Origin of the sequence: Brevibacillus sp. FSL L8-0520 (assembly GCF_037963895.1) — a bacterium.
Taxonomy (GTDB): Bacteria; Bacillota; Bacilli; order Brevibacillales; family Brevibacillaceae; genus Brevibacillus; species Brevibacillus borstelensis.
In genome coordinates this window covers 2,490,861-2,606,203 of record NZ_CP150171.1, presented here as the reverse complement: position 1 = coordinate 2,606,203, position 115,343 = coordinate 2,490,861, and the positions used below count along the sequence as shown (strand labels likewise).

105 protein-coding genes and 4 tRNA genes (2 of these 109 cut by a window edge) are annotated in these 115,343 nt (G+C 52.1%); 17 read left to right on the top strand and 92 right to left on the bottom strand.

Annotation, left to right across the window (positions count from 1 at the left end; all coding sequences use genetic code 11):
- The 6 genes from NSQ24_RS13005 to fdhF all read right to left on the bottom strand — a co-directional run.
- A protein-coding gene (locus NSQ24_RS13005) for a response regulator transcription factor (RefSeq protein ID WP_122958586.1) crosses the window boundary here: on the bottom strand, positions 1-450 show its 5' portion. It extends 252 nt beyond the left edge of the window; only the first 450 of its 702 coding nucleotides appear in the window; its start codon is at positions 448-450; the stop codon falls past the left edge of the window.
- Between the two features lie 63 nt (positions 451-513).
- A complete protein-coding gene (locus tag NSQ24_RS13000) occupies positions 514-2,166 on the bottom strand; it encodes a multicopper oxidase family protein (RefSeq protein WP_122958585.1) in 1,653 nt (550 codons plus the stop codon).
- A 58-nt stretch (positions 2,167-2,224) separates the two neighbouring features.
- A complete protein-coding gene (locus NSQ24_RS12995; protein WP_003386915.1) occupies positions 2,225-2,803 on the bottom strand; it encodes a VTT domain-containing protein in 579 nt (192 codons plus the stop codon).
- A 453-nt stretch (positions 2,804-3,256) separates the two neighbouring features.
- Positions 3,257-3,652 (bottom strand): DUF2294 domain-containing protein, encoded by a 396-nt coding sequence (locus NSQ24_RS12990; RefSeq protein WP_024984341.1) that lies wholly within the window; start codon positions 3,650-3,652, stop codon positions 3,257-3,259.
- Between the two features lie 28 nt (positions 3,653-3,680).
- On the bottom strand, positions 3,681-4,160 hold the full coding sequence (locus NSQ24_RS12985) for a DUF1641 domain-containing protein (protein ID WP_003386917.1): 480 nt from the start codon (positions 4,158-4,160) through the stop codon (positions 3,681-3,683).
- Complete coding sequence (gene fdhF, locus NSQ24_RS12980; RefSeq protein ID WP_039071126.1) at positions 4,160-7,117, bottom strand: formate dehydrogenase subunit alpha; 2,958 nt, start codon at positions 7,115-7,117, stop codon at positions 4,160-4,162. Before fdhF ends, NSQ24_RS12985 begins: the two co-directional genes overlap by 1 nt.
- 499 nt (positions 7,118-7,616) lie before the next feature.
- Between fdhF and NSQ24_RS12975 the strand changes: the two genes are divergently transcribed.
- Entirely contained in the window at positions 7,617-7,955 is a 339-nt protein-coding gene (locus NSQ24_RS12975; protein ID WP_024984339.1) for a histidine triad nucleotide-binding protein, read from the top strand.
- Between the two features lie 51 nt (positions 7,956-8,006).
- Here NSQ24_RS12975 and NSQ24_RS12970 read toward each other — a convergent pair whose 3' ends face one another.
- Complete coding sequence (locus tag NSQ24_RS12970; protein WP_039071144.1) at positions 8,007-8,996, bottom strand: YpdA family putative bacillithiol disulfide reductase; 990 nt, start codon at positions 8,994-8,996, stop codon at positions 8,007-8,009.
- Between the two features lie 248 nt (positions 8,997-9,244).
- Here NSQ24_RS12970 and NSQ24_RS12965 point away from each other — a divergent pair, with 248 nt between their 5' ends.
- Positions 9,245-10,837: an S-layer homology domain-containing protein gene (locus tag NSQ24_RS12965; protein ID WP_024984337.1), complete on the top strand. Its 1,593-nt coding sequence runs from the start codon at positions 9,245-9,247 to the stop codon at positions 10,835-10,837.
- 75 nt (positions 10,838-10,912) lie between these two features.
- On the opposite strand, the gene NSQ24_RS12960 is transcribed toward NSQ24_RS12965, so the two are convergent.
- The 4 genes from NSQ24_RS12960 to NSQ24_RS12945 form a co-directional block, all read right to left on the bottom strand.
- On the bottom strand, positions 10,913-11,875 hold the full coding sequence (locus NSQ24_RS12960; protein ID WP_003386922.1) for an L-threonine 3-dehydrogenase: 963 nt from the start codon (positions 11,873-11,875) through the stop codon (positions 10,913-10,915).
- Positions 11,872-13,065 carry a glycine C-acetyltransferase gene (locus NSQ24_RS12955; RefSeq protein ID WP_339167959.1) on the bottom strand — a complete coding sequence of 398 codons (1,194 nt, stop codon included), beginning with the start codon at positions 13,063-13,065 and terminating at the stop codon, positions 11,872-11,874. The genes NSQ24_RS12960 and NSQ24_RS12955 overlap by 4 nt, the downstream gene beginning before the upstream one ends.
- A 361-nt stretch (positions 13,066-13,426) precedes the next feature.
- The gene (locus NSQ24_RS12950; RefSeq protein ID WP_339167957.1) at positions 13,427-13,804 is read right to left on the bottom strand and encodes a (2Fe-2S) ferredoxin domain-containing protein; all 378 of its coding nucleotides are present in this window, start codon (positions 13,802-13,804) and stop codon (positions 13,427-13,429) included.
- Between the two features lie 44 nt (positions 13,805-13,848).
- Complete coding sequence (locus NSQ24_RS12945; RefSeq protein WP_339167954.1) at positions 13,849-15,195, bottom strand: ATP-binding protein; 1,347 nt, start codon at positions 15,193-15,195, stop codon at positions 13,849-13,851.
- Positions 15,196-15,425: 230 nt separating this feature from the next.
- On the opposite strand from NSQ24_RS12945, the gene NSQ24_RS12940 reads away from it, so the two are divergent.
- The 4 genes from NSQ24_RS12940 (at position 15,426) to NSQ24_RS12925 (ending at position 17,171) form a co-directional block, all read left to right on the top strand.
- Complete coding sequence (locus NSQ24_RS12940) at positions 15,426-15,632, top strand: helix-turn-helix transcriptional regulator (protein ID WP_024984333.1); 207 nt, start codon at positions 15,426-15,428, stop codon at positions 15,630-15,632.
- Positions 15,629-15,928, top strand: a complete 300-nt coding sequence (locus NSQ24_RS12935) for a hypothetical protein (protein WP_051567398.1) — start codon at positions 15,629-15,631, stop codon at positions 15,926-15,928. Before NSQ24_RS12940 ends, NSQ24_RS12935 begins: the two co-directional genes overlap by 4 nt.
- Positions 15,929-16,040: 112 nt before the next feature.
- Complete coding sequence (locus NSQ24_RS12930; protein ID WP_051925611.1) at positions 16,041-16,811, top strand: aminoglycoside adenylyltransferase domain-containing protein; 771 nt, start codon at positions 16,041-16,043, stop codon at positions 16,809-16,811.
- Positions 16,812-16,844: 33 nt separating this feature from the next.
- Positions 16,845-17,171: a hypothetical protein gene (locus tag NSQ24_RS12925; protein ID WP_003386930.1), complete on the top strand. Its 327-nt coding sequence runs from the start codon at positions 16,845-16,847 to the stop codon at positions 17,169-17,171.
- Between the two features lie 29 nt (positions 17,172-17,200).
- Here NSQ24_RS12925 and NSQ24_RS12920 read toward each other — a convergent pair whose 3' ends face one another.
- Complete coding sequence (locus tag NSQ24_RS12920; protein WP_255320301.1) at positions 17,201-17,332, bottom strand: hypothetical protein; 132 nt, start codon at positions 17,330-17,332, stop codon at positions 17,201-17,203.
- A gap of 193 nt (positions 17,333-17,525) precedes the next feature.
- Here NSQ24_RS12920 and xerS point away from each other — a divergent pair, with 193 nt between their 5' ends.
- Positions 17,526-18,638 (top strand): tyrosine recombinase XerS, encoded by a 1,113-nt coding sequence (xerS, locus tag NSQ24_RS12915; protein ID WP_003386931.1) that lies wholly within the window; start codon positions 17,526-17,528, stop codon positions 18,636-18,638.
- 150 nt (positions 18,639-18,788) lie between these two features.
- Here the strand turns inward: xerS and NSQ24_RS12910 are convergent, their stop codons facing one another.
- The 12 genes from NSQ24_RS12910 to NSQ24_RS12855 form a co-directional block, all read right to left on the bottom strand.
- Complete coding sequence (locus NSQ24_RS12910) at positions 18,789-19,577, bottom strand: transglycosylase domain-containing protein (protein WP_003386932.1); 789 nt, start codon at positions 19,575-19,577, stop codon at positions 18,789-18,791.
- A gap of 162 nt (positions 19,578-19,739) precedes the next feature.
- Positions 19,740-21,326, bottom strand: a complete 1,587-nt coding sequence (locus tag NSQ24_RS12905; RefSeq protein WP_339167950.1) for an acyl--CoA ligase — start codon at positions 21,324-21,326, stop codon at positions 19,740-19,742.
- An 81-nt stretch (positions 21,327-21,407) separates the two neighbouring features.
- Positions 21,408-22,121 carry a hypothetical protein gene (locus tag NSQ24_RS12900; protein ID WP_039071131.1) on the bottom strand — a complete coding sequence of 238 codons (714 nt, stop codon included), beginning with the start codon at positions 22,119-22,121 and terminating at the stop codon, positions 21,408-21,410.
- A complete protein-coding gene (locus NSQ24_RS12895) occupies positions 22,121-22,660 on the bottom strand; it encodes a TlpA disulfide reductase family protein (protein WP_003386935.1) in 540 nt (179 codons plus the stop codon). Before NSQ24_RS12895 ends, NSQ24_RS12900 begins: the two co-directional genes overlap by 1 nt.
- Before the next feature lie 195 nt (positions 22,661-22,855).
- A complete protein-coding gene (locus NSQ24_RS12890) occupies positions 22,856-23,770 on the bottom strand; it encodes a C40 family peptidase (RefSeq protein WP_003386936.1) in 915 nt (304 codons plus the stop codon).
- Positions 23,771-24,030: 260 nt separating this feature from the next.
- Positions 24,031-24,657: a fumarylacetoacetate hydrolase family protein gene (locus NSQ24_RS12885; protein ID WP_003386938.1), complete on the bottom strand. Its 627-nt coding sequence runs from the start codon at positions 24,655-24,657 to the stop codon at positions 24,031-24,033.
- A 58-nt stretch (positions 24,658-24,715) separates the two neighbouring features.
- Entirely contained in the window at positions 24,716-25,258 is a 543-nt protein-coding gene (locus tag NSQ24_RS12880) for a hypothetical protein (RefSeq protein ID WP_003386939.1), read from the bottom strand.
- A 191-nt stretch (positions 25,259-25,449) separates the two neighbouring features.
- Positions 25,450-26,046 (bottom strand): VanW family protein, encoded by a 597-nt coding sequence (locus tag NSQ24_RS12875; protein ID WP_024985058.1) that lies wholly within the window; start codon positions 26,044-26,046, stop codon positions 25,450-25,452.
- A gap of 226 nt (positions 26,047-26,272) precedes the next feature.
- Positions 26,273-26,899 (bottom strand): DsbA family oxidoreductase, encoded by a 627-nt coding sequence (locus tag NSQ24_RS12870; RefSeq protein ID WP_024985057.1) that lies wholly within the window; start codon positions 26,897-26,899, stop codon positions 26,273-26,275.
- A 119-nt stretch (positions 26,900-27,018) separates the two neighbouring features.
- Positions 27,019-27,747: an ABC transporter permease gene (locus NSQ24_RS12865; protein ID WP_024985056.1), complete on the bottom strand. Its 729-nt coding sequence runs from the start codon at positions 27,745-27,747 to the stop codon at positions 27,019-27,021.
- 14 nt (positions 27,748-27,761) lie between these two features.
- A complete protein-coding gene (locus tag NSQ24_RS12860) occupies positions 27,762-28,511 on the bottom strand; it encodes an ABC transporter permease (protein ID WP_339167947.1) in 750 nt (249 codons plus the stop codon).
- Positions 28,511-29,422 carry an ABC transporter ATP-binding protein gene (locus NSQ24_RS12855; RefSeq protein WP_039071133.1) on the bottom strand — a complete coding sequence of 304 codons (912 nt, stop codon included), beginning with the start codon at positions 29,420-29,422 and terminating at the stop codon, positions 28,511-28,513. Before NSQ24_RS12855 ends, NSQ24_RS12860 begins: the two co-directional genes overlap by 1 nt.
- A gap of 175 nt (positions 29,423-29,597) precedes the next feature.
- Here NSQ24_RS12855 and NSQ24_RS12850 point away from each other — a divergent pair, with 175 nt between their 5' ends.
- Complete coding sequence (locus NSQ24_RS12850; RefSeq protein WP_339167944.1) at positions 29,598-30,314, top strand: response regulator transcription factor; 717 nt, start codon at positions 29,598-29,600, stop codon at positions 30,312-30,314.
- Positions 30,311-31,702 carry a HAMP domain-containing sensor histidine kinase gene (locus NSQ24_RS12845; RefSeq protein WP_339167942.1) on the top strand — a complete coding sequence of 464 codons (1,392 nt, stop codon included), beginning with the start codon at positions 30,311-30,313 and terminating at the stop codon, positions 31,700-31,702. The genes NSQ24_RS12850 and NSQ24_RS12845 overlap by 4 nt, the downstream gene beginning before the upstream one ends.
- Positions 31,703-31,957: 255 nt before the next feature.
- Here NSQ24_RS12845 and NSQ24_RS12840 read toward each other — a convergent pair whose 3' ends face one another.
- The 6 genes from NSQ24_RS12840 to NSQ24_RS12815 all read right to left on the bottom strand — a co-directional run bounded on the left by NSQ24_RS12840 (position 31,958) and on the right by NSQ24_RS12815 (position 35,485).
- On the bottom strand, positions 31,958-32,899 hold the full coding sequence (locus tag NSQ24_RS12840; RefSeq protein ID WP_339167940.1) for an aminoglycoside phosphotransferase family protein: 942 nt from the start codon (positions 32,897-32,899) through the stop codon (positions 31,958-31,960).
- 227 nt (positions 32,900-33,126) lie between these two features.
- A tRNA-Leu gene (locus NSQ24_RS12835) sits at positions 33,127-33,213 on the bottom strand.
- 715 nt (positions 33,214-33,928) lie between these two features.
- Complete coding sequence (locus NSQ24_RS12830; RefSeq protein ID WP_039071136.1) at positions 33,929-34,846, bottom strand: NAD(P)/FAD-dependent oxidoreductase; 918 nt, start codon at positions 34,844-34,846, stop codon at positions 33,929-33,931.
- 321 nt (positions 34,847-35,167) lie between these two features.
- Positions 35,168-35,251: transfer RNA gene (locus NSQ24_RS12825), tRNA-Leu, on the bottom strand.
- A gap of 19 nt (positions 35,252-35,270) precedes the next feature.
- Positions 35,271-35,346: transfer RNA gene (locus NSQ24_RS12820), tRNA-Thr, on the bottom strand.
- Between the two features lie 62 nt (positions 35,347-35,408).
- A tRNA-Asp gene (locus NSQ24_RS12815) sits at positions 35,409-35,485 on the bottom strand.
- Positions 35,486-35,666: 181 nt separating this feature from the next.
- Here NSQ24_RS12815 and NSQ24_RS12810 point away from each other — a divergent pair.
- Complete coding sequence (locus tag NSQ24_RS12810; protein WP_243014010.1) at positions 35,667-36,590, top strand: C40 family peptidase; 924 nt, start codon at positions 35,667-35,669, stop codon at positions 36,588-36,590.
- Between the two features lie 137 nt (positions 36,591-36,727).
- Here the strand turns inward: NSQ24_RS12810 and NSQ24_RS12805 are convergent, their stop codons facing one another.
- Positions 36,728-37,309: a LysE family transporter gene (locus NSQ24_RS12805; RefSeq protein WP_003386953.1), complete on the bottom strand. Its 582-nt coding sequence runs from the start codon at positions 37,307-37,309 to the stop codon at positions 36,728-36,730.
- Positions 37,310-37,417: 108 nt separating this feature from the next.
- Here NSQ24_RS12805 and NSQ24_RS12800 point away from each other — a divergent pair, with 108 nt between their 5' ends.
- The gene (locus NSQ24_RS12800) at positions 37,418-37,972 is read left to right on the top strand and encodes an XRE family transcriptional regulator (RefSeq protein WP_003386954.1); all 555 of its coding nucleotides are present in this window, start codon (positions 37,418-37,420) and stop codon (positions 37,970-37,972) included.
- Positions 37,973-38,195: 223 nt separating this feature from the next.
- Here the strand turns inward: NSQ24_RS12800 and NSQ24_RS12795 are convergent, their stop codons facing one another.
- The 25 genes from NSQ24_RS12795 to NSQ24_RS12675 all read right to left on the bottom strand — a co-directional run bounded on the left by NSQ24_RS12795 (position 38,196) and on the right by NSQ24_RS12675 (position 65,718).
- Positions 38,196-39,554 (bottom strand): nucleotide sugar dehydrogenase, encoded by a 1,359-nt coding sequence (locus tag NSQ24_RS12795; RefSeq protein WP_003386956.1) that lies wholly within the window; start codon positions 39,552-39,554, stop codon positions 38,196-38,198.
- A 25-nt stretch (positions 39,555-39,579) separates the two neighbouring features.
- A complete protein-coding gene (locus tag NSQ24_RS12790) occupies positions 39,580-40,404 on the bottom strand; it encodes a response regulator (RefSeq protein WP_003386957.1) in 825 nt (274 codons plus the stop codon).
- A gap of 24 nt (positions 40,405-40,428) precedes the next feature.
- Positions 40,429-41,844 (bottom strand): glycosyltransferase, encoded by a 1,416-nt coding sequence (locus NSQ24_RS12785; RefSeq protein WP_024985047.1) that lies wholly within the window; start codon positions 41,842-41,844, stop codon positions 40,429-40,431.
- Positions 41,845-41,863: 19 nt separating this feature from the next.
- Positions 41,864-43,027 (bottom strand): HEAT repeat domain-containing protein, encoded by a 1,164-nt coding sequence (locus tag NSQ24_RS12780; protein ID WP_024985046.1) that lies wholly within the window; start codon positions 43,025-43,027, stop codon positions 41,864-41,866.
- A 26-nt stretch (positions 43,028-43,053) separates the two neighbouring features.
- Positions 43,054-45,273, bottom strand: coding sequence for a hypothetical protein (locus tag NSQ24_RS12775; protein WP_327985841.1), 2,220 nt, complete (start codon positions 45,271-45,273; stop codon positions 43,054-43,056).
- 319 nt (positions 45,274-45,592) lie between these two features.
- Positions 45,593-45,832, bottom strand: a complete 240-nt coding sequence (locus tag NSQ24_RS12770) for a hypothetical protein (RefSeq protein WP_003386963.1) — start codon at positions 45,830-45,832, stop codon at positions 45,593-45,595.
- A gap of 127 nt (positions 45,833-45,959) precedes the next feature.
- Positions 45,960-47,741, bottom strand: coding sequence for a M3 family oligoendopeptidase (locus NSQ24_RS12765; protein ID WP_339167936.1), 1,782 nt, complete (start codon positions 47,739-47,741; stop codon positions 45,960-45,962).
- 165 nt (positions 47,742-47,906) lie between these two features.
- The gene (locus NSQ24_RS12760) at positions 47,907-49,124 is read right to left on the bottom strand and encodes a M20 family metallopeptidase (protein WP_035989219.1); all 1,218 of its coding nucleotides are present in this window, start codon (positions 49,122-49,124) and stop codon (positions 47,907-47,909) included.
- A gap of 23 nt (positions 49,125-49,147) precedes the next feature.
- Complete coding sequence (locus NSQ24_RS12755; protein WP_024985044.1) at positions 49,148-50,107, bottom strand: P1 family peptidase; 960 nt, start codon at positions 50,105-50,107, stop codon at positions 49,148-49,150.
- Positions 50,107-50,667, bottom strand: coding sequence for an ECF transporter S component (locus tag NSQ24_RS12750; protein WP_003386967.1), 561 nt, complete (start codon positions 50,665-50,667; stop codon positions 50,107-50,109). Before NSQ24_RS12750 ends, NSQ24_RS12755 begins: the two co-directional genes overlap by 1 nt.
- A gap of 125 nt (positions 50,668-50,792) precedes the next feature.
- Complete coding sequence (locus NSQ24_RS12745) at positions 50,793-51,629, bottom strand: energy-coupling factor transporter transmembrane component T (protein WP_003386968.1); 837 nt, start codon at positions 51,627-51,629, stop codon at positions 50,793-50,795.
- 15 nt (positions 51,630-51,644) lie between these two features.
- Positions 51,645-52,505 (bottom strand): energy-coupling factor transporter ATPase, encoded by an 861-nt coding sequence (locus tag NSQ24_RS12740; protein ID WP_031933289.1) that lies wholly within the window; start codon positions 52,503-52,505, stop codon positions 51,645-51,647.
- On the bottom strand, positions 52,502-53,371 hold the full coding sequence (locus NSQ24_RS12735) for an energy-coupling factor transporter ATPase (protein ID WP_031933288.1): 870 nt from the start codon (positions 53,369-53,371) through the stop codon (positions 52,502-52,504). The genes NSQ24_RS12740 and NSQ24_RS12735 overlap by 4 nt, the downstream gene beginning before the upstream one ends.
- A 20-nt stretch (positions 53,372-53,391) precedes the next feature.
- Entirely contained in the window at positions 53,392-54,150 is a 759-nt protein-coding gene (locus NSQ24_RS12730) for an SDR family oxidoreductase (RefSeq protein ID WP_039071141.1), read from the bottom strand.
- Positions 54,151-54,163: 13 nt separating this feature from the next.
- Entirely contained in the window at positions 54,164-55,609 is a 1,446-nt protein-coding gene (locus NSQ24_RS12725) for an aldehyde dehydrogenase family protein (protein ID WP_003386974.1), read from the bottom strand.
- Between the two features lie 3 nt (positions 55,610-55,612).
- Positions 55,613-56,689 carry a tartrate dehydrogenase gene (locus NSQ24_RS12720; RefSeq protein ID WP_339167931.1) on the bottom strand — a complete coding sequence of 359 codons (1,077 nt, stop codon included), beginning with the start codon at positions 56,687-56,689 and terminating at the stop codon, positions 55,613-55,615.
- A 208-nt stretch (positions 56,690-56,897) separates the two neighbouring features.
- Positions 56,898-58,208, bottom strand: a complete 1,311-nt coding sequence (locus tag NSQ24_RS12715; RefSeq protein ID WP_003386976.1) for a sigma-54-dependent Fis family transcriptional regulator — start codon at positions 58,206-58,208, stop codon at positions 56,898-56,900.
- A complete protein-coding gene (locus tag NSQ24_RS12710) occupies positions 58,205-58,450 on the bottom strand; it encodes a hypothetical protein (protein WP_003386977.1) in 246 nt (81 codons plus the stop codon). Before NSQ24_RS12710 ends, NSQ24_RS12715 begins: the two co-directional genes overlap by 4 nt.
- Before the next feature lie 96 nt (positions 58,451-58,546).
- The gene (locus NSQ24_RS12705; RefSeq protein ID WP_024985039.1) at positions 58,547-59,218 is read right to left on the bottom strand and encodes a hypothetical protein; all 672 of its coding nucleotides are present in this window, start codon (positions 59,216-59,218) and stop codon (positions 58,547-58,549) included.
- 24 nt (positions 59,219-59,242) lie between these two features.
- Positions 59,243-59,932: a GNAT family N-acetyltransferase gene (locus NSQ24_RS12700; protein ID WP_327956084.1), complete on the bottom strand. Its 690-nt coding sequence runs from the start codon at positions 59,930-59,932 to the stop codon at positions 59,243-59,245.
- Between the two features lie 10 nt (positions 59,933-59,942).
- Positions 59,943-60,800 carry a carbon-nitrogen hydrolase family protein gene (locus tag NSQ24_RS12695; protein ID WP_003386980.1) on the bottom strand — a complete coding sequence of 286 codons (858 nt, stop codon included), beginning with the start codon at positions 60,798-60,800 and terminating at the stop codon, positions 59,943-59,945.
- 250 nt (positions 60,801-61,050) lie between these two features.
- Positions 61,051-62,310, bottom strand: coding sequence for a M20 family metallo-hydrolase (locus NSQ24_RS12690; protein WP_339167928.1), 1,260 nt, complete (start codon positions 62,308-62,310; stop codon positions 61,051-61,053).
- Positions 62,311-62,385: 75 nt separating this feature from the next.
- Positions 62,386-64,002, bottom strand: a complete 1,617-nt coding sequence (locus NSQ24_RS12685) for an amidohydrolase (protein ID WP_339167926.1) — start codon at positions 64,000-64,002, stop codon at positions 62,386-62,388.
- A gap of 22 nt (positions 64,003-64,024) precedes the next feature.
- The gene (locus NSQ24_RS12680; protein ID WP_003386983.1) at positions 64,025-65,521 is read right to left on the bottom strand and encodes a sodium:solute symporter; all 1,497 of its coding nucleotides are present in this window, start codon (positions 65,519-65,521) and stop codon (positions 64,025-64,027) included.
- On the bottom strand, positions 65,518-65,718 hold the full coding sequence (locus NSQ24_RS12675) for a DUF3311 domain-containing protein (protein ID WP_003386984.1): 201 nt from the start codon (positions 65,716-65,718) through the stop codon (positions 65,518-65,520). The genes NSQ24_RS12680 and NSQ24_RS12675 overlap by 4 nt, the downstream gene beginning before the upstream one ends.
- Positions 65,719-65,876: 158 nt before the next feature.
- Between NSQ24_RS12675 and NSQ24_RS12670 the strand changes: the two genes are divergently transcribed.
- Positions 65,877-67,514, top strand: a complete 1,638-nt coding sequence (locus NSQ24_RS12670) for a PucR family transcriptional regulator ligand-binding domain-containing protein (RefSeq protein WP_003386985.1) — start codon at positions 65,877-65,879, stop codon at positions 67,512-67,514.
- A gap of 140 nt (positions 67,515-67,654) precedes the next feature.
- Here NSQ24_RS12670 and NSQ24_RS12665 read toward each other — a convergent pair whose 3' ends face one another.
- The 6 genes from NSQ24_RS12665 to NSQ24_RS12640 all read right to left on the bottom strand — a co-directional run bounded on the left by NSQ24_RS12665 (position 67,655) and on the right by NSQ24_RS12640 (position 74,605).
- Positions 67,655-69,268 carry an ATP-binding cassette domain-containing protein gene (locus NSQ24_RS12665; protein ID WP_003386987.1) on the bottom strand — a complete coding sequence of 538 codons (1,614 nt, stop codon included), beginning with the start codon at positions 69,266-69,268 and terminating at the stop codon, positions 67,655-67,657.
- A 509-nt stretch (positions 69,269-69,777) separates the two neighbouring features.
- Positions 69,778-70,854, bottom strand: coding sequence for a sulfate ABC transporter ATP-binding protein (locus NSQ24_RS12660; RefSeq protein WP_003386989.1), 1,077 nt, complete (start codon positions 70,852-70,854; stop codon positions 69,778-69,780).
- A complete protein-coding gene (cysW, locus tag NSQ24_RS12655) occupies positions 70,851-71,714 on the bottom strand; it encodes a sulfate ABC transporter permease subunit CysW (protein WP_031933284.1) in 864 nt (287 codons plus the stop codon). The genes NSQ24_RS12660 and cysW overlap by 4 nt, the downstream gene beginning before the upstream one ends.
- Before the next feature lie 12 nt (positions 71,715-71,726).
- Entirely contained in the window at positions 71,727-72,563 is an 837-nt protein-coding gene (gene cysT, locus NSQ24_RS12650; protein WP_003386991.1) for a sulfate ABC transporter permease subunit CysT, read from the bottom strand.
- 88 nt (positions 72,564-72,651) lie between these two features.
- Positions 72,652-73,710 (bottom strand): sulfate ABC transporter substrate-binding protein, encoded by a 1,059-nt coding sequence (locus NSQ24_RS12645; RefSeq protein WP_039071325.1) that lies wholly within the window; start codon positions 73,708-73,710, stop codon positions 72,652-72,654.
- A 259-nt stretch (positions 73,711-73,969) separates the two neighbouring features.
- Positions 73,970-74,605 carry an MOSC domain-containing protein gene (locus NSQ24_RS12640; protein ID WP_003386993.1) on the bottom strand — a complete coding sequence of 212 codons (636 nt, stop codon included), beginning with the start codon at positions 74,603-74,605 and terminating at the stop codon, positions 73,970-73,972.
- A 143-nt stretch (positions 74,606-74,748) separates the two neighbouring features.
- Between NSQ24_RS12640 and NSQ24_RS12635 the strand changes: the two genes are divergently transcribed.
- On the top strand, positions 74,749-75,051 hold the full coding sequence (locus tag NSQ24_RS12635) for a hypothetical protein (RefSeq protein ID WP_003386994.1): 303 nt from the start codon (positions 74,749-74,751) through the stop codon (positions 75,049-75,051).
- A 101-nt stretch (positions 75,052-75,152) separates the two neighbouring features.
- Here the strand turns inward: NSQ24_RS12635 and NSQ24_RS12630 are convergent, their stop codons facing one another.
- From NSQ24_RS12630 to NSQ24_RS12615, 4 genes are all read right to left on the bottom strand, one after another.
- A complete protein-coding gene (locus NSQ24_RS12630; RefSeq protein WP_003386995.1) occupies positions 75,153-75,686 on the bottom strand; it encodes a deoxyuridine 5'-triphosphate nucleotidohydrolase in 534 nt (177 codons plus the stop codon).
- A gap of 31 nt (positions 75,687-75,717) precedes the next feature.
- Entirely contained in the window at positions 75,718-76,749 is a 1,032-nt protein-coding gene (locus tag NSQ24_RS12625; RefSeq protein ID WP_003386996.1) for a ribonucleotide-diphosphate reductase subunit beta, read from the bottom strand.
- Positions 76,750-76,830: 81 nt separating this feature from the next.
- Entirely contained in the window at positions 76,831-79,080 is a 2,250-nt protein-coding gene (locus NSQ24_RS12620; RefSeq protein ID WP_172921110.1) for a ribonucleoside-diphosphate reductase subunit alpha, read from the bottom strand.
- 329 nt (positions 79,081-79,409) lie between these two features.
- A complete protein-coding gene (locus NSQ24_RS12615; RefSeq protein WP_003386999.1) occupies positions 79,410-80,051 on the bottom strand; it encodes a hypothetical protein in 642 nt (213 codons plus the stop codon).
- Positions 80,052-80,327: 276 nt separating this feature from the next.
- Between NSQ24_RS12615 and NSQ24_RS12610 the strand changes: the two genes are divergently transcribed.
- Complete coding sequence (locus NSQ24_RS12610; RefSeq protein WP_339167924.1) at positions 80,328-81,269, top strand: rhodanese-related sulfurtransferase; 942 nt, start codon at positions 80,328-80,330, stop codon at positions 81,267-81,269.
- A gap of 145 nt (positions 81,270-81,414) precedes the next feature.
- The gene (locus tag NSQ24_RS12605; RefSeq protein ID WP_031933281.1) at positions 81,415-82,863 is read left to right on the top strand and encodes an amidase family protein; all 1,449 of its coding nucleotides are present in this window, start codon (positions 81,415-81,417) and stop codon (positions 82,861-82,863) included.
- A 101-nt stretch (positions 82,864-82,964) separates the two neighbouring features.
- Here NSQ24_RS12605 and NSQ24_RS12600 read toward each other — a convergent pair whose 3' ends face one another.
- The 5 genes from NSQ24_RS12600 to NSQ24_RS12580 all read right to left on the bottom strand — a co-directional run bounded on the left by NSQ24_RS12600 (position 82,965) and on the right by NSQ24_RS12580 (position 87,116).
- Entirely contained in the window at positions 82,965-83,414 is a 450-nt protein-coding gene (locus NSQ24_RS12600) for a hypothetical protein (RefSeq protein WP_024985026.1), read from the bottom strand.
- A gap of 289 nt (positions 83,415-83,703) precedes the next feature.
- Positions 83,704-84,795, bottom strand: coding sequence for a YheC/YheD family protein (locus NSQ24_RS12595; RefSeq protein WP_003387003.1), 1,092 nt, complete (start codon positions 84,793-84,795; stop codon positions 83,704-83,706).
- 41 nt (positions 84,796-84,836) lie between these two features.
- Positions 84,837-85,763: an RluA family pseudouridine synthase gene (locus NSQ24_RS12590; protein WP_251255726.1), complete on the bottom strand. Its 927-nt coding sequence runs from the start codon at positions 85,761-85,763 to the stop codon at positions 84,837-84,839.
- A gap of 37 nt (positions 85,764-85,800) precedes the next feature.
- Positions 85,801-86,142: a thioredoxin family protein gene (locus tag NSQ24_RS12585; protein WP_003387005.1), complete on the bottom strand. Its 342-nt coding sequence runs from the start codon at positions 86,140-86,142 to the stop codon at positions 85,801-85,803.
- A gap of 86 nt (positions 86,143-86,228) precedes the next feature.
- Positions 86,229-87,116, bottom strand: coding sequence for a LysR family transcriptional regulator (locus tag NSQ24_RS12580; RefSeq protein ID WP_003387006.1), 888 nt, complete (start codon positions 87,114-87,116; stop codon positions 86,229-86,231).
- Positions 87,117-87,230: 114 nt separating this feature from the next.
- Between NSQ24_RS12580 and leuC the strand changes: the two genes are divergently transcribed.
- Both leuC and leuD read left to right on the top strand, forming a co-directional pair.
- Complete coding sequence (gene leuC / locus NSQ24_RS12575) at positions 87,231-88,661, top strand: 3-isopropylmalate dehydratase large subunit (protein ID WP_003387007.1); 1,431 nt, start codon at positions 87,231-87,233, stop codon at positions 88,659-88,661.
- Positions 88,658-89,248 (top strand): 3-isopropylmalate dehydratase small subunit, encoded by a 591-nt coding sequence (gene leuD / locus NSQ24_RS12570; protein ID WP_003387008.1) that lies wholly within the window; start codon positions 88,658-88,660, stop codon positions 89,246-89,248. Before leuC ends, leuD begins: the two co-directional genes overlap by 4 nt.
- A 111-nt stretch (positions 89,249-89,359) precedes the next feature.
- Here the strand turns inward: leuD and NSQ24_RS12565 are convergent, their stop codons facing one another.
- From NSQ24_RS12565 to NSQ24_RS12465, 21 genes are all read right to left on the bottom strand, one after another.
- Positions 89,360-91,018 carry an AMP-binding protein gene (locus NSQ24_RS12565; RefSeq protein WP_003387009.1) on the bottom strand — a complete coding sequence of 553 codons (1,659 nt, stop codon included), beginning with the start codon at positions 91,016-91,018 and terminating at the stop codon, positions 89,360-89,362.
- 120 nt (positions 91,019-91,138) lie between these two features.
- Positions 91,139-91,612 (bottom strand): hypothetical protein, encoded by a 474-nt coding sequence (locus tag NSQ24_RS12560; protein WP_339167917.1) that lies wholly within the window; start codon positions 91,610-91,612, stop codon positions 91,139-91,141.
- Positions 91,613-91,696: 84 nt separating this feature from the next.
- The gene (locus NSQ24_RS12555; protein ID WP_003387012.1) at positions 91,697-92,188 is read right to left on the bottom strand and encodes a YajQ family cyclic di-GMP-binding protein; all 492 of its coding nucleotides are present in this window, start codon (positions 92,186-92,188) and stop codon (positions 91,697-91,699) included.
- 43 nt (positions 92,189-92,231) lie between these two features.
- A complete protein-coding gene (locus NSQ24_RS12550) occupies positions 92,232-93,020 on the bottom strand; it encodes an SDR family oxidoreductase (RefSeq protein WP_003387013.1) in 789 nt (262 codons plus the stop codon).
- A gap of 199 nt (positions 93,021-93,219) precedes the next feature.
- Positions 93,220-96,303 carry an efflux RND transporter permease subunit gene (locus NSQ24_RS12545; protein ID WP_339167913.1) on the bottom strand — a complete coding sequence of 1,028 codons (3,084 nt, stop codon included), beginning with the start codon at positions 96,301-96,303 and terminating at the stop codon, positions 93,220-93,222.
- Between the two features lie 2 nt (positions 96,304-96,305).
- The gene (locus NSQ24_RS12540; RefSeq protein ID WP_003387015.1) at positions 96,306-97,529 is read right to left on the bottom strand and encodes an efflux RND transporter periplasmic adaptor subunit; all 1,224 of its coding nucleotides are present in this window, start codon (positions 97,527-97,529) and stop codon (positions 96,306-96,308) included.
- Between the two features lie 276 nt (positions 97,530-97,805).
- Positions 97,806-99,617, bottom strand: a complete 1,812-nt coding sequence (pepF, locus tag NSQ24_RS12535) for an oligoendopeptidase F (protein ID WP_172921107.1) — start codon at positions 99,615-99,617, stop codon at positions 97,806-97,808.
- Positions 99,618-99,740: 123 nt separating this feature from the next.
- Complete coding sequence (locus NSQ24_RS12530) at positions 99,741-101,030, bottom strand: UDP-glucose/GDP-mannose dehydrogenase family protein (protein ID WP_003387017.1); 1,290 nt, start codon at positions 101,028-101,030, stop codon at positions 99,741-99,743.
- A 9-nt stretch (positions 101,031-101,039) separates the two neighbouring features.
- Positions 101,040-102,116, bottom strand: a complete 1,077-nt coding sequence (locus NSQ24_RS12525; RefSeq protein ID WP_003387018.1) for a glycosyltransferase — start codon at positions 102,114-102,116, stop codon at positions 101,040-101,042.
- Positions 102,117-102,131: 15 nt separating this feature from the next.
- On the bottom strand, positions 102,132-103,082 hold the full coding sequence (locus NSQ24_RS12520; protein ID WP_003387020.1) for an NAD-dependent epimerase/dehydratase family protein: 951 nt from the start codon (positions 103,080-103,082) through the stop codon (positions 102,132-102,134).
- On the bottom strand, positions 103,079-103,903 hold the full coding sequence (locus NSQ24_RS12515; protein WP_003387022.1) for a glycosyltransferase family 2 protein: 825 nt from the start codon (positions 103,901-103,903) through the stop codon (positions 103,079-103,081). The genes NSQ24_RS12520 and NSQ24_RS12515 overlap by 4 nt, the downstream gene beginning before the upstream one ends.
- Positions 103,900-104,946 (bottom strand): glucose-1-phosphate thymidylyltransferase, encoded by a 1,047-nt coding sequence (locus NSQ24_RS12510; protein WP_003387024.1) that lies wholly within the window; start codon positions 104,944-104,946, stop codon positions 103,900-103,902. The genes NSQ24_RS12515 and NSQ24_RS12510 overlap by 4 nt, the downstream gene beginning before the upstream one ends.
- A 125-nt stretch (positions 104,947-105,071) precedes the next feature.
- The gene (locus tag NSQ24_RS12505) at positions 105,072-106,250 is read right to left on the bottom strand and encodes a glycosyltransferase family 4 protein (RefSeq protein ID WP_003387026.1); all 1,179 of its coding nucleotides are present in this window, start codon (positions 106,248-106,250) and stop codon (positions 105,072-105,074) included.
- The gene (locus NSQ24_RS12500) at positions 106,231-106,554 is read right to left on the bottom strand and encodes a hypothetical protein (protein WP_003387028.1); all 324 of its coding nucleotides are present in this window, start codon (positions 106,552-106,554) and stop codon (positions 106,231-106,233) included. Before NSQ24_RS12500 ends, NSQ24_RS12505 begins: the two co-directional genes overlap by 20 nt.
- A 147-nt stretch (positions 106,555-106,701) precedes the next feature.
- Positions 106,702-107,397 carry a DnaD domain protein gene (locus NSQ24_RS12495; RefSeq protein ID WP_024985018.1) on the bottom strand — a complete coding sequence of 232 codons (696 nt, stop codon included), beginning with the start codon at positions 107,395-107,397 and terminating at the stop codon, positions 106,702-106,704.
- Between the two features lie 135 nt (positions 107,398-107,532).
- Positions 107,533-108,822: an asparagine--tRNA ligase gene (asnS, locus tag NSQ24_RS12490; RefSeq protein WP_003387030.1), complete on the bottom strand. Its 1,290-nt coding sequence runs from the start codon at positions 108,820-108,822 to the stop codon at positions 107,533-107,535.
- 307 nt (positions 108,823-109,129) lie between these two features.
- On the bottom strand, positions 109,130-111,928 hold the full coding sequence (locus NSQ24_RS12485) for a WIAG-tail domain (protein WP_172921105.1): 2,799 nt from the start codon (positions 111,926-111,928) through the stop codon (positions 109,130-109,132).
- A 111-nt stretch (positions 111,929-112,039) separates the two neighbouring features.
- Positions 112,040-113,551: an AAA family ATPase gene (locus NSQ24_RS12480; RefSeq protein ID WP_024985016.1), complete on the bottom strand. Its 1,512-nt coding sequence runs from the start codon at positions 113,549-113,551 to the stop codon at positions 112,040-112,042.
- Entirely contained in the window at positions 113,544-114,065 is a 522-nt protein-coding gene (locus NSQ24_RS12475) for a hypothetical protein (RefSeq protein ID WP_003387033.1), read from the bottom strand. Before NSQ24_RS12475 ends, NSQ24_RS12480 begins: the two co-directional genes overlap by 8 nt.
- Positions 114,066-114,218: 153 nt before the next feature.
- The gene (locus tag NSQ24_RS12470; RefSeq protein WP_003387034.1) at positions 114,219-114,707 is read right to left on the bottom strand and encodes a DUF5590 domain-containing protein; all 489 of its coding nucleotides are present in this window, start codon (positions 114,705-114,707) and stop codon (positions 114,219-114,221) included.
- A 26-nt stretch (positions 114,708-114,733) separates the two neighbouring features.
- Positions 114,734-115,343: the 3' portion of a hypothetical protein gene (locus NSQ24_RS12465; protein ID WP_171506298.1), read on the bottom strand. Its footprint extends 83 nt past the window's final position; the window shows 610 of its 693 coding nt (coding positions 84-693); the start codon falls outside the window, past its right edge; the stop codon is at positions 114,734-114,736.

Genomic DNA, 115,343 nt, shown 5'->3' with positions numbered 1-115,343 from the left:
CACCATCTGGCCCTTTTTCCAGACGCTTTTGTCGCCATGTGAAATCGTCAAATCGCCGAATTGCACACGGTCACAGAGGGATTGGTAATCGCCGGCTCTCCTCAGAATCGCCCGTATGCGGGCCACGAGTTCGCGGGGGCTAAACGGCTTCACCAGGTAATCATCCGCTCCCAGCTCCAGTCCAGTGATCCGGTCTGGCTCTCCGCTTTTTGCCGTAAGCATCAAAATCGGAACCCGTGATTCCCGGCGAATTCGCTCGAACACCTCTTCTCCGCTCATGTCCGGAAGCATCAAATCCAGCAAAACCAGATCGATTCCGGTGGAATGTGTCCACTCCAGCGCCTCTGTTCCCGACGCCGCCGTGACGACATGATAACCTTCCTTTTGCAAGTAGGAAGAGAGGATTTCGACAATTTGCGGTTCATCATCCACGATCAGTATGGTTGACACGCCAACTCATCTCCGTCTTCAAAAATAGAAAAAAGATCCCAGGGGACACCTGGGACACATCTGTTAATGCGCTTTGTTGCCGACAGTCGGGTCCTCCACGAACTTCTGATGTCCTTCGTACAGGACGGAGTTGACCATTCCCGCTGCGGCATGATGCAGATCATGGCAGTGGAACATCCATTCCCCCGGGTTATCCGCTTCAAACGCCACGACATAGCTTTCGCCCGGCTTGACGTTGAGCGTATCTTTCACCAGGGGAGAGCCTGTGAGGGCTTTGCCATCCTTGCTCAGCACCTGGAAAAAATGGCCATGCAGATGCATCGGGTGATCTGAGGAGCCTTTGTTCACCATAGTGACTTTCACTTTGTCCCCTTTTTTGACGTTTAGCGGCTTGATATCCGGATACGTCTCTCCATTAATCGTAAAGACCGGATCCATCCCGTCTTTCCCCATTTTTTCGCCCAGGTCCATCTGGTATTCCTGGTCGTATTTCATGTCGAGGCTGAAAACCCCTTTGCCGCCTTGGCCGTACGCCGTCAAATCGACAGGTGCCGCCTCTGCCTGGGCGACGCTGTTTTCCTTTGCTCCGGCTCCCTGTACTTTTACGGGGATCCGCATTCCTTTGGCCGCTTCGGTCTTGTTCAGGCTCTCGATGACCCAGTCCCCATCACGGCTTTCTACAAACTCGATATCGTAGCGTTCTCCCGGTGCGATCGTGAACGGCTGGTCCTTGATCACGGCCGGGTCCTTGATCGGTTGACCATCTGCGCTTGCAATTTTGTACTCCTGTCCTGGCAGACGAAGCGTGTGGCTTTGGAAGCCCGCATTGACGAAGCGGAGCCGCACGCGCTCTCCTTTTGCTACCTCGAGCGGTTCGATAGCGTCTCCCGTTTTTCCGTTCACCGAAAACGTCGTGTACATCGCTTGCATCATCTGGTCGTGCATGGCTCCCGGCGGCACCTGTGAATTGCTGTGCTCCATGCCAGGCATGCTCGTGTTTCCGTGGCTTCCGTGATCCATCCCGCCCATATTCATGCTTCCATGATTCATGGTCTCAGAATTCGTCTTGCCGTGATCCATACGCTCGGAACCCATCTTGCCATGATCCATTTCTCCCATGTTCATGCCCGCATGCCCTTGGGAGCCCGTATTCCACTCGTCGAGAACCAGTGTATAGTCTCGTTGAATCTGAGCCTGGTCTGGTCCCTCAACGACAAGCGTTCCGTAAAGGCCGAGGTCCTCCTGATTGGCGCTGTCCTGATGGGAGTGGTACCAATACGTCCCGGGGACTGTTGCGGGAAACTCATAAGTAAAGGTCTCTCCCGGCCGTACTGCATTCTGCGTCGTTCCCGGGATTCCGTCCATATTGTTGGGGACGGGGTAGCCGTGCCAGTGAATCGTCGTTGGCACCTTCAACTCGTTCTTCAGTGTGACGCGGATAACCTCGCCCACTTTCGCCCGGATTTGGCTGCCGGGAACAACACCGTTGTACGTCCATACAGGTACGTTTTTATCCTTGGACAGTGCCCATTCCGCTTCCTTGGCCACCAGTTCAAAGCTGCGGACTGTTTGTCCATTCTCCTGCAGTATTTCGGGCTTTGCCATATATTGAGCATGTGCTTTTGTTTCACCGCCCGCTCCGTAGAAAAAAGCGCCGGCCGCTGCTATCGCTACAATTCCGGCACTGGCTGCGCCTATGAAGACCTTCTTTTTCATCGACCTGCCTCCTCCTGTTTGTTCTACGGTGCCAGCGTATCAAAATCTCGTGAAGAAATTATGGAGACTTCTCTTTTTCTGTCCATTTAAACAGCAGAAAAACGGAAGCTGCGAGTATGACCGCGATTATCAGACGAAATTTGTTCTCGGAGAAAAAGACAAGATCGTGACCGATAAATGTTTCCATGACGAGCGACGGCGTCTTTCCGATCATCGTAGCGAGAAAGAAATCGGCAAAAGCAATCGTGGAGAAAGCCGCTCCTACATTGACCACCCCGGAAGGCAATAAGGGATTTACACGCAACAGTATTAGCGTCAGCAATCTGCGCCCGCGCGACATGCCGGAAAGACTTTTCAGCCACCTGGCTTCCCTTACCTTTTGCAGCTTGGCCGAACGGGATATTCCCCAGCGGTACAGAACAAACGAAACGGTCGCTCCCAGGATTTCTCCCGCAAGCGAAATGAAAAACCCGCCCCATAACCCGAACACGACCGCATTTGCAGCAGACAGGAACAATGAGGGCAAAACACCAGCGACACTAATCAGCACATTGATAAGCAAGCTGGCGATAATTGCAAATACTCCCCACGAGCGAATCCAATCCGCTGTGGTTACGACCAACTCAGACCACTCCACGAAGGCAATCCTCCTCTTTCTATTTTGGACAAAACATTCTTCCGCAATCTTCTACATCCGAAAAACCAAGACCGTCATAGTCTATCCGAGCACGTATCTCCTAATCTTTCATGTCGGAATCATCAGAATACCATATCTATCTTTCTTACGAAAATGGCTGCCACGAGATTCATTTTCTCTACTCCCCGCCACTGGAACCCGATACAACCGGGGACTCCCCCGGACAATGCGGACGCATCCACTCATTCACGGAACTCCATTCTTCGCCTTTTGAAGGAAGAGATTCTCACCGAATGAAGGCAAAAAGCATGGCTCCACTCAACGTAGGACCGACTCTCGTCGGCTACAGTAATCCTCAGAAGCCGGTCAGCGAAAATAAAAAAGCCGCCCTTCGCACTTTTTTCATGCGAAGGGCGGCGTAGTACACCTGTCAACTTGCCAACTTCAAGGCCGCTACATGCACGTACGCTTTGCTGGCTGCAGCGGGCTTGGTTTACCGCCTTCTATCTTCCGGTCGAACACGTAAACGGTGATGGCCAAGTCTGCATCCATATTGATATCGCTGAAGAGTGTGATCAGCTTGGCACCAACCAAATTTTCGAGCTTCTCGACTACTTCAGCCCTCTTGTAGATGTCTTTCACCAGCTTTGTGCGGGTTTCCTGTATCATCTTTCTGCCCTCGTCGGAGTCGATCATCCATTTTTCTACCTCGGTCAGATTGCCTTTCATCTCGATAATCGCCCATGACCCGACAAATCTGGTCCGAATCTTTTCAGGACCATTTCCGACGTATTGCTTGCGAATCTCGCGAACAAGCCTGCTGAATTGATGTTCGACCTGATTGGACACAGATATTTCACCACACTCTAGGAATCCACTACTCTTTTAATCCTTGACCCATGCCCTTCAGGAGGTTCATGCCAAAGGAGACGGCACGGTTGATGTCAGGGTCCTGCAGCGCCTTGATCAGGTCGAATATCCCGACCTTTTCGTCCTGACGCAGGCCCTCTTCCGCTTTTTTCAAGCCCTTTGCCAGACTTCCCGCCAGCTTTTTGGTCATCTCAGGCTCAAGCTCTGTGAGCGATTCCGCTACTGCCATGGCATTGTTGATCGCTTTGGTTACCGGCGGACGGACCAGTTGGCCAACAGCGATCTTGGCTACCTCTTCTTTTGCTTCCACGAGGGAAACGACAGCTCCGAGAATGCCGCTCTGATGGAGCTCCTGCAGCAGCTTGATCGTTTCGCGAATGCCATCTGCGTTCAGGGCTGTGTCGCTTAAAACCTGCTCGAGCGCTTTGGCTCGCTTCTCTTCCTCGGTCAGTACGGGTTGAACGATCTTGGTCGTCGGCTTCGCCATTATTTCACCCCTCCCGGCTGGTTCACATCTGCGATTGGCGCATAATCGCCTCTCGCCCATTTGCGTTCCACCTGTACTCCCAGCTGCGGATTTCGCTTCGCATAGCGCGGGTTATACAACGGCAGAGGATTCTTGCCGGTCGCCTCCAGGATTTCCATGCGAACCTTCGTCTGTTTGTAAGCTGGTGTCTGGGTCCGAACGTCTACGGCATTCCCGGTTAACACGTTGATCGCATTTTCATGGCTGACCGAGTTCATCGGAACGTACAGCTCTTTCCCCTGTACGCGGTCTGTCACGACAGCGCGCAGCTTGATCGCTCCGTATGGAGATACCAAACGGACAAGTGTGCCATCCTGTACGCCCCGCTCTTTTGCGAGCTCAGGCGACACCTCTACGAACACATCCGGCACTTTGTACTGAATGCCTTTTGACTTGTTCGTCATATTGCCCTCGTGGAAATGCTCCAACAGACGGCCGTTGTTGACGATCAGATCGAATTCTGCCGGATACTCGACGGGCGGAACGTAATCGACCAGCGAGAAGCGGGCGCGTCCGTCCGGGAAGTTGAACCTCTCCAAATACAGGAGCGGCTCGTCTGTGCCGTCCGGCTGTACCGGCCAAACCAGACTGTTCCATCCTTCCAGGCGCTTGTAGGAAACGCCGGAGAATACCGGGCTCAGAGACGCAATCTCGTCCATGATTTCGCTTGGATGCTGGTAGCCCCAGTTGAAGCCCATGCGAGCGGCGACTTCAGTGAGAATCTGCCAGTCCGGCTTGGAGCCTTCCAGCGGCTCAAATACTTTGTACAGGCGCTGAATACGGCGCTCCGTATTGATGAACGTACCGTCCTTTTCCAGAGACGGCGCAGCAGGCAGGATCACATCTGCGAACTGGGCTGTCTTTGTAAAGAAGACGTCTTGGACGACGAAGAATTCGAGCTGGCTGAGCATCTCCTGCACATGGTTGGCGTTGGAATCGATCCATGCCATGTCTTCGCCCATCAGGTACATCGCTTTCAGCTCGCCTCTGCCGACCGCTTCCAGCATCTGAATGTTCGTATAGCCTGGCTTTGGAGAGATCGATACGCCGTAAGCCTCTTCGAACTTCTTCCGGATGTTGTCATCGGCAATGCTCTGATAGCCGGGGAACCAGTTCGGCAGGGACCCCATGTCGCAGGCACCCTGCACGTTGTTGTGACCGCGCAGCGGGTATGCCCCAGCGCCCGGACGTCCAAAGTTTCCGGTAACGAGCAGCAGATTGGAAATAGCTGCGGAAGTGTGCGAGCCGCCGACGTTCTGGGTCACGCCCATGCCCCACAAGATGCATGTGCCATCTGCTTCGTGTATCATCGTGGCTGCTTTGATCATTTGCTCGCGCGGAATGCCGGTAATTTCTTCAGCGTACTCCAGCGTGTATTTTTCGAGCAGGGCCACGAATTCATCGTAATGATTGGTACGCGCCTTGATAAAGGCTTCATCATGCCAGCCCTGGTCGATGATGTATTTCGCGACAGCAGAGAGCCAGACGAAATCGGTTCCCTGGCGCGGGTGAAGATACAGATCAGAACGTTCGGCCATTTCATGCTTGCGCAAATCGGAGACGATCAATTTTTGGCCAAACAGCTTTTTCGCACGCTTTACACGAGTCGCCAGAACCGGATGGCCCTCGGTCGGATTGGCCCCGACGATAATGACCAGGCCAGCGGAAGCGATGTCCTTGATCGTACCGGAGTCAGCGCCAAAACCTACGGTCGACATCAAGCCATCCGAAGCAGGCGATTGGCAGTAGCGGGAGCAGTTGTCCACGTTGTTTGTTTCAAATACTTGCCGGGCCATTTTCTGCATCAGATACGCTTCTTCGTTTGTCGTCTTCGAGGAGCTGACAAAGCCAAGCGCATTGCCGCCATATTGTTTTTTGATCGCCGACATTCTCTCGGTCATGTAGCTCAGTGCTTCGTCCCATGTAGCAGGTACGAATTCATCCCCTCTGCGGATCAGCGGAGTGGTCAAGCGCTGGTCGCTATTGACGAAATCCCAGCCGAATTTCCCTTTTACACAAGTGGAAACGCTGTTTACCGGCGCATTTTCCGATGGCTCGATCTTCAAAATTTTGCGGTCGCGGGTCCACACTTCAAACGAGCAGCCTACGCCGCAGAACGTACAAACGGTCTTCGTCTTTTTCGTGCGCGTATCGCGCATTGCCGCCTCGATCTCGGAAATGGCCAAAATGCTGCTGTATCCCGGCTCTACTTCCTTCACCAGGTCGATCATCGGGGTCAAGAGCTCCTGATCCATCGAGGTCATGAAGCCCGCTTCGCCCAGCATCGATTTTTCCATCAAGGCGTTGCACGGACACACGGTCACGCATTGACCGCAGGAAACGCACGAAGAGTTGTTGATAGAGCGATCGTCATCCCAAATTACGCGAGGCATTTCACGCTCCCAGTCGATTGTCAGGGTCTCGTTCACCTGCAGATCCTGGCAAACCTCGACACAGCGTCCGCAGAGGATGCATTGGTTCGGATCGTAACGGTAAAACGGGTGGGACATGTCAACCTCGTACCCTTTTTCCCGGAACGGACGGCTTTGGTGCTCCACTTGCAAAAGCTCCGTCGTGTTGTGCACCCGGCAGTTGCCGTTGTTGTTGTCACAGACTGTACAGTACAGCATGTGATTTTCCAGGACGCGATCCATCGCTTCCTTCTGGGCTGACCGAGCCTTCTCGGAAGCGCTCAGGATTTGCATGCCTTCCGCAACAGTCGTCGAACAGGCGCGCATGATCTTCCCGTCGATTTCGCACATACAAGTATCACAAGTCTGTATCGGTCCAAGAACGGGCGAATAGCAGATATGCGGGTGCTCGATTTCCCGCTCAAGCATGTAGTCGAGAAGGCGCGTGCCTTCAGCCGCTTCGTGTTCTTCCCCATTTAATTGAAAACGCACTTTTTTCTGTTCCATGGTTCCTCCTCTGTGCCAATGCGATCAAAACTTTTTTAGAAAACATGGTCTGGCCTAGCCTTTTGGCGGCGATTTGCACCCAAAGGAGCACTAGTTTCGCTGCTATCCATGATGTCGACAGATGAATGACAAGCATCCGCTCGACCATAAAAAAACCCACCATAAACCAACTTGTACAAACCAGGTTTGCGCAAGTCGCTTTATGGTGGGTTAACACTTAGCATCTTTCATACCAGTTATCAATCCAACCATTTGGGTCGCGGAAGCCAGAATGTGCCAGGAATAATCCATTCCCGCAGCATCGATGCACTTCCCTTTCCCATTATAATCAAACAGGTGGATTTTGCAACAGAAAACCCTTTCATGGAACTGGCTGAGCCGCCGTTTTTTGCTGACTGGTGCTTGTAATGCGGCAAAACGGATCAGCGGCAGAACAGGAAAATGGAAGGAAGCGACGAATAGTGCTAAAGAGAAGCTATGGAAAGGAAGGATACGCCAGATGGATTGCATTTTCTGTAAGATCGTTAAAGGAGAGCTCCCTGCCAAAAAAGTTTACGAGGACGAACACGTGGTGGCTTTCCATGACATCAACCCCGTCGCCCCTGTACACGTACTTGTCATCCCCAAAAAGCACATCACTTCTCTCCTGGACATTCAACCGGAGGACAAGGAATTGATCGGCCATCTGCACCTGTCTTTGCAAAAGGTAGCGGCAGAAATGGGTGTACAAGAATCCGGATTCCGTGTCATCACCAACACGGGCCAGCACGGTCAGCAAACCGTATTTCACATCCACTACCACTTGATCGGCGGCCGTCAGCTCGAGTGGAAGATGTAAAAAAGACAACGCCAGCGTCACGATTCAGACGCGGCGTTGTCTTTTCTTTTTTTACCCTTGCTCCTTGCTTTTTTCAAGCGAAGCGATATGCTCGGCGATCAGCTTTCCGTGGTGCCTGCCGTTTTCAATAAAAATCGCGTTTGCATGCTCGCCGGAGGCAATCACACCAGCGATGTACAAACCGGGTACATTGGTCTCCATCGTGTCCGGATTGTGGACGGGCTCGCCTGTCTGCGGATTCGTCGCTGCTCCGAGTGAACGCAGGACGCTGCGGTCAGGTCGAAAGCCGATCAAGGAAAAGACGAAGTCATTTTCGAGAGTGACTTCTCTCCCCTCTGTCACGACCACCAGATTGCGCTCGGTAATTTCTTTTACAGTAGTGGAATAGAGCACCTGTATGCGTCCTTTTGCGGCCAAGCTTTCAAAAACAGGCCTCGTCCATGCTTTTACCCGATCGGAAAGCTGCGGCTTGCGGCAAATGACCGTCACTTCGGCACCGGCGCGCTCAAGTTCCATGGCAGCATCGACCGCGGAGTTGTTGCCGCCGATGATCGCCACCTTCATCCCCGCATACGGATGCGCTTCCGTAAAAAAGGAGCTCACTTTATCAAGGTTTTCGCCAGGCACATCAAGCCTGTTCGGATTGTCAAAGTATCCCGTCGCAATCACCAGGTACCGGCATGTATATGTGTGCTTTGTCTGAAAACGGTCTACAGACTGCACAGAAAAACCGCCGTTCACCTTCTCTACATGAACGACCGTCTCATAGCTGTTGATCCGCAGCTGATTGCGGGCTGCCACCAAACGGTAGTATTGAAGAGCTTCCAGCCGTGTCGGCTTTTCGTTCGGCGTCGAAAACGGAATGTCTCCGATCTCGAGAAGCTCTGGCGTACTGTGAAAAATCATGTAGGTCGGATAGCGATAAATTGAGTTGACCAACGTTCCTTTCTCGATGACCAGCGGGTCGATTCCCTGTCTTTTCAATTCGACAGCGGCGGCAAGCCCGCACGGTCCCGCTCCAATAATCAGTACCTGCTCCATGGTTCCCATCCATCCTCCCATGTCTTCCCGTCTCTATTTTTCTTGGAGCCAGCTTTCCGTGCACGTTCACACGCAAGCGCGGCCAGAAGTTTATCTGTTTCCATCATATCATACCCGCAAGCGGCGATTGACACTCCCTTCCATAGCCATACCTGTTTTCTATTTCCAGAAAATGATGAATGAAAGAGGTTTTTCTATTCTTTACACTAGAAGAGACATAGAAAAATTACAGACGAAAGAGTAGAGCCATGCGAAAACGTAACGTACATATCATGCTTAGCTTCGTATTGTGGGCAACGTCACTGTTGTCCGTCTCTGTAGGTGTCTCTGCATCGACCGCTGCTGCGCTCAAGGATATTTCGGCAAGCTATGCAAAAGAAGAGATCCGCTCGCTTTATCAAGCCGGTATCGTCCTGGGCGATGCCGATGGTTACTACCGGCCGAAAAAGGCCGTAACCCGCGCAGAGTTCGTCGCCATGCTGACCCGCACGTGGAAGCTCAAGACGGTATCAAGCCAGTTTCCTGCCTATTCCGATGTGCCAAAGAGCTCCTGGGCTTATGGCGCCGTCCAGGCCGCGGTCTCCCTCGGTATCGTAAACGGCACGACGCCAACCGCCTTCTCGCCTAATCGCACCATTTCCCGTCAGGAGGCAGCGGCACTGCTCATTCGAGCGATGGGAATGCAACCGTCCCAGCCAGCCTCCCTGCCTCTCAGTGATGCCTACAGCGTCGCCTACTGGGCAAGACCGTATGTGGCAGAGGCAATCCGCCAAAAGCTCCTGGTTGGCTACCAGGGATATTTCCGTCCAAACGCTCCGCTATCCCGTGAAGAGACGGCGGTACTTCTCAGCAGGGTGAAGAAGAAAATCGATCAGCAAGCGAAAGGCAAGACTCCCGTCATCCTAGGCTGGCAGTACCGGTCTACCGTGCAGGAGTTCATTGATCTGGTCAAAGACACTCCGGTCAATACGCTGTCTCCCCGCTGGTTTTACTTGCAAGCCGACAGCTCGATCGCCGATCACACCGATGCCACTCTTGTCAGGTGGGCTCACCAGAATGGCAGAAAAGTATGGGCGATGTTTGGCAACCGCTTCGATGCCAACGCAACCCACAACGCGCTCTCTGTACCGGCAAACCGCGCAGCCGTCGTCAATAAGCTGGCTCAACTGAGCGACAAGTACCAGATTGATGGAATCAATATCGACTTTGAAAATATCAAGCCCGGTGACCGCGAAGCCTTTACAGCTTTTGTCAAAGAGCTGGCGCAGGCCATGCATGCGAAAGGCCGAACGGTCTCCGTCGATGTTCCGCCTGATACACAGACGGATTGGAGTGCACCGTACGATTACGCCAATCTGGCACGGTATGCTGATTATATCGTTTTAATGGGCTATGAAGAGCATTGGAGCGGAGGCCCTTCTGCCGGTTCCGTCTCATCGCTGCCCTGGCTCGTCAAAAGCTCAAACAACCTTTTGACGCAGATCCCGGCCGACAAGTACATCGTCGGTCTGCCGCTCTACACTCGCGACTGGTCTAAAGTGAATGGCGCTTGGCAATCAACCGATTTGCTGATCCTGGAGTCCTACCGGCTCATCTCGCAAAACAAACCTGCTATCAACTGGAATCCGGCAACCTCGCAGTACAAGGCGACGTACTGGAAAAACGGGACTGCTCATTCGATCTGGCTGGAAGAGAGCCGATCGCTTGGACTGAAAATGCAGGCGAGCATGGAACGGCCTATCGCCGGATTTGCCTACTGGTACGTGGGAGAAAAACTGCCCGATGTATGGAACGTCATCTCCAATGTCATCACCATGCAAAAGCTGAAAAACAGAAAGTAGTGAAGCTGCAGCTTGCAATCAAGCTTTGCTCAAAGAAAAACAAGCCTGGCGCATCAGGCTTGTTTTTCTTTGATCTCAACCGATTTTTTGAAGCAGCCGCCCTTTTAACTGGGCTAGCATATCCTTTGTCATTTTTTCCAGATCGTACTCTGCCGTAAATCCCCACTCTTCCCGTGCGGCGCTGGCGTCGATCGAGTTCGGCCAACTGTCGGCAATCGCCTGACGCACAGGGTCTACCTCGTATTTCAGCGTAAACGAAGGAATCAGCTTTTGAATCGAACGGGCGACGTCTTCCGGCTCAATGCTCATCGCCGTGACATTGAACGCATTCCGATGCTTCAATTTGCTCGGATCGGCCTCCATCAGGGTGATAATCGCCTTTAAAGCGTCCGGCATGTACATCATGTCCATGTACGTCCCTTTTGCGATATAGGAAGTATAGGTACCGTCGGTGATTGCTTTGTAATAAATCTCCACCGCATAATCCGTCGTTCCCCCGCCTGGAGGTGTCACATAGGAAATCAGGCCAGGAAAACGTACCCCCCTCGTATCTACGCCGAACTTGTGGAAGTAGTAGTCACATAAAAGCTCGCCGGACACTTTATTGACCCCGTACATCGTGGTCGGCCGCTGAATCGTGTCCTGCGGTGTCTGATCCTTCGGCGTGCTCGGTCCAAAGGCTCCGATCGAACTGGGGGTAAAGAATTGGCAGCCAAGCTCGCGTGCCACTTCCAAAGCGTTGACCAGACCGCCCATGTTCAAATTCCAGGCCAACAACGGTTTGGCCTCAGCGGTCGCGGAGAGCAGAGCGGCCAGGTGCATAATGGTGTCGACCTGATGCTTTTTTGCGATATCGAACATGGCTTTTGCATCCGTTACGTCCAGCTTTTCAAACGGCCCAGCCTGCAGTACGTCACTGTCTTGCGGCATTTTGATGTCAGTGGCAATGACGTTATTCGCACCGTATTCGTCGCGAAGTCTGGCAGTCAGCTCGGAACCGATTTGTCCCAAAGCTCCGGTGATCAGAATCTTTTTCATTGCAGAATCCCCATTTCTTTGCCCACTTTTTCATAGATGTCCAATGCCCGGTCCAGCATCTCTTTGGTATGGGCTGCTGTCGGCATATTGCGTACGCGGCCGGTGCCGCGCGGAACGGTCGGGAATACGATCGCTTTCGCATACACGCCCGCTTCGTACAAGCGCTTGCTGAATTCCTGCGTTTTTTGCTCATCGCCAATCACGCATGGAGTAATCGGGGTCTCGCTATGCCCGATGTCGAAGCCCAGCTCCTTTAGACCCTTTTTCAGATAGTTGCCGTTTTCCCAGAGGCGATCGTGCAATTCGGTGCTGCTCTGCAAAATATCGATCGCCGTTATGCTGGCAGCCACATCAGCTGGCGTGAGAGCAGTGGAAAACAGGAACGGTCTGCTGCGTACCTTGAGCCAGTCGATCAGCTTCTGTTTGCCTGCCACGTATCCACCGATGACACCGATCGCTTTGGAAAGCGTTCCGATTTGGAAATCGATTTTATCGGACAAGCCAAAGTGCTTGACAGTACCTGCCCCTTTGCCGAGCACGCCAGAGCCATGTGCATCGTCCACATACGTGATCAAGTCAAATTCCTCAGCCACTTCAACGATTTCCGGAAGCTTGGCAATATCCCCATCCATGGAGAATACCCCATCGGTAATGACCATCACTTTTTTATACTTGCCGGACTCGACAGCTTCCTTGGCTTTTGCCCGCAGGTCGTCAATGTCGGAGTGTTTCACCCGAATGATCTGCGCTCGGGAAAGGCGGCAGCCGTCGATGATGGATGCGTGATTCAGCTCGTCAGAGAGAATGGCATCGTCCTTGTCCATTACAGCGGAAATTGCCGCCATGTTGCAATTGAAGCCCGACTGGTAGGCAATCGCCGCTTCGGTATGCTTGAAAGCGGCCAGCTTCTCTTCCAGTTGAACGTGCAGCTCCAGCGTACCGTTAATCGTCCGAACGGCCCCTGCCCCTACGCCGTACTTTTGCGCCGCTTTGACGGCAGCATCGATCAGGCGCTGATCAGTGGCCAAACCCAAATAGTTGTTCGAGGAAAGATTGATCAGCTCTTTGCCTGAGATGGTGATTACCGGACCATTTGCACTTTGCAGAGGATCAATGACGCTATACAATCCTTTGCTTTTCAGATCCGCCAGATTTTCTTCCAAGAAAGCGTCCAAAATCTTGCTTGACATATACATGCCTCCCTGCCAGGATATTTTCCGGAAAACCAGCATTTGTTGAAAAAGAATACATGCGACGAAAACAGATGTCTCCGTGGTATGTACAGTAAAATATAGCACAAACCTTTGTATAATAGCGTTTCTTTACTCATATTATCATTTTATTTCAAAAACGTCCATATGACATAGACATATTGTAAGCGGTCACATTCTCTTCGCCCTTGTCTCGGCTTTTTCTTTACACTCCCCTTTTTTCAGGTCATTTAGCCCTTTTCCTGTGGTTCTACAGGTATCTATAGCCTAGCCTTTTTGTTCTCATTCTTTGCAAAAACAAAAAAGCCGCAGCATCTTATGCTGTGGCCTGTACTCGGTCCTACTCTGCATTCTTTTCCGATTTGAATCGTCCCACGGGAGCATCGGCTGACCGTTCAAATCCGTCAGGGCTCCATTGGTGCGAGATGCTTGCCTCAAGCGGCTGGCCATTGGCCATATGCTTTTGAACAATTTCTTCGGCAAGCTGCGGGGTTACATTCCGGTACCACGTTCCTTCCGGATATACGATCAGAACGCATGAATCTTCACATCGCCCATTGCAGTACGTTTTTGTCGTATGTACCAGATCATCCAGTCCCGCTTCCTTGATCGCTGAGCGGAATGCCTTCGTTACTTCTTCTGCACCTGCCCGGGTGCAGCTTCCCCCATTGCACAAGAGTACGTGCTTCCGGGTACTCGATAAGTTCCAAGTAGCCATTTTATCTTCTCCTTCTTCCCTTTTTCTCTCTGCTGCTCGTCGCCTCAATCCACCGAATTCCGTTGCCCGGCTGCCGGGAAAAGCATCGTGACGGACGTTCCGATTCCTTCTGCACTCCGGATACTGATCTGGCCATCATGGGCTTCCACCAGCCCTTTGGCAATCGTGAGTCCAAGACCCGCCCCGCCGCGTTCCCGGTTTCGGGAGCGATCCCCCCGGTAAAAACGGTCAAAGATATGGGGAAGGTCTTCGGCAGCGATGCCGCTTCCATTGTCCGATACAACCGCAACGATTCGATCCCGTTCCTTTTTTACAGTCAACCGGATCTCTCCATGAGGGGCTGTATGCTTCCAGGCATTGGATAGCAGATTGGTGAACACTTGGGCAAGCCGATGGCGGTCCCCAAGCACAATCGCTTCACCTTCTAGCTGCTTTTTGAGCACGATGTTTTTTTGCGCCAGGGCGGCACTCATGGCGTCCGCAGTCAGCTCTGCAATCTTGCTTATGTCCACCATGTCCTGATTGATTTTGAGCGTTCCTGATTCTGCCTGAATGACTTCATCCAGATCGCTGACCAACCGGATTAAACGCAGCACCTCTGCTCGCGTCGCCTCCAGATGCTCCGGCGACGCTTCCCATACCCCGTCAATCATTCCCTCTGTCTGTGCGAGCAAAGTGTTAAGGGGCGTCCGCAATTCGTGAGAAATATCTGACGTCAAACGCTTGCGCAGCTGCTCTTGATGTTCAAGGCTCTCAATCAGATGATTGAATCTGTCGACCAACCCGGCTAGCTCATCCTTGCCGGACGTGCCCGGTACGCGCACTGACCGGTCTCCTCTCGATACAGCTATCGAGGCATCACTAATCCGTACGATCGGCTTTACCATGTTTTTGGCAATACCAATGCTGACCACGATAACGACGACAATCAGGATCAGCATCGTCCACAACAACGCGTTCGTATGGGCCCTTTGAAAATGTGTCTCAACAGAATGAGACGGAGCTTTTTCATGATGACTGATGGTCAAGTAACCGACCGTTTGGCCATCGACAGCAACCGGCAGCTTGGTGTATCCAGAGCCACGCACCGCAGACTCATCGCCGAATTGTCCAATCCGACTCTGATTCTGGTCCTGTAGCACGATTCGCAGGCCGAGCACTTTGGCAATCGCATCCATCTGGGAAAACGCACGCTCTCCCCAACGATTTTCGGCCTCATATGCCCTGCGGGCCACCTCCAGAACGTCCTGACGTTCCAGTTGTCTTGCTTCGTTCACATACATGGAAAAATGAATATCCATTTCTTTGATCGAGAGCAAGGCAGAGATGAGAATACCGCTCGCCCCTACGGCCATGAAGGCTAGAGCGAGCTTCATCCAGATGCGTTTCATCCCGATTCCTCCGCTGCGCAAGAGATAATCACCCTGTTTGAAAGCTCCAATGACTTATTTTAACAGAGAACGCCCATGCTTTCACATGAAAGAGCACATTTGAGTGCGCGCATCCTGAAAATCCAATTATTCCTCCTCTCTTCTATCCACCATGTAAAGCGAACTTGACACAAAGAAAATATGTAAAGTACACCTTACGTAAAGCTTGCTTTACAGAAAGGATGTGAACCATGAAAAACCGGATACGGGAAAGACGGTTGGCCAAAGGCTGGTCGCAGGAATACTTGTCGGAAATCGTTGGTGTCTCAAGACAAACCATTATTTCTTTGGAAAACGGCAAGTACAATGCCTCTCTGGTCCTCGGACACAAGCTGGCGCAAGCGTTTGAATGCGCCATTGAAGATTTATTCATTTTTGAGAGAGATGAAAACATATGACTGAAACAATCTGTACGTATGCAGGGCTGTTTGGCGGGATGCTATTGGGGCTGTTGAGCTTGTATTTGGGGAACCACTTCGCAAAGAAAAAACGGGCACTGGATGAGCGCCACCACTTGATCCGAACGAAGGCGAGAGCTGCTTCCTGGTTCGTCACCCTGGCTGCGATTTACCTCTTCTTTGTGCTGGTCCTGCTGAACGCCGTTAGCTCGATCACCTTCATTCTGGCAATGCTGATCATGGTCCATATCGGAAGCTGGGGATGCTTCGTCTTTTATTATCAGCACAAGCTTTGATGTAGAAGTCTTGTGAACAAAAGGCAAATTATGGTACGTTTAAAACAATAAGCAGCAAGGCGGTGATCTGCACATGCAGTCGGTGAGTGTTCCAGATGAGGTCCAACTGCTAATGGAAAGCTATAAAGAGCAGGCCCAGTCTGCATTTTCAGATCACCTGTCCGGAATATATGTCTATGGCTCCATTGCCTTGGGAGCCTTTGCTTCCGGAAAAAGCGATATTGATTTTCTGACGGTTTTTCAAAATGAACCGACGCGTGAGGATCTCACAAGCATACAAAATATCCATAAAAGACTGCAAAGAACCAATCCGCTGGCGAAAAGGATGGACGGCATGTACTTGTCGGCAGAGCATCTGGGCAAAACCAACCAGCAAATCCCTTCATATATTTACGTCGCCGACGGAAAAGTCCGGCAGGGCTATTGGGATATAAACGCTGTAACCTGGTGGACCGTCAAGCATCATGGCATCCCCGTTTACGGCCCTGAACCTGCCGAGCTTGAACTGTCCATCGGCTGGGATAACGTCGTGGATGCGATGAACATTAATTTGAACGTTTACTGGAACAAACGCGCAGAGTACGCAGCCCTTTATCTTGTCGATGAATTGCTGGCGGATGCGGTATGTACGCTCAGCAGGATTTTGTATACATTGGAGTGCAAAGAAATCGGTTCAAAAGTGCAGGCAACCCAATACGCCCTTCACACTCTGCCTGCCCATTGGCATTCCATACTGACGGATGCACTCCAGATCAGACAAGGGGAAAAGAGGAAAATCGGCCTTGTCTCCCGTTGGCGTCGAGCGAAAGAAACGCAAGCTTTTATCCGTTTTATCATTCAACATTGCAATAATCGCCATATGTTGACATCAATCAAAGCGTAAAGCGGATTCCTATTTCCGAAGGAGTAGATTCACATGTTGAACAACTGGTGGTCTGCCGGCGGGCTTTTGACCGGAATAGCCGGGTCAGCGACAGCTTTGGCAATTTCTTGCCAGTTCATCTTTGGCGATGCCTTCAGAGGCCTTGATTTCTTGCTCTTTCTATTGATTTTGCTGCCCGCTTGTTTTGCCTTGATCACATCATTTGTGCCGGCGCCGCTGATCCTGATTGCTTTTGTTTGGTCCCTGCCGTTAAGCGTTTACCTCTGGGTCGCATCCAATGTGGAGTGGTTTGCGCTCACCTGTGCCGTTTATCTTCTCTCTGCCGTCCTTAAATTCAAGGGTTCACGAGTCGCTTTTTAACCGCGCTCAAGTCCTCGCCACTCCTTCCGTCATCCCTCCTTCAGATACAATTTCGGAAACCCGTACGCGCCTCGCCCGGTCTCTTTCCTCCCTGCCATCTGTCTCGGCATCCGCAAATCGTTTTGCTCTTCTTCCATCAGCCGCTTCCGCTCGTCGTTCATCTACTCCTCTCTTTTTTTACAATCAACCAACTTCTTGATTCCGTTACTATCTCACAGCAGCATCTATTCGTCATTTCTTTATGCTCCTGCTCGAAATAGGAACAAAAATTCCCATCAACCTGCTTTTTTGATAGAATGTATGTTCGGGAACGATCCTGTTTTATTCATTGCGACATAAAGGGAGGATGGTTTGATGTCTGTCATAAAAAAACGAGATTCCATACAATTGCTGCAGCTGATTCCCGAGTTCCCCTGGTACGTGGAAAAATTCGTCGAGCATAAAAAGAGCAAGAAAAGTTCTCCGTCCACCTTGGTTGGATACCTGCGGGATTTTTCCTTTTTCTTTCGCTGGTTGATGGCTGAAGGCTTGACGACTGCCAAAGAAATGAAAGACATCCCCTTGGAGACCTTGAACGATTTAAAGAAGGAAACTGTGGAAAGCTATATGCTCTATCTGCAGGAATCGCATTTGTTTGAGCGGGCTGGCCTTTTGCAGAAGCCGACGCGCAGCGCCAAGCGTGAATACAGCGACCGGACCATCCACCGTAAAATCTCGAGTCTCAAGTCCCTGTTTACGTATCTGTCCGCACTCGCGGAGGACGAGAATGGAGAGTCTTACCTTTCCCGCAATGTCATGGCCAAAATCGAATTGGACTTTGTCGAAGCGACACCGCTTGCGCGCGCCCATGCCATCCGTGCAAAAATCCTGATTGACGATGAGATTCACCAGTTTGTCGATTTCGTCCAGAACGGGTACCAAGCCCACTGCGACACCACAAAAAAACTGCAGTACTACCGCCAAAACCGTGATCGGGATACGGCCTTGATCGCATTGATACTCTCCGGCGGCTTCCGCGTCTCAGAAATCGTCAATCTGGATTTGTCTGACGTCGTACTGGAGAAAAACCAATTAAAGATGGTGCGAAAAGGAAAAAAAGAGGATGCCCCTTTCTTCAGTGACTGGGGAAAAGCGTATTTGCAGCGGTATCTGGCAGTACGCCATACCTATAAACCGGACGAGAAGGAACAAGCCCTTTTTTTGGCTGTCTCTCCTGCCAAGCCCCATGGACATCGGATTGAGGTCCGTACTGTGCAGAAGCTGGTGAAAAAATATGCGCAGGCATTTGGCATTCCCGATCTGTCTGTCCATAAGCTGCGCCACAGCTTTGCGACCCAATTTTTGCGGCTCAATCCTGACGCCCACCAGCTTCAAGCTCAACTGGGTCATTCCAAGATCGAGACGACCATGCAGTACGCCCATGTGCTGGAGGACGCTCTGAGCAAAGCAGTCAATCGAACGACGTAATGACCAGTCAATAATGAAGGATCGGACCAGTTTGCAAAAAAGCCGATCGGCTCTTTAAAAAACCGATCGGCTGCATGTGATTCTTATCAATTAGAATGTCGCAAGCCGACAGACTCGCCTTTTGACGTCTTTTAGAGTACTCTGGCTTTTTTAAGGCTGCCTCACCTGAATCTTTTCCGCGAGGGCTTTTTCCTTTTCCTGCTGTGACAGAATCTTCAACTCTGTCATTCTCTCCAGCACCAGATGCTGTCTTGCCATCGCCTTTTCGCTGTGCTTGACAGGCGAGTAAGCCTCGGGCGCTTTCGGCAGCGATGCGAGTATGGCGGATTCGCCGACCGTCAACGTATCGATCGCTTGCGAATTTCCTTTCCCAAAGTAAAACTGTGCCGCATTTCCGATTCCGTACTGGCCGTGTCCAAAGTAGATGACATTCAAATACATCTCCAAAATCTCTTGCTTTGTGTAACGGCGCTCCAGCTCCATCGCGATCGCCATCTCTTTCATTTTGCGCCACATCGTTTTATCCTGGGTCAAAAACAGGTTGCGGGCCAGTTGCATGGTAATAGTGCTCCCGCCTTGGACATAGGCCCCCTCCTGGAGATCAATCCATACAGCCCGGGCCAATGCAGCCGGGTCTACCCCGCCGTGCTGCATAAACCGATGATCCTCGATGGCGACGAATGCCTTCCACAGATGTTCCGGCATTTCTTCTATCGGAATGTACCCGGACGAGCTGTCTTTCAAAGCTTGCAATCGGCTGTCATCGATCCAGGCGCTGCCTGCAGTCGTCATGAGGGACGGGACCAGGTAAGTCAAGCAAATAATGCATAGCGACAGAACCGCTATCCATTTTTTCCAATTGCCCACTGGGCGAATTCGCTTAGTTTCAACGCGTGGAAGCGGATTGATCTCGTTGGTCGTGAGGGTAACATGGTTCATCTGGAATCACCCCTTCTATCGTATCTATCCTTATCATACGAATGAAGAGGGGTTCTTCCCATCGAATCCACTTACACATTCCTTACATTTCCGTAATGTTTCAACGGACGGTGTCACTAAACAAAAAAAGCCCCGGCTTCATGCAGCCGGGTTTGATCGAATTTATGAGCGGTGTTGCTCTTTTTGTCTTTCCTTAAGCCGCAGCTCCACCCGTCGGATCTTTCCTGAGGTTGTCTTCGGCAGGTCGGTGACAAATTCTATTTTTCGCGGGTATTTGTAGGGAGCGGTCATTTTTTTCACATGATCCTGAAGCTCTTTCACCAAGTCATCGGAAGGCTCGATTCCTTTTTTCAGGACGACAAAGGCTTTGACCACTTGTCCGCGCTCAGGATCAGGGCTGGCTACGGCCGCACATTCCGCGACTGCCGCGTGCTTGACCAGCGCATCCTCCACCTCAAATGGACCGATCGTGTAGCCGCCGGAAATGATAATATCGTCTGCACGTCCCTCAAACCAGATGTATCCCTCTTCATCCATCCGCCCTTGGTCGCCGGTAACATACCAGTTGCCGCGGAAGGCCCTGGCCGTACGCTCCGGATCGTTCAGGTAGCCGCGGAACAGCGCAATCATCTCACGGTCAATCGCGATGTCGCCTACCTCGCCCTGCGGCAGCTCGTTGCCCTCTTCGTCGATAATTGCGACACGGACGACAGGAGATGGTCTGCCCATCGAACCCGGCTTTGGCTCCATGCCTACGAATGTTCCGACCAAAAGCGTATTTTCCGTCTGTCCGTATCCATCTCGCACGGTGAGGCCGAACACACGGCGGAACGTATCGATCACTTCCCGGTTCAGCGGCTCGCCAGCGGAACACGCACTGCGAAGCGCTTGCAGGGAGTAGTTCTCCAGGCCCGATACTTTGGCCATCAGGCGGTACTCCGTCGGGGTCGCACACAGTACCGTGATCGGGTACGCTTGGAGGTGGGCCAGATACACCTCGGGATCAAAACGTCCCTTGTAAACGAACGCTGTCGCTCCCATTCCCAGTGTTGCCACAAAGGGGCTCCACACCCACTTTGCCCAACCAGGTCCCGCTGTTGCCCAGACGAGATCGCCTTCCCGTACGTCCAGCCAAAGCTTGGCTGCTACAGCCAGATGTGCAAAAGGCCAACCGTGAACATGCATGACTCCCTTCGGTCCGCCGGTCGTACCGGATGTGTAAGAGAGAAAGGCCAGATCATCCGAACGAGTATCCGCACAGGAAAATTCGTCAGATTGTTCAGCCAACAGCTCCTGCAAGGCGATCCAGCCCTCGCAGCTCTGACCAATTGTGACAAAGCGCGAAAGCGACGGACAGTTTTGACGGATCATGTCTACTTCGGACAGGACGGCATCGAAACTGATAATCGCCTTTGCTTCGGCATGAATCGCACGGTACTCAATATCTTTGCTGCGAAGCATCTCTGATCCTGGCATGACGACTGCTCCCAGCTTCATCAGACCCAAGTAAATGGCATAAGCTTCGATCCCTCTCGGAACCAGCACGAGCACTTTATCTCCTGCTTCAATCCCCAATGATTGAAGACCATTGGCAACGCGATTGGAATAGCGGCGCAGTTCTTGGTACGTGAGAATTCTTTCTGTCCCATCGTCACTTAATTCCCAGACAGCCCGTCTTTCGGGATCATGATCGGCCCATTGGTCTACCTGTGCGGCAAAATTGTAGCGCTCCGGCATCTGTAGCTGCATGTACATTCCCCCATTTTCATCAGGTATAATAGGAAGATTCTCCAAATTTTCAATTTTTCCTTTTTCAGAAATTTTGGATTCCTAGCTCCTGCGTCTGAGCAGGATCCAGGCGCCTGCATAAACAGACGCAAGCCCCATTTCCTCACGATATGACCGCCAGCCTGTCTGTATGCTTTCGCTTGGGGTGAGCGCAACGTATAGGATAGCCCACAACCCTATGCCCATCAGCAGCAGACCGATCCGTTCTCTGCGGACAAAATGCGCTCGCGAACGCGAAAAGGTTAGCATGGCAATCAGGAGCACCATCACTCCTGCATGCAGGGCATTAACAGGGAGGTAGTAGCTTCCATTCAGTACCCATCCCCAGCCTTCGGTCTCCACCCCGTACTGCTTGACAACAATCGAATACACCGCAGCCAGAAAGGCAAAAGCACTGAGTGTCCATTCGATCGTTCTCTCTAATGGCCATTTTCCTCGAAAGGCTTGCAGAGCGAAAACCAGCAACCCGCCGACTGCGGCAGCTTCCAGACCGTACGCTCCGCCACTGTACAGCAGCCATCGGGAGGGCTGCAGCCACACCGCTTTTCCGGCTTCCAACACTGGCCACAGCTTGTACAAAAGAAGCCCAGCCAATAATGCGTTGCTGCCTGCCTGCAAAAACGACTGAACCCCTTCCAGCTTCTCTTCGACTCGTTTGATCCAAAATCCATAGAGAAGGAGTGCTAGGACGACAGACAGGACGCTGGCTGAGAAGTGCAACGGACCGATTGACAGCATTGCCCCCGGTTCCAGCATTACGGATTTCCTTTCTTCAGCAGGGGTTGTACAACCCGTTCAAATTCTTCGATCGTCACCGGACCCATTTTTTTGTACACAATCCTGCCGTCCGCATCTAGGACAAAACTCGTAGGCATGGCGATGATCTGGTACTCTTTGCTGATTTCTCCCTTGGGATCTGTGACGATGGGATAGTCTACCTGGTATAGCTTAACAAAATCCCGTGCCGCCTCCTCCGAATCATTGTAGGTCGTGTTGATCCCTATAAAGGAAACTTGATCCCCATACGTTTTATGCAAGGAAGTCAAATCGGGCATCTCTGCTTGGCAAGGCGGGCACCAGCTGGCCCAGAAATTCAGAAAAACAGGTTTGCCCCTCTGCTCTGCAAGCGACATCTCTTCTCCATGCAAGGACATCCCTTGAAAATCCGGGGCCAGATACCGGACCTCCGGTTTGGCTATCATCTCGTTTACGTTCTCCTTTTGACTGCCTGTCCCTACTGCTAAATAAGTAGACAAAGCGACAATCGCCAGAACCAGCATGTAACGAATCTTCATCGCTAATACACACCTCCTGTTCTTGCAAACAAAAACCTTCCATCATTTGTCAACCTATCTATTGTAACAAAAGCACTCCGCTTTCGTCCTAGTTAATATAGAAACAACATGGAGAGAAAGTCTGCAAAAGCGAAGAAAAAAAGACTCCCACGCATAAAGCATGAGAGCCTGTATCTTTGCGGATACGCGGATTTTTTATTCAGGAATGACGCGCTTTACTTTTACCACACGGCGTTCCCAGTTCGTACCATCGAACTTCGAGTATGTAACCCCAGGCTTACCGTACGTATGCAAAATTTTTCCGTTCCCTGCATAAATGGCGACATGCGTGATCCGGTCAGACGATGTGTTGACGGATGCTTTCATGAAAATCAGATCGCCTTTTTTCACGTTTTTCAAAGATACGCTTTTCCCTACTGTGGATTGCTGGCGAGAATCGCGTGGCAGCGTAATTCCCGCTTCTTTAAACACACGTTGGGTAAACGACGAGCAGTCAAACGTTTTGGTCGTGTTTTTGCTAGAGCCGAATTTGTACGGTGTACCCATGTATTTCTCACCGTTTTTAATTACCTGGTTGGCAATAGCGGTAGCTTCCGAGCCATTGTCGGGCGTACTTGGCTTTGAAGCAGACTCTTCTTTTACATACCGTCTGGCGCCCAAGAATTTCTTTTCATATGCGGAGTATTTTTTCACCACTACTTCATCTTGGCTCTGCGAAGAGTAGATAAATTGATCGTTCCCCACATAAATCCCCATGAAGGAAGGATTGCCTTTCCCATTGGAGGAGAAGAATACGAGATCCCCGGCTTTAACGCTTGTCCGGCTTACTTTGGTCCCGCCGCGATACAATTCAGAGATCGTATCATCAATTTTGATTCCTGCTTTGCCGTATACATACGTGGCCAATCCCGCTGAACCGAAGCTGTTCGGCCCTTCGGCACCAAATTTGTAATCTTTGCCCAGCAGCGATTTGGTCAAGCTCACGATTTGTTCAGACTTCCCGGAATCTTGCGAATAAGCGGCCGCTTGTCCAACTTGACCACCCATTAACAGGGACGTACTCAGCATGACGGCGATAGTCGATTTCATCACCCAATCTCTTTTCGTCACTCTCTTTTCCTCCTTGTCATGTTGTGATCCCTCAATCGGGTACAAGCACAGGTTACCGCAGGAGGAAACGGGAGGATAAGACCGTAAAATTTACCAATGCGTTTTTTGGTAACTTGGCCCTACACGAAAAAAGAGTCTCAAACATTGCCATGAATGCCTTTTAGTTCCCTGGGCCTAGATAGCAAAAAATACGCGAGGCCAAGCGCAAAAAAGCCATCTTCTGCCTGATAGTGTCAGAAGATGGCTTTCATTATGCGGAGTTAGACGAGTCTTGCAGTAAATTCTCCCCAGTTTTCCGATCCCCACAGGAAGCTAAAATGATCGCCGTTTTTCGTAGCTGCGACACCGGCAGGAGTGCCTGTATAAATAATATCTCCCTGGTCCAAGCCGAAGTGTTCATTTGTATAGCGGATAATGGTCATCAAATCGAAGATGACATCGCCGATATTCCCCCGCTGTGCCTGTTCGCCGTTCTTGACGAGTGTGAAATCCGTTTCCAGGCACGCTTGCAAACCTGGGAACGGCCGAAAAGCAGTGACGACAGCAGAATTCGGAAAGCCTTTTGCCAGCATCCAGGGATATCCCTTTTTCTTCAGCTCGCTCTGAACATCGCGCAGTGTAAAATCGATGCCCAATGCCATTTTGTCGACGATGTCCTCCAGCTTCGCCCCTTCGGCAAAAGGTCTGGCAATATGGATCACGAGCTCGGCTTCGTAATGCAGTTCACCGCGATTCCCCGGAAGCTCGATCTCTTGTCCATTCGCCTCAACCAGGGCATGAGTCGGCTTGCCGAAAAGCATCGGGGCCGTTGGGACCTCGTTTCCCAGCTCTGCCGCATGAAGCTTGTAGTTGCGTCCTACACAGTAAATATTCCGGATCGTTTGCATAACTTCTTCTCTCCCTCTTGCCCAATTTTCCCTCTTTTACTATATCACTGTTTGTTTTTCACGGACAGAAATCATTGCCGCCGTTTTCATCTCTTCCGCCGTACCATAAGCGCTCGTTGCCTCTGTTCTCCAGCGTCCCGATCGCTACGCAAACGGCCAACAGCATGCTGTCCAGATCTTCCTCCTCCAGTGCCTGCCAGTGCAGACGGTAAGAAAGAAGAAAGGCCTTCTCATCCAGGCAGACTGCACTTATATCGATATCCCGAATGGTTTTCAGCACGTGATATCGCGCACGCAGGGTGTCTCCAAGCGGAAACAATCCGTCCCACGTTTCGGGATCATAGCTGGAGGTGACATCGACTTGAAACGCAAGTGACTTTTCTTCCCGGCGAAACACTACATGATCTTCCTGATAAAACCCTGCCCCGCATGGAAGCGTATCTTCGAGAGAAAAGGAGACCCCCTCCGGCAGGTCTTCCGGTTTCAGTGCATGGATCAGGCGCCCGGGCAAAAGAAAGGCGCCATCTTTTCCAAGAGCAAGCTTTTCTCCCATTACGTGCACAAGAACTCCCTCTGTTTCCTCTCGAACGACAACGTACATGCAAATCCCTCCTTACCAAACAGTATGTTCGCTCGGAAGGAGTCCAAAACGAGCAAGCCGCCTTTCTTTTATCATAGAGGGTGGAATTCCACTTCTGCTTGAAAGGCAAAAAAAAAGACGTGTAACAGACCTATCATCTGTCTACACGCCATAGCCATCCCTGTCAGTTATGTGTTTATGCTGGTACCGTTTTACTTCTTTAAGATGGCAATTACCACCTCTGTATCATCGTAAGTCTTGGCCTTGATCTTCAAGGTGTAGTCGTATGGATTGGAAAATCTGAAGTCAAGAAGTCCATATGCGACGGTAGCATCCTGTCCGACGGGTACATAGCCGACGGTCTTGCTGTGAGAGTGCCGTTCTACAATCGACAGCTGCGCTTCCATCACTGCATTGAACAGCGTCGAGGAGACTTGACAGATTCCTCCGCCGTATCCTTCGGTCAACTGGCCGTTTTGGATGACATGCGCTTCCTTCCAGCCATCTTCGGCCAGGTTGGAGTTGCCTACTTCCTTATTATAGGAAAACTCTTCTCCGGGCTTTATCTTTTCCCCGTTGATTTTTCTCATCGCTTTTTTGATGTTATGAATGCGACTCTCAGAGCTGCCAGCCATAGAGGTGTAGTACAGTCCCACGACATCTTCCTCATCTACTCCAAGACGTTCGATCAGCTTCTCGCGGTCAAAACCGGGCACGGCGGCAGTTGCTCCACTCGTTACCGATTGACCCGGTGCAGATGGATCAGGAGTGCCCGCTGCGCTTGCCGCCGGAACATGGATTACAGTCATCACAAGCCCTGCCAGTAGAGCGAATAGACAGGAACGAGATCGATTCTTCACTAACTCTCCCCCGCTTTTCTTCGATAAATTGAGAAAGCCGGCTTTGGTCAACGATTCACCGGTTCCTCTACCACTTTAGCAAGGTTATTGTCAAGACTCAATCTGTAAATCTTGGAGAGCGGATTCATGGGGAGGCATGAAAAAACCGCCCTCACAACGGGCGGCAATCGCTATGCTATGGGGTTTCCGACACCTGGCGGAAGGCTTTGAGAAAGTTCTCGACCGGATGCGCTCCAGATAGAGCCAATTTCCCATCAACCACGAAAAAGGGCACACCGGTAATTTGCAGTTGCTTCGCATACTCGAGGTCTTCGCGTATTTCATCCAGTTTCTCGCCCTTTTCGATGAGCAGGCGCGTTTCGATCTCGTCCATGCCGAGAAGACCCGCTATATTTACGAGCGTATCCAATTGACCGATATCCTGCCCATTTTCGAAATAAGCCCGGTATATAGCGTCTACCATTTCGGTCTGCAATTCTGGAGGAGCCAGCTTGATCAACTGATGGGAAGCAAGCGTATTGGGCCAAACGGAAACCTGATCAAACTGAAAAGGGATCCCTGCTGCTTCACCCGCATTGGCGGCATGCTGCACCATTTGTTTAGCCCCTTCGATTCCGCCTTTCATCGCCCCCATGTACTCCCAGAAGGGAACGCCTTCCTTGGGCGTGTCCGGGTTGAGCTGATAAGCCCGGTAGCGGATGGTGATCGGTTCTCCTTCCCACTGTTTGATAGCGTCAAATACATTCTTTTTACCGATCCGGCACCACGGACAAACCGTGTCCTGGAAAATTTCGATGATCATTTTGAAAGCTCCTTCCATATGTACGGTACCCTTATTGTAGCGCAGAGCTTCAGAGAATGTAAGTTAATAATCTTTTGTAAGCATTTTTTGTCTTTCTTCTATATATCATGCGACAAATATCATGCGACAACATCTCTTTTTGAAAGATACCTGATCGCAATAGCCGAGACAATGACAATGAACAAGCTGTTCATCGCCAAAAAGAGACCGTTCTCCGCGATTGTCAAACTTTCTTGGCTCAATGCGCCCATCCCGATCGTCAAGAGAGAATACGGGTAAAACATGCCGAGTTTCATCACATACATCCCCAGACCGATAAACGCTGCACAAATGCTGATGCCGATTGGGACTGCGAAGCTGCGGATGCGTATCGATAGAGCAAGCTGTACCGCACTGATCGCGATGGATGCATACAAGCCGCGGCTCATCCAGCCAACGGTTTCTATTGGAAATGGCGATGCCAATCCCAGCGCCTTCCCTGCGCAAAAATACAGCAGCAGGAAAAATGCCTGGACAATGAGCATCATTATCCCGGCGATAGCCAGTTTCGAAATGAAAATCGCAGACCGGGAAACCGGGGCCGTCATCACCTGGTACCAGTTTTTGTTGAAATGCTCGAGACGGCATAGATATGCACAGCAGATGGCAATGAGAACGGGAAGGAAAAACTCCCCGTAAAACAGGCTTACTTGTGTCCATAGGCTGTACCATCCATTGGTGAGCACGCTTTTGTTTGCGTAATAATTGGCGGTGCCAATCAAGATGCTGACAGCAGGCAGTGCCGCCAGAATGCTCCAAATGTACGACTTGCGCATTTTCAACCATTCGGCAGCCAAACTTTTTATCAACATGGTTCCCCCCCTTATTCTTCCTTGCGGGACATATGGATACTCCCGATGAGATAAACGGCTCCTCCCATCAAAACCACAGCGAGAGGCAAAGCCGGCTCGACGCTGCGGGTGACAAACTCCATCGTTCCGTTCTCGTATTTGTACGTGACACAAGACAGCCCCGTATAATAAGACCAGACAAAGATGCGCCGGACCGCTTCCGGAAAAAGATCGGCCGTCATCCCGATAAAGCCGCCAACCATCCCCAAACCGAGTCCAAAGGCTTGATTTTTGACAGCAGATGAAATCCATTGCTGCAAGGCGATGACTGCCATATTTGCCAGCATGGTGCCTGACATAAATCGGAGCAGCAAAGAAAGCGGCAGCGGCTGCGCAAAGCCGTTTGCCAATCCAAATGTTGCAATCGCTATGCTGAGCAGGATCATGGCCAACAACATCAGCAGGCAGGCACAAGCATATTTTGCGGCATAAATCCTGCTGCGTGGAAGCGATGCCGCCATTAGCAGCTTCCACGTGTTTCCTGTATGCTCCATATCGGAGATGCGAGACACAACCACTGCCGAAAGGATCGGAAGAAACAGCCCATTCATGGAGGCAATCGTGACAACTATCCCCTCCCATCCCGCTTTATCCGGATTCCGGGACATGGCCATGCTGACAGACAGGAAGGCCCAGCTTATTTCTACCAACAGAAACAGTACGATCATGAGAAATACCCGCTTGCGGCGCAGCTTATAGAACTCCAGTAGAACTGCTTTCATCAAAGGCTTTTCTCCTTTCCTGTAAGCTCAAGAAAGATGCGCTCCAAGCTTTTCCTTCGCTCTTCAATCCGAATCACATCGATGCCCGCCTGGACAAGCATTCGGTTTGCGAAAGCGGTCTGCTCGTCATTCATTTCTTTCACTATCAAGGCATCATCCTCGATAACTGAATGGAAGCCTTGCCTGTAGAGCAGGACATGCGCCGTTTCGTTATCCACCGTTTTTATCGCAATACGAGGCTGGCTCTTGCTTTGCAAAGCTTCCATGCTGCCCTGAAACAGCAGTTTCCCATCGCTGATGATGCCGACTGAAGTAGCAATTTGCTCAATTTCTGACAGCAAATGGCTGGAAAGCAATACGGTGATGCCGTAGCGCTGCGGCAATGATTTGATCAGCTCGCGAATTTCACCAATACCCGCAGGGTCAAGTCCATTCGTCGGTTCGTCAAGGATCAGGAGCTTCGGAAAAGCGATCAAAGCCATTGCAATGCCAAGCCTCTGCTTCATTCCAAGGGAATACAGTCCAGCCTTTTTGTCCTTGTGGTTTTCCAGCCGCACAATTTTGAGTGCCTCGCATACATTTTTGTCCGGGACATCGTGCAGGCGCTGCATGATCCGCATGTTCTCCAGACCGGTCAAATGTCCGTAGTACGAAGGAGACTCGATGAGCGAACCGGTCTGGCGCAAAATGGACAGCCGGTTTTTGTCAAACTCCCCTCCAAATACAACAACCTTTCCGCTTGATGGCTTGACCAGCCCCAAGAGCATTTTGAGCGTTGTCGACTTTCCTGCTCCGTTGGGCCCCAAAAAGCCGTACACCTCCCCTTCATGCACCTCGAGATTCACCTCGTTCACCCGATAAGCGTCGCCATATCGTTTGGAAAGATTATGCGTTGAGACGATTGCTTTCATCTTTTTTCACTCCACTCTGTTTGCTGCTGATTTTAGTATCGCAATTTGAGCATAACAGCGGCATCTTTCTGGATACTGACGGCAACCTTACAGCGACCTTAAATCACGGGAAACACTTCGAGTTATCGCGAAATCGCCGGAATTTTGCTGTATATTTGTAAACAGGTGATGACGAATGGACCAGATCAAGCAAAAGAAAGTGCTCATCGTGGATGATGAGCATGAAATACGCGAGATGATCGACAGTTTTTTGCGAAAGGAAGGCTTTTTTCGGATATTCCATGCGGCAAGCTGCAGCGAGGCGATCGAGGTCTGCCTGTCGGACAAGCCGGACATTGCCATTTTGGATGTCATGCTGCCGGATGGGGACGGCTTTTCCCTGTTTTCTTCCCTGCGCAGAATTTCAGACATACCTGTGCTCTTTCTTTCGGCCAGAAACAAGGATGAAGACCGGATCCTCGGGCTTGGCCTCGGCGCCGACGATTACATTGTCAAGCCGTTTTTGCCTCGCGAGCTTATGCTGCGCCTGGGAGCCATATTGCGGCGCGTGTACGCTCCGCCAAAGCAGGAGCGGCTGCCTGTTTTTGCGCTGGGGAGCTTTACTGTCGATTTGGAAGGGGGCGTGGTACGCAGCGCGAGCGGAGAACAGCCGTTGACCGCCAAGGAGCATGCCCTGCTGAAAAAGCTGTATGAAAACTGCGGGCGCATCGTCACAAGCGACGCTTTGTGCAACGCGGTATGGGGTGACGACAGCTTTGGATACGAAAATACCCTCATGGTTCACATCCGGCGCATCCGGGAAAAAATCGAGTCGGATCCCTCCTCCCCTGAACACCTGCTGACTGTAAGAGGGCTGGGCTACAAGCTGATGGCAAGCGAGGATCGGGCATGAACGGGGCCATTCATATTTTGCGGCGTTTCGTAATCTCAACCATCCTTATTTCGGTGTTTCTGCTCATCCTGAATTACGTAGTGCTCGGGACATGGTTTTTTAATGGAATGAACGTTGGAAAAACGCCTGAGGATGTCGTACGCGGGGCTTCAGAGGGACTTCATGGAAGCAGCGGCAGCTATGCGCTCGCTGAAAGGGCGGAAAAATTGCTTGTGCAGCACAATGCTTGGGCCATGCTCATCGACAAGCAGGGACAGGTGGCATGGGGCTTTAAGCTGCCGGATGAATTGCCCCGTGCCTATTCGCTAACGGATGTGGCAAAGCTCTCCCGGCATTACGTTATGGATTATCCCGTTTTCATCTGGGAGCATCCCGATGGCCTTGTCGTTGTCGGGTATCCAAAGGACAGCGTGGCAAAATACCAATTCAGTTTTCCGCTTGACTGGATCAGCAGCGTTCCCCTCCGGCTGGTCGGCATGATCTTCGGGAACATTGCGCTCGCCCTGCTGCTGTCGCTTGTCATCGGCACCCTCCTGATTAAATCCATAACCCCGCTGATCGACGGCATTCACGGTCTCGCCCACGAGCAGCCTGCCCATGTCGAGCCGAAGGGATTGCTGCGCAGCCTGGCAAAGAGCATCAATCACACTTCGGCGCTGCTGCAAGAAAAGAACGCAAAGCTGAAAGCAAGAGATGAGGCGCGATTCAACTGGATTGCCGGTATCTCTCATGACATCCGGACACCGCTTTCCATGGTGCTTGGGTATGCCAGTCAACTGGAGGAAAGCGAGACCTTGCCGGATGAACAACGGAAAAAAGCCGCGATTATCCGGCGGCAGGGGGAAAAGCTTCGTTCCCTTGTCAGCGATCTCCATTTGGTCTCCATGCTTGAGTACGAGATGCAGCCGGTAAGCTGGAAGGCTGTAAGGCTGCCGGTGCTTGCCCGGCAGGCCGTATCAGACTTTCTCAACAACAATGATGTCGGTGAGAGATTCTCCCTGCAACTGGCTGTCGAGGATGAGAACATCAAGGTCAATGGTGATGAAAGACTGCTGCAGCGGGCGATTGCCAACCTTCTGCAAAATAGCATGCTTCACAATCGAGAGGGCTGCCAGATTCTTTTGCAAATCATGCGTTCCCCCGACAAAAAAACGTGCCGCTTCACCGTCACGGATAACGGAAAAGGAATACCGCAAAGCGAGCTTGCCGATTTGCTGGAGCTGCCGTACTCGACCAAGAGAAAGAGCCCTGTACAGAACGGCCACGGACTCGGCCTCCCGATGGTCGCGCGGATTGCCAAAGCCCATCAGGGAAGGCTGATCCTGACGAGCGATACGGGGAAAGGGCTGCTAGCCGAGATCGAGCTTCCGGTCATGGCAGACTCTTGATTTTTTTGCCCCGTGCATGTCCTTTCACGCTAACAAAAGAACAGAGCGGCTGCTTTCACCCTGCTGCAGCCGCTCTGTTTCCGTTATTCCAGTGCGCTATATCGTGTGCTTCAGTCTTAAAACAGGTTTATAGGCATGCTTCAAGCCCATGGAAACGGCCAGTCTCAACACAAAAGCACTCAAATTGCCAAAGTCCCTCACAGTTCCTTCCTGCTCCTTCTACCACCGAAACGGCTATCGCAGCACTTATATGATCTAAACGAGCGTTTTTAACTCTTTCGCCAACAAGCTGATCGTTTCGGCTCTCTCCCCGGCATCCTGCTCATCGAATAAAAGCTGCTGAACAAATTCCCACATGTCTTCCAATTTCCGTTTCTCCTGATAAAACTGGAGGGCATCGGGGTTAAAGGAATAGTCTTTATGGCGTTTCCGATAGATGCTTAAAAATGTGTCGAAATGCGGATGATCAACCAGGAACATCAGATCGGCTTCTACGGGAGCCACTGTAAGCCCTTCCCAGTCAATCAGAATCAGCTTCTCTTCGGCCAGCATCAAATTCCAATTGTGGATATCGGTATGGCATAGAGCCAGTTTGGGATGACTGTTTTTCAACCTTGCAGACAGCCTGCGAATGCTATCGGACAGGCTCTTGATACGTTCCATCTTTGGTTCGATCATTTTCACAACATCCGTTGACAGCTTGTTCCAATCGTGATCCAATGCGTTCCTCAGCTCCTGCAAAAACGGAACCTCAAAAACTTCCCGGAGTCCTTCTGTTTGAACAGGGATTTCTCCCCCATACCAATGGAGCTCCGCAACGATTTCCGCGAGCTGACAAACCTGCTCCCTGCTTAACTCACGATTGCCAATCGTTTCTCCGTCAATATATTGAAAAAGAAGATAGATGGCATCTTTACTTTCGTATTTATAATCGCCATTTGTTGTGAATAGCGGCACAGGAATTTTCCCCTTCAAGCCGCTATTTTGCTGGAGCCAAACGGTGACAGGCATGTACGTATCAATGAGAGCTGTCCACTTGGAGGTAGATGCTCTGTTTTTTTCATAAACCTTCAGGAAATAAGTACACCGGTCATCAAGCACTTTGTAGGCCAGCGCTGACCATCCCCCCTGCTGCGGCGAAACATTTTTGCAATCGATACCATACTGCTCTCTTAGGATTATTTTTATCTCGTCCATAGTAGCCCTCTATTCATTTGTAGTTTCCAGTGGATGGGTCCACCAAGCTGAGTCTTGTGCAATAGATCTACAGCTTATCGATAATCAATGACAAATGGTTTATTTTAAGCCTCCGGTTACGATATCTACAATTGTTATTTTATCGTATATTTCCCTTTCCCTCTCAGCAATATATTCAGACAAAAAAAAACCCTTCAGAAGAATCTGAAGGGCCCTATGTTTACATATGGTGCGGTCGAGAGGACTTGAACCTCCACGGTGTTGCCACCACTAGAACCTGAATCTAGCGCGTCTGCCAATTCCGCCACGACCGCAAGCGACAAGAATTATTATATTCGCAGACGATGGAGATGTAAAGCGGACTTTGGGAAAATGGGAAAGGCACCCCGTTGCCGCTTTGCAGGGGGACTGTTCCATCCAGGTCATATGGAGGACTCCGGCTCGTTAGTCTTCACCTTTGTTTGATGTGAAAGGAAATCGCAAAGCACAAGAGAACAAAAAGCAATTGCAAAGACAATGCCAGCAATATTCCTGTCAACAAACCCAATGCAACGTTACTTTCAGTGGCATGATAGCAAGCGACAAACAACCCACTTGAGCCAATGGTCGCGGGCATGCCTCTCCTTGCACGGAAAGTACCCTCGGGGAGCAGCTTTCGCAAGGGCTGTATCATGATCAGCACTCCCACTTGCTGCAAGCGCCATCCCTCTCCAATCGGTTATAAAACCGCGTCCAGTCAACAGCAAACACGTTCCATCGGCCAGGAGCACCACATATCCTTCTTTGCGGCCGTTGTTGGAGGCCGCTTTCTTCTCTCACCGAAAATTTGCGAAATGCGGGAATCGTCAGCACTTCAGACAAGCCAATGAAAGAAAGCACCAGCCAAAAAACGAATCGCCAAGACAGAAACTCATCTAAAAGCCCGGCAAAATAAGGACCATTTAACGCAGGTAAAATATCTACCGTCAACTTTTTCTTTGGAAACTCCCCTCGTACCTGAATACCTGACGAAATCTGCCGCAAGAAACTTCAGCCGTTTCTCCTCCAAGCCTCCATATTCAATTCATTATTGATGGCCGCAGCGACAAATGCGCCCATAGAAGCTGCAGCAATCGCCTGATAGAGCCGCGATGCCGCATCTCCGGCGCTATAGACGCCCGGGACATTCGTTTTCCCGAACTCGTCGACAACGACCGAACCCGCTTCCGTGATGCGGCATCCGATCGTTCGCGGCAGCTCCGATCCCGCGACCAGCACCGGTTTAAAAAAGATCCCCCTGCACGGAATGGTTGTCCCGTCTTCGAGAACCACTTGACGGACGATTCCTTCGCTGGAGTCAATGGATTGAATCGGCGAGTCAAATAGGGGGACTTGATGTCGCTTTAGCTCTTCGCGCTGTGCATCCGTCAGCTCATCGGGGCCGTTCGTGCAGATGGCAAAACGATTCGTCCATCCGGAAATCAATGGAGCGAAGTGCATAAGCTCTGCCCCCTTGTTAATGATGACTAGCGGCTGGTCGCTTAATTCCCAGCCATCGCAATACGGGCAAACGAAGGCGCTTTTTCCGTAAACTTCCGCTAGTCCAGGAATGTCCAGCGGCCGATCCTTCATTCCTATGGCAAACAGCACCTTTCTGCTTTCAAAAGTCTTACCTTGCTCTGTCATAATTTGAAAATGTCCATCTGATCCCGTGATCGAAACGGCCGTATCCGCCACGAAAGACACGGACGGATAGGCGCTTATCTCCTCCTTCGCAATTCGCCGAAATTCACCTGGACTTATTCCGTCACGGGTAAGAAACCCGTGGGTCTCGCGAGTCACCGCATTGCGGGGATGGCCTTCATCGATCACCGCCACATTTTTTCTCGCTCTCCCAAGCATGAGGGCAGCATTCAACCCAGCCGGACCTCCGCCAATAATCGCTACATCAAGCAGTTGTTTTCCCACCATTAACACTCCTTTATGGATTTGTAATATCCGTAATTAAGATGCAAAAAGCTTATCGCTTCTTGTCTGCATCGAGATTGCAATGCTTATTTGCAACTGCATGTTTCCCCTCCTCCCTACTTCATATAATAACTATTACAGACCCGCAATATCCATAATATACAGTTCGACTCCAATTTGCAATAACATACTTGGTCCGTACTCTGCTAGTAGTCTCTGCGAGGAGCAGGGCAAAACGGGTTCCCGTATCAGTCCCGCATATGCAAAAAGCTCCTGAATCGTCCATAGGACAAATTCAAGAGCTCTTCATTACTTGGTTGATGCGGTCGAGAGGACTTGAACCTCCACGGTGTTGCCACCACTAGAACCTGAATCTAGCGCGTCTGCCAATTCCGCCACGACCGCAAGCTATTAAGTTGTAAAGTGGTGCCGGCGATAGGACTTGAACCCACAACCCCCTGATTACAAGTCAGGTGCTCTACCAATTGAGCTACACCGGCACGTCCATGCTGAAAGGGTGAACCCGTTTACGGGCGAGAGACTCGTTGCTTCTTCGTAAAAATGGCGGAGCTGACGGGACTCGAACCCGCGACCTCCGGTGTGACAGACCGGCGTGAACTCCAACTTCACCACAGCTCCATTTTCCGATGGCACCGCGCTTTCTAGCGGCGACTCTTGTAATATAGCATGTCCTCAAAAAGAAAACAAGAACTATTTCTATGATTTTTCAAAAAAAGTTTTCATAGATTTACCAGCCATTTTTCGCTACAATTTAATGTAGCACAATGCGGAATCATGTAGAAAATGGAGACGATCTTCTATGAAAAAAACGACACGAATACTCGCCATCCTCTCCGTTTGCGCATTCATGCCAGTGACTGCCCACGCTTCTTCCCCTGTGTATGTGGTTCAAGCGGGCGACACACTGATGAAAATCGCCAGGGAGAATCAGACAACGGTTCAAGAGTTGATGCAAGTAAATCAGTTGTCATCTGATCGGCTGTCGATCGGTCAAAGCCTTTCCTTGCCGGGTACAGCGACTCCCCCTGTTTATGCGGCTGCTGAGTCGGCGGTAAACGAAGCTCCTGCCGATATCGTTTCCCAAGGGAAGTCATCTAGCATTGGGGCCGGGATAAAAGCACGGATTACCGGTGACATCGTAAATGTCCGCAAGTCCCCTACACTCGATTCAGAAGTGATCGGAAAGCTTCCAATGGGCGCGGTCGTAGATGTCCTGGACCCTGGAGCGGAATGGACCAAGATTTCGTTTGGTCAAGACGAATCATTTGTTGCGACCGATTATTTGGATGAGGTGTCCTCCTCTTCCGAATCCTCTTCTAAAGAAGAATCGAAAAAGCGCAAGAAAAGCTCATTCTCAACCAAAGAGTTGTATCGAGCATTCGAACCGCTGTTGAACACCCCTTACGTATTGGGCGGAACGACGACGAGCGGATTTGACTGCAGCGGATTTACTTCCTATGTATTCAAAGAGCTGGGAATCACCCTGCCTCGCACCTCCGAAGAACAATTTCAAGGCGGACAGGCAGTCTCACTGGATGATGCTCTACCTGGTGACCTCGTCTTCTACGACACCATGGGAAGAGGCCGCGTATCCCACGTAGCCATTTATCTCGGCGACGATCTGATCGTTCATGCCAATGGCGACGACGTCCGCTACGAAAAGCTGTCGAATATGCATAAGCTCTATCCGTTCTTCGGGGTCAAACGTTACTCTGATGAGTAGAAGGATAGCTGCCCGCCTGGAAGAATCGAAAAGCTTCCAAGCGTGCTAGGCATCGTTCGTGGGCCAACTGTAAGTCACCTTTTGGGATAGCTGAAGAGCTGTCCCTTTTTCTTTGGAATCAATTCTCTTTCTTTTCTTTAATGCACAAGAATCGAAATAGCGGTAAATACCAATAACAATGCCATAACTACCTGAAACTGATTCCTGTACTTGGATAAGAACCTTTGAAAAACGGAACCAAACACACTCCAACTGATCGTACCCATAAAACCAATGACCGCCAGAAAAAAGGAATACCCGATCAAGCTGAGATTCGAAGTGTGATACGGGAGAATGAAGGTTGAAACGATCGTAATGCCGTACAAGATAGCTTTTGGATTGACGAATTGCAAGAGCATGCCTGTTATGAAGCTGTTTTGGTCCCCATTATTGTCATTTTCATGCTGTTTGCTGATAATCAATTTAATAGCCAAATACACCATGTAGATTGCGCCTAAAACCGTCATGATCCATTCCATTTTCGGAATGAAGCTTTTCAGCAGGAGATCAAAGTAACTGCACAGTAACATAATGATGAAAAAGCCTGAACCAACTCCGAAACAAAACCGCAGCGTCTTCTTAAAACCGTACTTATTGGCAAATACCATTGCCATAATGTTATTGGGTCCTGGCGTAAAGCTGGAAACAAAAGCGTAGAGCAATAATGAAAAGAAAGGCATCTGGGAACCTCCTTTACCGAATGTGTTATAACGACGACAGCGACCGTTATAACGGTTTACTTTATATTGTACAAATTGGACGTCATATTGTAAATAAGGAGTGTGTGTATGGAAGAGATCAATCTGATCATTGCCAAAAACTTAAAAGCCATCCGAGAAAGCAAGAAACTGACTCTTGAAAAGGTCGGAGAACTGACTGGAGTCAGCAAAACAATGATCGGTCAAATTGAAAGAGGCGAATCGAGCCCCACGATTACAACGATCTGGAAAATCGCAAATGGCTTGAAGATCTCCTTCACTTCCCTCATCAATCATCCGCAACCCGATACGAAAGTGGTCTTGCGGAGCGAGGTTCAAACATTATCTGAAGACGATGGGAAGTATCGCGTTTACCCCTACTTTCCCTTCCAGGAGGATAAACGCTTTGAAGTTTATTCTGTTGAAATCGAAAAAGGCGGTTCCTTTCAATCGGATTCGCACGGAGACGGGACTGAGGAATTTATAACGGTTTTTGACGGGGAAGTAACTGTATGTGTAAACAACATCGAATATACGGTGAAAAACGGTGATTCGATCCGATTCAAGGCCGATCGACCGCATTCCTACCGCAATACCGGAGAAACGATGACACGGATGAGTATGATCATCTATTACCCTGCTTAAAAAACCGCTTCAAATGAGCGGTCGTTTTCACCATTTGTATAATCTTGTCGTACCGGGGCCGACTCCCAAGCAGGTGTGGTCCGACTACCGCCACGCAGCGCCGTGCCGTGTGCAGGGAGAGGCAGACGGTGCGTGCCGCTCATGCCCCTGCTGCCTCCCAACGAAAAAGGTCTTCCGCAACCTTCAGCTTGCTAGCCGAAAGTCACGAAAGACCTTCCTATTATTAAATCGCTAATGAGGCCTCAGGCGCTTGCATGGTTTTTACGGAAGTGCCCAGCTTGTAGAGATGCGGAGCTTGTATGCCGTCAAACGCATTGCGCGTATCCAGTATCGCGACTCCCATCTCCGCCAATTCCCGGTAGTTAAAGACACTGTGATTGGTCAACAGGACCATGCAGTCATAGCTTCTCCACGCTTTCGCGTCGTATGCTACACTCCTCACCTCTTTCCCGCTCTGATCCACGAATGTCTTGGCATAAGGATCATAGTAGTCAACGAGTGCCCCGGCTTCTTTGAACAACTCATACACCTGCAGCGATGGCGACTCGCGCAAATCGTCGATATCAGGCTTATAAGCCATGCCGAGCAGCAATACCTTTGAGTTGCGGATCGACTTTGCGTACATGTTGAGAATCACGGATGTCTTGTAGACCACATGATCTGGCATGCTGTTGTTGATCGACTGGGCAAGATCGATGAATTTGCTAAAGAAGCGGTATCCTTTCGCCTTCCAAGACAAATACATCGGGTCGAGCGGGATGCAGTGGCCGCCGATTCCCGGTCCGGGGTAAAACGGCATAAATCCGAACGGCTTGGTGGAAGACGCCTTGATCACTTCCCATACATCGATGCCCATTCGCTCGCACATCAAGGCCATTTCATTTATAAACGCGATGTTGATACTGCGGAAGGTGTTTTCCAACAGCTTGGACATTTCCGCTACTTTGGTCGATGATACCGGGACGATTTGATGAATGAAGTTGCCATATAGTTGAACACCGAGTGCGAGGCATCTTTCCGTCGTCCCGCCAATGACCTTGGGCGTATTCTTGGTAGAGAAACGACTGTTCCCCGGGTCTACACGCTCCGGCGAGAAGCAAAGGAAAAAGTCATTCCCTACCTGATAGCCCATCCTTTCCAGTTCCCACTGGATCAATTCTTCGGTAGTGCCCGGATAAGTCGTGCTCTCCAGCGTGATCAACGGCCCATTTTGGATATGATGCTTGATTTGATCGACGACGCGGGAAATGTACGAGGTATCCGGATCTTGGTTTTCACTAAGCGGGGTGGGAACGCAGATGCTGATGGCATCCAGCTCCTTCAGTACCCGATAATCGGTCGTGGGGATGAATTTTCCTTCCTTGACCAATTGGTCGACAGGATCATTTGGCACATCGCGTATGTAGGACTCCCCTCGCTGCAAGGTTTCAATCTTTTTCAGGTCCAGATCAATTCCGAAGACGGTAAATCCGTTTCGGGCCATCTCAATTGCCAATGGAAGTCCCACATACCCCAGTCCAATGACTCCTACCTTCGCTGTCTTTGCTTCGATTTTTTGTTGAAGTGCTGTAAATCGATCCATCTGGCATCCCTCCGGTTGTTTGTATCTAGGAAACGAGCAAACGCCTGATTCTCCAGTCCAGTTCGACAGGGGAAAACGGTTTGGTCAAAAAGTCCGCAACCCCTCGGCGAAAACACTGGGACATATCCTCTTCCAGGCGTCTGTCCGTCAATACCATGATTTTGCAACGTTCCGTCGTTTCATGCTGTTGTTGCAGCCAGTCAATCAGTTGATAGCCATTCATGACAGGAAGTGTCAGTTCGGTAATTACCAGGTCCGGCTGCACCTGCTCGACTTTTTCCTTCCCTTCCATACCGTTTTCGGCGAGATGGATTTCATAGCCGTGCCGAGCCAGACGAACGGACAAGATTTGCTGGATCACAGGGTCATTTTCGACCAAGAGAAGGCGGGGACGACGTTCCCATTTGTGATCATGGCCTTTCACTACCTGGATAGCGGAAGGCATGGCAGCCGTCTGGTACAAGCGCTCTGTCATTTCCCATAAAATGGCTTCCATAGAATCACCGCTTTCCGGATAGGAAGCTACGCATATGCCCTCGGCCAATTGTTCATTGCTTTGCAAATATTCCTTTATCGCCAGCGCGGTGTAATGCGTTTGAGCCAAACTCACATCGTCCAGCAAAATGACGAGGCGTCCGGAGCTCTGTTCGTAAAACAGCTCCGCCGCTTGTTTCGGCTCTTTCGTTGCCAGAAACTGCTGCAACTCTTTCCACTCCAAATCTCCACTGTGTCGGCATCGAATCGCAATCATCCCGCAGGACAGATCGCTTGCCTCATAATACCGGATAAAATACGCCAGTTTTTCCGGTATGCCAGGTGGCCGCATATAACGTCTGTCTTTCTTTTCCATCGGATCCACTCCTCTCTTCGGACGTCAGGATTGGCGAGTCTCTACCTGCCAGCTTTGGCGTGTCATGACGCCCCAGGTGTTGTTGTTCCGCAGAAAATCAATGTGCCCCAGCACACGCCATATGGCCCCCAACTGGTAGTACCCGAAAAACATCAGGAACCCGTACCCGAGAAGCTTCATCAGATCGCTTGGCTTTGTATATCGGCGAAAAGCAAACTCCTCCAGCAAAATCCCGCTGATCGTCAGCAAATAACCGTACAAGAGGTTGATCGCCAGGAATATCAAAACGATATGGGCGTGTGTCATATCGTATAAGCTGTACCCGACAAGGGCGAGAAATCCGGTCAGTTTAAAGTACGGGTTCAGCGTCTCGAAAAGGACGTTGTAAGGCATGGTCAACAGGCCCATGATCTTGTACTTCGGATTAAACAGCATATGCCGGTACTCAATCATGTTTTTCAGATTTCCGCGCCCCCATCTTTTACGCTGGCTCGCCAATATGTGGAGGCTATCGGGAGCCTGCGTCCAGCAGACGGCATCCGGGCAAAACGCGATGCGATATTTCTTTTTGTTTTCCAGCATGTATTTGTGAAGCTTGATGATGATGTTCATATCTTCGCCGGGGTACCCCTCCCGGTAGCCCCCGACAGCAATCACGCAGTCTTTGCGAAAGAGCCCGAAAGCCCCGGAGACAATGATCAATCCATTAATCGAGCTCCAGCCAATGCGACCGCCGAGAAAGGCTTTCATGTACTCGATTGTTTGGAACATCGGGAGGATTTTGTCTGGAAGACGCACTTCCTTGACCATTCCGTCTTCGATCCGGCAGCCGTTGGCAATCCGGACATTCCCTCCGATCGCTACCGTCTCTTCCGGATTTTCCATGTACACCTGCGCCAGCCTGATCAAAGCGTCCCGCTCCAAAAGAGAGTCCGCATCGATCGAGGCAATCAGCGGATAATGAGAAAGATTGATCCCTGCATTCAGCGAATCGGCCTTTCCGCCATTTTCTTTGTCAATCACATACAACTGCGGGTATTGCGGATTGTGGTAAATACCGGATGGCGCTGATGAAGGAACCACGCTTCGGACAGATACATGGCTTTGCCGCTTCAATCCAAACTCGCGAATCAAGACGTTCAGCGTGTCATCTTTGGAGCCGTCGTTGATGACGATGACTTCATACTCCGGATATTGCAAAGCCAACAGAGAGCGAACATTCTCGATAATCGTCAGCTCTTCGTTGTAGGCCGGCACCAAAATCGAGACCGGCGGTACTCTTTTGGAGCCAGCAAGTGATTGAAACCTCGAAAAGCGAGCACGTTTAATAATCGTGGAAATATTCAAGTGTGAAAAGATGTTGATGACAAGATAGATCGAATTGACCACGATGACGTAGTACATCGCAAACAATCCGTATCCAAGCAATAACTCGCGCATAGTTCCTCCTTTTCCATCATCAGATGGCTCGCTCCTTTTGGCGATTGAAATAGGAGTGATAGATCGTCAGCTTGTGATCCCGTTCATAAGAGCCGGGCATTCCTTGCCCTGCAGTCCTATCCTCATGCAGGGCTTCCTGAAGCTGCTGCATCGCCAGATCTGCTGTTTCCTTATGGGGGGTTCGGGAAGCGACTTCGCACAACGCTTGGAAGCCTTCCGCTCCCATTTTGACCAGGCTGCGAGCGGCATGGTATTTCACCCACCAACTCTGATCATCCATCGCCTGCTGGAGGACGGGGATATCATCCGCTTCCCGCCAAGCCCCCATCGCTTTCGCTACAATCGCACGAACTTCCCAGTCAGGGCTTGCCATGAGCACGTTGATCTGATCGGCTGAAACTCTTTCACCTGATACAATCAGTCGGACTGCCTGGATCCTCACCTCTTTCTCCTCCGCCTCGAGCAGCTTCCAGAGGCTGTCAACCAGCGGATCATCGAGATTCGCTGCCGGCAAGCCCGCCATTGCGACAAGCGCCAAACGGGAGTCACCGCTGTTTATCCACTCGCGCAGCAAAGGCAAAACATCAAGCGGCGAATCCCCCAGCACCTCCGCCAGCAGCCGTGGAGAGTCCGGAGAAGACTCCACCATTTTCTCCACCATCACGCGCAGGTCGGAAACACTCCGGGTACAACGGGCGATGGCCCTTGCGATGATGTACCGGCCAGCCTCGTCACTCTCTGCCTCAAGGATGGAAAACAGCGCCGGTGTCGCTTTCTCATATCCCATCGCTCCCAGCTTGTATGCAGCATCGGTCCGCATCGGCCCGGGAAGCTGTTTCAAGCGTCCCAATTCCAGCTCGGGCAGTCCCAGCTTTTCAAAAAGCGCTGTCAGTTGCTCGCGGTGCTTGCCTTTTACGCGCTCGGCGATTTCAATCAGTTTTTCCTCCAGAACCTGCAAATCCCGTTTTCCCAGTGGAACGGCAGGCACTTCCAACGGCTGTTTCTCATCCAAATGGGAAAGGACATAGGCAATATAGTCCTGGTGCTTTGCTGCCAATCGCTGCTTTTCCCGGGTCACGTACAAATGTCTGTATTTCAGGCAAAGCAGTACAATGATCCCTGCAACGATCAACGCCGATGAAACGATCAGAAACAAATACGCTGCTTGCAAATGCTGAAACATCCCTCTGCCAACTCTCCTTCCTCTTGCTAGCGGTAAGTAGGAATCGATTGCAAGGCTTTCTGATAGATGGAAAAGCTCTCTTTCTTCCGTTCCGAGTACCGGGGCAAGCTCCATTCGGACCATGTATAGCGCCCGATTTCGGTCAGCTTGATCATCTGCTCCGCTGAAAGCCCCTGAATCTTTCCGCTTGTTTTGTCCTGGCGCATCGCAATCGCGCGGATACCGGCAGATTTCGTCGAAGTCAAGGTTTTCCCCTTATCCTCGTAACTCATCACCTGCTTGGTGCTGGGATCGGTATATCCGAGCAGCATCCAGGGGACACGAACTTCCACCCATTCGCCACTCGCCTCCCAGTTTGCGAGCGAACTGTACCCTTCTTTTCCCGGGACGTTGGTTCCCCGCTTCATCTGGCCGACGTCAACATCCTCGAAAGGATGCGTTCCTTTCGTATCAGGCGGACTCATTTCCAGTCCGACGGCCAGCTTCCACACTGCAAACAAACCCGAATCGTCTTTTCGCTCGGCGTCTGTGTACGGAATCATGCCGTAGCGCTTCCCGTACAGCCGTTTGTGAAAGTCGTAGTTCGATGCGATTTTGACCTCGCTTTCTTCGGCTGTCCCCAAACGGATGAAAGCTTCCAACCCTTCATCCAGATGCAGTCCTGGCAGCTCTGCTGTTTTTCTGTTGCCGCCCGGCAGCGTATCGATTCCGATGACCAAGCTTTCGCGCTCCGGCTGCAGCGCCTGCTCAAGATGGATCAGAAAGTAGACATATGCTTCATCATGTGCAGCCCATATCTCCTGAACGCCGTCCAAACCTCCATTCAGCTTTGCCTTTTCTCCTTCCTTCAGCTTGTCCCAATCGTCCGGGTTCCCGTCGATCTTGATCACATTCTCCAACCCGGCATCCATTGCCAATAAGCCAAAGAACGATTCATTCGTCAGTTCATTTTTCCAATAGGCGCGGCTGTCTTCCGGGATCTCAAAGCGCATCGTATTCCACGTCCGTTTAAACCATTCATCCTGCCACGTAAACAAGATCGCTCCCGAATATCCTTCTGCGGATATTTCGTGCAGCAGCTCTCCATTGATCCGGCCCTGCTCTCGTTCATCATGTCCGCCTTGGTCTCGGCCAAGTGTTCCCAGATGTGCGACTCCCACTGAAGAGGGGACGCCAAACTCGGTTACCATCACCGGTATATTCGGATGATGTGCCTTCAGCTTTCGCAGATACGCTTTGTATGTATCGATCTCTCCTTTTTCATTGCGAACATTTTTCAAAGTGTCATCGTACCGGAAGAGATCAGGATAGTACGGATAGACATGATAGGCTGCGAAATACCCGGCTTCCCACCCTACGGACTCGATATGTGTCGGATCAACACTTACCATGTCTTCGTGAATCATCGGCTCTCCCGGATGCTCCAGCGGATCTGTCGTCACCCAATTGGTGAAGGTTACCGGATGCTGCCAGCCGTGTCTGGATTCAAGTTCGGCTGTATAGTCGAGCATTTCTGCCAGCCAGTATTCAAAGGGAGCTGCTTTCTCTGTCGCTTGAAAATGCTTTCCTTGATAGCGCGGCTCTTCCTTTCGAATCCGGTTGGTGTTCTTTACCATTTCGGGGTCCCACTCTGTTCCGATATGCCAGGCCAATAGATACTGACCCGCATTCGCTGTATAGGTCCCGCTCGCCTTCCCCTTTCGCTCTGGTATCGTCGCATCTCCGTATACAGCACCAACAGCCGCTTCGATTTCATCGCGAAATTCCTTGCGTATTTCCGGCAAAAACGCGTCTTTTTTTTCAATCAGCGCTTCTTCGGGAGACCAGATCCCCTGGATTAAATAGAGGGGGTCTTCCGCATGCTTTTGATTAAATTCGACAAGCGCTTCATAAAAGACAGGCTGATGGATCGTGTAAATACGGACCGCCTTCACACCCAGTTCGTGTATCATTCCGAACCAACGAAGGTAATCTGCTTTCTGGATCGGCAGCTCTCCCGGGTAATGACCGGGCAGCGATGCTCCCATATTGATCCCTTTTACAAAGTAAGGCTTCCATGTTCCTTTCTCGTACACCTGAAACTGATCTTGGTTCGTACGGAATTTCAGGCTGTAGCCTTCCTCTGTTTTCAATGTTTCGACACGGGCGAGGGTCGGATTCCCATAAATAAAGTACGCGCATAACAAGCCCGCAAAAACCGTGAGAAAGAGCCACCCGATCCGTTTGCGAATCACTGTCTTCCCCATTTCGATTGCTCCATTCCTGTTATTGTCAGACACGCTTGTCGGTCATTATAAGCAAGAATATCGCCACCGACCATAGTCACTGGGTACCTGCTTCCTTTTGCTGACCTTTGTCATGAAAATGTAATCAAACGGCATATTTGTACCCATCTTCCCACGTTTTTTATGTGGAGAGTCCTGCAACATGATCAGAAGAGTTCGGAAAAAACGCACAGCTTTCCATACCAGCGGATGAAAAAATGGGTCCTGATCCCTTCAAAAAAATGGTAGGTTGCTCCCAAAAAAAAATGCCTCCCATATCCGATTGGAAGGCATTTCATATCTAGTGCTGCGTGTTTTCATGCTGTCCGTTTTGATTTTGTTGATGGCTGATTTCAATGTTGCGCAGCGCATGCTTCATTTTGTCCAGCTGCATCTGATAATCGCGCACTACAACCGTCAACACACTGACCGTCTCTTTAAAGTCCGGTTCGCTGCTTACTCGGTCGATTGCTCTATGTAAATGCAGCATTTTGTTTTCCGTTTCCCGTAACATGTCCAACAACTGCAATCCGTTCAACACAGTATCACCTCGTCGCCAATTCTTTGATGATTCCCGTTGCTTCTCTTATGCTCTCCTGACAGCGCCAACCCTATACAAAAAAAGAAGAACCCGATCCATCAGGCTCTTCTTTGTCTATCGTACATATTTAACGCCGGGATGCAGCCAGGCTGACAAAGTGGTCAATATCCTCGGCAATCAATTGCAGCGAACCGCGCCAAAAATCAACGGAACGCACATCGACATCCATGATCGCTGCCACATCCGCGATTTTCTTTTTGCCGGTAACGGCCAAAAGCTCGTCGTACTGTTGGACGAACGACTGCCCGCGCTTGCGATACTCGGCGTACAGCCCTTTCGCAAACAAGAGGCCGAATGCGTATGGGAAGTTGTAGAAATTGTAGTCGCCATAGTAATAGTGAGGCTTGCACACCCACATATACGGATGCAGCACTTCGTGGTCCAACCCGTCCCCATAAGCGTCTTTTTGCGCTTGAAGCATTATTGCCTTCAGCTCGTTTACAGAGAGGGAACCGTCCTCGCGCCGTTTAAACAGTTCGGACTCAAACAGGTACCGGCTGTAAATGTCGACGATGACCTGACCTGCTCCGGAAAGGTCGTTTTCCAGGATCGCAAATGCTTCTTCCTCGGATGCCTGTTCCAATGCGGCCTTGGCGATAATCGTTTCGCAGAAGATGGATGCCGTCTCTGCAATCGGCATCGGATAATCACTGTTGAGGAAGGCCTCGCCAACGAGACATTCCCCGTGATAGCCGTGGCCCAGCTCATGGGCGAGCGTGCTGACGTCGTTGTAGCTTCCCGTAAAATTGGACATGATACGGCTCTCTTTGACGACGTGAAGGTTGTAGCAGAATGCTCCGCCGCGCTTTCCTTCTCTTGTCTCTGCATCAATCCAGCGGTTGTCAAAGGCCCTCGCCGCGTACTGTGCCAGCTTTTCGCTGAAACTGCCAAAATGCTTAACGATGAAGTCGCGCGCTTCCTGATACGTAAATCGCATGTCAGCTTCTCCTACCGGCGCGAACATATCATAAAACGGAAGTCCGTTTTCATGCCCCAGCAGCTTGGCTTTTGCCCGATAGTATTTGTGAAACGCAGGCAAACTTTCGCGCATCGCCGTCAGCATCGCATCCAGCGTTTCTTTGTCCATGCGGGAGTCCTGCAGCGTCTTATCCAGCGCAGACTCATAGCCGCGCAGCTTGGTTATGGTGATCACTTCTCCTTTGATTCCGTTCAAGCTGGCAGCGGATGATTCCTCAATTTTTTTATAAGCGGCAAGCTCCGCCTCGTAAGCCTTTTTCCGCAGCTCCGGATCTTTTTCAAAGGCCATATTGCGGACGACTGGCAGAGGCAGCTGTTTTTGTTCGCCATCGACCGTAATCTCGACCAAAAGGGTAGAGGTGAGCATCTCCTGCAGTTTTGCCCAGGCATTGGAGCCTGTGTTTTTCATTTTGGCCAGAATGATTTCTTCTTTTTCACTTAGCAAATATTTGCTCTTCTCTACCGTTTCAGTAAGGAAATAACGATGGGTTTCAAGCAGAGGTGATTTCGCGATCAACATATCCAACTGTTCGAGTCCACCCAGCCACTTTTGAAAGAGAACGCCAGGCTCCACGAGCTCGACAGCTTGATCCTGAATCCGTTCCACGAGCTGCAACGCCTTTTCATTTTTCGCATCTACGCTTGCCGTCAGCTCGGCGAAGCCGTAAAGACGGGACTGTGTCTGCAGGATTGAGGTCAGCTTGGTTATGTACGCTTCCATTTTCTCGACTGCGTCGGCCTGCGATTGCAGGTTTTGCTTTGCCCATTTCTGCAGCTCTTCGATGGCCGCAGAAAGCTTCTCCCAGTCTTGTTTTAATTCAGGTGCTTCGAAAGACGTATACAATACGTCCAGATTCCAACGCATATCCATGCGGACGTGCCCCCTTTATCTTGGTCAGCCTTCTTTCTATTGTAAAAAAAATCTTATGGAGAGAGCAAGTTTTACCAATATATTTTTTCGATCCGCTCCTTCTGCAGTCGCAAGAAAACCTTGCTCTTGAAAAGAAGCAAGGTTCGTGTCCCGCTGTATCGCCATTCACGCATTGACGGGCTGTTTTAGAAACATTAGCGCGGACAAGGCGAATAACTGTGTCGATTCGACCAGCTGATCAATATCCACGTATTCATCGGCATGATGCGGGATGTGGCGATCCCCAGCACCGGTAGTCAGGATCGGAATTCCCGCCTGGTGCAGAAAGGTGCCATCGGTCGCGCCGGGAACGCCGTTGTACACCGGCTCCTTTCGCGTTAGCTCCCGATATGCCTCGCTGACCGCTGTCACGACCTCGGCATCCATCGGAGTCAGCGTCCATGGCCTTTCTTCGATGACCTCCAACGTCGCTTTGAAGCGGTCGTCCTCACGGGCAAGCTGCTCCAGTATTTGATTCATTTCCTGCCGCAGGGCTTGATGGTCCTGTCCCGGGACGGTACGGATATCCAGTGTCGTCATGCATTGGTCCGGGACGACGTTGATCTGCGCTTCTCCCCTGACGGGAGCCTGCAGAATCGTCGGCGTGATGCTGGGCCATCCTAACATTGGATGATTTCCCAACCGAGCCATTTCCTTTCTTTCCAGCTCCTCCAGAGCCACGATGGCTCTGGCCATCCGCGTGTTCGGATTGATGCCAGTCAGCGGCATAGCACCGTGAGCCATTTTCCCATAGGTACGGAGGATCGCTCGCATGGCGCCCTTCTGGGTAATGCACAACTGATTTTCCTCCGGCTCGCAAATGATCGCGGCATCTACGCCCTTGGCCCATCCCCTGCGAATGAAATCCTTGATGCCGATCATCATTCCTTCTTCGTCACAAGGAATGCAGAGCAGGATTTTTCCGTAAAACGGCAGCTCCGATCGCTGGATGGCCTTTACGGCGCAAATGGCCGCCGCCAGATTGCCTTTTGTATCACATGAGCCCCGGCCGTAGATGCGGTTGCCCGAAATATGGCCCCCAAACGGATCATAGCTCCAGGCATCGCGGTCTCCTTCGGTAACGACATCCGTGTGAGCTTCAAAGAGGAGCGTTTTGCCCGGACGGCCGGAGTCATAAAAGGCAATGACATTGGGCCGTCCCGGCACCACTTCCTCATAAAAAACCTGAAGTCCCATCTGCCGCAAATAATCAGCCACAAACTGGGCGACCCGCTCTTCATTGCCATCTGCCTGCCCGGGTCGATAGACGCTGGGGATGCGGATCAAATCCTGTGTCAAGCGCACCACTTCTTTTTCATCGACACTCGATATGACTTGATTCATCATGATTACGCCCCTTTCCGATGTTAGCTTTTGATCGAATCGCATGAAGGCAGTCCGCCTGCAGGCTTTGCCGCTCTGACAGCACGAATGACTGCCTCAGCCAGTATCTCGGCCGAAAGAGCTCCGATCACATCTGCAGATGCTTCTATTTGACCGGTCCCCATCGCGAACAGCGTATCCCCGTCGTACATGGTGTGGATGGGACAAATGGTGCGGGCCAGCCCGTCATGTGCCATTTGCGCGATTTTGTTTGCTTCCGCTTTCGTAAGGATGGCATTGCTGGCGACGACCCCGATCGTCGTATTCGTGCCCGGGGGTATGAGGGAAAAAGCTTGTTTCTGCATGACATCGAGGCTGCTCAGAATCGTTCCGTCCTCATCCCGAGGTCCGGCCAGAATACGTCCTGTATCCGGCTCTTGGACATGGCCAACTGCATTTACAGCGACTATCGCACCGATCAAAAGTCCCCCTGGATATTTGCGAGAAGCAGAGCCGATTCCGCTTTTCATCGCATGGGCAAAGCCATTCAGCTTGCCGACAGTGGCCCCTGTTCCAGCACCGACGTTTCCTTCCGGGACAAGCTGCCGGCTCGCCCGAGAAGCAGCCAAATATCCCATCTCCCGTGTTGGCCTGATCCGCGGGTTTCCGACAGAGAGATCAAACAAGACGGCCGCAGGGACAATCGGCACAAGCCCAAAGCCTGTGTCCAGTCCCACTCCCTTCTCCTCCAGGTACTGCATCACACCGCTTGCCGCATCCAGACCGTAGGCGCTTCCTCCTGACAGACAAATCGCATGCACGCTGTTTACGAGGTTAATCGGGTCAAGCAAATCGGTTTCGCGGGTGCCCGGAGCTGAGCCCCGGACATCCACCCCGCAAACGGCAGGACGTTCTGCCAAAATAACCGTGCAGCCTGTCAATGCTTCGGTATCTTCCGCGTGCCCGACGAGAATGCCGGGGACATCTGTAATCGTTCCGTTCATCACTTGAAATCTCCAGAAATTTTTGACTTCTGTTTGCCCGAGGAGCCAATCTTTTTCCATGCAACTACGACGGCCAATGTCACGATAACGGAAACAATGGCCTCTGGAATCCCGCTGGTCACGGCGACAGTCGCTGCCACCCCCGCCGGCATGTAGCCGCGGATGACCGCCATGACCAGGACGAGGATCGTATTGGTCATGGAACCGACAAAGCCGGCGACGCCAATCGCTGCATACTGGTTGAATTGCCGCAAGCCCACGTAGGTGAAGTACGCGACCACGCCGATGAACAGGCGAGGCAGTATCGCTACCAGCGGATCTTTGAACAGAGGGACAGTTGCGTTTAAAAATGAAGAGACACCAAAAATAAGGCCAATGATGAGACCAACGCCCCAGCCCTCCATGATTCCGCCGATAATCGCCGGAATGTGCAGGATCGTCGCATTCCCGGCTGCCGTGGGCACAGGGATAAAGCCGAGACGGGTGACTCCGAGCAGAATTGCGATGGCTCCGAGCACACCAGCGATGACAATCTTTCGCACCGTCAACCCTTTTTCCATGCTTTCTCCTCCTTCGTTCGCTTTTTTATTGGATTCCCCGGTAGGGAGGACTCCCGTCGCAGCAGACCGAAACCCGATCCCCCGCGCACTTTACCCGCAGAAGACGGGCCAGCCCGATTTGTTCCTCACCACGGAATGATGAGCATGACAATAGCGAGAATCATACAGATCCCGACCGCCGCAAAGTCCTTTGGTGTCGCTCGGTAATGGGCATAGCGAGTACGAGCGGCACCAGGCGTATAGCAACGCGCTTCCATAGCGAGAATCAGGTCTTCTGCCCGGGAAAGAGCGACGTTAAAGAGCGGGATGATAATCGGAAACATATCTTTTGTCCGTTTCACGATCCTCCACCACTCGCCTGTGCCAAAATCGGCTCCTCTGGAGGCTTGCGCTTTCATCATCTTTTCCATTTCCATCGCAAAGGTAGGGACGAAGCGGATCGCGATGGTGATGATCAAAGCGAACGCATGCACGGGGAATTTCACCTTCTCCAGCGGCCCCAAAAGCCGCTCCATCCCATGGGTCAGCTCAGTCGTCGAGGTGCTCAGTGTAAGCACGCTGGACAGAAAAATGACTTCCACAAAGCGCATCGCGGAAACGACGACCAGCCGGATGACCTCGCTGGATATGGTGACAAAGCCGTATTGGAAGTAAATGGTCCCTCCACGGGCTATTTCACCGTAAAACAGCAGCTGCATGATCGCCAGAATAATGATGAATGGCACCGCTGGCTTGACCCCGGAGATCCCGTAGTGAAGCGGAATATGGGAAAGCCGAAACATGACCAGGCAAACCGCAAGCGCAAACAGGTTGCCGAGATACGTATTGCACACCGCGATCGCCAAGATCATGATGACAAACGCTGTCACTTTGTATCTGGGATCGAGACGATGGATGACTGAACCCGTGGGAAGGTACTGGCCGATCGTTATATTGCGCGTCAGTTCAAATTCTGCTGACATCCTGCTCCCCTCCTCTCATCGCCCGATCAGATGGGCGATCTGGTCTGCTGCCTCGTCCACCGAGTATGCTCCCGGGTCGACCTGATAGCCTTCTGCACGAAGCCGATACAAAATATCGACACTCTCGGGTGTCCCGATATGATGCGTGTGGAGAAGCTCCTGATTGCTGAAAATAGACCGCGGGGTGCCTTCGCAGACCGCTCGCCCATTTGCCATCACATAGACACGATCCGCCAGATGGGCCACTTCCTCCATATTGTGGGAAACAAAAATAACCGTAAGGCGCTCCTCTGTGTTCAGCCGTTTGATCCTCTCCAGCAGCTCATTTCGGGAACGCGGGTCCAAGCCTGCAGTCGGTTCATCCAGCACGAGTATTTTGGGCTGGAGAGACAGTACGCCGGCCAAAGCGACCTTTCTCTTCTGACCGCCGCTGAGGGCAAAGGTCGGGCGGTCTTTCATCTCTTCAAAAGAGAGGCCTACCAGCTCCATCGCCCACTCGACGCGCCGCCGGACCTCTTCGATCGGCAGCCCCATTTTAAACGGACCGTAGGCAACATCGTCGCCGACCAGCTTTTCGAAAATTTGGTCTTCCGGATTTTGAAAGACGAGTCCGACTTGCCTGCGCAGAGCTTTTACGTCCAGTTTTGGATCGGAGACGTTCATGCCGTTTATGACCACCGACCCTGACTGAGGACGCATCAAACCGTTGAAGTGCTGAATCAATGTCGATTTGCCGGACCCGGTATGCCCGATGATCGCGATGCATTCCCCTCGATCAATCTGAATGCTGACGTCATCCAGAGCCCGGTGTTCCATCGGCGTTCCCTGCATGTACACATGTGACAGATGTTCGGTAACCAGGATGGGCTGTTTCAAGATCCGCTCGCCTCCGCCGTTCTGATGTGCAACCGCTTTACTTCCTCGACGATCTCATGGTTGTGGATGAGCGAAGAGGAAAAAGCGGGATGCTGCCTATGGACCAGATGGGCGATTCTGCTGGCATCCGGGACGTCCAGATGAAGCTCCTGCAGCCGCTCCTGATGGGCGAATACCTCACGGGGAGTGCCTTCCATCACGATCTGCCCGCCCTCCATGACGAGCACTCGATCCGCTTCCGCTACCTCTGACATATGGTGAGTAACCGTTACGATCGTCATTCCTTGCCTGTGCAGCTTGCGGACAACCCCCAGAATTTCCTGTCTTCCGTAGCTGTCGAGCATGCTCGTCGCCTCATCCATGACGAGGCACTGCGGCTTCATCGCCAATATGCCGGCAATGGCCACCCGCTGCTTCTGGCCCCCTGACAAATGATGGGGAGGGCGGTGTCGAAACGCACTCATCCCAACCGCTTCCAGAGCAAAATCAACCCGTTCCTTCATCTCAGCCGGAGCGACGCCGATATTTTCCAGGCCGAACGCCACATCATCCTCCACAATCGTCGCGACGATCTGGTTGTCAGGGTGCTGAAAAACCATTCCGACCCGGCTGCGAATCTCGTGAATGCGTGCTTTTTCCCGCGTATTGATCCCGTGTACCCAGACATCTCCCTCACTCGGTGTCAAAATGCCGTTCAAATGCTTGGAAATCGTGGATTTGCCCGACCCGTTATGGCCGATGATCGCCAAATACTCCCCCGAATACACCTCAAAAGAGACGCCATGCAATACAGGGATGGCCTGTTCCTGATTCATTTGATAGGAAAACGAGACGTTCTCTACACGAATGATTGCTTCCTTCGACACGCCGTCCCCTCCTTTACCCGTTAGATTCCGCGTCCTCCATCGATGTTGACGATCTCGCCGGTAACGATTTTGGCCAGATCACTGCATAAATAGAGAGCCGCCTGTGCAATGTCGTCCGGTTGAATCAATGCGCCCAGAGGAACGCTGCTCAAAAAGATATCCTTGGTATCCTTCTCGATCTGTTCCGCATCGCCGTGCATAAATTTGCTCAGCATGGGAGTCTCGGCAGGCCCCGGGTTGATCCCGTTCACGCGAATCCGATAAGGCGCAAGCTCGATCGCCAATGCTTTCGTCAGCATGATCGCCGCCCCTTTGGAAGCACAGTACGCATTCAGTCCCGGACGAGCGCGTACCCCTGCAATCGAGCAAATATTCAGAATAGAACCGCTCCCCTGCTGCTTCATTCTAGGCACAGCGTACTTTGACGTGAGATAGATCGATTTTACGTTTACATCCATTGTCCGCTGCCACTGTTCCTCCGATACTTCCTCAACCGGCGTGAACGCCATCGGAACGCCAGCGCAGTTGACGACAATATCGAGAGAACCGAATTGTTCCACCGTTCGGTTAACGGCGGACTCAACTGAACCGGCATCGGCTGCGTTTGTCTGAAGAGCCAGAGCCAGAGGACCGCATTCACCGGCTGTAGCCCCGGCAGATTCTCCGTTCAAGTCGACGACCGCTACCTGTGCTCCCTCTTTTGCAAAAAGCCGGCATATCGCCTTTCCCATCCCCGATCCGCCGCCGGTGACAAATGCCGTTTTTCCTTTCAGCAACATCTGCTCCCCTCCTTTACGGCTTCAGATTCATGACGACCATCTTCAGATCGGTCATCTCTTCGATGGCGTAATGGGGCCCTTCCTTGCCAAGACCGCTGTTTTTGATTCCCCCGTAGGGCATTACATCGTTGCGGTACGTGGAAACATCATTGATAATGACGCCGCCGTACTCCAGCACCTTGGCCGCCCGCATCGCCAAATTGAGATCATTCGTGAAAATGCCCGCCTGCAAGCCGTATGAAGAATCGTTGGCTGCAGCAAACGCTTCCTCAATCGTCTGGTAGGGAATGATTGTGACCACGGGTGCGAACACCTCCAGACAGTTTACTTTCATCTCTGGCCTCGTTCTTGTCAGGACAGTCGGATAAACGAGCGAGCCTTCCCGAACTCCGCCGTGCAAAAGCTCGGCGCCCTGCTCGACAGCTTCCTTTACCCAGCTCTCGGCCCGAATCGCTTCCGCCTCGCTGATCATCGGGCCGACGTCTGTTTCGGCGTCCTCTGGATCGCCGACGCGCAGGGCCCGCACCTCTTCCAGGAATTTTTGCGTAAACGCTTCGCGGATCGCTTCTGCTACAAATATGCGCTGCACCGCGATACATGCCTGCCCCGCATTGTGAAAACTGCGCTGAGCGATCTGTCTTGCCGCCAGCTTAAGATCGGCATCTTCGTGGACGATGTTGGGCGAATTGTTTCCCAGCTCCAGAGAGACTGGGCGCAATCCGCTGCGCTGCTTGATATACGTGCCGACCTCAGCCGAGCCGGTAAAGGTGTACATGGCGATCCGGGGATCGTCGAGCATCCAGTCGCCTACCTGGCTGCCTGAGCCTGTTACGATATTGACGTGTCCCTTTGGCAGGCCCGCTTGCTCCAGAATTTCCACCAGCAAAAAGGCAGAGATCGGGGTTGAAGTGGCCGGCTTCAGGACAACGGTATTGCCCCCTGCTAGTGCGGGTGCTACCTTGTGTGTACTGAGCAGCAGCGGATAGTTGAAGGGAGTAATGGCGCCGATCACGCCTTTGGGTACGCGAATGGCGAAGCCCAGCCGATTTTCTGAACCCGGTGTGGCAGCCAGCGGGACCATCTCGCCGGAAAGCCGTTTGACTTCTTCAGACGACAGACGGAGCGTGTTGATGACCCGATCCAGCTCCCCACGGGCGTCCTTTCTCGTTTTTCCGACCTCCCAGACGAGGGAAAGCTCCAGCTCTTCCCTTCTCTTCTCGGCGATCTGACTTGCCGCGAGCAATATATCGCTGCGTTCGGAAGGTGTCAGCGTACTGGTACGGAACGTCTGCAGCGCGTGGGTGACGGCATCCTCCACGTGCTGCTTGCCCGCTTTCGCAATCGTGGCGATCACCTTGCCGGTGTACTTATGGGTGACGGGAATGCTCTCCTCTGTCTCGATCCACTCGCCGTTGATATACAAACGATAATGCTGCACTTGAGCTGTCGTCCCTTCCATCTGTCATCCTCCCCTTCTGTACAATTGTTCACGGATCGCGTCGCCAAGCTCTCTCGTGGTGGCCTTCCCCCCAATGTCCGGGGTTCGGACCTCTCCGGCGATCAGGACATCCTCGATGCTGTCCAGCACCAGTTTGCCCAGCTCCCGCTCTCCCAGGTGATCAAGCATCATGCTGATGCTCCACAGCGTCGCGATCGGATTGGCGATGCCTTTTCCGGCGATGTCAGGCGCAGACCCGTGAATCGGTTCAAACATGGACGGATACTGCTTTTCCGGATTGATATTGCCGGAAGGTGCCAGCCCCAATCCGCCGACTACCGCTGCCCCCAGGTCTGTCAGTATATCGCCGAACAGATTGCTGGCGACTACGACATCAAAGGATTCAGGCCTGCTGACAAAAAACGCAGACAGGGCATCAATATGTGTGAGCTGGGTTTCGATATCCGGATAGTCGCTGCTGATCTCTTTGACGATCTCATCCCAAAACGGCATGGAGTGATTGATTCCATTTGATTTGGTGGCCGCCGTGAGCCTCGTCTTTCCGGACGCTTTGGCAAGCTCAAACGAAAAGCGGACGATCCTCTCGATCCCGTAGCGGGTAAAGACGTTGTTTTGCACTGCCAGTTCATACGGCGTACCGACATGGAGACGTCCTCCCATGTTCGAATATTCGCCTTCCGTATTTTCCCTGACTACGACAAAATCCAGATCGTCGTGCTGCTTGTAGCGCAGCGGGCTTTCCAAACCGCGCAGCAGCTTGATCGGGCGAAGATTGACGTACTGTTGAAAGCTCCGGCGTATCGGCAGGATCAGCTCCCAGACAGAAATATGGTCGGGTACGCCCGGTGCCCCGATCGCTCCCAGCAGGATCACGTCAAACGGCCGCAATCTCTGCAAGCCATCCTCAGGCATCATCCGGCCGTGCTCCCGATAGTACTGGCAATTCCACGGAAAAGATTCCGTTTGAAACGAGATGCCGCCATGAATGTCAGCGATGGATTGCAGCAGCGACAATCCTACCTCCATTACTTCAGGTCCAATTCCGTCTCCTGGAATGACCGCAGCCGAGTAATGTTTCATGAAAGCGACTCCTTTGCAATGAAGTTTTGTTACACGAACTTCTTGCAAGGCTCATGCCAAATCAGTATGTTTCAAATATTCCGTCAATTATTGGCCGGATATCGGCCGTAATGTTTCATCGCTGTTTCATACCATCGATTTTTGTTGCAAGCTTGTTGCAAGTGCAACAGCCAAATTCCATAAACTGGTTTCCCTCATTCCCCATCCACTAAGGCAGCATCACCCCGTATTTTTTTAGCTTCCGCCAAAGCGTTGTCCGATCCATCCCCAGTATTTTCGCCGCCTCCGCTCGATTTCCTTTTGTCTCTTGCAAAACGCGGCGGATCAAATCTGCTTCGTCAATGGCTGGCTGAATATCCTGCACCTTCCTGCCGCGCTGCACTTTCTTCGCAAAAAAAGCAGCATCGGATAAATCCAGGCGGCCTCCCTTGCAGAGCAGCACCATTCTCTCCACTACATTGCGCAACTCCCGGACGTTTCCAGGCCAATCGTGTTTGGCAAACAGCTCAAACACCTGCTCGCTCACTTCTACGATGCATCTGTCATCTCTCTCTTCGATCTCGCGGATCATCGACCAGACAAGGGCGGGAATGTCATCGGGCCTCTGGCGCAGGGCCGGGAGCTCCAAGGTCAGGACATTGAGCCGGTAGTACAGGTCAGAGCGAAATTCCATCCTGCCGATCAGCTCCTCCAGGTCGCGGTTTGTCGCTGCAATGATCCGGACATCTACGGGAAAAATTCGCTCTCCCCCAATCCGGCGCACTTTTTTCTCCTGCAGTACGCGCAATAGCAGCGCCTGGATAGGCAGGGACATCTCGCCGATTTCGTCCAAAAAGAGCGTTCCTCCGTGAGCCAGCTCAAACAGTCCCGGCTTGCCGCCTTTGCGGGCCCCTGTAAAGGCCCCATCCTCATAGCCGAAGAGCTCGCTCTCCAGGAGGTTCCCCGGCAGCGCCGCACAGTTGACAGCGACGAACGGCCCCGTTGCCCGCTGGCTGCAGAGATGCATTCCTTGTGCAAACAGCTCCTTCCCGGTTCCGGTCTCACCGAGTATCAGAACGGTCGCATCGGTCATTCCGAAGGTCTCCGCCAGCTCCCTCGCTTCTCGGATCGCGCTGGACTGGCCGACGATGTCTTCGAGTCGGTATTTTGCTTCCAGACCGCTTTCCATGCTCTGCTTGCGGATGCGGAGCTCCATTTTCTGAATATCGGTGATTTCTTTAAACGTACTGACAGCCCCGACAATGTCACCGTCTATGGAAATGGGCAAACGGTTGATGATGATTTGGCGGTTCAACACGGTTGCGATATCGCCGATCTCCCGCTTTCCTGTAGCCAGAATGCGGAGCATGTCGGAATGGGGAATGTACCGCGTGATCTTTTCCCCGACGATATGCGGCGGCAGGCCGAGAATTTCCAGGGCGTTCTTGTTCACCCAGATGACCGTCGAGTTTTGGTCTACCGCGATAATTCCGTCATGAGAAGCGTCCAGAATCGCCTGTATGAGCGTGTGATCCTTCATTTTTCGATGCCTCCTTCCTGCGCCCGATCCAGCATCAGGTCTACTTCCGCAGGAGGCTTCCCGGCAGCTTTTTTGCGCTTCCGTTTCTTTTTGCGCAAAGTCAGGATCGCGGTCAGCATGAGAACGAGCGTGGCGAGCTGTACAGGCTGTGTCAGCGAAGCGTCCAGCCACCCGCTCATATCGAGCAATTGGAAAAGGACCGCCAGATAAAGTATAATCGATGCCCAATTTTGCTTTTTCACCGTTTTTCCCCTTCTATCCGCTAGAATCCCGCATGTTTATGGAAAAAGACTCCCGGGAAGCATGATCGCTTTCCAGGAGTCGATGCAGCGCGTTGGCTAAATCGGACGAAGCGCCAGGGTTTCGCGTCCGGCCAGGTCTTCCACCATATCATGCCACGCTTTCGGTTTTTGCGGCAGCACAGCGTAGTACCTCGTCAAAAAGGTCTTCACGAGAGACGCTTCCAGCTCCTGCTGGTCCTCATTTGTCGGCATGAAGCACAAGTCCAGGCCTGCAACGGCTTCGCCATCGTTTTGCCAGGACGGGTGAACATAAGGGAAATCAATCCGCTTGTAGCCTAGGTGGGAGAGCACCTCCCGGCGTACGAACGGGTCCATCGGCTTGATCCCGCCAAACGCATGCTCTTGTACCCGATACGGGTCGTAAATTTCGGCAAACATGCCGTACAGCTCTTTTCCGTTTTCCTTAGCCAGATTCATCAAATCCTTCTGGCGCTCGCGGGCGAGGAAACGGCCAATTCCCAAACCTTCACGGCCGATGATCGTGAAGTCGGTCATTGCTACGTTCAGGTCCGTATAGTAACGATATTCGGTGGCGCCAACCACTTCTCCGTTCACTACAGCGACAAACACACGGATGCCCGGGTCCTCAAGCGGCTCCTTCCACAGGTCAAAGTCCAGCACTTCCTCTGGCGGAAATACTTCCTGCATGAGCCGGTGCATGCTTGCAAATAGCGGGTCCGAAATGTTTTGAATGCGAACATACTGCATGTGTGCTTCCTCCCAATTTCTCTCCTATTTTATGAACGGGTCCGCTGGCCGAGAACGAAATGGATTTTTCCATTCCATCAACGCGGCATAGTTATGCGATTCCTCGTCTTCCAAATAATTGGCCACTACTTTTACAGGCGTACGGCCGCAGCGCATCAAAAAGCTGATCACGGGGTCCTTTAGCTCGCCCTTCACTACTTTTTCCAGGTACGCTTCCGCCGACATCCCAGACGCATGCCGCCCATATCCGGGCATGCGGCCACCCCCGAGCAGCCGCTCCAATCCTCTGTGTACGACCAATTCATACATCGCCTGCATCATGCTCATCCCAAGCCGCCAGTTGCGGTAAGCCGGGCGGATGCAAATATCCACGACATACAGCGTATTTCCGTCAGGATCGTGATTGCGGATGTACCCGGAGTCGGTTACTTCCTCCCAGGTGTGGTCCGGATGCTCCGGATCGTAGGAAACGAGCAGACTCGTCATCGAGCCTGCCAGTACGCCCTCCACCTCGATGCAGATCGCACCTTCCGGAAACAGTGTGACATGATTGGTCAGCTGCTCTTCGTTCCACCACAGCTCGGAGGGAAACGGCGGAGGAAAGCTCTCCTGCTGGATGCGGATCAGCTCCGCATAATCCTCTCGTGTGTAGTTGCGAATCACGGCTTTGGCCGGCTTGTCCTCGTGAAACACAAAAAGTTCTTTCCGATACACGGCTGCACCTCTATTTCCAATCGGGATACAAATCGATCCTGCGATCGCGCCAGGTCGTGACAGAGCCTTTTTCCCTTACGTCATACAACAGCTGCAGGTCCAAATCCGCCGTCACCAGCATATCGTTGTTGAGCTCGCCCTCGACAAGGACGCCCCGCGGCGGGAACGGAATGTCGTTTGGCGTGAGCACTGCCGCCTGGCCAAAATTCGCCCGCATGAAGTCGACTGTCGGGAGAGATCCTACGGTTCCCGTCACAACCACGTACACCTGGTTCTCGATGGTGCGGGCATGGCTGGTGTAACGGACGCGGTGAAATGCGTGGCGGTCGTCCGTGCAGGATGGACAGAAGATGACGTCGGCACCGCGGGCTTTCGCCATCCGCACCAGCTCGGGAAACTCGATGTCATAGCAGATGATCATCGCCACTTTGCCCTTGTCTGTCTCAAAAATGTGCAGGTCGTCGCCGGCGCCCATATTCCAGCCTTTGATCTCCCAAGGCGTGATGTGAACCTTTTTTTGCTGGCCGACGCGGCCATCGGGGTAAAACAGGAACGCCGTATTGTACAGACGTCCGTTTTCCCGGATAATGTGCGTGCCTCCGATGATGTGCATCTGATGACGCTGTGCCAGCGTGGTAAACAATTGTATGTACGCCTCCGTAAACGACGGGAGGTCATTGATCGTCAGCGCGTTTCCTTGCGCGTCTCCGATGGACATCAACTGGGTCGTAAACAGCTCGGGAAACAGCAAAAACTCGGTTTCGTACTCCTCGGCCGTCTTTACGTAATGCTCAACCTGTTTGGCAAACTCCTCAAAGCTATGAATGGTATGCAGATGATACTGCACGGCAGAAACGCGCATCTTCATGGGAAACCTCCTTGCAGCACGCAGCTAAGTACGTAGATATACGGTAAATGATAGCAAAAAAAGCGGGTAAAGTCTCTCTTATTTGCAGGAAAAATGCAAGTCGATGCCTTCGCTCACATCTTGGCTCACAACTCTCTTCCGGATCGGTTCTCTCGTACCAAATTTTCAGGTTCACACAAATAAACCAGACTTCTTTTCTGGCAGCAGAAACGGCCTTCTCTTTTGTCAGAAGGCCGTTTGAACCGGGTCGTTATTTCTTTGCCGCCATTCGAACAACGGTCCGGTACAGCAGCTCGGTGCCAAGCGCAATATCTTCATACGTCGAAAACTCCTGCGGATTGTGGCTGATACCGTCTTTGCAGCGGACGAAAATCATGCCGTAATCACAGACGTACGAAAGCGCCAGGGCATCGTGGAAGGGGCCGCTCATCAGCTCGGGAGGATTGAGTCCCAGCGCGCTGCTCTCTTCCCGCATGATCGATTTGATCCAGTCGGCGCAGTACCGGGGTTCGCTGTTGGTATCCTCCGTAATCGTATAACCAAGTCCACCTTCTTGTGCGGCCTGCTCGATCGCGGCCCGCAATTCCCGCTCCCGCTGATTGCGTCTCAAAAGGTCGATATCCCTGAGATCGATGGAAAAGCGAACGCGCTCCGGGATGATATTGCGCGAGTCGGGAAATACCTCCAGATGGCCGACGGTGCCCACTGTTGGAGCATCCGGGTCGGATTTGGCAATTTCATGCAAGGCCGTGATGACTTTGGCCGCCCCTACCAATGCGTCCTTTCTCATCCGCATCGGTACCGAACCGGCGTGACCGGCAAAGCCCTCAAACTCGACCGTCCACCAGAGCGGACCGGAGATGCCGCTGACGATGCCTACCGGCTCCTCAAGCTGATCGAGGATCGGTCCTTGTTCAATATGAAGCTCCAAGAAAGCGCCGATGCTGCCTTCGGGATAGACAGACTCCTGCAGGCGCTCCGGGTCACAGCCGAATTCCTGCAGCGCCTGGCGCCGGGACACTCCGTTTTTGTCCGTACGCCCAAGCTCGCCTTCCTCCAGCTTTCCGAGTATGCCCCTCGACCCGAACAAGCCCTTTTGAAAACGACAGCCCTCCTCATCGCAGAAGGCGACGACCTCAATCGCCTGCTCTGGCCGCAGTCCCTGTTCCTTGAGCGTCTGAACAGCTTCCAGCCCGCCCAATACGCCGATCGTCCCGTCGAACCGCCCCCCGTACGGCTGCGAATCGATATGGGAGCCGATCATCAGCACGGGAGCAGCCGGGTTTTGTCCCTCAAGCCGACCGATCAGGTTGCCGAACTGGTCGATTCGGGCGGAAAGTCCTGCTTCCTCCATCCAGCTTTTGACCAATTCGACTCCCGCCCGGTCCTCCGGGGAAAGGGCCAGACGGCATACTCCTGTTTCCCCGATCTTGCCGATCCGCGCCAACGCCTCAATCCTTTGCTTCAAGCGCTCCTGATTGATTTGGAGCTGTCTGGTCTCCACGCTCATTTTCCGCGACCTCCTTTTCATTCTCGCAAAAGAACGGTTTGCCTTTTTTACGAAAGGAATGGACGACAGAGGTGCTTACTTCGCCATGGCTTCCTGACTGGCATACACGACCTCTCCGTCGATCATCGTAAGGCTCACTTGCAAATCCTTGATGGCTTCCTTCGGCACATCCAGCATTCTCCCGTTGACGACGACGAGATCGGCCAGCTTTCCCGCTTCGATGCTCCCTTTCAGCCCTTCTTCAAAGCTGGCGTACGCACCGTGAATGGTAAACATTTTGATGGCGTCCATGACGCTGACTGCTTGCTGCTCTCCTACCGTTGCCCCGTTTCTGCTCTTGCGATTGACAGCGGCATGGATGCCGACGAGAGGAGAATAGCCTGTTACCGGACAATCGGATGCACCCGCGGCGATGATGCCATTCCGGAAGAAATCACCGACCGGATACATGTATGCCGAGCGCTCTCCGAGATTTTTCAGGTAGCTCTCCCCGTACTCGTACAAAAAGGCCGGATTCGGTGTCGGAATGACACCCAGCTTTGCCATCCGCTGCACCAGATCAGGGGCGGATACGCCAGCATGCTCGATCCGATGGCGATGGTTCTGGCGAGGATGCTTTTCGAGCGCTTCTTCAAAGCAGGCGAGCAGCAGCTCAATGGCCCGGTCTCCCTGAGCGTGGGCTGTAATCTGGAATCCCTTTTCATGTGCTTCTATTAAAATCCTATTCAATTCGTCCTGGGAATAGTAGAGGATTCCACTGTCCCCCGGCCTGCTGGCAAACGGCTCGCGCATCGCCATTGTCGGCGCGATGCTGGCACCGTCGACGAACACTTTTGCCGGTCCGATTCGGAAGCGCTCGTCCCCAAGACCGGTGACAATCCCGGCATCGATGACTTTGCGGACAAAGGCGTCCGATTGATTTAGCGCGCAAATCATCGCATAGATGCGCACCTTGACATCGCCGGCCTGTACGGCCTTTTGCATGGCCCGCAAATTGTCCGGCCCGTACCCGCCTGCATCGTGCACGCTCGTGATTCCCGCGGCGACAAAGTCTTCGGAGGCGAGTCGAAGCCCTTCCCGGTACTCCTCCTCCGAAAAGGCAGCAGCCTCAAACATTTGCATATGCGCCGTCTCCACAAGCAGCCCTGTTAGTACTCCTTGTTCATCACGGTCCAATCTGCCCCCCTGCGGATCGGGCGTATGCTCGTCAAACCCTGCCCTGCGCAGTGCTTCCGTATTGACGATGGAGTGATGGGCACAGGTCCGCATGACAAAGACCGGATGCTTTTCCGAAACGCTGTCCAGCTCCTGGCGAGTCGGGAACCGCTTTTCGCGCATACGGTTCTCGTCAAAACCGCAGGCCCGCACCCACTTTCCTTCCGGTGTGCGGGATGCTTGCTCCCGCAAGGCTTCCAGCAGGTCTTCGATCGAGTCGATTCCTCTTGCCTTGCAGTCGACGCCCAGCTTGTTGGTCCCGTAAATGGTGATGTGCAGATGGGAATCAATAAAACCGGGCAGCAAGCTTTTGCCTTCCAAATCGATTACCCGTGTCAGCGGGCCTATGTATTTGCTGACTTCTTCATTCGTGCCCACTGCCGAAATACGGTTGCCGCTGACAGCAACCGCCTCCACAATGCGTTCGTACCGATCTACCGTGATCACTTGTCCGTTGAGAAATACTGTATCTGCCATAAAAAAGTCTCCTCCTTTTTGCTTATACCGGCTGGTGTGTTTCGTCTCCGGCGATGGCATCTTTCTCTCTCGCCTGAACGATACGCTGCGTAATGACATGCACCGCGAACATGACAACCAGGTTGATAAAAAGAGCGATTACTCCGACGTTCAGGTCTTTGACAACAGAGGGCAGCGAGGGAAACAGCGTCCCGACACTGACCTGGGCGATGGTCACATAAGCGACGGTCAACACCCCGCTCGCGATTCCGGCGAAAGCGCCGTATTTGTTGACGAGCGGACGTGCAGGCACGCAGAACAGCAGAGCGGGAAATAGCTGTGTAACGAGGCTGTACCCCATCAGCAGCAGGGTGACGAGCGTATCTCCTCCGCTGAGCGTAAAGTACAGGCTGATCAGCGATAAAACCGGCACCAGGCTTTTGGCAAGCCAGGGAAGCTGCTTGTCGCCCACACTTGGCAGCAGAACCTTGATCACGTTTTTCGAAAGAAGGGTCGCCGCCGTCATCAGCAGCATCGAGCCCGGAACGAGCGCTGTCAGCAAACCGGCAGCGCCGATCAGTCCGACGATCCACGGGTCAAAGGTCTGGATCGACAGCCGGAGAAGCGACAAATCGCCGTCTGCTCCTTTCAGGCCTGGCACCTGCAGGATTGCGGTAAAGCCGACGAAAAAGACGAACAGCAGCATCAGCGTATAGAGCGGAAGCATGACGGTGTTTTTTCGGAATACACGGGCGCTTTTCGCCGAAAAAATGGAACCGAACGTATGCGGCCACATGTAAAAGCCCAGCACCGTCAACAGGACGGTCGAGATAAACCAGGAAATGCTCATTCCTTCTTTGGGAAAGGTCAGGAAACCGGGATTGGCAGCGTGAACGGCTTCGAACATCGGCCTGATGCCTCCATAGTAATGATACGGCAGGTACAGACCGAGAAAGACCACGACAAAGAAGATCATGATGTCCTTGATGGCCGCAGTCCAGGCCGAGCCGTGTATGCCCGAGATCATGACGTAGGCGGTCACGGCGAGCACGCCGATCCATACAGCCGCAGAGGGAGAGATGGAGCCGTATGATGCTTCCGAGACGATGATTCCCAGCCCTTTAAACTGGAGGACCAGATAAGGAATGATCGCGAGTACGCCGACAGTCGCAACGAGGATGCCGAGAACCGGGCTTTTGTATTTGCTTACAAAAAAATCGGACTGGGAAACAAGCTTGTGTTCCTTGGCGTACCGCCAGATGGGAGGAAGCAGCCAATAGGAGAGGACGTATGCGAGCGAGATGTAGGCAAGCACATAGTAAGCCGGAGCTCCCTTGGAATAGGCCCATCCGCTGCCCCCGAGGAAGGTGAAGGTCGTATAGATTTCGCCTGCCACCAGCAAAAAGATGAAGATCGTGCCAAAGCCGCGTCCGCCTACGGTCCACTGCTCCATGTTCATGTCTTTTCCCTTTTGGGCGCGAATGCCGAAATAAAGAGCGGCAAGCAGGGATGCGAAGATGATTAACAGCGCATGGTTCATCCTTCTTCCTCCTCTCTGTTGACCGGGTCCAGCTTGTTGACAAGGGCCATGATGCCCGAGGTCAAAACGACCCACATCACGATCCAGAAAAGAACGAAAGGCATCCCCAAAACATAAGGCTCGACGCGGTTCACAAACGGGATTCCGCCGAGCATCCCAACGAACGGTACGAACCCCAACCAATCCTTCGCTTTCACTCACCCTACCCCCAATCAAATGGATGTTGGTTGCTTGCCGATCGGCCGATCGAACATGTATGGTATTATTATCGAAAGATTCAATCTTTTCCTTTGTCCACGTTTCCAGAAAGCGGATGGTTTTTTTGTTCCATTTACTAAACATGTGGAGGGATCGCATGATAACCGTACGTGAACTCATCTCTGTCGTCGGCTGGGGACCCAATGCCGTGCTGGCAGGCGAATCCTTTTTGGACAAAGAGCTTATCGCCGTTACGTCGTTTGATTCCCCCGACGGATACAAGTGGCTTCACAAAGGCGAATTTGTCCTGACAACCGGCTATCCGTTTGTCACAGACAGGCAGACGCGCGAAGCAAGGCTGCTGCGGCTAATTGACGAGCTGGCCGAGATCGGCACCCCCGGCTTTGCCATCAAGCTGGGCCGATACATCGACGAGCTCCCCGCCCGCGTCATAGAGCGGGCCAACGAAAGGCAGATGCCGATCCTCTCCTTTCCGATGGACAAGGCCTGGTCGGACATCATTATCCCTGTCGCGCACTACATAAACGCCAAGCAGCGGGAGGAGCTGGATCGGACCCATGCCATCTACGAGGTGTTTCACCGCCATCTCACCAGAAACGGCAGTGTCGAAAATTTGGCCGAGCTGCTCCACGATATCCTGCAAACGCCTGTCAGTATTTACGCCAGAACCCCCAAATGGAATTGGCATGTGCCTGCCCCTATCGAACATTCGCCCGGACTGGAAGAATTGCTGACATCGACCCGAAACGCCCGGATGCACTCGCAACTGTCCCGTTATCGCGACCAGCATCTCATTCGCTGGCTTGTACATAACAATCGCCGGGAGGGAGCTGTTGTCCTGTGGAACGTCACACGCGAGCTGTTTCCCTGGGAAAACGTTGCGCTGGAACAGACAGCTGCCCTGCTTTCGCTGGAAATCGAGCGTCACTACACCGTCGTATCGACGTACCAGCGTTTTCGCAATGATTTTCTCCAGCTTCTTGTATCCGGAAAAGAGCAATCGACTGACCTGCTCATACGCAAGGCGGAGGAGCTCGACTGGGAGCTGGCGGACCGCTATGTAGCTGCTGTCATGCAGGCTACAGCCGGTTCCGCCAGCGACATGAAGGCCTGGAGTGAGCATGAAGCTGTGCTTGAGACAATTCGGAACCACTGGGAAACCCATCGGCCCCCGATCTTGTGCGGGCTGGATCGCGAGCATCGGATATTGCTGCTCTTTCCGGTGCAGGCTGATACGGTGGTTCAGCCTTCCGAAGAGCTGCTCGCCAGCCTGGAGATGTTGATACAGAAAAACAGGCAGCGCTCCATGTCCATCGGTATTGGCCGTTCCTATCCCGGCTTGGGTGGCATTGCCCAGAGCTACCATGAAGCGGTGATCAGCTGTCGGGCTGCGAGAGAAGGTGCCCCGCCCAATTCCGTCGCGGGTGCAAAATCTGCCCTGACGATCCGCCAATTTTCGTCACTCGGCATCGAGCGTATTTTGTTTGCCGAGTCCCCCGATCAAGAAGCCCGCCAGTTGGCTGATGAGTGCCTGTCCGCGCTGGCCGAATACGACCGGGAGCGCAAGGGCCAGCTGATCGACACCCTCCGTATGTTTTTGGCCTGCGATGGCAATCACGCCGAAGCTGCCAAGAAATTGTACGTCCATAAAAACACAGTCAAATACAGGCTGCAGATCATCCGGGATTTGACTGGACTTCACCCCGAGAAAGGTCATGATCAACTGTTATTTCGTATCGCTTTGACCGCTTACAAAGACAGCCCGGTGGTGTAAAGATGCCGTCCGTTTCGCGTTCTGGAATAACTGACAGGTTCACACGATGAAATGACAAGGCTCTGCAATGAAACCTTCCGGAAAATCAAAAAACCTCTGGCCTAACTCAGACCAGAGGTTTTTGCATTTGCTCAATCGTCTTACGCGTAGTGTTGCTCGCGAAGCCGCTGGATTTCTTCGCTTTCCAGGTATTCATCGTACGTAATCATCTTGTCGATGATGCCTTTTGGCGTAAATTCGATAATCCGGTTTGCAATCGTCTGTACGAATTGATGGTCATGGGAAACGAACAGAAGTGTTCCGTCGTATTCGATCAAGCCATTGTTCAAAGCCGTAATCGACTCCAGATCCAAGTGGTTGGTCGGCTCATCCATGATCAACACGTTGGCCTGGGCCAGCATCATTTTCGCCAGCATGCAGCGGACTTTTTCTCCACCGGACAGGACGTTCGCTTTCTTCAGCGACTCGTCGCCGGAGAAGAGCATCCGGCCCAAATAGCTGCGGATAAACGTTTCATCCTGCTCTTTGGAGTACTGGCGCAGCCAATCGACCAAGGACAGGTCCGTATTGAAATACTCCGAGTTGTCTTTCGGGAAGTACGCCTGGGAGGTCGTCACTCCCCACTCAAACGTACCGCTGTCTGCTTCGACCTCTCCCATCAGGATGCGGAACAAGGTCGTTTTGGCCAGCTCATTCGGTCCGACGAACGCGACTTTGTCCCCTTTGTTGATGGTCAAATTCAGATTTTCAAACAGCTTCTCGCCTTCGAGCGTTTTGCTGAGGCCTTCGATCATCAGGAGATTCTTGCCCGCCTCCCGCTCCGGCTTGAAATTGATGTACGGATAACGGCGGCTGGACGGCTTGATGTCTTCCAAAGAAATTTTCTCCAGCAGCTTTTTCCGCGAGGTCGCCTGCTTCGACTTGGACGCATTGGCGCTGAAGCGTGCAATAAACTCTTGCAGCTCCTTGATTTTCTCTTCTTTTTTCTTGTTCTGTTCGCGGGCCATTTTCAGCGCCAGCTGGCTGGATTCGTACCAGAAGTCGTAGTTGCCGACGTACAGCTGGATTTTGCCAAAGTCGATATCCGCGATGTGCGTACAAACCTTGTTCAGGAAGTGGCGGTCATGGGATACGACGATGACGGTGTTCTCGTAATCGGCCAGAAAGTTTTCCAGCCAGCGGATCGATTCGATGTCCAGGTGGTTCGTCGGCTCGTCCAGGAGCAGGACGTGCGGATTGCCAAACAGGGCTTGTGCGAGCAAAACCCGTACTTTCTCGTTGCCCTGCAGGTCCTTCATCTGCTTGTCGTGCAGTTCTGCAGGAATTCCGAGACCTGTCAGCAACTCAGCCGCATCCGCTTCGGCCATCCACCCGTTCAGCTCTTCAAACTCGCCTTCCAACTGGGATGCGCGCATGCCGTCCGCTTCAGAAAAATCCTCTTTCATGTACAGCGCGTTCTTTTCTTCCATGATTTCGTACAGACGGCGGTGACCCATAATCACTGTTTTGAGTACTTCAAATTCATCGAATTCAAAGTGGTTTTGCTTCAAAACGGCGATCCGCTCTCCCGGCGTGATCGAAACATGTCCGCTGGTAGGCTCGATTTCACCGGAGAGGATTTTTAAAAAGGTTGATTTGCCGGCACCGTTGGCACCGATCAAACCATAACAGTTGCCGGGCGTAAACTTGATGGTTACATCTTCAAACAATGCGCGTTTTCCGTAGCGCAATGTAACATTCTGAGTACTTATCATCGCAATACCTGCCTTTTTTCACTCATTCAAACACTAATCATATCAGAAAAGAAGACTTTTCGCAAAATATCGCAAGTTGAGAAGGGACCGCCTCTCCCCGTTTGTTTTACAGCTTTTCAAGACAGTCCGGAAAAGGAGGTTTCCGTTGATAGAGATGGCCTTTCTCGGGAAAGCTATGCATGGACCCACAACGGTTTTTCGAAAGGAGGACCTAAGTCATGTCAAAGAAAAACGGCGTAAAAAATGAAATGGGAAACAAGGAAAATCCTTCTCAGACACGAGCTTCGAATACGATCAGCAAAGAAGAGACTCGTTCCAAGCAGCGCGGAGAGTAGCAATCTCTGCTGCCTGGCCTAGCAACGCTCTGCAAGCAGAACAGGAAAAGCCGGTCTATCAAAAAAAGACCGGCTGACTTTTGTTCGGGTGTCATTTTTTCTAATCGTCGCTACCGTTCGTTTGTTGCCCATTTCTTCATGGCTTGTGTCATTGTCTGTCCCTTCATTTCATGTCTACGCATGGATCAGATGTCCGCCCACGTAAAAGGCAACATGCTTCAGGTGTACATACAGCAAATCGCCGGACTGGAGGGAAAGTTCTGCAAAGCGGCGCCGGCTTACTTCGGCTTCGAAGATTTCCCCTGTATCCAACCTTCTCAGCTCAAGCCGGACTACAGAGCCCAGATTGTAAACATAGATCAGCTCCGCCGCCACGGACTGCGGATATTGCGGAGACCGGCTTACATCTACATCGTGCGGCCTTACGTAGCCGACCGCCGGCACATCGTCATCCTCGACTGCCCAATCGACGGCAAATTCCGCCTCTCCCAGCTTCACCTTGCCGTCTGCAATCCGCCCGCGAAAGAAGTTGACGCGCCCGAGGAAGCTGTACACAAACGGATTTGAGGGATTATTGTAGACCTCCTGGGGCGAACCGGTCTGCTCGACTCTCCCCTCGTTCATCACCACGACCCGGTCCGCGAGCTCCAACGCCTCTTCCTGATCGTGCGTGACAAAGACAATCGTCAGTCCCAGCTTTTCGTGCAGCCGTCTCAGCCAACGTCTGAGCTCCTGTCGCACTTTTGCATCGAGGGCACCGAACGGCTCATCCAGCAGCAAAAATTTTGGCTCCACGGCCAGCGCTCTCGCCAGCGCCACTCGTTGTCTCTGCCCCCCGGACAATTGCGAAGGGTACCGATGCGCAAGCCCTTCCAACTGCACCAGACGCAGCAATGAGTGAACCCGTTCTTTGATCTCCGCCTTGGTCGGCCTCTGCTTGCGCGGCCGGACAGTCAGTCCAAAGGCGATATTGTCAAAAATATCCATTTGCCGAAACAGGGCGTAGTGCTGAAAGACAAATCCCACTCCCCGTTCCCGCACGTCACGATGTGTATGGTCCTCTCCGTTGAAAAACACCTGGCCTGAATCGGCTGGCTCCAGCCCCGCGATCAATCGCAGTAGCGTTGTTTTGCCGGAACCAGAAGGCCCCAAGAGAGCGACCAGCTGTCCTGTCGGAATCTCCAGCTGAACGTCGCGCAGTGCAGTAAAGCTTCCATATGACTTGCTGATGCCGCAAATTTCAATACTCATGCGCTGGCCTCCCTTATGATTTCCGGCAACGCCTCGTTTTCTCGCTGCTGTCCTTCCGTTTTCCACTCGATCAGGCTTTTCAAGACGAGCGTGACCAACGCCAGGACAGCGAGCAAGGTAGCGGCAGCAAACGCGGCGACAAACTGATATTCGTTGTACAAAATCTCCACGTGGAGCGGCAGTGTATTGGTCATGCCCCTGATGTGCCCCGAGACGACGGATACCGCTCCAAATTCCCCCATCGCCCGGGCATTGCACAAAATGACTCCGTATAACAGCCCCCACTTGATATTGGGCAGGGTGATCCGCCAAAAGGTCTGCCAACCACTTGCTCCAAGCGAGATCGCCGCTTCCTCCTCATCCTTCCCTTGCGCTTCCATCACCGGTATCAACTCTCTCGCCACAAAGGGAAAGGTCACAAAGGTTGTCGCCAAAACAATTCCCGGAACAGCGAAAATAATCTTGATATCATGCGCTGCAAGCCAAGGGCCGAGAACTCCTTGCGTGCCGAACAGCAGAACAAATATCAGGCCGGAAATGACTGGAGACACGGCAAAAGGCAGATCGATCAGCGTCAAAAGCAGGTTTTTGCCTCGAAAGGAAAACTTCGCAATGGCCCAAGCCGCGGCCACGCCGAAAACAACATTGGCAGGGACACTGATCGCCGCAGTCAGCAGCGTAAGCTTGACGGCAGAAAGGGTATCCGGCTCTTTTACAGCCTGGAGAAACAAGCCGATTCCCTCGCTGAAAGCTTCGGAAAAGACGGCAATCAGCGGAACGACCAGAAACAATCCCATGAAGATCAAGGCTACTGCAATCAAGAGCCAGCGAACATACCCGGGTTCGCTCGTATCAGTCAATCCATATCCCTCCTATCGTGCAGCATCCAATTTGTTCGTCTTCCACTGAAAAAAGTTGATCACCAGCAGCATGAAAAAGGACGCGACGAGCATGACCGAAGCGATCGCCGTCGCTCCTGTATAGTCGAATTGCTCCAGCTTTGTCATGATCAAAAGCGGAACGATTTCGGTCTGGAACGGCATGTTGCCCGAGATGAAGACGACGGAGCCGTATTCGCCCAAGGCGCGGGCAAAGGCCAGGGCAAAGCCGGTCAGGATCGCCGGGAGCAAATGAGGAAGAATCACGCGCAGGAACGTTTGCAGCCGGGATGCTCCCAAGGTGGCAGCGGCTTCCTCTACCTGGCGGTCCCAATCCTGAAGAACAGGCTGTACCGTCCGGACGACAAAGGGGAGTCCGATAAAGGTCAAAGCGACAAATATCCCGACAGGCGTATACGCGATTTTCATCCCCCACGCCGCAAACAACTGACCGATCCAGCCGTTCTCCGAATATATCGAGGCAAGGGCGATACCGGCTACTGCTGTCGGCAGGGCAAACGGCAGATCGACGATACCGTCAATGAACCGTTTTCCCGGGAAGTGGTACCGTACCAGCACCCATGCGACCAGCACCCCAAATACTGCATTCATGCAAGCTGCAAAAAAGGCGGTCAAAAAGCTGACCTGAAAGGAAGCGAGGACGCGCTGGTCCGTCACCGTCAGCCAAAACTGCTCCCAGGTCATGCTGGCTGTCTGGAGAAAAAGGATCGAAAGAGGGATCAAGACAAGCAGGCTCAGGTAGACCAGCGTGTACCCAATGGTAAGCCCAAAGCCCGGTAAGATTCCTTTTGATTTCATACGTTTTCCCATGGTTGACTCTCCCGCAGGTTGACAGTTTGTTTTCTTTGCAAAGCAGCCCCCTTGCAGCAACGGAAGTGAAGGATCAATAGCTGTTCCGTCACTTTTTTTGGGCCTGATAAATCTGATCAAAAACGCCTCCGTCTGCGAAATGAACCTGCTGCGCTTTGGCCCAGCCTCCGAATACTTCCTGGATGGTAAACAGCTCAATTTCGGGGAACGGCGGCTGGTGGGCCGCTTTCACTTCGGCTAAGCGGGGCCTGTAGTAATGCTTGGCGGCAATTTCCTGTGCTTCTTTTGTATACAGAAACTGAAGGTATTCCGTCGCCAGCTCACGAGTTTGACGCTTGTCGACGTTCTTGTCGACTATGGCGACAGGAGGTTCGGCCAGTATGCTGAGCGAAGGATTGACGATGTCAAACTTGTCTTTCCCCAGTTCATTGATGGCCAGATAGGCTTCGTTTTCCCAGGCGATGAGGACATCTCCGATACCCCGCTCGACAAAAGTGGTGGTCGAGCCGCGTGCGCCGGAATCCAGGACGGGAACGTTTTTGAACAGGCGGTTCACGAAGTCCTTGGCCTTCCCTTCATCCCCATTGTTTTTCTTCAAGGCATAGCCCCATGCTGCCAGGTAGTTCCAACGGGCCCCGCCTGAGGTCTTGGGATTGGGTGTGATGACGGACACGTCCTGCTTGACCAGATCATCCCAATCCTTGATCTGCTTGGGATTCCCTTTTCGCACAAGAAACACGATCGTGGAGGTGTATGGAGAGCTGTTATCCGGCAGCCTGCTCTGCCACTCCTTGGGCATGTATCCCCGCTCAGCGATGGCATCGATATCATAGGCCAGCGCGAGAGTGACCACATCCGCTTCCAATCCGTCGATAACAGACCTCGACTGCTTGCCGGAGCCGCCATGCGACTGTTTGATGGTGACGGTTTGCCCTGTCTTTGTCTTCCAGTACTCGGCGAATCGCTGGTTGACCTCCTGATACAGCTCACGCGTCGGATCATAGGACACATTGAGCAGCTCCACCTGTGTCTGTTGTTTGCTGTCTGTTGCCGAATTCGAGGCTGTGCATCCAATCAGACCAAGACACAAAACAATGGCTACTGCATACACAGAAACGGGTCGCAAAAACCAATAACGTCCACTCATCTGACTTTCTCCTTTTCTAATTCTCAGTAAATGCATCGGAATATAATTCATTGTATTGTGGCTACTGCCTACTTTGTGTCAACTTGTTTTGGTCCAATCGCCCAATCTTTGTGCTCTCAGCCCGCCAATGTGTTCGCAGCCCGCCAATGTGTTCGCAGCCCGCCAATTTTACCGTATGTCTGACGCTTGGGCGCCGTTCATCGGACCTAGCCCGAAAATAAAAAAAAGCCGGCAAATGCCAGCTTTGTTCATGAACCGCTTATGTTGTTAAACGCTTTTCCAGCGAAGGCCGCCAGCTGTCAGCCAGCTCTTTCACCGCCAAAATCCGCCGAATGGCCTCCAGATTGTCCTTTTTGTGGTACTTGATCTGATTGATAAAAGCGACCGTCACATTATGACTGCTTTTCTCCAGCAGACGAAACTCCATATCCTGGCCGATCATTCCCGTCTCGAGCACGCGCATATAAAAGCCGCTGTACCCTGTCTGTTGAATGAGCGAGACCATGTCGCTGCGCTGCAGCCGTACATCCAGTTTGAAACAGGGCTGCCTCGGCTGGCTTACCTGCACGACTGCCTCACCCAATTGAAAAATGTCGCCGATAGACACGGTGGACTCGTCCAACCCGCGAACTGTCACATTTTCACCAAATGCACCGGGAGCCAGCTCCTGACCAAGCTTCTCCTCCCAGAACGAATAATGATCGTAGCTGTACACCATCAATGCTTTGTCCTTGCCGCCGTGAAAGCGGCGATCGGCTTGTCCGTCCCCGTCGAGCTGTTCCCAATCCAGAAATCTGCGATCCGTGACGGGGTATTTCCAAATTGCCGTACTTACTTCTTTGCCATTATGCATGACCGTTTGCGGCTTGCCCACATTGATGGATACCAGTTGCATCTCTCTCGCTCGTCCTTCCAGTTTTTTCATTATTGTACCACAGATGACGGTTCGGGCCCTTTGTCTGAATCTACCGATAATTACTCACTCTCGCTTCCGTCAGCCGCATCGTTTATGATGATAGAAAGAAGGAGTTGATTGGTGTGATTACCGTTTTGATCAAACATCCCCACGAGGATGTCGCCCCGATACAAATCAAGGATACCGACGATGTCACCCGGCTCGTCGGCGGCGACTTCGAGGTGCTTGCGGATGATCGTCTGGACGGAGTATCTCTGCTCGTAAACGAGGACTTGCGCGGAGTGGCAGCGAACAATTTTCCGGTCACGACAGACGGTTTCCTCGACTGGGTGTATGGTCCCTGCGTATTTGTAAAAGCGGATGGCACCTCTCTGACGGACGAGGACATGGAGAAGATCCGGAAGTACCTTGCCTCGCACGTATAAAGAACAACACCCCGAGGGAGAAAAAGACCCTGGAGCAGGCAGTGATGTCCAATAGGCATCCTGCCGTCTTCAGGGTCTTTTCATCTATCTATTCTTTCCTCCTACTGTACGCCGCTGCTGCCGAAGCCGCCCGCTCCGCGTTCAGTTTCGTCCAGCTCCTCCACTACCTCGAAGTCAGCTATCGGCACAATCGCCAGCACTCCCTGCGCGATCCGGTCTCCCTTGCGGATGAGATAGGCGTGGCGGTCCACTTCCCGATCTACTTCAACCGGCTTGTCGCTGACGTCCATACACGTTTTGCCGCTCTCGCCAGACGGTGTGCGGATATTGTCGATCAGGACGCATACTTCCCCGCGGTAGCCGGCATCAACAGTACCTGGAGCGTTGCTGATCCGCAGCTTTGACTTTGCGCTGATTCCGGAACGCGGGCGAACCTGCAGCTCATATCCATCGGGCAGGGCAAAGGCCAGCCCGGTCGGAATTTTGGCTGTCTCCCCTGGCAGAATAATCACATCTTCGACTGCTACAAGATCAAATCCCGCGTCGAAGGCACGGGCGTATCTCGGAATGACGGCATCTGCATGCAGTTGTTTGATCTTCACAGGAGCCACAGGCCGTTTAAACGTGTTTGTCATTTCTCGTCTCTCCTTTGCTGACTGGTGCGGATTAGAGGTCGCCCAGGTTCAATCCGCTCGATTTAGTATAATTGGTCACCTTTTGCTCGAAGAAGTCGGTCTTGGTTTGATTCAGGTTGGCGAAGCTGTCTACCCATTTCATCGGGTGCTCCAGGTGATCAGGGTACAGAATCTCCAAATCGAGTCCTTTTAGACGCTGGTTGGCCAAATATTTGATATAGCGCTCCAAAATGTCGTTGTTGATTCCGAGAATTTCATTGTTGGTCACATACTGTCCCCAGCGGATTTCGTGAGAGGCAGCCGTATGGAACATGCCGCGCAGCTCTTCGATCAATTCAGGCGTAAAGATATCCGGGTTCTCTGCCCGCAGCTCGCGGAACATGTTCTGGAACAACACCACGTGTGTAAGCTCGTCCCGCTGGATGTATTTGATCATCGTCGCGGTTCCCGTCATTTTTCCTTGACGCGCCAGCGTGTAAAAGAAAGAGAAGCCGGAGTAAAAATAGAGCGATTCCAGCAAGTAGTTGGCGATTACGGTTTTGACGAAGTTCACGTCATTCGGATTGTCGACGAACTGCTGGTACAAATCGGCGATGAACTTGTTTCGCTCCATCAGGTGAACGTCATTGCGCCATTCGTCGTAAATATTGTCTCGCGTTTGCGGGGAACATACCGAATCCAGTACGTAGCTGTACGACTGCGCGTGAATCTCCTCCTGGAATGTCTGGATATTCAATAGGGAGCAGACCTCCGGCGCCGTCACATAGTCGGAGATGTTCGGCAAATTGACCGATTGGAGCGAGTCCAAAAAGTTCAGGAACGAGATCGTCTTGTCAAAAGCCCTTCGCTCGGCCGGAGAGAGCGAGTCGAATTGCTTGGCGTCGTTTGCGAGCGGCACCTCTTCCGGAATCCAGAAGTTGTTGAGCATCGTCCGATACAGCTTGGCAGCCCACGGATACTTGATCCGGTTCCACTCTCTTAGGTTGGTGGTGTTTCCGCCGATCATGCGCTGCGTGCCGCGCTGGCCTTCTTCATTGAATAAACGCTTTTTTTCCAGTTGCATGCGTGTTCACACTCCTATGAGCAAGTAACGTCCCCGGCCTGTCGGACCGGGGAGTCAGGTTTGCTCTTTTGATTTTGTTTGTTATGCCGAGCAGCTTACACAGTCCTCTACTTCAACAGATTGATTGCGGACGTAGTAAATCGTCTTCAATCCGTTTTCCCACGCCTGTATGTACAGGTCGAGAAATTCGGGCGCTGTGATTTGCGGCGTGATGTACAGGTTGAACGATTGGGCCTGGTCAATGTGGACCTGTCTCGCTCCGGCTGCACGGATCGACCACTGCTGATCGATGCGATGGGCCTCCTTGTAGTAAAAGAATGTGTTTTCATTCAGATTCGGCGCCGTTTGCGGGATGTTTCCGCTGCGCTTTTCCTCTACGAAAAACTTTGCGTAAACCGGATCGGTAGACGCTGTGGAGCCAGCGATCAGGCTGGTCGTGCCCGTCGGCGCCACGGCAAAGGTCCAGGCATTGCGCATGCCGTACCGGGCGACATCCTCTTTCAACGAAGCCCACCGTTCATCCGTGTAGCCTCTCCGTTCGAAGTACTCTCCGGTCTGCCATTCGCTGCCTTCAAATACGCGATACGTTCCCTTTTCGCGTGCCAGCTCCATCGATGTTTTAATCGCTTGATAAGCAATTTCCTCGTACAGCTTGTCGGCCGCCTCTATGTGCTCTTCGCTCTCCCACTTGATTCCGTTTTGTGCCAGGTACTGATGGTAGCCGCTCGTTCCGAGACCCACCGCACGGTATTTCTGGTTGGTGGCTTCCGCCTGCTTTACCGGATAGTAGTTCAAATCAATCACATTGTCCAGCATCCGCATCTGGATCGGGACGATTCGGGCAATGTCCTCTGTTGATTGCAAGCGTCCCAGATTCAGCGAGGAAAGGTTGCAGACGACGAAATCGCCCGGTCTGTAACGGTATACGACCTCTCCGTCCTCCAGCTCTTCGCTGACGAACACGGTCGGGCTCATGTTCTGCATGATCTCCGTGCAGAGGTTGGAGGAGTACACCATGCCTGCATGCTTGTTTGGATTTGCTCTGTTTACCGTATCGCGGAAAAAGATGAACGGCGTTCCCGTTTCAAAAGCGCTGGCCATGATGCGCTTCATGATCTCAATGGCCGGTATCTCCGTCTTGATCGTCAGCTTCTCTTCCTGGACGCACAGCTCGTAGCGGCGGGCGAACTCTTCACCGTAGGAGTCCTCCAGAGAGAAACCCATCACCTCGCGAACCTCATGCGGATCGAACAAATACCACATGCCCCGCTCTTTTACGCGCTCCATGAACAGGTCGGGAATGCACACGCCCGGGAAAATATCATGGGCTTTCATCCGGTCGTCTCCGTTGTTTGTTTTAAGCAAGAGGAAGTCGAGGATGTCTGCATGCCATACATCCAGGTAGATAGCGAATGCTCCTGCCCGTGTACCGAGCTGATCGACGCTGATCGCAATCTGGTTGTAGAGCCTTGTCCACGGCACAATGCCGCCGGAAGCTCCCTTGTGTCCGCGAATGGACGAGCCGCGGCTGCGCACTTTCCCCAGATAAATGCCGACACCGCCGCCGAATTTGGAGACCATGGAGGTCGCACCGGCCGTATTCATAATTCCTGAGAGAGAGTCATCTACCGTGTCGATGAAGCATGACGACAGCTGGTGATGTGGCGTTCCCGCGTTGGCGAGCGTCGGCGTGGCGACGGTGATCTCCAGCTTGGACAAGATGTCGTAGAAGTCCTTGGCGTGTTTCAGCTTGTCCTGCTCCTTCATCGCCAGGTGCATCGCAATGATCATGAACCGCTCCTGGGGCAGCTCCATGACCCCTTTGTCGTAGTCTTTGATCAAATAGCGGTCAGCCAGCAGGCGAAGTCCGGCGTAGTTGAACAGCTCGTCCCTCTCCGGCTTTAGATAAGCCTGCAGCTCTTGAATCTCTTCATCACTGTACGTTTCCAGCAAATACGAACCGTACAGTCCTTTTTCAGTCAATGTATGTACCAACTCAGTAAAGTCGCCGTAGCCAAAATGGCCGCGGTATCCGCGATTGATCGCTGCGTCCTTGTACAAATCGTAAGCGAGCAGTCTGGCTGCCACGAATTGCCATTCCGGAGTTTCCACGCTGGTCTTTTCCACAGCGGTCTGCATCACGATCCGCTGAATCTCTTTGGTGGTCATCCCATCGCGAAATTGAATGCAAGCATCCATCTCCAGCTCAAGCGGATCGCATGCCGGATAGTCCTTGCAAGCATAGCCGATCACTTTTTTCAGCTTGTCGATGCGCAGGTCTTCCTGCTCTCCGTTTCGTTTCACTATTTGAATGGTGGTAACAGCGTTCATGCCGCAACTCCTTACTCCCCCGTAATTTTCTCTCTGGTAGAATTGGGTATAATGACGGGATCAATATTTGGTAGATTTTGAGTCTCAAAACCTTTTATCAGTGTACAAGAGACCACTATATATAGCAAGGGATTAAATTTTTCGACAAATCAAATACTATATATTGATTACATCCATCTCTGCGTGTATGTACCACAAGACGAAGAAAAAAGATACAGGACAAGAGTCTCATTTCTGGTTGACTTGTCATCGCTATGCTTGAATGTCCCTTTCGTTTCAGGAGCAGACAATAAAACCGCCTCTACCAAAAATGTAGAAGCGGGTTCGATTTACTCACTGATATACTTACGCGATCCGTATTTCTGTGTCCACTTTTCCCTCCACTCCGGGAACGAAAGCCCGGTCACTTCCTCCAGCGTCTTCCCGTCGAGGCTGTAGGGACCGCCTGCCAATGGTTCTTTTGAGTCCGGCATAGAGGTGCCGCCGATTACTTCAGTGCCGCTGGTCATCAAGACGATGACTGTCTTGTCGTATTCGTCATTCGGAAGCTCCAGATCGAGCGGATGGTTGGATACGATGAACCTGTACAGGCTGATTTCTTTTCCCAGATAATCATCGGGGTTTACTGCCTGATAAGCCCATGCGTGGCTCCCGTCATTAGCCAGATAATCCTTTGTTAAGGTGTACGAGGAGACCAAGCCTTGGCTGGCTTCGATCTTGTATCCTTTGGCGTTGAGAAAGTCGACGGCAAACGTCGGAGCATCCGCTAGAGGAGCATTTGTCGCTTGCGCTTCGTCCTCCTTGTTTGCGATCGATGAAAAAGCGAGATTCGCCAGTGCCAGCAGGACGATGATTGCGAGCGCATAGAGGATCGGCTTTATCGTCCTCTGCCGCTTTGCCGTTACTTCCGGCTCATCCTGACCAAGTCTCCCTCTCTTATTTTCCGTGTTTTCCTTTTTGTCTGACTTCATGTGCGCTATCCCCCCACATGTACGAAAAAGTATCGCCGGCTTATATTTCTAAGCTTTCCAATGGCTTGCAATTGCCTTCATAGGCTTAGACGCAAGCCACCCTCCTTTTCGTTTCCACATGCTGCCAAGTTTTCCTCTCCACTTTCACAATCAGAGTCGATTGTCAAAAAAAAAATCATTTCCATCCAGCCTTTTTCTCAGCAAAATCTTTTTACCTGTGCTATAATCACGGTTGCACCATTAAAATCAAATAGACTGGAAAGGGTGAATTGTACATTGCAAGTACAAAAACCGTATCGCGTTTTGCTTTACTACAAGTATGTCCATCTCGACAATTACGAGGAGTATGCAGCTGAGCATCTCGCTTTTTGCAAAGAACTCGGCCTGAAGGGACGCATCATCGTTGCCCCTGAAGGATTGAACGGAACTGTTTCCGGAACCGTGGAACAAACCGACGCTTACATGGAATTTGTCCGAAAAGATCCGCGTTTTGCGGACATCTGGTTTAAAATAGATGAAGCCGACGGACACGCTTTCAAAAAGATGTTCGTTCGTGCGAAAAAAGAATTGGTAACCTGGCGTCTCAAGGATGATTTCCATCCGACTGAACTGACCGGAAAATACTTGAGCCCGAAAGAATTTTATGAAATGCTCCAGCGTGACGACGTCGTCGTACTGGACGGCCGCAATGAATTCGAATACGAGCTTGGCCACTTCCGCGGAGCGATTCGTCCGAAAGTCGAATCTTCCCGCGAGTTTCCCGAGTGGATTCGCGAGAACATGAGCCAATTCAAGGACAAAAAGGTTCTCACCTACTGCACAGGCGGTATCCGCTGTGAAAAATTGACCGGTGTTCTGATGAAGGAAGGCTTTGAAGAGGTGTACCAGCTTCATGGCGGCATTGTCACTTACGGAAAAGACCCTGAGGTGAAGGGACGTCTGTGGGACGGCAAGTGCTACGTATTCGACGAGCGCATCTCCGTCAAGATCAACCAGACAGAAGAAGATGTCGTGATCAGTTCCTGCTACTACTGCGGGAAGCCGGAAGACCGCTATGTCAACTGTGCCAACCCGTTCTGCAACAAGCAGCACTTCTGCTGCACCGAGTGTGAAGTCAAATACAAGCGCTCCTGCTCCGACGAGTGCCGCGAGCATCCGCGCAACCGATACGTCGAAGAAGAAAAAGCCAACCTGCAAGCGGCTGGCGCAAAGGAATAAATATGTGAGGCTGATCGTCGAAAAGATGATCAGCCTTTTCGTTTTTTACAGACCTGCCCTCTTTCCTCTCTCTCAAAAAGGTTTTCTGACCTTCCGTCCCGAAGATTTACATAATACAAATGACCTTATGAAAGGGGGAGTTCCAATGAATGATCTGCTGGAAGCCGGTATTCGAACACTGCAAAAGGCGCTTGCCGGCGGCTTCACGACAAGCAGAGAACTCACTCTTGCCTATTTGGAGCGCATAGCAGCCCATGATAAACGAGGAGCGGGCCTGAATGCCATTTCTGAGCTTAATCCCGATGCCTTGCATATCGCCGACGCTTTGGACAGAGAGCGGCTGATCCGCGGACCACGCAGCCCGTTGCATGGCATTCCCGTCTTGATCAAAGACAATATTGCGACAGCCGATCAGATGCATACGTCAGCAGGCTCGCTTGCCCTCGCAGACTCCTACGCCGGACGCGATGCATTCGTCGTGCAGCAGTTGCGATCAGCCGGAGCGATTATTCTCGGCAAGACAAACATGACCGAGTGGGCCAATTTCATCTCGACTGCCATGCCCAACGGCTACAGCTCGCGCGGTGGACAGGTACGCAACCCATACGGCCCCGGTCGATTTGACACGGGAGGCTCCAGCTCCGGTTCGGGAGCCGCCATCGCAGCAGGCTTTGCTGCCGCTGCAGTCGGGACAGAAACGTCAGGCTCGATCCTCAATCCATCTGCCAACCACTCGCTTGTCGGAATCAAACCAACATTGGGTCTTGTCAGCCGAACAGGAATCATCCCGATCGCCACGAGCCAGGATACGGCTGGACCGATGGCCCTTTGCGTTGAAGATGCAGCGATTCTGCTTGGTGCATTGACAGGAGTAGACAGCGAGGATCCTGCTACGGGAGCAAGCGCGGGACGCTCATATACGGACTACACCCCGTTTTTGGACAAAAGCGGCTTGCGCGGCGCTCGCATCGGCGTCGTCCGTACTTTTGCCGACGACGTGATGACAGATGACCAAAGGCCATTATTTGAAGCGGTCCTTCGCATTCTTCAGGAGCAGGGAGCAATATTGGTCGAGAATATCCGCATTCCCTCCGAACAGGAAACATGGGACTCTAGTGTTCTCTACTACGAGTTTAAATCAGGCGTAAACGCTTATTTGTCCCGACTTCCCGCCTCTTTTTCCATACGAACGCTTGGCGACATAATCGAATGGAACAAGGAAAACGCTGATGCAGCCTTGCGCTACGGCCAAGACATCCTGGAAAAAGCGGATCAAACGGGCGGCAGCTTGACTGAAGCGGAATACTTGGACAGTCGCCTCCGGGATCTGAGGCAATCCCGCACGGAAGGATTGGACGCTGCTTTTGACCAGCACCAATTGGACTGCCTGCTCTTCCCCCATGATTTTGGCGCGGATATCGCTGCCAAGGCCGGATACCCCTCCATCTCCCTGCCTGCCGGCTATGAACCATCAGGGAATCCATTCGGCATCATGTTTACGGGCAGAGCGTACAGCGAGCCTCTTCTGATCCGCATCGGGTACTCGTTTGAACAGGCGAGCTTGCTGCGGGTTCCGCCTCAATTACAAGGGTAGCCAGCAACTGCCTAAAAAACAAACAGGGCTTGTCTGGACGGTCTTATGACCCTGTCCAAACCAGCCCCGTTTTGTTACTCACAAGAACAGTCCTATCTGTTCTACATCGTTTTTAGCGAGGATTCCGCCTTGTTCAGCTTGTCCTGGAACAATTCCCCCAGAATGCTGACATCCGCTTCCCAGCTGTTGTCACCGTATTGGATCGTCGCCTTCGAATCTCCCTTTTTCCCCGTAATCTGGATGCTCTTTGTCTTCATTACATAGCTGCCGTCCTCGTGGAACGTGATCGCCGCATCCTTCAGCTCCTTCTCCAGCAACGGAACGACGGTCTTCTCCAAGGCGCCCTGCGTCGTCTGAACGGCAGACCGCCCCATATCGATCACCTGTTCGGGGGAAAACTCAAAAACGAGTACGAGTATGACACCGATCGCGACCACGACTGAGACGATCCGAAACAAACTCTTCACAATCATTTGCAGGATCACAATAACCAGTACAGCGCCTACCGCGATCGGCCAGTAATCTGTTGCCAATTGGATCAGCTGCTCCATGTCGATCAACTCCTTCTTTCCCATTCTGTCCAAAAGGGAGCGCGGCTAAATCATCTTTTCGAAAGCTTGCTGGTCAAAAGCGAATCTAAGCTGCACGTTCTGTTATCAATTACGAATAAGAGGCCTGTTTGTTACAAAAATACGATTCCACGCCCCATTTTTTGCGAGAAACAGAAGCAAGCACCGGACAGTCGTTCTCCCTTTTGCCGATGCTCTCATACCCAAGGACGCTCCTCATAGCCAGGGACGCTATTCAATGGAAAAACGGCGCTGTGATCGCGCCGCTTTGTCAGTTGGTTGCCGCTCTTTTTCCCGACTGGGTCTTTGCTAGATGCATGGCGTACTGGATCGGTCTTTTGATTGCGTCCTTGTATTGGCCAAGCATGCCCATTTCGCGGAAGATTTCTCTTCCCGGCTTCGGATTTACCTCAATCAACCATGCGCGTCCCTTGACATCGATCCCGATGTCCAATCCCATCTCCATCATGCGCCCAAAGTGATTTTCCAGCGTCTCGACTGTCTGGTACGCTAGCTGCTCACAATCTCGTATAATTTCATTCGTCTTTTGCTCGCCAAATGTAGCTGCAAGGAACGACTTCACGGGAACCGCCCTGCCGCCGCCGTGGAGATTGGAGGTGGCGCTCTTCGCTCCGCCGACCCGCATCCCCGCGCCTGTAATGCTCCACAAGCCCTCTCCGTTTTTCTGGATCAGAAGCCTCATGTCGACAGCCCTGCCGGGTACCAGATTAAGATAAAGCCCTTGCTGTACGATGTACTTGTCGCGGGTTGCCCAGCTTTTCACTCTGGCTTGGACAGACTCCAGCTGCTTGATCACCATGGACACCTTGGCCCGCTGCTTATCCCTTCCCAGCAGATGGTAGCCCTGCGAGGTCTTTTCGACACTGAGGATATTGCGTCCGCCCGTTCCATTTGCCGGCTTCACATAGAGCAACGGGTGGCGCGCCAACATTTTCTGCAAGTTAAGCCGATTGTACAGAACCGTTTCCGGCAGCCACCGGTGCATCCGGCTGTCTTTCACCAGTACCTCGTGAACCTTCCACTTGTTCGCGAGCCGATTGTTTGTATACAACAGGTCGCTTGTTCGGCGGAATGCCACATACCGTTTGAAAGCGTCTGTCGGCGTGTAGCGATACCGGTCGATCACGGCATCCGGTCGGGGAAAGATTCGCGCCTGCCAGCCGCGAGCCGCAGGGATGAATCCGCGAATTTGCTTTCCGTTTGCCGATACGTCCGGGGGCGAGAACAAAAACACGGTACACCCGAGCTCCTCCCCTGCCCGAATCATTTTGCGAAAATAGCTCGGTTCTGCAAAAGACTTGCCCTCCCGCCAGGTCAGTATGCCAATAATGGGTCGTTTCATCTCAACACCCTTTCTGCTTCCTTCCCTGGCAGTTTATTCAGCTACCCTTGCATTGGCGAATGACGAAGCCTGGACTCCAGCTGCTGCAGGTCGGGCGGCAGGGCTGCAGATACTTCGAGCGTCTCCATTCCGAACGGATGGGAAAACCTGAGAATTGCTGCATGCAGCGCCTGCCGTTTCACGAACATTTCCTTTCCGCCATAGAGCGTATCTCCGATCAACGGAAAGCCCACATAGCTGAGATGGACCCGTATCTGATGGGTTCGTCCCGTCTCCAGCTCGCATTCCAGCTTTGTCGCCGTTTCGAAGCGCTCTGTTACCCGATAGTGAGTGACTGCAGCATCCCCGGTGGGAGTCACTCTCCTGCGGTTGGAGTGAAAGCGATCCTTCCCGATCGGCTCGGAGATCGTCCCGCTTTCCTTTGACAGCCTCCCGTGAACATAGGCAATGTAGTGCCGCTTGATTTTTCGCTCGCGCAGATGTTCGTCCAATAGAGCAGAGGCGAGTGCATGCTTGGCGTACATCACAACCCCTGACGTCTCCTGATCAAGCCGATGAACATGGCGGACACGCGCCGCGACGCCAGTCCGTTCAAAATGGCCGGCGACAAGATGATCCAACGTTTTTTTATGGAATTTCTCCGTCGGGTGCAGCAGCATCCCTGCCGGCTTGTTTACGATCAGCAGATGATCGTCTTCATACAGTACCTGCAGCTTTTCTGGCGAGGGGTCCAGACCAAAAGGTTCCGGGGCACAGGCCCTGACCTTGATTTCCTGCCCGGCCGCTACCTTGACGTGTTGGGCAGCCGGATTTCCTTCCAGCCAAACCTCTTTATGCTGAAAAAGCAGATGAACCTGCTTTTTCGGCCACTTCCAGTGTTCCCGGAGCAAGCTGCCGATTCCAAGTCCGTCGACTTCATCGGGGATCGTCCCGATCAGCCATTCTCCTTGTTTTTTCATTGCTATCATCAGAGGTTATCCCCCACAGCCGATCTCTTCGTCTCGGTTATTCCAGCGTCTCGCTCACCTGAATCGCCCGATCGAGGAAATGCTCGATCTCTTCGCGGCTCTTGCCGAGCTTGCTTACGAATCTGACGAGTTCTTTTCCTTTGGAGAACGCGATAAAGCTCGGGATGCCAAACACCTCCAGCTGCTGTGACAGCTCTGGCAATGTATCCCGATTGATTGCTACCATATCCAGCTTGTCCTTATACGCCTCTTCGACAGCAGGCATGAACGGATCGATTCGATGGCAATCCGGGCACCAATCCGTATAAAATTTCACGACAACCGGTTTTTCCTGAGCAATTTGTTCTTGAAATTCAGCTTCTGTCTTGATTTCTTTCATCGAACTTGCCCTCCTCTGGTTTTATCTGGCTATAGTGTAGCACAGCTAAACATGTTTGTCTTTTTTCTGGAAGCGTGAAGTGTCGTTTAAAAATGGTTTTTTTGTTCAACCAGGCATTTCACAAAGGCTTCCGCCGGTCGGGACAACGGCCGGTCCTTGCGGTATGCCACGACGAGCGTGCGAAACGGCCTTCTCGCCAACCGCACGTAAACAGGATGCTCGGTCGTTCCGGGAGCGAGCGAAATCATCCGTGGCGCAAAAGAAAGTCCCATGCCCGCTGCTACGAGCGACTGTACCGTCTGGATGTTGGTGCTTTCAAAGACGATTCGCGGGCGGAATCCCGCCTCTTCGCAAAGCCTGAGCGAAATCGTGCGAAAACCTTGACCTTCCTTCAGCAGGATAAACGGCTGTCCCGCAAGCTCTGCCAGATCCACTTCCTTTTGCCCTGCGATCGGATGCTGCGGCGGGACGGCGAGAAATATCTCTTCGTGAATCGCCGGTATCGTCTCCAGTGTAGGATCAGTGATCGGCATCGTCAGCAGACTGATATCTATCTTTCCCCGTACGAGCAAATGCTCGAGATGGCTGGAGGTTTCTTCAATCAATTGAAGCTCTACGCCGGGAAACTGGCGGGTAAAATCGGGAATGACTCTCGGCAAGACATACGCCCCCGTAATCGGCAGGCTGCCGACCAGCAGCTTCCCGCTCTCTCCTACAGCATAGGAGCGCATTTCCCTCTCCAGGCCCTCCGCCATGTCGACCAATGTTTGGGCAACCTGGACAAACCTCTGTCCGGCATCGGTCAGCTCTACGTGCTGAGGCAGGCGGTGAAACAGGGGAACTCCCAGTATTTTTTCCAATTTGGCGATTTGCTGGCTAAGCGAAGGCTGTGCCAAATGCAAACGGCTGGCAGCGCGTGAAAAGCTCCGTTCTTCCGCGACTGCGAGCACATAACGAATCTGTCGTAACTCCATGAGGACCTCCCAATAGGCAAAAACTATCCATCTCATAATAATTATATCTTTGAACTATTTCTATTGCCATGATACAACCTTGATAAGAGTTTTGAACGAAGGAGGATTACCCTTATGAAACCTCGCACTATGTTTGAGAAAATCTGGGACTCTCATGTAATCCATGAGGAAGCCGGCAAACCAAGTCTTCTGTATATCGACCTGCACCTCGTACACGAAGTGACTTCGCCCCAAGCTTTCGAGGGTCTCCGCCTCGCCGGACGAAAAGTCCGCCGCCCGGATCTGACATTCGCTACGATGGACCACAACGTCCCGACAGCGGACCGCTTCAATGTCAAAGATCCGATCTCTCGTCAGCAAATGGAGACGCTGACCGCAAACTGCAAAGAATTCGGAATTACGCTCGCCGACCTGAACAGCCCTGATCAAGGGATTGTGCACGTCATCGGTCCCGAGCTTGGCCTGACACACCCGGGAAAAACGATCGTGTGCGGCGACAGCCATACCTCCACGCACGGCGCGTTTGGCGCACTCGCTTTCGGGATTGGCACCAGCGAAGTAGAGCACGTGCTGGCCACGCAATGCCTGCAGCAGTCCAAACCGAAAACGCTTGAAGTCCGTGTAGTGGGCGATCTGCCGTATGGAGTAAGCGCAAAAGACTTAATTTTGGCCATCATCGCAAAATACGGAACAGACTTCGCGACCGGATACGTCATCGAATACACCGGCGATGCCATTCGCAAGCTGACGATGGAAGAGCGCATGACTGTATGCAATATGTCTATTGAGGCCGGTGCCCGCGCTGGTCTGATCGCTCCTGACGAAACCACTTTTGCCTATCTGAAGGGCAAGCGCCACGTACCGCAGGGAGAAGATTTCCTGGCTGCAGTCGAACAGTGGAAACAGCTCTGCACAGATCCGGGAGCGACTTACGACCACTATGTAGAAATCGACGCGAGCCAAATCGCCCCGCAGGTCACTTGGGGAACCAGCCCGGGAATGGGTACAGACATCACCAGCACAGTGCCGCATCCTGATTCTTTTGAGACGGCAGCACAGCGCAAGGCTGCTCAGGACGCCCTCTCCTACATGGGGCTGACGCCTGGGACTCCGATGAGTGAGATCAAGATCGACCGCGTCTTTATCGGTTCCTGTACGAACGGCCGTATTGAAGACCTGCGCCGTGCAGCTGAAGTGGCAAAAGGCCGCAAAGTCTCTTCCCACGTACACGCGATGGTCGTCCCCGGCTCCCAGGCCGTCAAGCAGGCAGCCGAGCAAGAAGGACTCCACCTGATTTTTCAAGAAGCTGGCTTTGAATGGCGCGAATCCGGCTGCTCCATGTGTCTTGCGATGAACCCGGACATTTTGCAAGAAGGCGAGCGCTGCGCTTCCACCTCCAACCGCAACTTCGAGGGTCGTCAGGGACGCGGCGGCCGTACCCATCTGGTCAGTCCGGAAATGGCTGCCGCTGCGGCGATTGCCGGCCACTTCGTAGACGTACGCGAATGGAAGCGTGAAGGCGTGAACAAGGAGGTATTCCAATGAACCCATTTGTCATCCATACAGGACTGGTAGCACCGCTCGATCGTGTAAACGTGGATACAGACGCGATCATTCCGAAGCAATTTCTGAAGCGCATCGAACGCACTGGCTTTGGCCAATTCCTCTTCTACGAATGGCGCTTTACTGCTGACGGCCAGCCTATTGATTCTTTTGTGCTCAATCAACCGAAATACGCAAACTCTACCGTGCTTTTGGCCCGGAACAACTTCGGCTGCGGCTCTTCCCGGGAACATGCCCCCTGGGCTTTGCTCGACTACGGCTTCCGCGTTGTCATCGCGCCGTCGTTTGCTGATATTTTCTACAACAACTGCTTCAAGAACGGCATTTTGCCGATCAAACTGAGTGAAGAGCAAGTGCAAGAGCTGTTCTCCCGTGCGCAAAGCAAGGACAACTACGAACTGACAATCGACCTGCAGGAGCAAGTGGTCAAGGATAGCGACGGCCTGTCCTATCCGTTCGAGGTGGACTCCTACCGCCGTTACTGCTTGCTGAACGGTCTTGACGATATCGGCATCACGCTTCAGTACGAAGACAAGATTGCTGCATACGAAGCGAAAAAACGCGCATAATCGCGCAAAAAAACAGTGCGAAGGCAAAGGATACTCCTTGCCTTCGCTGTTTTTTACCATCATCATCATAGAAGAGTCTTGCGAGAAAGTAAAGTCCGCTCCCCTTCCCCGTCAGGCAGTCTCGATCCCGTCCTCCGTTTCCAGACCGAATGCGGAAATCGCCTGTTCACGCAGCTTATACTTCTGAATCTTGCCTGACGCCGTCATCGGGTATTCCGACACAAACTGGATATAGCGCGGCACCTTGAAACGGGCTATCTTCCCTTCGCAGTAGGCGAGCAGCTCTTCCTCCGTCAATTCTTCTCCCGGCTTCACCTTGATGCAGGCCAACACCTGCTCTCCGTACTTGGCGTCCGGGACCCCGACAACCTGCACATCCAGCACCTTTGGATGTGTGTACAGGAACTCCTCGATTTCCCGCGGGTAGATGTTTTCCCCTCCGCGGATAATCATATCCTTTAACCGGCCCGTGATCCGATAGTATCCGTCTTCATCCACGGTAGCCAAATCTCCCGTATGCAGCCAGCCCTCGTGGTCGATCGCTTTTGCGGTATGCTCGGGCATGTTGTAATACCCCTTCATCACCAAATAGCCCCTCGTGCAAAGCTCTCCCTGCACACCGGGCGGCACAGTTTCTCCGGTGACCGGGTCGATGATTTTGACCTCTACTTCATCATGGGCCCGCCCGACTGTCGTAACGCGACGCTCGATGGAATCATCCGGCCTCGTCTGTGTAATGACCGGCGAAGATTCCGTCTGTCCATAGGCAATCGTAATTTCGCGGATTCCCATTTTCTCTACCACATTTTTCATCACCTCGATGGGACATGGCGAGCCAGCCATGATGCCGGTGCGAAGCGAGCTCAAGTCGCGCCCGGGAAAAGAAGGATGATTCAGTTCGGCGATAAACATCGTCGGAACCCCGTACAACGCCGTACACCGCTCCTGCTCTACGACATCCAGCACGATTTCCGGATCAAACGCGATGACAGGAACCATCGTCGCTCCAGTCGCTACGCTCGCAAGCGTTCCCATCACGCAGCCGAAGCAGTGGAAAAAAGGCACGGGAATGCAGATACGGTCTGTTTCATCCAGCCGCTGGCATTCCGCCACCTTGATCGCATTATTGACAATATTGACGTGAGACAGCATGACGCCCTTCGGAAAACCTGTCGTTCCCGAGGTGTACTGCATATTGATCACGTCATCGGGATGAAGCGACTGCTGGCGGGCTATCCTTTCCTCGTCGGAGGCTTCGGCTCCGAGACTCAGAATATCGCTCCACAGGAACATGCCCGGCTGGCGCTCCTCGCCCAAATAAATGACGTTTCGCAGATGGGGCAGGCGTTCCGACCGCAGCTCCCCTGGCTTGCAGTGATCCAGCTCCGGACATATTTCCTTGATCATTTCCAGATAGCTGGCATCTCGGTACGAATCGATCAAAAGCAAGGTGGTGGCCTCTGATTGATGCAGGAGATACTCCAGCTCGTGCACCCGATAGCTGGTGTTTACCGTCACCAGGACGCCGCCTATTTTCGCCGTCGCAAATTGAGAGATTACCCACTCCGGGACATTCGTCGCCCAGATCGCAATATTCTCCCCTCTGTTGATCCCGAGTGAAAGAAAGCCTCTGGCAGCCTGATTGCAAATCTCCTGAAACTGGGCGTAGGAGTAACGGAGCCCCTTCTCTGGGTAGACGACGGCATCCTTTTGCGGGAACCGTCCTGCCGTCTCATCCAACAGGTCGCCAATCGTGATGGAACGCAGCATTCATAGCCCTCCATTCATTTTTTCTGACTATTCCGCATTATTTTTCATTTGATTCGCTCTCCTCCCAGCTTATTCCTTCTCGGGCGCAAAAAGAAAAGCGTCCCCTGGCGGAACGCTCCCTTATTTGACCTCGAATGTTTTGACTGCTTCGATCTTGTAGGGCAAGTGATTGCTGTAATTCAGCTCTACCCGGAGCTCGTGCGTGCCTTTGGGGAGTTTTTTCAGCAGAAATTCCGGCTGATAAATCATTCCCTTGGCTTCTCCGTTCAGATAGAGATGAGCGTGGCCTTGGCCAAAAACCGCCTGCGGTTCCAGCTCCCCTTTATCACCCACGAATTGGAAGTTCTGCGTCAGGAGCGAAACTTCCGCTGTGTTCCCCTCTACCTGGATATCCAGATTGAGCGATGGTTTTTCTGTACCTGCAGGCTGGGTTATGGGCATAGCAGAAGCAGGGATACCGGGATCTTGCATCCTGTAGGAATCAGAGACATTAAGCGGGTCCTTCACCAACAGTACAATGCCGGCAACCAGTACGATCAGAAATACAATGCCGCCCAAAATAAGGTTTCGCAAACTGACGATAAAGACCTTCATATTCTACTCTCCCTTTCGCAAATGCTTGTCACCACCAATTAGTACATGCATACGCAGAAAGAAAGAGAGATAGAAGCGAAACTTTTAGCGGTAATTGATAAATTGCACCTCGATAGGCAGATCCGCCTTGCGAATCGCAGCGATCACCAGTTGAAGCTCGTCCTTGCTTTTTCCGACGACGCGGACCTGGTCATCCTGAATCTGGGACTTTACCTTTACGCCCGTTTCTTTGATAATGCTGGCGATCTTCTTGGCATTGTCCTTGTCGATGCCCTGCACAAGCTTGACACGCTGCCGAACCGTCCCCCCTGCCGCCGGTTCCATTTTTCCGTACTCGAGATTTTTCACCGGAACATTGCGCTTCACCAGCTTGCCGATGAGAATATCTTTGACCTGGCCGAGCTTGAACTCGTCATCAGAGATGAGAACGATCTCTTCTTTCTCCAAACTGATGCTGCTTTTGCTCCCTTTGAAATCAAAGCGCGTCTCAATCTCTTTCAAAGCGGTATGGATCGCATTCGTCACTTCTGCCAGATCTACTTTGGAAACAATATCGAAAGAGCTCTCTTTACTCATTCGGATTCCCCTTTTTCACAAAATTCCTACTACCAAATGACTATCAAATCGCTTTTACCAAACCTCCGTCTACGAGAAACGCTTGACCCGTCACATAGCTGTTGGCGGGAGAAGCGAGGAACGTTGCCATCCGCGCGAATTCTTCGGGATCGCCGTAGCGTCCCAGCGGGATCATCGCTTCCATGCTCTTTTTTACGTCTTCCGGATCAATCTCAAGTGACTGCGCCCGCAGCTTATCCAGGGAAGCGACACGGTCGGTGGCAATGCGGCCAGGGCCGATCGTATTGATGAGAATACCGTCCGGCCCAAGCTCGGATGCCAAGCTTTTGGCCAAGCCGAGGACTCCCGTGCGAAAGGTGTTGGACAGGATCAAATTCTCCAACGGCTGTTTAAACGACGAGGAGGCGAAATTGACGATCCTGCCGAATTTCTGCTGGCGCATATGCGGCAAAACGGCTCTGATTGCGCGAACAAAGCTGAGCAGGTTCAATTCAAAAGCGGCCTGCCAATGCTCATCAGTCATTTGATCAAACGTGCCTGCTGCAGGGCCGCCTGCGTTGTTGATCAGTATGTCCACCGTTCCAAAGCGGGCGACTGTCTCCTTGACCAGGTGCTCGATGTCCTCCGATTTGGTCACGTCGGCGACGACCGCCAGCGCTTCTTTTCCGGTGGCCTCCCGAATTTCTTCGTATGTAGCGGATAATGCTGCTTCATCCCGCCCGCAAATCGCAACATGGGCGCCTTCAGCGGCAAGACAAAGCGCTGTCGCTTTTCCCAAACCTTTCGTCGAAGCCAAAACAATCGCTGTCTTTCCTTGCAAATGAAGATCCATGAAACCTTTCCCCTCCCAGCTACAATTTGGCATGCTGCCATTTTCTTTCTTCATTCTACAGAAATATCTGACAAACGCCTAGTACAGGAAACGCAGGAACTGTACTTCCGAAAAGAAGAAAAGAAGCGGAACTGTCGCTCCGCTTCTTCACTATTATTCGTTTCTTTTTTACATCCATTTCTTTTTCACATCCAAGCAGCTAAGTGTCCGTCGGCTGTATTTCTGCCTTGGACAGTCGTTTGGCCAAGCGTTTGGCCTCACGAGTCTGCTTGCGAGCCAGGCGCCGCGCTTTCGCGTTCTCGAACAGCGAGTAGAGCACCGGCACCAATACGAGTGTCACGATCGTATGGAAGACCAAACCGGATATGACCGCTGTGGCAAGCGGCGCTTCCAGATCGGAGCCCTCCGCTACTGCCAGCCCCATCGGCAGCATGCCCAGGATGGCAGTCAGCTTGGTCATGATAACGGGACGCACCCTGTCTTTTGTCCCTTGGACGATCGCTTCTCCCAATTCCATTCCCCGCTCGCGAAGCAGATTGATCCGGTCAATGAGCAGGATGGCGTTGGACACTACGATACCGACCAGCATGATCATCCCGATCATGGCCATCTCCCCAAAGACGCGCTGGGTCAGCACGAACCCGAGAATCACACCGACTAAGGCCATCGGAATGGTCAGCATAATAATGAACGGTTGAGACATGCGGCCGAACTGGGCCACCATGATCACGTAAATCAGCGCGATCACACCGAGGAAGACAAAGAGACCTTGGGTCATGGTAGAGCTTTGCTCCTTCAGTTTGCCGGCAATCTCCACTTGATACCCTGCCGGGACGGCAAGCTGCGGAAGCTTTTCGTTGATCTGCCGGCCGACCGTACCCAGGTCGCTGCCCAGCAGCTCCGCGGAGACAGTGACGATCCGCTCGCCTTTTTCATGCGTGATCGTAACCGGCGATTTGCTGTAACGCCATTCTACCAGATCGCCCAAAGGCACCTCTGCGCCTGTTTTGGACGTGATCATGATCTGATTGAGCTGCTCCGGATGCTTTAGCCAGCCCTCCGGCATTTTGGCTACCACATCTACTTCAATGCCATCTGTCGTAATGGTCGTCACCGGCTGATCCCCGATCAACATGCTGATCTGCTGCAGAAGCGAGCGATGATCGACCTGCATCCGGGCCAACGCCTCCTGCTTCGGGAGCAGAGTGACTTTTTCTTTGCCTTCTTTAAAGTCATTGCGGATATTGGAGACGCCTGGTATCGTCGCAAGCATGCCTTCCACTTCGCCTGCGATTTGACGCATTTTCTCCATGTCCTCTCCGGTAATATCGAGCTGTACCGGTGCAGCTCCTCCCTGGCTGCCAAAAGAGGTGGTAATGCTCTCGATTCCCTGAATCGCTTGAAGCCGCTCATTTATCTCCAGCGTCAGCTCGTCTTTCCCTTGCTGTCTCTCTTTTTTTCCTTTCAGCATCAAAAACAGCTCTGCGTTTTCTTTGCTTGCGAAAAAGAAGACATCCTTGACGTCCGGCAGCTCGCGAAGCGTTGTTTCCGCGTCCAGAGCGGCTCTCTGGGTGTTCTCCAGCGTCGAGCCTGTCGGCATGGTGATCGAAGCGAACACCATATTTTCATTTGGATTGATGCCCTGCCCCATCTTCATGAACGGCATCAAGAAAAAGGAACCGACAAACAGGCTCACGGCAAGCATGATCGTCTTGATCCGGTGACGCAGCGCTTTTCTCAACAGATTCGTAAACGCCCGGACAATGAAGTGCTCCTTGCCTTCTCCTTCCAAAGATACCTTCTTGTCGTTCTTGAGGAAACGGTCAGAGAAGACAGGAACAAAGAAGAACGCGGCCAATGTCGAAGCTGTGATTGCAGCCGTAACCGTAAAAGCGATGGCACCTAAAATCGGCTTGAGCCAGCTTTCAAAATCCGCCAGCACGAGCGGCAAAAATACGACAATGATCGTCAGCTGGGAGGTAAACACGGGAGTCATGACCTCGCGAGTCCCTTTTACAATCGCCTGGGTGATGGGCTCCCCTTTTTCCCGAAACTGATAAATGGATTCCAGAACCACGATCGCGGCATCGACGATCAGACCTACGGACAAGCTGAGCGAGAGCAAGCTGATCATATCGATATTGTAGCCGCCTGCCTTCATCGCGATAAAGGTCATCATGGCCGACAAGGGCAGGGTCGTGGCGATCACCAATGTCACCCGCCAATTGCGCAGAAAAACGAGCAAGACCAAAATGGCCAGAGCACCGCCGATGATCACATCACGGCTCAAATTGGTGACAGCGTGATCGATATAGGAGACAGCTTCGATCATCACCTTTAGCTGATACTGCCCGTTTGCTTCGGCGTTGATTTGTTTGACAACCTCTTCCACTTTTGCCTGCGTGGAGATCAAGTCGCTGCCTTCCGCACGTTTGACGCTGAGGTTTACAAACACCTGTCCATCCGTCAAGGCGACGAAGTCCTTTACTTTTCCGCGCATGTCATCGATTATCGCCAATTGGTCCAACGTAACGGTTCCTTTTGGTGTATCGATCGCAAGTTGACTCAATTCCTGAGCTGTCGTGTACGAGTTGTCAATCATTACGACTGTATCGAACCCGGTATTTTCGAGGGTCCCCACCGCTTGCTTCCAGTTGGTTGCCTGGAGCTGGTCAATTACCCCCGACGGAGTGGCGTGATAAGCAGCCAAGCGCTCTGGTCGCAACGTGACCGTAATCTTGTTTTCAAAGCTTCGATCCGATACTTCGACTTCCTTTACCCCGGGAACATCCTCGATCCGATCCTTGATTGATGTTTTTGCCAAACTGAGCATCGCCTTCGGTTCTGCTCCGACCATGGCGTATTCAATCAACATCTCGTCACCCAGGTTGTCTTGCATGACATTGACGGTATCTACGTTTTTAGGAAAATTATTGCGAAGCCTGTTAACGGCGTTTTGAACGTCCTGCTTGACGCGTTCTCCTTCCCCTTCCTCGGCGGTAACCCGGATTGTGACCGAGCCGGTGCCTGTTGTCGAGGAGTATTCTTTCACGCCTGCCATTGACTTGATCTCCTGCTCGACCTTCTTGGTGATCTTTTCCTCCATTTCTTCAGGAGGCAGCGACCCGCCGGATATCCGGACGGAGATCTGCGGCAAATTGGTTTTCGGTACGAGCTCGATATTAAAGCTAAACAAGGCGCCGAGACCGGCAATAGTGATGAGAAAGGTGAACAGATAGACAATCAGCCGTCGTTTCAGCAAAAAGAGAATAATCTTTTCCATGCCTATTCCCCTTTCGCCTCCACTTTTTGCCCTTCTACATAGAACGTGATGCCGGAGCGCAGAAGCTGGTCGCCATCATTGACTCCCGACAGCACCTCGATCCGATCTCCCACCATCTGGCCCGTTTTGACCGGCCGCTTAACGGTCAATCCATTTTCAACAGCCATGACGTAATACTCGGATTGGGAGACCCCGACGCTTTCAAGCGGTACGAGAAAGCCGTTCAGCTTGCGGGGAATTTCAACCGTTGCCACCATTCCGCCCTTCCATTGGCCTTGCGGGTTGGGCACAGTTACCTCGACACGGTATTTTCCCGTCTGTTTGTCAACGACAGGTGATACAAAGCTGATCGTTCCTTCACTTTTTTTGCCGTCCTCTCCCACGACCTGGACTTTCGCGTTTTCCTGGTACTGGCCGATGACGTCGTTCGCGACATCCAGCGTGACTTTCACATCGGACAGGTCGACGATCTGAATCACTTGCTCGCCCGGAGATGCCAGCTCCCCGACTTGCTTGGAAACATCCACAACCATGCCTGCGAACGGAGCGACAATTTTTGTATCATTAAGCGTCTTTTTCGCCCGTTCTACTTGCCCCGCAGCCTGCTTGATGGAGGCATTGGCGACAATCACATCCTCCGGCTCTGCGCCACGCAGGAGCTCTTCCAGAGCGAGCTTGTCGTTCTGCAATTGTATTTGCGCCTGGTCTTTGGCCCGTCGACGATCGTCAAGCTCACTTTGGGAAATGGCTCCTCCGGCGAACAGCTTTTCTCCCAGCAGGACATCCTGGCTGGCTTTGTCAAAATCCTGCTGGGAGCTTTGGACCTGCAGCCGCTGTTTTTGAATGGATTCTTCCGATGCGCCTTTCAGTGTTTTTACCTTGCGGGCATTTGCTTCTTCCACCTGGCCGGCAGCCGCTTCCACTTCTTTCTGGTAATAGCGGGTATCGAGGCTGGCCAGCAACTGGCCTTGCGAAACTTTGCTCCCCTTGCCAACTGGCAGTGAAGAAACGGTTCCTGAAGTGCCGAACTGCAGAATCGCCTCTCTTTTGGCTTCCACCAACCCCGTCGTCGTCAACAGTACGGGATCTGTCGACTTCCTGACTGTAAATACTTCGACTACTTTTGCTTTTGTTTCTTGCTGTGCTGCCGGTTCGGAAGCTCCCGGCCCGCACCCGGCGGTCGTTAGTACAACGATGGCCAGTAGAATGGATGCGCGTCTCTTCACGAAAATTCCTCCAAATCGTAACAATCATTCCCAAGGGTATTGTGCCAGTTTTTCCATCCTTTTCAAAACAGCCAGCGGATGGAACTTCGTCTCCGCCTTGAGACGGAGGGGCTCTGGTATCCTTTCCCCTTCAGTCATTACGAAATAGATACTTGAAAAATTACCTCTTCTCTCCAAAAATGTGTCTGATTTGTGTCGTTTCGCGTTAAGAAATAAAAAAACCAGGGACAATTCCCTGGTTTTACACTCGTTTATCGACTTGCTGCCTAATAGCGGTTATGCTTGGCCGATGAGCTGTTCCATCTCTTCCAGTCTCTTTGCGAACACAGCCAACGCTTCGCGGATCGGTTCCGGAGACGTCATGTCCACGCCAGCTTTCTTCAACAATTCCAGCGGATAGTCGGAGCTTCCGCTTTTGAGGAATTGCAGATAGCGGTCTACAGCGGGCTTGCCCTCCTCAAGAATTTGCTTGGCGAGGGAGGTCGCTGCCGAGAAGCCGGTAGCGTACTTATAGACGTAAAAGTTGCGATAGAAGTGAGGAATTCTCGCCCATTCCAGATCGATTTCCTTGTCAACGATCATATCTGAACCGTGGTAGGCGACATTCAGCTCTCTGTACAATTCGCTCAAGCTGTCTGCGGTAAGCGGTTCTTCCTGCTCTGTCTTGGCATGCACGAGCTTTTCAAATTCGGCAAACATCGTCTGCCGGAACACAGTCCCGCGGAACTGCTCCAGGTAGTAGTTGAGCAAATACATCCGCTGCTGCTTGTCAGTCGTCGTTTCCAGCAGATGGTCCATGAGCAGAGCTTCATTCAGCGTGGAAGCCACCTCTGCGACAAAAATCTTGTAGTCCGAATAGGTGTACGGCTGTTCCTTATGGGAGTAGTAGCTGTGCAGGGCATGCCCCATTTCGTGGGCTAGCGTAAACATGTTGTTGACGTTGTCCTGGTAGTTCATCAGGACGTACGGGTGAGATGTGTACGCACCCCAGGAGTACGCTCCGCTCGTCTTTCCTTCGTTTTCGTAGACATCGACCCAGCCATTTGAAAACCCTTCAGCCAGCACGCTGCCGTACTCATCTCCGAGCGGCTTGAGCGCTTCCTTGATCGTCTCCACGGCTTGCTCGTACGGGATCTTCATATCAACCTCAGGGACAATGGGAACATACAAATCGTACATGTGCAGCTCATCTACCGCCAGCATTTTCTTTCTCAGCGCGATGTAGCGATGCATGAGCGGCAGATGCTCGCGAATCGTAGAAATGAGGTTGTCGTAGACGGACAGATCGACGTTGTCGGCAAACAGGGCCGCGTAAATGGCCGACGGGTACTTGCGCGTGCGGGCGTAAAACACGTCAGCCTTGACTGCGGACGTGAGGGAGGCTGCAATCGTATTGCGATGCTTCCCGTATGTGGCATACAGAGCCTCGAACGCTTCACGGCGGACGCGGCGGTCCTTGCTTTCCATAAACTGCACATAGCGGCCTTTGGTCAGTTCGACTTCTTCCCCGTTTTCATCCGTGATCATCGGAAATTTGATGTCTGCATTGTTCAGCATGCCGTAAATTTTGGAGGGCGCGGAAGCAAGCTCGCTTACATTGGCCATAATCGCCTCTTCTTCAGCCGAAAGCGTATGCGGTTTGAACCGCGTGATTTCCTCCAGAAGAATGCGGTAATGCTCGAGACCTGGCACTTCTTTCAGCCATTTCTCCAGCTCTTCTTGCGGAATGCCCAAAATCTCCGGCTGTATGTACGAAATGGCTCCGTATACTTGTGTACTGAGCGTCGTCGCCCGATCCGTCAGCGCCTGGTAGGTGCTGTTCGTATTGTCCTCGTCGCGGCGCATCCGGGCGTAAACGTATACCTGGTCAAGCGTCTTCAGCAGTTCATCCTGGAGGCGCAGCGTTTCGAGCAACTGTTCTCCGGAGCTGCCCAGCTTGCCTTTTTGGGTAGCGATTCTCTCGGCCAGTTGCTTCACTGTTTGCACGTCTTTTTCCCAATCGCTGTCGCTCGCGTACATATCTTCCAAACGCCATTTGAATTCCGCAGGCACCTCATTGCGCTTTGGCAACGTTTTGCTTTTATTCAATATCACTCACTCCTCGCATTCGTTTCGGGTGGCAAAACAATCCATATGTATTATCGTAGCGTATTCTTGCACCGGGTTCAAATCAATATACGAGCAAGAAGCCGACTTTCCATGGAGGCAAAGTCAGCTTCTTCCCACTCCCTGATAGGCAAAACCGTACTGCTTGACAAGCTCCGACGGCCAGGCATTCCTTCCGTCGAATAGCACCGGTTTGGCCATCACGGCTTTTGCTTTTTGCCAATCGAGGTTCACGCATTGCTTCCATTCCGTAGCGAGCAATGCTGCATCTGCACCAGTCAGCGTGGCGTAGATGTCGTCTGCATAGCTGACCTGTGGATACAGCTTTGCCACCGTCTCCATCGAGATCGGGTCATACGCGGAAACGATTGCCCCTTCGTGCAGCAGCTGCTTGATGATAGGGAGTGACCGCGATTCACGGATGTCGTCCGTATCCGGCTTAAAAGACAGCCCCAAAACGGCAACCCGTTTCCCATGCAAGCCGCCCAATTGTTCACGGATAAGCTGAACGCACCATTCCGGCTGTGTGCGGTTTACTTCTCGCACCTGTTCGAGAATGCTCAATTTCACTCCGTTTCTTTTTCCCACTTGCAAGAGGGCTATGGTGTCTTTCGGAAAGCATGATCCGCCATAACCGATCCCGGCTCGCAAAAACTCGGGGCCGATCCGGCTGTCCAGCCCCATCCCGCGTGCGACCGTCTCGATGTCCGTGCCCAATACCGTACTGAGCCGGGCCAATTCGTTCATGAAGGAAATGCGTGTGGCAAGAAACGCATTGGACGCGTACTTGATCAGCTCGGCAGTTCGGCGGGTCGTTTTTACCATAGGGCAAGAATAGCCTTCGTAGAGTTCATCCATCAAGGAAAACGCTGCCGCCGACTCTGCTCCGATCACGATGCGCGACGGGTTCAAGGCATCCTGCAGGGCACTTCCCTCGCGCAAAAACTCCGGATTCGAAATGACGTGGAGCTCCTTGCAATCTCCGAGAAGCTCCGCCACCCGGTCTCCCGTCCCCACCGGTACTGTGCTTTTGATGACGACTCCTCGTCTCACCGGATTGCTGGCGTACACGGCCCTCACATCTTCTACCACGGCAAACAGATACCCGAGATCAGCCGAACCGTCTGCCGATTCAGGGGTCCCCACGCAGATAAACAAAATGTCCGCTTCCTTGGCTTCCCCATTCAATGTATGGTCAAAGTGAAGATTCCCCTGATCCATCACGGATCGCATGGCCTCTTCCAGCCCCGGCTCATAGATGGGGCAGTGTCGCTGCTTTAATTGCTTTACTTTTTCTTCGTCCACGTCGATTCCGACGACTCGATGACCGTGCAAGGCAAGGGAAACAGCCGTGTTTAATCCGACATAACCCGTTCCAATGACGGCTACATTCATTCCTTCACCTCATCGTTTTTTCAGCACGCTCACATATAAATCTTCCAGCCTGGCGCGCTGTTTTTGAATGTCGTGATTGCTTTCTACCTTGGCTCTGGCCCTTGCGGCAATGGCTGGCCACTCATCCGTTCGGCCCAACACATGCTGAATCATCTTTGCCAAACGGCCGGGAGACTTTTCCGGCACCAGATAACCGGTAACCTCGTGCTCAACCAATTCCGGAATACCGGCATGATAGGTCGAGATGACCGGACGTCCGCTTGCCATCGCTTCCATCAAAACATTGGGAATCCCCTCTTGATTGCCGTTTTTGGCTGTCTTGCATGCGATCACGAAAAGATGGCAGTTCGCCAGCTCCCGCTGGACCTCCCGATGGGGCATCGCGCCGCGAAGCTTGACGCTCCCGCCGAGTTTTCGCTTTTTAATCATCCGCCGCAGCTTTTGTTTCTCTTCGCCGTCTCCGACAATCGTCAGCGTCGCGTTCGGGTATTGACTCACCACACGGGAAAACGCTTTGATCAGCGTATCCATCCCCTTCTTCTCCGTCAGACGGCCGACGCTCAAAAGACGAAAAGCCCCATTTTTTACAGGATGCTGCGGTAGCATCGGGAATTTATTGAAGTCAATGCCGGAGCGAATCAAAGTGATCTTGTGTTTCGGACAACCGAGCCGAACGAGACGTTTTTTCATATGGTCGCTGACGACGGTAAAAGCTGTTCCTTTGCGAAACAGCTTTTTTAATTGACGGCGGTAGGCGCTGCTTTCCCTGACGCGCTTCGTTGCATCGAAGCCGTGAAAGGAGGTGATCAACGGCAGCTTTGCCTTGCGGGCATAGGGAAGTATTTCCACTCCAGCCGGACCGAACCTGGCGTGCAAACAGCCGAATTTCTTTTTTTTCAACCACTGGGCAAGTCCCTTGAACCGCTTTTTCACATATACCGGGGAATACGGAAACTGCTTTCGGTTAAAGTGCTTTTGCCGGGCCAATACGGCAGTCTGTACGCGCTTGTGTCCGATCAATTGCTCATAAATAAACGTTTCGCTTTTAGGGAGAAACTTGCGGCGGTAGACTAGTACCCGTTGCATGTCAAACCTCCCGTTTTACCCTTTTAACTGGGCTCGAATATCTTCCAACTGCAATCGCAATCCCTCTTCCAGTTTCACCTTCGGGTGGTAGCCGAGTTTGGATTGGGCCAATCGGATGTCGGCGCTTGTTCGCCGGGAATCTCCCGCGATCGCAGGCAAATGCACAACAGCCGGTACTGTAGAGGTCAGTTGGCCCATCAGCTCCAGCACTTCCATCAGCTTGATTTCCCTGTCCCCGCCAATGTTGTACACGTCGCCTGGTCCAGCGTATTTTTCCGCCAGCAGATTGGCCTCGACCGCATCCGAGACAAATGTAAAATCGCGGCTCTGAAGACCGTCCCCGTAAACGGTTATCGGCTCACCGCGCAGCAATTGCTTGAAAAATCGGTGAAAAGCCATATCCGGCCGCTGTCTCGGGCCGTAGACGGTAAAGTATCGCAGCATGACGACAGGAAGACCGTACGCCTCGACGTAGACACGACAAATCTGCTCCATGGCCGCCTTGGTGACGCCGTAAGGGGAAATCGGATGAATGGGGGATTGCTCATCGGTCATTCCTTCCCGCATCGTTCCGTACACAGAGGACGAGGAGGAAATGATCACCTTTGGAGCAGTCTTTAGACGCGTACAGGCATCGAGCAATTCTTGTGTTGCAAGCAGGTTGTGTGCCAGATAGTCGGAAAATGCCTTCCCCCAACTGGTACGGACGCCGGGAAGAGCAGCCAGATGGAATACCAGATCAACCTCATCCAGCCATTCCTCCCAGCGCTTTTCCGATAGCAGGGCCGAGTGAAACGTAAACAGGGAATGTTGACCGATCAGCGAGAGATTGCGTAATTTACAGGCCACATCATAGTTGTCGATAAAACCGTCGACTCCGACGACATGATGACCCTCCTGCAGCAGGCGCTGAGTCAAATGGGACCCGATAAATCCAGCACAGCCTGTAATGAGCACCTTTCTCATCGCCGCCGTCTCCTCCTTCCCTTTTTCTTTTTCAATCGCTTGATAATCAAGTACCCGTTCTTATAACCGTATACGGCCTTGTACTTGTTGCCCCAGCGTTTCAGATAATACCGGAACGTTTTTCTGCGCAGCTCGTTGCGCTTCCGCTTCATCTTGTTGTCTGTCAACTGGCCTCTGTGTTTGGTCCGATTGTACAGCTTTCGATTAATCCACTTCACCCGATACCGCTCGATCAGGCGGAGGATAATCCTTCTGTCCTCCATGATCCTGCCTTCATACTTGTCGGAAGTATCCCAGCCCCCCACCTTTTGCAGGGCCGAAACGCGGTAACAGCGGGGAGCCACCATCCAATGGTTGTATTTGAGAAATTGATATTTCGTGTTGAACTGCTTGTGTTTGACCAAAAATGGATTGACGTACTTGCCTCTTCTCACACGCCAGATTTTGACGTTTCCATAGAAGAGTGCGCGCTTGTTCTTCTTGTCGCGCAGGATATGCTTTTTCAAGATCGCAAGGGAGCGTTTCGGAAGCCAGTCATCAGAATCAAGCTGAACCAGAAAAGGCGTATCAACCATTGTCAAAGCCTTGTTCATCACTTTGGAGATGCCCGAGTTCTCTTCCATCCGGTAATATTGAACGTTTGGATTGAACAGATAGCGTTCTACCTTATGTCTTGTTTTGTCTGTCGACGCATCATCCATGATCAGCAGCTTCCAGTCCTTGCACGTCTGCTTCATGACACTGGAAATTGCTTTGCGAATGTATTTGGCGCGATTGTAAGCGGGAATCACTACGGTAAACAACGGAGTTGGATTGGTCATTCACTGTCACCTCCCGTAGAGGGAAGCTGGATGGAGGATTTGTCACTCAAAATAAACATACTGGCTTTTCGATCACTGCTTCCTTTGAAAAAAGACTCGCGTCCGAAGACACTGTCTTTCATTTGCCATGACACATCATGAATAGAGCTGTTTTCCAATAAAATACTGTTCTCGATGTGCGTACAATTCGATATCTGGACACCATCCTGAATGGAAACGTACGGCCCTAGCCGACAGTTCTCGATATGACATCCTTTCCCTATTAAAACCGGACCGACAATCTCGCAATGTTGTACGACGCTGCCCTCTCCGATTGCCAATTTTTCTCCCAACTCCCGGGAAAGCATCCACCGATTCGCCTCCAGCCAACGCTCTATCGTCCCTACGTCGGTGTATTTCCCGTTTGTTGTCGTATGCGCAATGAAAGATCCACGATCGATCATCGTCTGGATCGCATCCGTAATCTCGTACTCTCCGCGAGAAGAAGGGCTCAACGAGGCGATCGCCTCAAAGATCGGCCTTGTAAATAAGTAAGCACCAATCACTGCGAGATTGCTTTTTGGCACAACAGGTTTTTCCACCACGGAGATAAGACGCCCCTCGTGTACCTCTGCGATCCCGTAGTCCTGCGGCTTTTCTACCTCGCTCAGCATGACGATTCCGTCTGCACGATTGTCCTGGAATCTGCGAACGAGATTGTGCAAGGAATCCATAAGCAAGTTATCGCCTAACAAAAGGATAAACGGTTCGTCTTGGAGGAATGGCTGTGAAATATTCACTGCATGAGCAATCCCAAGCGGCGATTCCTGCTCGATATAGGTAATGGTAGCCCCAAATTGACTACCATCGCCTACGTATCCTGAAATCTGCACTTGGGAAGGGTGAATGACGATTCCGATGTCACGGACACCCACTTCAATCAGCTTGCGAATGCAGTAGAATAGAACCGGTTGATTAGCCACAGGGAGGAGGGTTTTTGGTTGCGAATAGGAAAATGGATGGAGTCTCGTGCCACGTCCGGCGCATAAGATTAACCCTTTCACAAAAATCACTCCCCAGTTGTGCTTCTAGCGATACTTATAAGGTATGCGTCCCGCCGTATCTGGACAGGGCAGAAGTCCACAACCGGGGCAGAAAGGGCGACCACCCAGTCTGATTCGCGCCCGATTTATCCGACCTTTTTGTATGCTGCTGCGACTCTTGCGCGTTTGTCAGCCCCCTTTTCAAAAGCCTGTAAATAGCCTTGGGCTGTGGCGTACCAAGAAAATTGCTTCGCCCGGACCAATGCGCGTTTTCCCATCTGATTTCGCAGGTGAGGAATGCTCCACAGCTCATCCCAAATCCTGGGCAGTTCCTTTTCCCATTCCTTGGGAGAGATCACGTAACCCGAGTCCTCGTGTGTGACGACCTCCCCGATCCCGCCTCTCGGTGTCGTAATCACCGGCTTTCCGGATGCCATCGCTTCCAGGTTGACCCGGCAAAACGGCTCTTGCCAGACGGAAGGCGTTGCCACAATATCGCCGATCTGGTAGTACAGGGGCATCTCCTGGCTCGGGATAAAGTTCACAAATTTCACCCGGTCGCCCAGTGGTTTCGCCAGCTGGTGCAAATACCGGACATACGGGTTCATCCGATTGCTTCCATAGCCAGTTCCTCCCACGATGATGAGCTTGGCCTTTGGATCCTGTTCGCACACCTTCCGGAATGCCTTGAGCAGGACGTGGACGCCTTTTGCCCTCATCAGCCTGCCTGCGTAGAACATGATCCGATCATCATGTCTGAGTCCCAGCTTCCGCCGCAAATTTCTTACTCCGAAATTGATTTTTGCTAGCTGATAAGGCGTCACGTCTACCCCCAGGTGAACCGCATGGACTTTGTCTGGGGGGATACGATGCTTTTCTATAAAATGCTGACGCAGATATTCACTGTTGGTGATAAACCCATCTGCGAGCCGTACGATGTGTCTCATTTTCTCCGGACTGATAAACCATTTGGCGGCGTATACGTGAGAGTGCATATTCACATAGATCGGAACTGATGGAAATTTTCTCCGCAAAGCAGGCACGAAATTGGGGCGATTCTCCACCAGGATCACATCGGGACTTCGTCTTTTCAAATCGCCGATGATTCGCTTGAGATAAGGGCCGGGACCCTTATAAGGAAAACGGATAATGTCTCTCCCCTCTTCAAAGCTCGAACGAGGGTAGGTCGGGCACGTTCGCGTGTAGATGGTCACTTGATGCTCCGGCCCAAACATCTTGCTCACTTCATCGATATCATGCTCTACTGAGCTGCCCTTGACCGGCGGCACAGAGAAGGGGCCGGGACTAATGATGGCGATTTTCATTTCGCTCCCGCTCCCACTCCTGTTTTAAAGAAAGAACGACCTGGTACAGGTACTCTCGCTCGCGCTTCTGCTCTTCCTGCAGTACCTTAAACCGTTCTTCCCAGCGTGACACCGCTTCTTTGAGAGCCGCAAGCTCTTTTTGAATTTCTTCCGCCCTCTCTTTCCACAGCGTTTCCGCGGCGTCCCGTTGGTCTCCCAGTTTTTTCAATTGAACGCGTTCAACAGCTTCATCCACCACGAATTCGCCAGAAAACACTCCCGGCATAATCCAATGTGTGGTCTCACCTTTTTTTCGCTTTTCCATGCTTCATGACCTCCAGACCAATCCGACATCAAGATTCGCTTGACCAAGTCAATCATTCCGACAGCTTTCGCTCTTTTTATGGTATGAACAAGATCCCAAATAGGTACATGTACAGGGGAAAAGAAAAAACCGCTGCGAGGGATTTCCTCACAGCGGCTGACGCTGATCGCTTACAGGCGTATGGCGCCTGAAACGGAGACTATAGTGCCTTGCTTCTTCGACGCTTGTTATCTTTTGCTTTTGCCATTCCAAAAGAATTCGGTCGATATAGCGGATGTGCAGCTTGCCGACCGTAGCTGCCTCCCGCAATGCTGTCAGAATCAGTTCATCCGAATAACCGTCCTGATTGGTCCAGATGTGGATCGTCTCCAGCTCAAACGGCGATAGCGGACGGCCAAACGCCTGTTCAAAGCGGGTGTACAATCCCGTCTGCTCGCCTTCCAATGTACTGGCCATTTCGGCAAAAGGCTCTACCACCGGGTCAATCATCCGGGATACGCTGCGCTGCTCCCGCCAGCTTTGATAAAGCTTGCGATACAAGGGAGTCAGATTGTACAGCTCATGACGCATCCCTGTCTCGGGATCAATGTATTCGTCAATGCTGATCCATTCTTCCTTCAAAAGCTTTTGCAATGTCTGGATCAGTCTGGTTGATGACATCGACATCCGATCCTCCAGCTCCTGAATCGTCGGAAAGCGATTTCCCTCTTGCTGAAAGGATAACAAATGGATAATGAGAATCATTTCTTCATCAGAGAGCGACGTTTGCTTGTACATTTTTAAAAGGAGGTTGGAAATCGATGTGGCTCCTTCTTGCAAAATCTGTAATAGTTGTGATTCCATGAGACATTTTCACCTCATCGCCATGATTGCATGCTGGCGTGCTGTTCGCGTTGGTTTGAAGAACGTAAATACCCTGCCGCCCTCCGGCAGCAGGGTGTAAGATACTGAGCGTGTAACCGCCAAAAAAGCAGCGGGTTACGGGTAGAGGCGATAAAGCATGCGCGGGAACGGAATCGTTTCGCGGACGTGGTCCAAACCGCAAATCCAGGCGATTGTGCGCTCCAGTCCCAAACCAAATCCGGAGTGAGGCACAGTCCCGTATTTGCGCAGATCGAGATACCATTTATACGCTTCTTCAGACAGTTCATGTTCTTTGAACCGCTCTTCCAAAAGGACAGGATCGTCAATACGCTGGCTTCCGCCAATGATTTCCCCATATCCCTCCGGTGCGATCAGATCGGCACAGAGGACAACCTCTGGTCTGTTCGGATCTGGCTTCATATAGAACGCCTTGATTTCTGTCGGGTAGTGGGTAATGAATACCGGTTTGTCAAAATGCTCGGCAATCGCCGTCTCGTCAGGAGCGCCGAAATCATCGCCCCACTTGATCTCGCTTCCTTTTTCCTGAAGCAGTTTGATCGCGTCATCATAAGAAATCCGCGGGAACGGTCCGACGACATTTTGCAGCTTGGTCGTGTCGCGCTCCAGTGTTTTCAGCTCGCGCTGGCAGTTTTTCAAAACAGACTGTACGACATGAGACACAAACTCTTCTTGAATGCGCAGGTTTTCTTCGTGATCGACGAAGGCCATCTCGGGCTCGATCATCCAAAACTCGATCAGGTGACGGCGCGTTTTGGATTTTTCGGCACGGAAGGTCGGACCAAAGGAGTATACCCGTCCCAGAGCCATCGCAGCAGCTTCCATGTACAACTGGCCGGATTGGGAAAGATAGGCGTCCTCGTCAAAATACTTCGTATGGAAGAGGTTTGTCGTCCCCTCCGCAGAGGTAGGAGTCAAAATCGGCGGATCTACTTTGTAAAAGCCGTTTTGGTGAAAATATTCGTTTACCGCACGAATCACTTCGGAACGGATCGACATAACCGCTCTCTGGCGAGGGCTTCTCAGCCACAGGTGGCGGTGGTCCATCAGGAAGTCAACCCCGTGCTCCTTCAGCGAAATCGGGTAATCGTGGGAGATTTGAATAATTTCAATGCCGGTCACGGTCAATTCATAGCCGCTCGGCGCACGGTCATCTGCCCGAACGATGCCGTTTATGTACAAAGAGCTCTCCTGTGTCAATTGCGATGCTGCTTCCCATACGTCTTCCGATACTTCTGCTTTGACGACTACTCCCTGAATGAATCCGGAGCCGTCGCGCAGCTGCAAAAATTGTATTTTTCCACTGCTGCGCTTGTTAAAAAGCCAACAGCCCAATCGTACTTCTTGTCCCACATGCTGCCCCAACTGGGCAATGGTCGTCATCATCGGCTTGTTTCCCTCCATTTGCCATTGCAACACAAAATCCATACTACTTGATATCGAATCAATTATACTATTCAGCGTAGTTGAATTCAATGAGAGTCTGCGCCTGTTAGTTTACCATAATATTTTTATGACAACTTTATAGCCCTTCATCAAAGCAAAAAACCGGACTCCATTATACAAAATAAAAGGCCCTGCTCCGCCGGGAGCCTGGCCTTTGCCTGTATATCTGTCCGACACTCCTATTCGTCAACAGCCACGCAAAGAGTTGACGGTCTGTTGCCCACACTCTGAATGGCTGCGCTTCGATTTAGTCTTCGTAATCCTCATCAATCTCTTCGCTAATGGTTAATTCCTCCCGATTGCGGCCCTTGTTCCGATGTCTTTGCGCTGCCCTCCTGGACTCGATGGCATCCTCATCTGCAAATTCCTGATCAGCGTCCCCGTTTGACTCATGCTCGCCATCATCATGCACATACAGGACGGCATTCTCTTCCTCGTCCTTATCTTCTGCACTTAACTCTTCCTGTGCGATCTCGCCATCCTCTTCGAGTGCTTCGAGCAGATCATTCTCCTCCAGCTCCTGCTCGAAATATTCCCTCATCTCACCGGTGATGGTGCCACCTTTTTCTCCGACTGCAATCCACTGAATCACTCCTTTTTCCTCTTGTCCGGAGCGATTTCGAAACACAGTGACTACTGCAGAAGTCCGATTGCCGTATTTAAAGGAAACATGGCAGCCCATCCGGTTTGTCATTGCCACCAGACAATAGTCGGCATTTGCGAACGGAGCGTCGAGCCGTATCGTTACGTCAACTGACTTTTTGCTGGCAGGGATCCGGAAGGAAAGGAACCCGAATTGCTGCAAAGTGACCCCTTGCGGCCTGCTGGTCTCCACCGGAACAAACGCCAGTTTATCCATTGTAACCGTGCCGTCCGCCAGATGGTTAGCCGTGATCGCTCCGTCGACGATATGTTCGCCTGCTACGCTTTCGGTCTTCAGATGTTTGGCGCCTACACTTCTTTCCATCAACTGCTCGCTGCCGATAGAATTATCCAGGAGGTGTTCTGCTCTGATCGCTCCTGGCGTAATTTTGTCCCTCGTGATCGACCGATCCTCGATGTGATCAGTCGAGATCGCAAACAGGCTGATCTTTTCTCCGGTTACGCTGCGTATCGCTATTTTCGAAGTAACGACTGCTTCCTCGCCAAGCTTCTCTGTCGTAATGGAAAGCGGTTTTAGATGCTGCGAGTCGACGGCTTTGTTGGCAATGTGAATGCCATGTACGCTCCCTGGAGCCAGATGGTCGGACGTAATGGCGCCAGCGATGAGATGCTCTCCGCTCAGGGTGTTTTTCTCTACATGGCCACCTGTTACCGACTGCAGCTCAAGCCTGGTGCCGTCCACGCTGCGAGCAACCAGTTTTTCCCGCGTTACACTGCTGGGTGCAAGCTTTTCAGACGTGACTGCTTGATTTTGCAAGTGCTCGGTTTGAACGGCGTTATTCGTCAGATGCCTTGACTGTATAGCTTTGTCGGCCAGCTTCTCCTCTGTAACGATATTTCGGGAGAGATGTCTTGCTTTGACCGATTCGCTGGCCAGTTTCGCGGAGGTGATGGCGCCGTCAGCCAGTTTGGTCGTCGTTATGCTCAGCTCCGTCACTTTGTCGGTCGACACGGATTCTGCCGCAAGCTTGGAGGTCGTAATGACGTGGTCGGCCAAATTATGCGTTTGCACAATATTGTCCTTCAAATGAATATTGCTGACAACCCGTTCACCCAAATGGGTGGCATCGATCACGCCCTTCGCCAGTTTATCCTTGGTGATCGAACCGTCAGCCAAATGCTTTGCATCGATCGTTCCCTCGTTTATGTGGTGGCTGTTCACGGAACGCGGGGCCAACTTGTCGGCATTCACTGCCTTGTCAGCAAGCTTTGCGGTCGTGACCTGGGCATCGCCTATTTTCTTATGTGTGACACTGTTGTCCTGGAGATGGGCCGTTTGAATGACGGATGGTTGCAAATGAACGCTGGCTACCGATTCTTTAGCCAGTTTGCTTGAGGTCACGCTGTTCTCATCAAGGTGTTCGGTTGTGATGGCATAAGGTGCCACTTTTTGGCCCGTAACCGACTCTGGCGACAAGTGCTGTGATTGGACACTGAAGGAAGCCAGATGTTGGTCCTGGATGCTGCCCGGCATGATATTGCTGGCGTCAACGGCTCTGTCATTCAAATGTTCGTGCTGGATCGCACCGCGTTTGATATGGTGCGACTCAATGGCATCCTCGTCGATTTTGCTGCCGGTGACTGCTCCATCGCGAATTTTTTCATTGCTGACAGCGTTGTCTTCCAATTTGACAGAGTTGATAATGTAGTTGGCCAAATTTCCTTTTTGGATGGTACCCATCTTGATTTTCTCTGCGGTAATCGCTTGATCCTGGATGAGCTCTGTCGTGATGGCCTGCTCCTGGATGTGCTTCGTCTGAATGGAACTTTCAGCAAATTTGATTGCGTCAATCGTCTTGTCGGCAAGCTTCTCAGACGTAATGCTGTTGTTTTGCAGCTTGTCGCCCGAAATGGAACGGTCCTGGAGCATGTCGCCACCGATCACATTCTTGCCGATATGTGTGGATTGGATTGCTTCAGGTGCAATCTTGTTCGACGTTACTGCCCTGTCTGCCAGCTTGGAACTGTCCACAGCGTAATCTTTCAGCAAATTGTTGTCGATCGTTCCCGGTTTGATTTTGGAAGCGTCAACTGCCCGATTGGCGATTTTTTCGGTAGTGACAGCCTGGTCGGTCAAATCATCCGTATAGACCACCGAATTGTTCGTCTCATCCCGACGTTCCTTGAGGACTTTGGAAAAAGTCGTCTGGTTTGAATTGACTTGCTGTTTCGGGATTTTTTGCAGAGGCGGATTGACACTGACAGACTCCTTTTTCACGCTTGATACAGTAAATGACTCTTGTCCCCCGCTGGCCAACTGCCGGTCTGACTCCAAATCCTCGAGCCAGTCCACGTCAATATCGTTGTGCAGCAAAGGGAGTTCCAGCCTATCTGACCTTTTCCCCAACGGTTTGCTTACTTTTCGACGGTTCACCTTCGCCATGGTATATTCTTCCCTCCTGAAATCGTCCATGTCCTTCTGTAGGATATTCACCAGACCGCTCATTGGGCACCGTCAATATAAAATAATGCAAAGAAAAAAAAGAAGCCGGCGTTATACCGCCAGCTCCTTTTCAGGGGTGGATACAGAGGCAAGCAAGCTGCGAAAAGCATCGCCATGCAAAACCTCCGCTTGAAGCAATGTATGAAGACCCTCTTGAAAAACAGAGTCGTACTTGCTTAACAGCGTGCGGGTTTTCTCCAGAAGGTCTTCGAGTATGCGCTCCACCTCGTCGTGAACCCGTTCCTTGGCCACGTACTGCAGGTGAACGATGCCCAATCCGGACATGCCGCTCTGCACGATCTCCTGTGCCATATTCAGCGCCTGCTCGAAGTCGTTCTTGGAGCCTGTGCTGCGGCCGCCGTAGTAGATTTCCTCAGCCACGGCCCCGCCCAAGCATACCATAATCTGCTTTTCCAAGGCTTCCTTCGTGTACAAGTACCGGTCTTCCATCGGATTTTGCCGGACGTATCCCAATGCTTTGCCGCGAGGGCTAAGCGTCACCTGGGAGACTGAACCGGGACGTACGGTTTCACTTACGATAGCATGGCCCAATTCGTGCAAAGCCACACGCTTTTTCTCTTCAGCCGAAGCTTCCCGGTCTACTTTTTCTCCCATCATGACTTTGTCTACGGCAAAGGCAAAATGACGCGCTTCAATTTGCGGGCTTTTCTCGCGCATTGCGTAAATGGCTGCTTCATTGGCTACGCTTTCAAGCTGGGCACCTGAAAAGCCAAATGTCTCCTGAGCGACTTGCTCCAGGGAAACATCGGGTGCGAGCGGTTTATTGGCCGTATGAATCACCAAGATTTGCTCCCGCGCCGTCTTGTCAGGCAAATCGACACTGATATGACGGTCGAAGCGTCCCGGACGCAGCAGCGCCGAGTCCAGCATGTCCTTCCGGTTCGTTGCCGCAATCATCAAGATGCGCGGTTTTTCGCTCGTTCCAATGCCATCCATCTCGGTCAACAGCTGGTTCAGCGTCTGATCGTACTCTCGCTGCTGCTGTCCGTCACGCTTTCCGCCGATCACATCGATCTCGTCGATGAAAATGATGCCGCTGTCCTGACCGTTCTTTTCAGCCAATGCCTTGACTTCCTTGAACAGATCACGGACACGCTGGGCTCCGACACCCACGTACATCTCCACAAATTGGGAACCGGACGCTGCGACAAAAGCGGAATTCGTGTAGTTTGCCGCCGCCTTCGCCATCAGTGTCTTCCCTGTCCCCGGCGGTCCTGTTAACAGCACGCCTTTCAATGGACGGATGCCGTACTGGGCGATTTGATCCTTGTGCTTCAAAAAATCAAGTGCTTCCTTCAGTTCGTTTTTGGCTCTTTCCTGGCCCCCGATCTCCGCAAACTGAACATTCGACTTGGGAACCACATTTTTCGTTTGCTTGCCTTTGCCACCGAACGATACATTTCCTTGGCTTTGTCGGACGACCAAAAAATAAAGGGCGAGCAGAACGACACCAAAGACGAGAAGGGGCGTTACATTGATGCCTAAAAACCAGAGAAACACCAGTATGGCCGGTATTGCTCCGCAGACGATTTCCTTACCCACGAACTGCCACCTCGCTTCCGGACGAACGAGGGACGATCGCGTAATAGTCGTCTGCCCCTCGCTTCAGGTATACGTATACATGCTCTGCATCCATCTGCGCCATCGCTTGGTCCAATTGATAAGCTGTTTTCCATTCGCCCACCAATTGCGGAATCCGGCTGTACTGATGCAAATCAACGGCTTCCGTGAACGAAAACAAGCCGTTCATCCATACCTTTTCCAGCTCTTTTGACTGGTTGCCAAGAGTGACCTGAATCTCTTTGCCCCCTGCCATTTCTTTTGCTTGCTGCATCAGCTTGCGATATTCCTGCGGGAACAGCTCCGGATGCGTTACATTCAAATCTATTTGGATGTGATCTTTTCCCACGTGTAGATGAGCCAGCTCTGCCGACTGCAATTGTCCGATCTGGGTGCGGATAGGCTCTTCGACCTCTATTTTCTGATATAAAAACCAACCGCCGAACAATAGCAGCAGGGTCGCCAGCAGTGAGAGTCCGATTGCCCCTTTGCGCATTTGCACAGTTTTCCCCCCAAACTATCTCAGAATGCTATGGTCTATCAACTTTTTCTCTTTTTGTCAACGGTTTTAGTATATCATACTGATATATTATTTTTTGCTTACAGTTGTTGGATGGAAATGAAAAAAGCCCTTCCGAAAATGGAAGGGCTATCTGACTATTTTGGGAGAAACGACGTAAGAGGTAAGCAGGGCACCTGTAAACAGATCGTAGTGCAAATAATGAAAACGGCCCTGTTGGTCCTGCAACGTTACTTCCCAAAAGCGATTCTTTTCGTCAATACCCGGAACGATATGGCGAATCGCTCCATCTGGAAATCCTTTTTTAACGGCCGCTTCCACGCTTTCACGGGTAACGGCTTTTTCCAGAGAATCAAATGCGACTGTTTCGGCCGTCAACCAGACCACCACAGGGGTGCCCGCCTGGTTTTTTCCCAGCACTACCGCATAGGATTGATTCCCGCGATACTCGTCTATGGAATCGATCTGCGCGACTGTTGTCCGCTCCTGGACCCATTGCCGTACCTGGGCCTCAAAATCATCCTGCTTCCCCACAACGGTTGCGCCCAGATGATAGGCCGAGCCCAGAACGAGCACAAGAATAACGGCGATTACTCCTGCAACGATTTTTACATACACCGGTAAAACTCCTTTATCCCCTTACATTACAACCGAAAGCGAAGCTGATCCTGCTTGAGTCCCGCAGCTGTCTCCATTTGCAAATAGATCTCCAATTGCCGCAATTCACGCGTCGGTCCATCGTACCATAATTGGTACTCGACTGCAATCTGATTGGCCAGACGCTGAGTCATATCCTTGATCGGAAAAGATGGTCCGAGCCACATGGACAACAGATCGGTCACCTCTGTAGAAGGCACGCTGAGACGATAGCCTTGCCAGCCCTGACCGGAACCATCTGCGACCGGAAGCGGCGCAACCCGCCCCAGCTTGCTTTTCAAGATAGCCGCATGCTGCTGGGGCGTATATAGCGAGTATGGCAAAGCCTGGTGGTCTTGAATTTCTCCGTCAATCGTGACATTGACCTGTTCCGCTTCTTTTTGCAGTTCAAAGCGATGTCCGGCTATTTCCCCGGCCAGCTGAAAATTTTCACCCTTGTACTTTCCGCTCAGAACGTAATCCTTTACGAAAACGGAGAATGGCCGCTCCGTATCTTTGGTTACCTGATCCAGCAAACTGGCAATGATCGCCCGGTCTGCCTCTTCTCGCTGTGTCGTCGAGATTACATGCGCTTCTTTTATATCCAGACGATTGTGA

Bases quoted from the DNA above. Each gene is read 5' to 3' on its own strand.
- NSQ24_RS13000 (WP_122958585.1), bottom strand. From the start codon at position 2,166: ATGAAAAAGAAGGTCTTCATAGGCGCAGCCAGTGCCGGAATTGTAGCG.
- NSQ24_RS12985 (WP_003386917.1), bottom strand. From the start codon at position 4,160: ATGGCGAAGCCGACGACCAAGATCGTTCAACCCGTACTGACCGAGGAA.
- fdhF (WP_039071126.1), bottom strand. From the start codon at position 7,117: ATGGAACAGAAAAAAGTGCGTTTTCAATTAAATGGGGAAGAACACGAA.
- NSQ24_RS12975 (WP_024984339.1), top strand. From the start codon at position 7,617: ATGGATTGCATTTTCTGTAAGATCGTTAAAGGAGAGCTCCCTGCCAAA.
- NSQ24_RS12970 (WP_039071144.1), bottom strand. From the start codon at position 8,996: ATGGAGCAGGTACTGATTATTGGAGCGGGACCGTGCGGGCTTGCCGCC.
- NSQ24_RS12965 (WP_024984337.1), top strand. From the start codon at position 9,245: ATGCGAAAACGTAACGTACATATCATGCTTAGCTTCGTATTGTGGGCA.
- NSQ24_RS12960 (WP_003386922.1), bottom strand. From the start codon at position 11,875: ATGAAAAAGATTCTGATCACCGGAGCTTTGGGACAAATCGGTTCCGAG.
- NSQ24_RS12955 (WP_339167959.1), bottom strand. From the start codon at position 13,065: ATGTCAAGCAAGATTTTGGACGCTTTCTTGGAAGAAAATCTGGCGGAT.
- NSQ24_RS12950 (WP_339167957.1), bottom strand. From the start codon at position 13,804: ATGGCTACTTGGAACTTATCGAGTACCCGGAAGCACGTACTCTTGTGC.
- NSQ24_RS12945 (WP_339167954.1), bottom strand. From the start codon at position 15,195: ATGAAACGCATCTGGATGAAGCTCGCTCTAGCCTTCATGGCCGTAGGG.
- NSQ24_RS12940 (WP_024984333.1), top strand. From the start codon at position 15,426: ATGAAAAACCGGATACGGGAAAGACGGTTGGCCAAAGGCTGGTCGCAG.
- NSQ24_RS12935 (WP_051567398.1), top strand. From the start codon at position 15,629: ATGACTGAAACAATCTGTACGTATGCAGGGCTGTTTGGCGGGATGCTA.
- NSQ24_RS12930 (WP_051925611.1), top strand. From the start codon at position 16,041: ATGGAAAGCTATAAAGAGCAGGCCCAGTCTGCATTTTCAGATCACCTG.
- NSQ24_RS12925 (WP_003386930.1), top strand. From the start codon at position 16,845: ATGTTGAACAACTGGTGGTCTGCCGGCGGGCTTTTGACCGGAATAGCC.
- NSQ24_RS12920 (WP_255320301.1), bottom strand. From the start codon at position 17,332: ATGAACGACGAGCGGAAGCGGCTGATGGAAGAAGAGCAAAACGATTTG.
- xerS (WP_003386931.1), top strand. From the start codon at position 17,526: ATGTCTGTCATAAAAAAACGAGATTCCATACAATTGCTGCAGCTGATT.
- NSQ24_RS12910 (WP_003386932.1), bottom strand. From the start codon at position 19,577: ATGAACCATGTTACCCTCACGACCAACGAGATCAATCCGCTTCCACGC.
- NSQ24_RS12905 (WP_339167950.1), bottom strand. From the start codon at position 21,326: ATGCAGCTACAGATGCCGGAGCGCTACAATTTTGCCGCACAGGTAGAC.
- NSQ24_RS12900 (WP_039071131.1), bottom strand. From the start codon at position 22,121: ATGCTGGAACCGGGGGCAATGCTGTCAATCGGTCCGTTGCACTTCTCA.
- NSQ24_RS12895 (WP_003386935.1), bottom strand. From the start codon at position 22,660: ATGAAGATTCGTTACATGCTGGTTCTGGCGATTGTCGCTTTGTCTACT.
- NSQ24_RS12885 (WP_003386938.1), bottom strand. From the start codon at position 24,657: ATGCAAACGATCCGGAATATTTACTGTGTAGGACGCAACTACAAGCTT.
- NSQ24_RS12880 (WP_003386939.1), bottom strand. From the start codon at position 25,258: ATGTACGTTGTCGTTCGAGAGGAAACAGAGGGAGTTCTTGTGCACGTA.
- NSQ24_RS12875 (WP_024985058.1), bottom strand. From the start codon at position 26,046: ATGACTGTAATCCATGTTCCGGCGGCAAGCGCAGCGGGCACTCCTGAT.
- NSQ24_RS12870 (WP_024985057.1), bottom strand. From the start codon at position 26,899: ATGATCATCGAAATTTTCCAGGACACGGTTTGTCCGTGGTGCCGGATC.
- NSQ24_RS12860 (WP_339167947.1), bottom strand. From the start codon at position 28,511: ATGAAAGCAGTTCTACTGGAGTTCTATAAGCTGCGCCGCAAGCGGGTA.
- NSQ24_RS12855 (WP_039071133.1), bottom strand. From the start codon at position 29,422: ATGAAAGCAATCGTCTCAACGCATAATCTTTCCAAACGATATGGCGAC.
- NSQ24_RS12850 (WP_339167944.1), top strand. From the start codon at position 29,598: ATGGACCAGATCAAGCAAAAGAAAGTGCTCATCGTGGATGATGAGCAT.
- NSQ24_RS12845 (WP_339167942.1), top strand. From the start codon at position 30,311: ATGAACGGGGCCATTCATATTTTGCGGCGTTTCGTAATCTCAACCATC.
- NSQ24_RS12840 (WP_339167940.1), bottom strand. From the start codon at position 32,899: ATGGACGAGATAAAAATAATCCTAAGAGAGCAGTATGGTATCGATTGC.
- NSQ24_RS12810 (WP_243014010.1), top strand. From the start codon at position 35,667: ATGAAAAAAACGACACGAATACTCGCCATCCTCTCCGTTTGCGCATTC.
- NSQ24_RS12805 (WP_003386953.1), bottom strand. From the start codon at position 37,309: ATGCCTTTCTTTTCATTATTGCTCTACGCTTTTGTTTCCAGCTTTACG.
- NSQ24_RS12800 (WP_003386954.1), top strand. From the start codon at position 37,418: ATGGAAGAGATCAATCTGATCATTGCCAAAAACTTAAAAGCCATCCGA.
- NSQ24_RS12795 (WP_003386956.1), bottom strand. From the start codon at position 39,554: ATGGATCGATTTACAGCACTTCAACAAAAAATCGAAGCAAAGACAGCG.
- NSQ24_RS12790 (WP_003386957.1), bottom strand. From the start codon at position 40,404: ATGGAAAAGAAAGACAGACGTTATATGCGGCCACCTGGCATACCGGAA.
- NSQ24_RS12785 (WP_024985047.1), bottom strand. From the start codon at position 41,844: ATGCGCGAGTTATTGCTTGGATACGGATTGTTTGCGATGTACTACGTC.
- NSQ24_RS12780 (WP_024985046.1), bottom strand. From the start codon at position 43,027: ATGTTTCAGCATTTGCAAGCAGCGTATTTGTTTCTGATCGTTTCATCG.
- NSQ24_RS12775 (WP_327985841.1), bottom strand. From the start codon at position 45,273: ATGGGGAAGACAGTGATTCGCAAACGGATCGGGTGGCTCTTTCTCACG.
- NSQ24_RS12765 (WP_339167936.1), bottom strand. From the start codon at position 47,741: ATGGATATGCGTTGGAATCTGGACGTATTGTATACGTCTTTCGAAGCA.
- NSQ24_RS12760 (WP_035989219.1), bottom strand. From the start codon at position 49,124: ATGAATCAAGTCATATCGAGTGTCGATGAAAAAGAAGTGGTGCGCTTG.
- NSQ24_RS12755 (WP_024985044.1), bottom strand. From the start codon at position 50,107: ATGAACGGAACGATTACAGATGTCCCCGGCATTCTCGTCGGGCACGCG.
- NSQ24_RS12750 (WP_003386967.1), bottom strand. From the start codon at position 50,667: ATGGAAAAAGGGTTGACGGTGCGAAAGATTGTCATCGCTGGTGTGCTC.
- NSQ24_RS12745 (WP_003386968.1), bottom strand. From the start codon at position 51,629: ATGTCAGCAGAATTTGAACTGACGCGCAATATAACGATCGGCCAGTAC.
- NSQ24_RS12730 (WP_039071141.1), bottom strand. From the start codon at position 54,150: ATGTTGCTGAAAGGAAAAACGGCATTTGTCACCGGCGGCGGATCGGGG.
- NSQ24_RS12725 (WP_003386974.1), bottom strand. From the start codon at position 55,609: ATGGAAGGGACGACAGCTCAAGTGCAGCATTATCGTTTGTATATCAAC.
- NSQ24_RS12720 (WP_339167931.1), bottom strand. From the start codon at position 56,689: ATGAAACATTACTCGGCTGCGGTCATTCCAGGAGACGGAATTGGACCT.
- NSQ24_RS12715 (WP_003386976.1), bottom strand. From the start codon at position 58,208: ATGAAGGATCACACGCTCATACAGGCGATTCTGGACGCTTCTCATGAC.
- NSQ24_RS12705 (WP_024985039.1), bottom strand. From the start codon at position 59,218: ATGCAGTATGTTCGCATTCAAAACATTTCGGACCCGCTATTTGCAAGC.
- NSQ24_RS12695 (WP_003386980.1), bottom strand. From the start codon at position 60,800: ATGAAGATGCGCGTTTCTGCCGTGCAGTATCATCTGCATACCATTCAT.
- NSQ24_RS12690 (WP_339167928.1), bottom strand. From the start codon at position 62,310: ATGAGCGTGGAGACCAGACAGCTCCAAATCAATCAGGAGCGCTTGAAG.
- NSQ24_RS12685 (WP_339167926.1), bottom strand. From the start codon at position 64,002: ATGGCAGATACAGTATTTCTCAACGGACAAGTGATCACGGTAGATCGG.
- NSQ24_RS12680 (WP_003386983.1), bottom strand. From the start codon at position 65,521: ATGAACCATGCGCTGTTAATCATCTTCGCATCCCTGCTTGCCGCTCTT.
- NSQ24_RS12670 (WP_003386985.1), top strand. From the start codon at position 65,877: ATGATAACCGTACGTGAACTCATCTCTGTCGTCGGCTGGGGACCCAAT.
- NSQ24_RS12665 (WP_003386987.1), bottom strand. From the start codon at position 69,268: ATGATAAGTACTCAGAATGTTACATTGCGCTACGGAAAACGCGCATTG.
- NSQ24_RS12660 (WP_003386989.1), bottom strand. From the start codon at position 70,854: ATGAGTATTGAAATTTGCGGCATCAGCAAGTCATATGGAAGCTTTACT.
- cysT (WP_003386991.1), bottom strand. From the start codon at position 72,563: ATGGGAAAACGTATGAAATCAAAAGGAATCTTACCGGGCTTTGGGCTT.
- NSQ24_RS12645 (WP_039071325.1), bottom strand. From the start codon at position 73,710: ATGAGTGGACGTTATTGGTTTTTGCGACCCGTTTCTGTGTATGCAGTA.
- NSQ24_RS12640 (WP_003386993.1), bottom strand. From the start codon at position 74,605: ATGCAACTGGTATCCATCAATGTGGGCAAGCCGCAAACGGTCATGCAT.
- NSQ24_RS12630 (WP_003386995.1), bottom strand. From the start codon at position 75,686: ATGACAAACACGTTTAAACGGCCTGTGGCTCCTGTGAAGATCAAACAA.
- NSQ24_RS12625 (WP_003386996.1), bottom strand. From the start codon at position 76,749: ATGCAACTGGAAAAAAAGCGTTTATTCAATGAAGAAGGCCAGCGCGGC.
- NSQ24_RS12620 (WP_172921110.1), bottom strand. From the start codon at position 79,080: ATGAACGCTGTTACCACCATTCAAATAGTGAAACGAAACGGAGAGCAG.
- NSQ24_RS12615 (WP_003386999.1), bottom strand. From the start codon at position 80,051: ATGAAGTCAGACAAAAAGGAAAACACGGAAAATAAGAGAGGGAGACTT.
- NSQ24_RS12605 (WP_031933281.1), top strand. From the start codon at position 81,415: ATGAATGATCTGCTGGAAGCCGGTATTCGAACACTGCAAAAGGCGCTT.
- NSQ24_RS12600 (WP_024985026.1), bottom strand. From the start codon at position 83,414: ATGGAGCAGCTGATCCAATTGGCAACAGATTACTGGCCGATCGCGGTA.
- NSQ24_RS12595 (WP_003387003.1), bottom strand. From the start codon at position 84,795: ATGAAACGACCCATTATTGGCATACTGACCTGGCGGGAGGGCAAGTCT.
- NSQ24_RS12590 (WP_251255726.1), bottom strand. From the start codon at position 85,763: ATGATAGCAATGAAAAAACAAGGAGAATGGCTGATCGGGACGATCCCC.
- NSQ24_RS12585 (WP_003387005.1), bottom strand. From the start codon at position 86,142: ATGAAAGAAATCAAGACAGAAGCTGAATTTCAAGAACAAATTGCTCAG.
- NSQ24_RS12580 (WP_003387006.1), bottom strand. From the start codon at position 87,116: ATGGAGTTACGACAGATTCGTTATGTGCTCGCAGTCGCGGAAGAACGG.
- leuC (WP_003387007.1), top strand. From the start codon at position 87,231: ATGAAACCTCGCACTATGTTTGAGAAAATCTGGGACTCTCATGTAATC.
- leuD (WP_003387008.1), top strand. From the start codon at position 88,658: ATGAACCCATTTGTCATCCATACAGGACTGGTAGCACCGCTCGATCGT.
- NSQ24_RS12565 (WP_003387009.1), bottom strand. From the start codon at position 91,018: ATGCTGCGTTCCATCACGATTGGCGACCTGTTGGATGAGACGGCAGGA.
- NSQ24_RS12560 (WP_339167917.1), bottom strand. From the start codon at position 91,612: ATGAAGGTCTTTATCGTCAGTTTGCGAAACCTTATTTTGGGCGGCATT.
- NSQ24_RS12555 (WP_003387012.1), bottom strand. From the start codon at position 92,188: ATGAGTAAAGAGAGCTCTTTCGATATTGTTTCCAAAGTAGATCTGGCA.
- NSQ24_RS12550 (WP_003387013.1), bottom strand. From the start codon at position 93,020: ATGGATCTTCATTTGCAAGGAAAGACAGCGATTGTTTTGGCTTCGACG.
- NSQ24_RS12545 (WP_339167913.1), bottom strand. From the start codon at position 96,303: ATGGAAAAGATTATTCTCTTTTTGCTGAAACGACGGCTGATTGTCTAT.
- NSQ24_RS12530 (WP_003387017.1), bottom strand. From the start codon at position 101,030: ATGAATGTAGCCGTCATTGGAACGGGTTATGTCGGATTAAACACGGCT.
- NSQ24_RS12525 (WP_003387018.1), bottom strand. From the start codon at position 102,116: ATGCAACGGGTACTAGTCTACCGCCGCAAGTTTCTCCCTAAAAGCGAA.
- NSQ24_RS12520 (WP_003387020.1), bottom strand. From the start codon at position 103,082: ATGAGAAAGGTGCTCATTACAGGCTGTGCTGGATTTATCGGGTCCCAT.
- NSQ24_RS12515 (WP_003387022.1), bottom strand. From the start codon at position 103,903: ATGACCAATCCAACTCCGTTGTTTACCGTAGTGATTCCCGCTTACAAT.
- NSQ24_RS12505 (WP_003387026.1), bottom strand. From the start codon at position 106,250: ATGAAAATCGCCATCATTAGTCCCGGCCCCTTCTCTGTGCCGCCGGTC.
- NSQ24_RS12500 (WP_003387028.1), bottom strand. From the start codon at position 106,554: ATGGAAAAGCGAAAAAAAGGTGAGACCACACATTGGATTATGCCGGGA.
- NSQ24_RS12495 (WP_024985018.1), bottom strand. From the start codon at position 107,397: ATGGAATCACAACTATTACAGATTTTGCAAGAAGGAGCCACATCGATT.
- asnS (WP_003387030.1), bottom strand. From the start codon at position 108,822: ATGATGACGACCATTGCCCAGTTGGGGCAGCATGTGGGACAAGAAGTA.
- NSQ24_RS12485 (WP_172921105.1), bottom strand. From the start codon at position 111,928: ATGGCGAAGGTGAACCGTCGAAAAGTAAGCAAACCGTTGGGGAAAAGG.
- NSQ24_RS12475 (WP_003387033.1), bottom strand. From the start codon at position 114,065: ATGCGCAAAGGGGCAATCGGACTCTCACTGCTGGCGACCCTGCTGCTA.